We start from the raw sequence: 113894 nt of genomic DNA, 5'->3' as shown, positions 1-113894 counted from the left end.
GGCGACCTGGCGCTGTCGCGCAAGGCCGAGGCGGTCTCGGGCTACGGGCCCGGCGAGCGGTACACGGTCGACTATCGCGGCTTGCAAAAGCCCTTCAAGACCTCGGGCTTCATCTTCGCGGTCAACAGCAACGGCACGCTCAAATCGATCAACGCCAGCGCCGACGATCAGACCGGGGAGGTCGCCAAGAACGTCGTGGCCATCGGCCTGAAGGTGGCCACCCTGAGCACAAATCCGGCGGCCGGCGCGGTCGTGGGCGCGCTGCAGGCGGCCGGGACCTCGGCCGATGCGGCCCAGGCCCAAGCGGCCAAGTCGGTCGGCGACCTGGAACGGCGTCAGGCCTTCTTCTCGGAGTCAAAGGCGGCGCGATCGAAACGCCAGCAGGCGCTGGCCGCCGCGACATGGCCTGGGCCAAGCGCTCGCGCAATTTCTGCTGAGGATGCCGATGGACGCCCAGCCCTGCCTGTTCGACCTGCCCCTGGCGCCCAGGAAGCCCCTGCCCGAGGGCTTCCGCTATCAGGAGAACCTGGTGACCCCGCAGGAGGAGCGCGACCTGGTCGCCAGCTTCCAGGATCTGCCGTTCAAGCCCTATGAGCACCTGGGCTATTTCGGCAATCGCCGCATCGCCGGCTTCGGCTGGCGCCAGGACGAGGACGGAAAGATGGTCGAGACCGGCGAGCCGATCCCCGACCTCCTCGCGCCCCTGCTGGAGAAGGTCGCCGCGTTCACCGGTCTTGCTCGCGAGGCCTTCCGCCACGCCCTGGTTACCGAATACTCGCCCGGCGCCGGCATAGGCTGGCACCGCGACCGCCCGCCGGCCGTGGCCGTCGCCGGCGTCTCGCTGCTGTCGCCCTGTAACTTCCGCCTGCGCCGCCAGACCGGAGCGGGCTGGGAACGCGCCTCGATCATCGCCGCCCCGCGCTCGGCCTATCTGATGAGCGGCCCCTCGCGCAGCGACTGGCAGCACTCCATGCCGGAGGTCGAAGCCTTGCGCTATTCGGTGACCTTCCGGACCGTCCGCCGCTGAGCCCCGCCGTCAGCGTTCGGCCAGCTCGGCCTGGATCCGCTCCATGTGGTCAAGGGTCTCGTCCACGGCCAGGACGGCGCGAAGCTTGGCCTCCTCAAGGCTGCTGCGCCAATGGGGGATCGAGGGCGAGTAGCCGCCGGGCCCCTCGGCCACGTGCTGGGCGTGGATCTGCCAACGGCCCCGCGTCTGCGGACTCAGGGACAATCGCACCCCCTGGATCTCGGCCACATAGCCGCCGTCGGCGCGCTGCCGCCATTCGGTGGCGGCGACCAGGCGCTGGGCTCTGGACTGCTCGCGCTCCAGAAGCGTCAGGATCACCTGCATCCCGCCGGTGACCCGCGCCACCTCGCCCGCCATGCGCTGGATGCTGCGCAGGATGGTCTTCATCTCGCGGCGATCGCCCAGCGCGTTCATCAGGCCTGCGAAGCGGCTCTGATTGAGCTCCAGGCCGGTGATCGCCTCGCGGAACTTGGCCGCTTCCGCAGTCTCGGTCACGACGGTGTCCATGACAATTCCCTACGACGGTTTGTCGTATAGAAACTACGACAAAACGTCGTACCCGTAAGGGCGCCGCGTCGATCCCGGGTTAGATCGCGCCCGGCGCGTTCATCAGCGCCTCAAACCTGATCGAAGGCCAGATTCATCACGGCGCCGGCGCCCGGGGCCAGGTCGTTGACCGCCGTCATGCCGTCGATCAAGAGCCGGATGTGATCGCGCCGCGCCACCGCGTCGATCACGGCGGTCGGGTCGGGCGGGCTGAGCTGCTAGGTCAGGCTGTTGAGCTTGGGCTTGTCGTAGAGGCCCCGGCCAATCCGGCGCAGCACGCCCTGCGTCTGCCGGCGTTGCAGCGCCTTGTCCACGGCGTCGCGACCGCCCAGGTCGGTGAAGTCCGACGGCGTCCAGACCTGGCGGCCGGCCGCCTGGCGATCCGGTCGTCCATGGTCGAGGTGAGTTGTGATCGGCCGCTGGTCATGTCCGAAATATGTAGACAATTTTCGGACATCGCCATTCGTTCAAGCGTCCAAAATTTGTATCCAACTTTCGAACGTCAGTCCGCCACGGCGGTCAAGCGATACTCGCCGTCGATCCAGCCCTCGACCCGAACCAGGCTCTCCAGCCGGCGGCCGTCCGGCGCGCGGCGGATGTACGCCACCAGGTTGACGGCCTGGCCGATCGCCCGATGGGGCACGCGCGGCGCGACCTCGCCGATCAGGTCTTCCAGCCGACTGAGGGCTTCGCGCGCGCTGTTGGCGTGGAGCGTGGCCAGCCCGCCCGGATGGCCGGTGTTCCAGGCCTTGAGCAAGTCCAGCGCGCTACCGTCGCGGACCTCGCCGATGATGATGCGATCCGGGCGAAGACGCAGCGCGGCGCGCACCAGATCGGCCATGGTGACCGGCGGCTCCGTGCGCTTGGTCAGCAGGGCGATCTGGTCATTGGCCGAGCACTGCAGTTCGGGCGTATCCTCGGCGATCAGCACCCGGTCGGCCGCGAAGGCCGGTTCGGCCAGCACCGCATTGGCCAGGGTCGTCTTGCCGCTGCCCGTGCCGCCGGCGATCAGGATATTGTCGCGACGCTCGGCGGCCGCGCGCAACGCCTGGGCCTGCTCGACAGTCATGACGCCGGTCTTCACATAGTCGTCGAGGGTGAAGATCACCTCCGGCCGCTTGCGGATGGTGAAGGCCGGCGCCGTCGACACGGGCATGAACACGCCTTGAAAGCGTTCGCCCGACCTGGGCAGGGTGGCGCTGACCAAGGGCTGATCGCGGGTGACCACCTCGCCCACGTGGTCGGCGACCAGCCGCAGGATCCGCTCGGCGTCGGCCGGGGCCATCATCTCGCCGCTGAAGGTGCGGCCCTGGCCGATCCGCTCGACCCAGATCGATCCGTCGGGATTGACCATCACCTCGACCACCGACGCCTCGGCCAGGGCGGTGGCGATCACCGGCCCCATAGCTTGGCGCAGCGCGCTGTGCTTCCGGTCGAGCGCTTCCTGGGACGAGGACGCCACGCCTAGTCCTCCTCGTTATAGACGAGGTCGACGATGCTGAGCCCGTCCGAGCAGGCGAGGTTCAGGGACACATCGGCCGCGCGCATGGGCGGCGCGTAATCCTCGATGGCCCGCACGCCCAGCCAGTCGATCGGCGGCTTGCCCGGAACGTCCAGGGTCTCGGGCGTCTGGACGAACTCGGCTTTCTCCCCGTGAAAGAAGTCGCGGCAATGGACCGAGAACAGTGGTTCTTCCCAAAAGCGGATCTTGTCGGCCAGGAAGGGCTTGGCGTTGTTGACGAACAGGAACTGCTTGCCGCCCGGCAGGGCCCGCACATCCTGCTCGGCCAGAACATAACGTTCCACCTCGGCCTGGTTGCGGCTGCGGTGTCCCTTGGCGAACATCAGTCTTGGATCGCTGAAGCTCTCGCGCATTTCCAGGGACCGCCCCGCCCGCTTGATGATCCGCTCGATGCTGGTCGGCTCCGAAGTCGCGAAGGCGGCGGTGATGTGGCAGTTGTCGAAGATCGAGGTGTGCACGCCGTAGTGCTTGAACACGTCGTTAAACGACTGGCAGATCAGGTGGGCGGTGACGCCGTAGCCGGCCATCTCGCCCAGGGCGTTCTCCAGGAACGGCAAAGCGCCCAGCTTTGGGAACTCGTCCAGCATCATCAGCAGCCGGTGGCGCTTCTTGCGGCCGCGGCTGTCGGCGTCGATGGTCTCCATCAGACTGTTGAGGCTCTGGCGCAGCATCACCCGCACCAGGAACGCCAGGCGGTCGGCGTGGGCCTGGGGCGTGATCAGGTAGAAGCTGACGGGCGCCGGCGCGCAGACCAGATCGCCGATGCAGAAGTCCGACCACGACGTGGCGTGCGAGACCAGGGGATCGGCCCACAAGGCCAGCGACTTCTGCGCCGTGGCCAGGACGCTGGAGCGCACCCGGGGCTCCATGCTGCGAAACGCCGTCGCCCCCAGCCAGACCTCCGGATGCACCTCGGCGATCGGCTCGCCGTCGGGGTCGCGCGCCAGGCCGTCGGCGGCGCGTGGGTCGGGGCGCCAGCGATGCTTGGTTCCCAGCATGGCGTCCAAGGTTGCGTTGATGTCGATCAGCAGCCTTCGAACGTAGGTCAGGTTCTTCAGCTCGTCGGGCGCGGTGTAGAGCGCGTGAAGGATCACGCCGGTGAAGAAGTTGGCCGCGCTCTGGTCGAAGAAGTCGAGATTGCCCTGCTTGAGGCCGATGGGATCGACGAGAATCCCGACGATGTTCTGGATGTCGGCGATCTCCATGGGCCCCTTGCGGACCTCGAAGAGCGGATTCCAGCGGGCTGTGTTGGGGTCGGTGGGGGCGAAATAGAAGGTGTGGGAGAACTTGCGGCGATGATCGGCGGTGATGTGCCAAAGCTCGCCCTTGCGGTCGTAGGTGAACTGGCTCTCGCCCCAGGCCGTCTCGGTCGTCACCACGTGGCCCGCGCCCTTCCCCGAACGTGAAGCGCCCACCAGGATGCAATGCTCTACGCCGGTGAAGGTCAGGAGCTTGCCCTTCAGCCGTCCCAGCACCCGGCCGGTAAGCCGCTCGCCATTGAGCAGGCCCGCGGCCCTGGCTTCCGCGACGCCGCCCCAGGCGGCCGCGCCGAACGGCTTGGGCCTGGCGACGAACCGCCGCGTCAACCCGGCGATGAGCAGGATCGGCCAGACGAAGACGCAGAGCCCGACGAGGGCGGCCTGGTCGAAGGCCTGCGGGTACCGCGCAGCCCAACGCCCGTACCAGGACAGGATCGACCACGGCGCATAGATCCTGATCGGACCAAGGTCGCCCCACCCCGCCCCGAACAGGCGGGGATAGGCGAAGAGATGGCCCGCCGTCTGGGTCGCGGCCCAAAGCCCGATCAACGCCAGCAACAGGCTTAGAGGCGCGAGCCAGCGGGCCTTGGCGGACATGGTCATGCGGCCAGCAGAACCTACGGGGCGCGGCGGGCCAATTCCGCATTTCTCCGGGGTCGGGGTGCTTGCGCCAACCGGTTCCTGGCCCGCTAAGGTCCGGAGGCGGCGCGCAGGAGACCTCGATGGGCGGCATCTGGATGAACAACCACGACCTGGCCGACAGCCTGGCCGAAGTCGTCGGCTTCAAGGCCGGCCTGGCGCTCTCGCGCGCCCGGACCGCCGCGATGCTCAAGGCGTACGACGCCAAACTGGCCGAGCGGCTTCTGTGGCCCGACGCGCGCATGATGCGCGTGGAGTCGACGACCTATCAGGAGGCGGCCACCTATCTGCTCTACAAGGTCGGATACGTGGCCACCCCGACGGTCCTGCCGCCGGTGGGCGGGGTCTATCATCGGTACAAGGCCGATCCTGTCCGCGGCAAGCTCACCGCCCCGATCGGCGAGATGCTGGTGGAATGGATGGACGCGGCCCTGTCCGCGCCGGCCCCAGCCAGCGGCCTGGACCCGACCCCGTTCATGAAGCGCGCGGCCGAGACGTTCGGCGCGCCCGGGCTCGACGTCGCCATGGCCTACCTGCGCGGGATCGACGCCAGTCAGCAGGTGGATCCCTGGACGAGCATCCGCCGCACCGACTGGGCCGATACGCGCCAGCTGGAGGACCTGTTCAAGAGCGAAAACCTGGACACGCTGTACGGCAAGTTCTTCGACCAGCGCTTCATCGACTATATCGCCCGCAACTTCGACGAGGAGATCGACGACGTCCATTGGCGCCAGTTCGAGGCGCTGACCGCCGAGCACTTCGAGAAGCAGGGCTTTCGCGCCGAGCTCGGGCCAGGCCGCAACGACGACGGCATCGACGTCCGCGTCTTCCCCAAGGACGACAATCCGAGCCTTCCGCCTCTGATCATCGTCCAATGCAAGCGTGAGAAACGAAAGATCGGCAAGACCCTGCTCAAGTCAGTCTATGCCGACGTGCTCTGGGAGAAGGCCGGCTCCGGCCTGATCGTCACGACTACCGAGCTGTCGCCAGGAACCGACGACATGCGCCAGGCGCGCGCCTATCCGGTCGAGGCGATCGATCGCGGCAAACTGCGCGACTGGGTGCTGGCCATGCGAACGGCGCCGACCTAAGGCGCTGCTCAGCGATCGGGCCCAATCCCCGGGATCTTGCCCTGGACCAGCGCCATCACCTTGCCCAGCGCCCGCTCCTGGGCGAGCGGCGCGTGCGCCTTGACGACATCGACCACGCGGCGATCAACCTCGCGCACCGCCTGCCCCCCCCCCAGGTCCATGCGGGTCGGCGCGACCATCTGGTCGTGGCCCAATTCCCGGGCGACCAGCAGCTTGACCCGGGTGCGCGCGACCGCCTCGATACGCCGGTCGGCGCGCTTGATCTTCCGTTCCAGGGTGCGCGCCTCACGCCGCGCATCGGCCGCGGCGTGCTTGGCCGGATCCAGGCGCGAGGCGACATAGGCGCGGCCGGCCGGGCTGCGCAGCCAGTTTTCCCGAACCGCCAGCTCGACCTCGGCGCGGCGCTGAACCGCCCTGGCGCGATCCAGGGCGTTGAGTTCGGCGTGCGCGGCCCAGATCATGCGAGCCGGGTTGCGGATCCAGCGAAGGAGCGTCTGACGCTGCGCCCGGCCCCGTTCGATCCGTTCCTGAGTCCAGTCCAGACGCCGCGAGGCCGTCGCGCGCCGGGCGAGCGCATCGCCTAGAACCTCGGCCACGACCGCGCGACCGCTCGGGACCTCCACCGGCGACGAGGCCCGAGCATGCTCGCGGGCCCAGCCCTCCCGCTCGCGGATCATGGTCTGATGGATGGTTTCAAATTCGCGGATCACCGCGTCGATCGGATAGGCCTGCCGCGGCCGGCCGGCGGCGAGCCTGTCCTCGAGGTCGCGGATCTGGGCGGGCCGCTGCCCCCGCTCCTGGTTGCGCGTCCGAATCCTTCGGTTGATGTCGCCCCGGTCGGAGCCCTCGCCGCGACGTTCCATCCCGGAGGCCGCCGGGCCCAGATGGATGGTCGGCTCGGCGTCATGACCCTGGTCGCCCAGGCTGTGGCTGGTCACCTGCGGGGCCTCGGGACCCAGATGCTGGCGCAGATGCAGGTTCTGAATCTGCTCCCATTCCAGACGAAGGGCCTTCACCGCGTCGGGGTTGTCCCATTCGCGCGCCTTGAAGCCGAAGCCGTCGGGGCCCACGCGCCGGGTCGTCACCAGGATATGGGCGTGATGATTGCGCTCGTCGCCGTGCGCGTCCGGATAGTGGATTCCATAGTCGGCGATCATGCCCCGACCGACCAGGCTTTCGCTGACGAAGGCCCTGACCAGCGCATGACGTTGCGCGTCCGTCAGCTCGTGCGGCAGCGAGATCAGGACCTCGCGCGCCGTTCGCGAGTCGGCCCGCCGATCGGCCGCCTCGGCGGCGTTCCACAGACTTTCGCGCTCCAGCAAGGCCGCCGGCGCGTCGTCTGGCGCCATCACCCCCGTGAACGCCACCCCGCCCTTGCCGGTGTAGTCGAAGACCATCTCCAGGCGCTCGTCGAGGAGCCTGGCGGCGGCGCGATAGGCCGCGGCGGCCACGGCCGAACGGCCGTCGCTGCGTTTGATCGCCTTCACCTCCAGCCGGTACTGGGCCACCCGATCATGCTCCCGCCAAGGGCGCGGAGCGCCCCGACAACTCCCGCGCAGCGGGCCGGATCGCTAAGGGGCTGGCCCCTTGGCACGACGCCCGTCGAGACCCGCGATCGGGTCCGGAGACGGGCCGCCGGGTTTCCCGGCCGCAGGCATTGCACTGCAATGCATAACTGCGCCCTTGTCACTAATGACGAGATAGGGTTACGCTCCTTGCGTCCCTAGTGCAAGCCGCCGCCGTCCCATGACCCCAGCCCTCAAGCCGAGAAGAGCGCGCCGTCGCCCGCCCGAGTCCGAGGCCGCCAGAGCGCGCCGTCTTCACAACCTCGCCGTCCAGTTGGCCGACCGCGAACATCGCGCCAAGACCGCGTTGGCCAATCTGTCAGGCGGCCTGCCGCGCCATCGGGGCCATGTGACGCGGCTTGACCAGATCGAGGACGACGAGCGCCGGCTGACGGTCTGGAAGGCGCGGGTCGAGCGCCTGGAGGCGCTTCTCGACCAGACCGAGCGCAAGCGCGAGACCCGCGCCAAAATCGTGCTGGGCGGCGCTCTGCTGGCCGAGGCGCGGGCCGATGGCGACGGCCAGGGCGCGGCGCTGATGGCGCGTCTGATCGACGTGCTCGACCGGCGGGTCAGCCGCCCCCGCGACCGCAAGGCCTTGGCCGACACCCTGGGCTTGGCGATCCACGCCCTGCCGGGTGGGACGCCGCCGCCGCTTCCCGATTTCGACGCCCTGACCAGGGCCGTGCTCGACGGCGACGCGGCTTCGCCGACGGGTCCGGCCCGCGGGCGCAAAAAAGGGGGCTGACGCCCCCGTCTCAGCCAAGGCCCTCCTCCGCCGCCCAGCGGTGATACATCCGCTCCAGGGCCTCGTCGCATTCGATCCTCAGCTGCTCTCCGCTCTTGCCGGTCGGCCGGAAGTCCACCCCCAGGTGGTCGATCGCGATGTGGTCGAAGGTGATCACGCAGTCCATGTCCGGTGTCGCGACCGCCGCCGCGTGCATCGCCAGGGCCTGGCTGCGACGGTCGCTCCAGCGGCGGATGAACCCGCCGGTCGTCAGCCTCAGGTAACAGCTGTACCGCGGCTGGCCCGAAGCGATGTGGCCCTCGGCCAGGTCACGGTCGAGCCAGCTCAGATGCGACAACGTCGAATAGGTCATGGGACGATCTCCGGATCGACGCTCCCTTCGAGCGCCTTTGTCCCTCACGGCATGTCGGGCCCCGGCCCGTCACCGAAGCCGGCGCCCGCGCCGGCGTAGGGGAACCCGCGCAGCGGGTTGACGGGCTGGGTGACATGACAAACTTGGAAGAGGCGCCCCCAGGCTCAGTAGCCGAAGCCGCGCCGTCGCCAGTCGACGGCGACGAGCGCCGTCAAGGCGCTCGCCAGCGAGGCGGGCCCTCCGCCGGACGCGCGCCGACCGGGACCGGCCGCGCAGCGTCGGCCCGGGGAGGCAAGCGAGCGGAGCCCATCCGTTGGGGTGCACTCGCCGCAGGCTGCGTCCCGGAGGGCTCGCGTCAAGGATTGGGGGCGCTAGGCCCCCTCCCCTTTCCGGAGTTTCGCGACGACGGCCTGGCAGGCGGCGAGATAGAGGCCCGCCACGAGCGCCATCGCCAGGCCGCAGCCGCAGACGCCCGTCAGCGCGGCCCCTGTGGTCCGTCCGAGAAACAAAGAGGCGACGAGCCCGAGCAGGGCCACGAAGCCGATGGCCACCGACAGCTTCAGGCCGACGGCCACGATGAGGATTTCGATGCGCGAGAAAGTCATGGTCTTGGACTCCAGACGACGCTCCCAGCGAGCGCCTGGCCCCGCCGCGCCCGTCGGGTCCCGGCCTGTCACCGCCGGGCGCGCCTCGCGCGCCCCAGGGGAACCCGCGCCAGCGGGTTGACGGGCTGGGTGACGGGCGAGCTTGGCGAAGGGCGCCGCGAGATCCGGTGGCCATCACAACCGGCGGAAAAAGCCGTCGACCAGGTCCCGATCGGTCGGTCCTCGCGCCGCGAGCGCTCAGGGACCGTCAGCGGCCAAGGCCTGCCCCCGGCTCAGCGCGGGGGCGGCTGGGTTCGCGCGGGGTCCTCGACGATCCGACCGTCCGGCAGCACGAAGAGGCCGCGCGCTCCAGGGTGAAGCGCCGCGTCGGACGGCCCCGAACCGGCCACATCCGCCGCCCCGATGCTTTGGCTCTCGTTCGGGAAAATCGACCCGCCCGCCTGGGGGACCCTGTCGGTCGGCGGCGCGGCGGCGGCGGGCGCTTGGCCGACATAGAACGCGTGGTCGCCGATCACCACGCTGGGCGTGGCCCCACCGAAATTGACCAGGCGCGCCGACACGGTCCCCGCGGCGGCGCGCGCGGCGACGATCCGGGGGTTCTGGAAGTAGAGCGCCCCGCCGGTCAGATCGGGCAGACGCCCCTCCAGGGCGAGGTTCAGGATGGTGTCGATCCGGGCGCGTTCCGACGGCCGCGCCGCCGGCAACCCCCGCCAGTCGCCGCCCGCGCGCGTCACCGGCTCGAATTGGCGGCGGGCGTTGACCACCTGGTCGACGCTGTCGCCCCAGGCCCGCGAGGCCAGGCGATTGAGGATCGTATGGATCACGGCGGCTAGGCCGCTGTCACCCTGCCCCGCGGCCTCGGCCAGGGTCACCCGAGCGATGGCGTCACGCGCGCCGGGCGCCTCGACGAGGACGCGCAGACGGCCAAGATCGCTCCCAACCGACGAGGCGGCTTGCTGGGCCCACCCAAGGTCCGGCGCGGCCGCCAGGACGGCCCCCTCGACAAGCAGCCTCATGATCCTGGCCCCAGGGTGCGTCATGAGGCGCTCGGCGGCCCAGGAGGGGCCAGCAAGGGCGTATAGACCGCCAGGATGTCGCCGCGCCGCACTGGACCGTAGTAGCGACTGTCGAAGCTGTTAGGGATGCGGGTGGAGAGGACGAAGTATTCCCCCTCGCCAAGCCTACGGCATCCGCTCCATCCCGGCAGCGTCCGGCCCTGGCGGTCGGCGCGCGCGATCCGCGCCACGGGATGGCCTTTAATGGCCAGAACGTGGCGCTCGGCGCAGACCTGATCGCCCTGCCCGGCCCGGATGGTCTTGAGGATGCTGGTGCGCGCGCGCGCGGGCAGGGCCTCTCCGACATAGGGCCAAGCCGCCGCCGGCGGCCGAAAGGCGATGATCGTCCCCACGGCCGGCGCGTCCGAGGATCGCAGGTAGAGGCCCGTCGGTTCGCTAGGCGTGTCGTTGAAGAGGATGAGCGGCGCGGGCTGCAGCGCCTGGGCCAGGGCCACGGGCGTGGGGATCAAGCCGAGCATGGCGATGCGAAGGCCCCGATGCATGGGTCCAGACTTTCACGTCGCCGCCGGACGCCGCAATTCCCGAGAACTATAGGGTTGCTCGCCGGCGTCGGGACGGTGGGTGTTCCCCCGCGCCTCACTGTCTTCTCCAAGCGGGGGGATCAGGGCCGTCTTTTTGGCCCTGTTTCTCCCGGCGGCGCCTCAGCTGCGCCGTTAGAGATATTGTTATGGAAGAAGTTAGATAAGTTAAGGGGCTCCCGGGGGCCAAGTTCGTGTTTGCTTACAACGACTTATGAGAAGCCCGGGTGTGCGATAGACCGTCACTGGGTGTCTGATCCCCCGAGAGTGCGGTGGGCGTTCCCCCGGACCTTGGGTGTGTGATCCCCCGCAGCTGTCCACAGCTAGAGCAAGCGTCTCGGCGGTGTGTGATCCCCCGAAGGTCGCGGAATCTTCTCCGGTGGGCGAAACCCCGAAAGTCGTGATCGTTTTTCGATGCGGGAGCCCGGATTGTCGGGGTTTTGGACACCTCGGACGCTCGGCGGTGTGTGAAACCCCGAAGCGCGGGCCCACCCTGCCCTGTTGGCGGCCTGGCGGTGTGTGAAACCCCGACGCTCGGCGCCCCCGGCGGTGTGTGAAACCCCGATGGGCGGAGTGGCGGCCGGTGGGCGAAACCCCGAAGGACCTCCCGATCGGCTCGAAAGGGAGAAAGGGACTCCAAAATCGCCCTCAGGCTCGGATTTTAACCGGCTATTTACCAATTTGGCGGGCGCCGGGCGCGACTCCGGTGGGTGAAACCCCGTCACTGGAAGGGTTCGATACACTTTAAAGCGTTCAGGCAAGAGTTTGATTTCAAAAGGAATCGGCGAGCACGGTGTGTGATAGTCCGTTAGGCGTCGCCGGACTTCACGCGCCGCTTGGCCCACGGGTCGACCAGACCATCCACCTCGTCGGCGCGGCGATCCTCCCGCTCCCGGCGGCGCCGCGCGGCGTCCTCGGCCTCCAGCTCGGCCTGCACCTGGACCCGTTCAACGACCGATCGCCGGATGAACCGGACCGCCTGGGAGCCGTCGCCGGCCGTCGTGTAGGCCATGTCGTATTCGGGCAGATCGTTGGCCTCGACGATCTTGCGCAGCATGCGCGCGAACTCCTTGGGCGCGCTGTCGGATCCGCTCTTCTCGTGCAGCAGGCTGACGCGGCAGGTCCAGCCGTCGTCCTGGTCGCCCGCGTGCTTGCGCGCGATGCGGTAGATGATGCGCTCGAGCCCGCCGGAGATCTGGAAATAGTCCGGATGCATGGTCAGGACCGACTTCTCGGTCATGATCCCTTCCCAGACCCAGTTGGACAGCACGATGCGAAGCGCGACCGGCTTGTCGTGTTCGTCGGTTTCCACCCGCCACTCGTCGAGCCAGCTGAACCGGGCTTCACGACCCTTCTTCGGGCCCCGGATGGTCGTGCTGATCGAGGTGGTCGCGAGCCGATCAAGCGCGGCCTTCAGGTCGGCATAGCCCTTGCCGCCGGTATCGCGTTGGATCGTGCGCAGCAGATCGTAGGCGGTGACGCGCAGCGTGCGCGGCACGTCGTTCTTGCCATCGGCCTTCATCCGGTTGAGCGCGCTCGCCGCCCAGATCAGGACGTCGGCGTCCCAGATCGTGGCCATGCCATAGGCCGGCATCGCCTCGACCTTCACCGTGACCTCGCCATCCTGGCTGGCGTACTCGATCGGCTTAAGGCGCTTGCGCTTCTGCAGCGAGAAGAACGGCCGCTCCATCGTCTCGCGCTGATCCTTCAGCGAGAGATCCCGCATCAGCGGGATGAAGAGGTCGAACTGGTTGTTGCGGTCCTTGGGGGCCGTCATGCGCCCTGCCCTACTCTCACGATCATCTGGCGTACCGCGATTCGTCCCCGTGACGCCGCGCGCGCGATGGCCGCAGGCCTTTCGCCGCAACCACCCAAGTCACCCAAAGGGCAAAAGGGCAAAGCCCCATTTGCCCTTTTGCCTATTTCCGCGCCCGACGCCCGTCTTCCTGGAGCGTGGCCAGGTCGATCGGGTAGCCCTTCTCGGCCAAGGCCTCCAGCACCAGGAACTTCACCGTCACCCTTCGCTTGACCGCGTCCAGCTTCAGAGCGGTCGATAGCTCGTCGTCGATCACGAACTTGAGCGAGGTCTCTCGCTCGGAGAAGTTGCTCGCCGGGGCGGGCTTGACCGCCTTGGGCTTGGGCGCTGCGCGCGGGGCCGGCGCTGCGGCCGCGACCTTCGGGGCGGGATTCGACGCCGAGGCCGGCGCGGACGCGGGCGCCGACAGCGCCGGTTCGACCCTGGCGACCGGTGCGAGCGCCGGTTCGGCCGCGCTCGCGGGCGCGCTGGTCGTGCGGTTGAAGCCCAGGTCCTCGGTGGCCTTTCGCAGGGCCTCGGCGGTTCCGGCGTCGTTAATGCGCTGCGGGCGCGGCGCGGGCTGGAAGATCGGGCGGGCGGTCTTGTCGGTCATGGTCTCCCCTCCCCTATCAGGCCGCTTCGGCCTGGCGGGCGAGCGCCTCGAGCAGCTCGGCCAGCACGGCGGCGATCTCCTTGGCGGCCTTGGGCTCGCCGCCGGGCGCGCTGGGCGTCATGCCCGTGAAGTGGATCTGCTGGTAGGCGGCGCGCTGGATGACCTCGGTGTTGAGCACCGGAATGTCATTGTCGCGGATCTCCTGGCGGGCATGGCCGGCCACGCGGCTATAGAGCGGGTTCATCTGGCTAAACACGACGCGCGCGGGGATGCCGCGCTTGAGCATCTTCTCGGCGCGCTTGACCACCTCATAGGTGCGGTAGACCTCCTGCAGGTCCATGCCCGAGATTTTGGTCGGGATCAGGACCATGTCGCTCTCGGCGATGGCGTAGGTGACCGCCTGGGAGGCCGCGCCTTCTAGGTCCACGAAAACCAGGGCGTACTCGCTGGCGGCGTTGGCGATGACGTCCTGGATCTTGGTCTCATTGGCCTCGCTGATGACGGTGACCTTGCAGTCGTCGCCGGCGCGTTCGCGCCAGCTGGCGACGTGGCCGTTGGGATCCCCATCGACGATGGCCACCGAGCCGCCCTGCCGGGCGAAGGCGTCGGCCAGGCACATGACCAGGGTGGTCTTGCCCACCCCGCCCTTCGTCGAACACACGCTGATGACCGCCATGGGGAAGTTCCCTTCTGAGGCAATGGGCAACTGGGCAAATGGGGTCTTGAGCTTCTACCCAAGTCCCCTCTTGCCCAAATAAGGTTATGGGCAATTGGTGAACAGGGTTTTAACCCAAGTGGGTAAATGGGGTTCTGGGGGCATGTGGAAAACCACTTTTCCACAGAAACCCACTTGCTCAAATTCGCACAACACCTTCAACTCAGATGGGCAAGCGTGGACTAAACCCAGACCCCATTTGGTGATGACCACTCTAACCCAGACGCCCAAGTTCGCAAATGGGCTGAAGGGAACTTCCCGGTTTGGGCAAAATACCCAAATGGGGATTTGCCCTCTTGCCCTGATGGGAAGAGGGGTCTGGGCAAGCCCCCAAGAGGGTAAGACCACGCCTTGAGCTGAACTGCTTCGCCGGGCCGCGCAACACCCCAGACGCCCAAATGGGAACTTCCCCATTTGCCCACTTGGGTGAACCGCAGCGTCACAGCCGCCAGGCGCGATAGCGCGAGCGACCGCTGACTTCCATCACCGACGCGCCCAGGTTCGTCAGCAGCCGCCGGGCCGTATGGCCGGCGACGCCCAGGTGCTCGGCCGCCATAGGCGCGCTGACCAGGGGTCTGGCCAGCAGTAGGTCGACGAGATCGGCCGAGCGGTCGTTGGCCCTGCGCTCGCCGACGCGCTTGAGCACCACCTGGCGGGCCAGATCCAGACGCTTCATCTCGCCCAGGCCCGCTTCGGCTCCGACGGCCATGATCTTCAGCCAGTAGGCCAGGCGGGCCGCGATCGGGGCGGCGACGAAACCGCGCGCTGGCTGCAGGTAGATCCGACGCGGCGCCTCGAAGGCCAGCAGGCATGAGCGCGTGCGGCACGACAGCCTTAGAGCCTGGGCCACCAACACCCCGCCAACGAAGTTCTGGCGGGGCAGGGGATTGACCAGGCGCCAGCCCTCCAGCGCCGTGGCCGCGCGCAGCAAGGCCGGGGCGCGATCGGGGAGGCGGCGGGTCCACTGGACCCACTCCTCCACCGCCTCGACCGGATCGGCCGTCTCGCCCCGGCTGAGGGTTCGAACCTGGTGGACGAGTTCGCCGACCAGGTCGCGGGTTTCCGCGCCGGGGCTGGGCCCAACCTCGTCGGGGTCGATCGGGGAGGGGACCAAAAGCGGCGCCTCGCTGCGATGGCCCGCCAGCCAGACCGCTCCATGGGCGGTCTGCAGCTCTGGGCCTGCGCCGCGCGCTCGGCGCCGGGCCCGCACGAGACCGTACGTCGCGCGCAGAGCCTGGTCGGGAAGGCGCGCATCCATCTGGGCGTCGTGCAGGACCAGGTCCTCCATGTCGACGATCTCGCCGCTGACCCAGCCCCAGCCGTTGGCCTCGATGAAGTCGACACGCGCGGCCCAGCCCTCGGCGAAGGGGCAGGTCTGGGCGCGCGCGTCGAGTCGGCTCACGCTGTCCTCGGCCCGAGCCAGGGCCAGGAACAGCGCCTCGATCGGGGCGTCCATCAAAGCCCGTTCTCCACGAAAATAGCCGAGTCTGGGTGACGCACATTTGTAGGCTATAAATGTGCGTTACGCCAACCGCGTGTTACCTGCCCCGGGGTCGCCCCCGGGGCAGGCGCGTCGGCCCTAAGCTTCCTCGTCCGACTCCGGGTTGCTTTCGGGCCGGTCGAGCGACTTCAGCTCGTGACCCGGCCCAGCGACCACCACCTTGGTGAAGTAGCGTTCCTGGCCGTCCTTGTCGGTGTAGTGCTCGTTGCGGATCTCGCCCTCGACATAGACCTTCGAGCCCTTGGGCAGGGGACGCGAGGAGAGCCACTTGACCGTCGCGGGGCTCCAGATCTCGACCTGGTGCCAGGTGGTGAAGTCCTGACGCTCGCCGTTCTTCTTGGTGTAGCGGCTGGTGGCGACCCGCAGGACCGCCAGGGCCTTGCCGCCCGAGGTGGCGCGAATTTCAGCGTCCGCGCCGGTGAAGCCGATCAGTTGAACCTTGTTGAGCATGGTCTTTCTCCGTCTTCCGCCGGGAAGGGCCCCGGCGGCTCGCGGTCCCTGCCGCGATCACGCGTCCTGGCAGGGCGGGGACGAAGGTCCGGGCCAAAGCCCGCGGACGGTGGACACCGGGCTGCACGCCGCGCAGCGGAGGAAGGCCGGAGGCTCCGCCGGCCGCGCCTCGCGCGCGAGGTCGGCTTTGACCCGGACCGCCCCGCCCTAGGGATGGCGTGACCGATCGCGCGGGTCCGCTCGCCACCGGGTCTCTCCGGCCAAGACGAATGACCTGCTGATCAAGGTGCTGATCGGCCAAGCCGCGCGCCGCGCGTTTCGTCCGGTTCGGCGCGGTCGGCGCAGGCGGGCCGGCGCTCGCCGCCGCCTCCACGCCCAGCATCGGCAAGATTCAGGACACACCGGCCCCCGGGCGCGAGGGAGCCCGCGACATCCAGGCGCCGAACGCCCCAACCCCAAGCGCGCGTGTCGCGGGCGCGCCGCCTCGCGCAAGACGCCGTCAGCGGCTGGCGACTTCAACAGGCGACAGGTCGTCGGTCGGGCGCTGACGGCGCCGGCCGATACAACTCCGAACGGGCAGGGGCGCCGACCGTCCGCCCCCGTGGGGGCGCCGGGCGGGTTGTCGCGAGGCGAAGGAACGAATCGCCAACCGCTAAGCTTGGGGTCCAACCCGGCCGAGGCCGCAAGATCTCGCGGTTCGTTCGGGCTTTATTCCGCCGGGCGCGACGCCGTCCCGGGGCACGGCAAGGACGGCGCTCACCCTGCGCTGGGGGCGTCGTCCTCCGCCATGGCCCGGACCAGGTCCAGGATCTGCCGGCGAACCCGACCTCGCCCGATCTTGGCGAACTTCTCGGCCAGTTCGAGACCCTCCGGCGTGGCGAGGAAGGCGTTGAGCGTCCGGTCCGCCGCGCCGCGGGCGGGGTCGGCGGCGCAGTCGACCGGATCGGCGAGGCCTTCGAAGAAGTAGGCGATCGGCACCTTCAGGACGCCGGCGGTCTCGTAGAGCTTGGAAGCGCTGATGCGATTGGCGCCGCGCTCGTACTTCTGCACCTGCTGGAAAGTGAGCTTCAGTCCGGCGGCCAACTGTTCCTGGCTGACGCCGGCCACCTTGCGGCGGGTGCGCACGCGGGCGCCGACATGCAGGTCGATCGGGTTGGGCGCGCGGCTGTCGGGCGGGGAATTGGCCAAGTCTTGAGGTCCTTTGTCCGAAGCCGCGGGCGCAAAACGCCGCCGGCGCGTCGGTGCGAGAGAAAAAGCGCAGGACGGCGGGTTTTCAACCCTGATCTTTTACCAGGGACGAACGCCGGCCCGCGAGCCGCACAAAAGAGGGCGCGACGGAGCAAGACCGCCGCGCCCGCGCCGTCAGGCCCTCAGGCGCACCGCCACGCAGCGGATCCCGCGTTCAGCGGCCTTCTGAGCCAGGTTGAGGGCCGGACCGAACGGCTTGAGCGCCGCCCCCCGCGCGGCGTCCAGTGAATTGGCCAGGGTCAGGACGCAGACCGGCTCCAGCTCCAGCAGCTCGTCATTGGCCCGGAACGGCGCGGCCCGGCCGTTGCGGTCGAAGTCGGCCCTGGCCAGCACCGTGGTGACGCCGTGCGAGCGGGCCCATTTCTGGGCGAGCTTCTCGCCGCCGCGCGCGCCGGTGACGGCCAGGGCCATGTCGGGCCAGGTCTGGCGCGCCCAGTTGAGGGCGTCGAAGATGCGCCCGGCGTCGACGGCGGTGTCGGCCTGAGGGGCCGCGCGGAAGCCCACCACCACGGCGCCCGGATCGACGGCGCGATGCCGGCGGGCCCGCATGGCGCGGATCGCTTCGCGGGCCTCGACCTGGGCCGCCGACAGGCGCGAGGCCTTGACGCTGCCGCGCCAGGGTTGCCAGGCCTCGCCGGTGGCCAGGGCGTAGGCCTGGGCGGCCGCGTCGCGGATCAACTCGACGGCCTGGACGGCGACGTCGGCCGCGCGCGTGCGCTGGGTGGCCTCCTGCAGGTCGGTGTCGGCCACCTCCGAGCCGTTGAAGTCGCGGACCTGGCGCTGCAAGTCGTCCCGGGCGCGGTCGGCCTCCCGCTCGATCCGCTGGGCGGCCGAATGGAAGGCGCCGATCAGGGTCTCGGCCAGGGTCGTCTGGAAATCCTCCAGGGCGGTGTCGGCCAAGAGGTCGAGCAGCTCGGTCATCACGCAGTGACCCAGCTGAACAAGGGCGTCCTCGGGCGGGTGCGGCCGAGGGTCGTCCAGGCTCAGGGCCTGGGCCTCCAGGGCGGTGAGCGGGCCGGTGAGGAGGGCAGGGGCGGTGGCGGTCATGGGACCAGTCCTTCAAGAGGGTCGGGAGCGAGCCCGTGGGCTCCCGACCGCCTTCCGCGCCGACGGACCGGTCCCGGTCGCAAGGGCTTTGAGCGCAGCGTCCCTTGCGGCCGGAGCCGGCCGGTGGCGAGGTCGCTGGAGCCCAGGGCGGTCTCCCGCCGCCGCCAGGACGGTCACCAGCCCCCCGCCGCGCCCGAACGACCTCGCCGCGCCGTCCCCGCGCAGGGGTCGGCCTTGAGCTGCAGGCGGACCGGATAGGCGACCGCGTGGTGGCCCGGGCAATAGGGCCCCTTGCCGATGACCGCCGCGCCGCAATAGCCGAAGCCCGCCGCCTTGGGATCGCCCACCGGCCAATGGCAGATCCGCGCCGTCAGCGCCGCCCCATCGAAGACGCGCGCGACCGCCTCGACCGGCGCGGCCTGGGGCGTTCGCGTCCGTACGGCCGGGGCGGCCGGCGGGGGAGGGGGAGGGGGCCTGGACGGCGACGGCCGGCGCAGGGCCGACGTCCTTGGCCGTTCGGCCCGGGTCCGGCGCGGAGCCGACGGCTCCATGCGCCCGGCCAGGCCCAGGCGGTGGACCTTTCCGATCACGGCGTTGCGGGTCACCCCGCCCAGGGCCTTGGCGATCTCGGCGGCGGAGCGGCCCGCCAGCCACAGGGTCTTCAGGGCGGTGACCCGCTCGGCGCTCCAGGAAGAAGACGGCATCGGACAAACCTCGTCTGCTCGCGCCCGATCGGCGCGCAGACGGATCCCTCCCTTTGCCTTTCCCCAGGCTGGGCGGGTCCCGGCCCACCCTTGAGATTCTCCGGTATTGGCAGGCCGCCCGGCCCCGCCTAAACCTCGTCGTTTCCGATCCTGGCCCCGCCCCATCGGGGCTCGCCCGGGAGGCCAGCGTTATGTCCAGGCTTCGGCTAAAGACGCTGGCGGGTGACTATCAAGCGCCTTCTCAACTCCCGGAGCGGCTGATCGATCGGCGACACGTCGGATCAAGGACCTCCATGTCGATCATCAAGGCCAAGCCCTTGCGTCCCGGCGACGTTCTCCTGGAGTCGGGGGATCCCAAGATCGCCGCCAGCACCGAGGGCGGCGTCTTCGGACATGCCAGCCTGGCCGTGACCCGGCTCACCTGGATGCAGGTCGGCCTGCGCGCGATCATGCTGCAGGCGCGACCCATCGCCCGCTACCGCTCCGGATCCGAGACGTTCATCGGCTTTGAAATCGACGGCGCCTTGGTGCGCCGCCGCCTCGCGCCGCCGTCGGCGACGGACGTCTGGGCGGAGGTCACCTCGGAGCTGGGCCGCAGATACGCCTCACGGGTCAAGCTGCAGCAGATCAAGGATCTGACGCCCGAGGCGATCGAGGCCTTGGCCCAGCCGCTGGACTACGTGCCGGAGACCGATGATCCGCTCACGCCCGGCCGACTCTGCTCGGAGGCCTGCGCCGTGGTCCTGAGCCTGTCGGACACCCTCATCAGCCCCGACGCCTTGGCGGCCGCCGCCGAGCTGGTGGATATGCCCGCCCTCGTGGTCCCGCAGGCGACCTTCATCGCGGCGCATCCCCGATCGGACGAGCTCGCCGATCTGGTCAACACCATCTCCCGCCGCGCCGCCCCCAGGCTCTCGCTGGCCTTGCAGGCTTGCGCCGCGCGCCTGAAGGCGGGCGAGGACGTCGACCAGGACGCGGCCTTGGCGTCGATTCAGGCCGAGTTCATCGACACGGTCGGGACCAATTCACGGTTGGTCCGCGAGATTGAAGACCTCGAGGCCCAGATCCTGGACGGCTGACAGCGCGGACCGTCACTTTTGCTTGTGACGCCTGGACGGGGACGCCAGACTCACCGGCGATGAAATCGAATCTCGACTACCTGCCCGACCGCCAGCACCGGGAGCTGGACAAGATCGTCGGCCACCTGCTGGCCGGCTTCGAGCAGGCCGTGGCCGGCGGCACCCAGCCCTGGCGGCGCGGGGCCAAGATCTACAAGATCATCCTGTTTGGCAGCTACGCGCGCGGCGACTTCGTCGACGAACCGCACAACGGCTACCTGTCCGACTTCGACATCCTGGTGGTGGTCAGCGACGAGAAGCTGACCGACACAGCCGACTACTGGTACGAGACCGAGGAGAAGATCGCCCACGACCCGTCGATCGGCCGGATCGTCAACCTGATCATCCACGATCTTGGCGAGATCAACGCCGCCCTCGACGCGGGCCAGTACTTTTTTCGGGAGGTCATCGAGCAGGGCGTCGTCCTTTACGAGGTGCCCGGCCATGCCTTCCACCCACCCCAGCCCCTGACGCCCCGGGCCGAACTGGACCTGGGCGAAAAGTACTATCGCAAGATCTTCGACACGATCCAGACGTCGTTCGAAACGGCGATCTTCCAGATCTCCAAAGGCGACCAATTGGACTGGCCGCACAAGGCCGCCTTCAACCTGCACCAGGCCGTTGAGGCCGCTTATATCGCCGTCCTGCTGCTGACCGGTTTCTACGCCCCGCGCTCGCACAACATCCTGTTCCTGCGCTCCCAGGCCGAGGCCAAGGCGCCGTCGCTGATCCCGGTCTGGCCGCGCGACACCCGCGCTGCGCGCAAGCCGTTCGGCAAGCTCAAGCGCGCCTATGTCGACGCCCGCTACAACCAGGACAGCTTTCACATCACCCAGGCCGAACTGGAGCACCTGAAGGTCAGCGCCGAGCAGCTGATCGGGCTGGTGCGGGCGGTCTGCGACCAGCGCCTGGCGGCGCTACGACGGGCGGCGGACGCGGGGTAGGGCGATCCGATGGACCTCATGCTGGAGCACAACAGGGTCGCGGAGCTGGGCGTGCGGGCGGTCGGCCTTCGTCCGGCGGTCGGCGCGTTCGATCTTTTGCTGATGACGACCATCGCGCCGACCAAGGCCGGCGCCTTTTCGGGTCAAGCCGCGACGCCGCGTTGGATCCGCATTGACGGCCTGGAGCTCTTCGTCCATCCGCGCGGACAGAACCGCGTGCGCCTGGCGACGCTTCAGGTCAGCGCGCCGACCTGGTTCGCGCAGGCCGACGGCAACGCCAAGCGCCCGCTCGACTTCCAGGCCCAGCTCGCCCCGCGCCAGCTATTGGCGCTCGAGGACCTGCGCGACGGCGGGGCGCTGGCGCTGCAGGTGCAGGCCTTCGGCGTCGGCGGCCTGATCGACGACCCAGTCGGTCACTCGACCCTGCAGGGCGACGGCTATCACACGGTCGCGCAGTCGGACTGGATCGCGCAGCTCAAGGGCGCGGGCGCTCTGGGGGTGATCCTCCTTGAAACCAGCTTGCCGCTCTCGCTCGGCGCAACGGACGACGACTCTATCGCGCGCCAGCTCCACATCGCCGAAAAGGCCTTTCACACCGGCGACTATCAAAACTGCGTCGGCGCCTGCCGGCTCGCCTATGAACGGCTCAAGCTTGGCCCCCAGTCCAAGCTCAAGACCCCGGTCGACGCCAAGACCCTGTCGTTTCCCGAGAGGATCGAGCTGCTGTTGGCGTCCGCCCGCCACGCCACTCAGCTGGCGCACCACGACGACGGCGGCGCGCTCAGCGCGCACGTCTACAGCCGCGACGAGGCGCGGCTGCTGCTGCAGGTGACGGCCGCCGCCGTGGCGTACCGCCTCAGACGCTGACCCCGCTCCAACGTCCGCGTCAGGGATCGCAACCCGAAGGGCCAAGACCCGCGCGCGGGGCTTGGGGCGGCCCGCCGCCTAGAGCCCGGCCGCCGCCAGGCGGCGACGCCCGTCCGGTCTCTCAATAGCCGACCTCGGCAGGTTGGACGTCCGGATAGCGGGTCAGCAGCGCCTGCACCGCGGCGACCCGGCCGCCGGCCAGCCCCCGGCTGGTCAGCAGGTGATCCAGGCACTCCAACCGGGCCTTCAGCTTGTTGACCGGCGCCGTCGGCAGGTTCTGGCGGCGCAGGCGGCTGGGTTGCTTCTGGAAGATCCGATTGAACAGCCGATCGTGGTGGGCGCAGACGTTCCGCAGATCGACCAGGCATTCCAACCAGTTGGTGAGAACCTCGTGCGTGGGCATGCCGAAGTCCTGGGCCACGGCGGTCTTTATCGCATTGGACAGCAGGGCGTAGAACCGCACCGCGGCCCCGAAGGTCAAGAACTCCTTCATGGTCCAGAACGGGGGAAGCACCGGATCACCGTACTTGGCCATGTAGTTGTGGGCGCGCGCGTCCCTGGACTTGGCATAGAGCGTCGACAGCTGGTCGAGCGCGACACGCCGTGACGCGCCGTCCTTGAAGGCGTCCTCGGCTTTGTGGGGATGGCTGCCGTGAGCGCGGGTCAACGCCTCGGACATGCTGTTGCGGAAGGCCAGCTCGAAATCGCCGCAGGCATCAAAGCAGATCGCCCGCAGACGGCGATCGCAATCATAGAGATTCAGAATCTGGTTGTAGGTCGTGCCGGCTCGAAAGGGCTTTCCCGCCAGATGAGTCTGGCGGCGAGCGATGAAGTAGATGCGCAGCCGCTCATAACCGACCCGCTCGATCTTGCGGGCGGCGACATTGGGCCGAGGCACCACGAGTCCGCGGGCGCGCAGATGCGCCACCCAATCGCTGGGCGTGGCGTGCGGCTTTGTAAAGGGAGGAAGCGCCATCTCAAACGAGAAGGACCGCCCTTTTGCACTCCACCCGGAGGTGGATCGTGTGGCGGCCCGTGACCCCTTATAAATAGCCTTTCGGCCTTTAAGTTCAAGTAAAAAGGCCCGCTTGCCGTCGCCGATCCGCAAGCCGCCTCTTTCAACTTGGCAATATTGGGGTCCACCCGAGTCCTGGCAAGCGCGAAGGCCCCCGCCGAGCCCTTCCGGATGGATTGAAATCCGCACGATTTCGCCGTAGCATCACCGCAAAGCTCGCCCGGCGGCCGATTTCCCGCGCCCACCCCGAGGCGCCAACGCCTCCCGGGGGAGACCCTGTCGTCGCCCGGCCCCCAGGCGGGACCGCCTCCCCGGCGGGAGACCCCCACGCCCGACCAAGCAGATTGCCGCCATGCTGCATCCCGTTGGAGCTGCATGCCCTGTCGCTCATTCCCAGATTCCCGCAGCCGGGAGACGCCCGCGCCTCCCCCTCGAAGTTGCGCCGGGCCCGGCCCGGGCTCATATCGATGTGACCAACCGGAGCCGAAGCGATGAGCGCCAAGGAAAAGGGCAAGGCCGCCGACGCGGACCTGCGCACGAACGAGAAGAAGTGGTCCAAACCGCTGATCGAGGCGGGCTACACGGTGTTCCCCACCGTGATCATCGAGAACCAGCGCCAGCTGGGCCTCGACGCCGTCGACGTCAACATCCTGATGCACCTGGCGTCCAAGTGGTGGAAGGCCGAGGGCAAGCCCTATCCGTCCAAGGGCACGATCGCCCAGGCCATGAACCTGGACCCGCGCACGGTGCAGCGGCGGATCGCGGCCCTGGAGAAGGCCGGCTATGTCCAGCGCGAGGAGCGGCGCGAGACCCCGACCGGCAGCAAGATCAATGTCTACCACCTGGACGGCCTGATCGCCGCGGCCAAGCCCTTCGCCGAGGAGAAGATCGCCGACATCGCCGAGCGGGTGGCGATCAACAAGGCCAAGGCCGCCCGCAAGGGCGCGCCCAAGCCCAAGCTCACCCTCGTGGCCACCGAGGAGGACTAGAGCCTAGTCCTCCTCCCTGACGCGGCGTAGCTCAGCCAGGATAGAGCCCCTGTTTTCGACATGGACTGGACGGTGACACGCCAGACTATGGGCAGGGAGGTCGCGGGTTCAAGTCCCGCCGCCGCGTCCCATCCCTTTCACTCAAGGCTCGGAACCTCGTCGATGCCCCTTGATCCAAGTTCCGCCCCCGCCGCGCCGGAAGGCGGCGATCGGGAATGGATGAAGGCGGCGCGGATCGTCGCGCAAATCCCTTATCCGCCGGTGTCGGCCTGGGAGTTCAACCAGCTCAAGACCGAAGCGGCGGTGCGCGAACGCCTGCAGGACGCGACGGTCTACATCATCGCCCAGCGCCCGATCCTCTGGTTCGATCGGGTGCGCGACGAGGACGGCGACATCAGGTTTGAGATCAACGACGGCCGGGGCCCGCCGGTGAAGGGGATCATCGATCCGCTGCGCCTGGGGCTCTTCGACCCCGGTGAGCCGATATTGCTCGAATGCGGCTTCCACCATGACGCCGAGGAAGCCCCGCCGCCCTGGGACCGGGCCGGAAGCATCAAGCTTTTGGACCGCGACAAGCGCCTGCGGGCCTGGTGGAGCCCGCAAAAGCTGCTGTTCGAGGCGCTGGCCCACGATCTGAGGGTCCCCTTCGCCGGCGACCCCGAACGGTTCATGGAGTTCGAGATCCACTATATCGGCAAGGCCTACGACCAGAGCCTCTGGGAGCGGCTGGCCGCCCATCGCCGCTATCTCGAGATTCTCATCAACGAGAAAGTCCGGGGCGTCGACCACACCCAACCGTCGCTGGAAATCACCATCCTCGCTCTGGAGGTCGTAGAGCTGGAGGAGCTTGTCGGCATGCGCGACGGGCCCGACGAGGACGCACCCGATCCGCCTCATGTGAGGATCTTCCGCCACCCCGACGATCCGGCCGATCCGCGCTGGCAGGCATTCCGGCGCCGATGGGCGCATGGTCACGAAGCGGCGGTGACGACCGAGCTCGAGGCGGCGCTCATCGACCTCTTCAAGCCCGAGCACAACAAGATCAAGGTCAAGAAGTACCCCAAGATCGCCGGCGGCCTACAGGCCCTGGGCTATAGCGACACCCTGCTGCGGCTGAGGAACTGCCCTTATATCTTCCGCACCGAGGCGGGCGGCACGCCCCTGGAAGGCGCCGATCCCGAGGACGGCTGGTAGCCGCGTCGGTAAGCCCAGCCCCGCGCCGACCGACTTGGCGCGGCCCAAAGTCTATGGCATCGCACGGCGGGAAACCTGCGGATCCCGCCCCATGACGCCCGACACCTTCCGCTCGCTCGCCCTTGGCCAAATGAACGCCCGCCTGGCCTCGCGCCTGGGAACGATCGAGTTCCTGATCGGCGACAAGGTTTTCGCCGCTCTGGGGGTGGATCCCGGCGTGGCGATGGTCAGGCTTTCGCCCGAGGACCAGGCCAGGGCCCTGGCCGCCGCACCCGCCGTGTTCTCGCCCCACCCGGGCGGGGCCGGCGCGCGCGGCGTCACCTGCGTGCGTCTGGGCCTGGCGCAAGACCATCAGGTCAAGCCGGTGCTCGTCCAGGCCGCGGGTCGCGCCCGCAACGCCCGCTCGGCGCTCACCCGCCTGAGCTGAGCGCCGCCGCAAGCCCCCTGGCTTGCAACCCCGAATCCGCCGTCTTAGACTCTGCCCGTGTCGCTGAAAGCGCGACACCGAGGCGTGAGAACCTCGCTTGATAGAGCCGCTTCGCGCCCGGGCGTCACCCCGGCGCGACCGGTGTGCCTGCGCCGCTGGCGTCGACGACGACGCGCGCCTTGCCACTCAAGCCATGGTCTCAAGGACGACCCGACCCTCGTCGGGCGGCGCCTCAGCACGGAGGCGAACCATGGCCGGTGGCCACGATCTTGAGGGCGGGTCGGTGACGACGCCCGCCGCTGGGCGGCGAGGGGAGGATCGACGATGAGCGACCTCCTGGTAGAGCCGCGTCCGGCCCCGACCGACACGCCCGCCCCCATCCCGGCGCGGGGCGGCGACGTCGAGCGCCTGTTCCGCAGCCAGGCCCCACGGCTCTTGCGGCTCCTGACCCGGCGCTACAGCCGCGAAGAGGCCGGCGACATCGTCCAGGAGGTCTTCCTGCGCCTGACCGGCGCGGCCGACCGCCAGACCCTCACCAATCCCGAGTCCTACATGAAGGGCATCATCTGGAACCTGCTGCGCGACCGGTCGAAGAGCTTCGCCCGGCGGATCGAGCGGAGCCACGCCGAGCTGCAGCCCGACCGCCACGCGGCCGAGGAGGGCGATCCACATCAACTCCTGGTGGCGCGCCAAACCCTGGCGCGCTACGAAGCGGCGGTCGGCGCCATGAAGCCCAAGACGCGGGAGGTCTTCCTGCGCCATCGGCTGGACGGAGAGAGCTACGGCGAGATCGCCGAGGCGCTGGGCATGAGCGTGAGCGGAATCGAAAAGCAGATGGCCAAGGCCGCGGCGCACCTCAAGCGCGCCTTGTCCAAGCGCTGAACAGGGAAGGGGGCGTATGAGCCAGCAGGACAAGGCCAGGGACCAGGAGGCCGCCCAATGGTTCGCGCGCATGCGCGGTCCCGGCGCCCTGACCCATCGCGCCGCCTTCGACGCCTGGCGCGCCGATCCAGCCAATCGCCAGGCCTATGAGGAGCTCGAACGCCAGTTCGACGCGGCCGGCGTCCTGGCCCAGTCGCGCCGCCCCGAGATGCGCCATCGCTCACATCGCATGCAGGATCGCATCCCGCTCTACAAGATCACCGGGGCCCTGGCCGCCTGCGTGATCGCCGCCGCCGTCCTGTCGCTGGTCGTCTGGCGCGGCGGCCAGGCCGAGACCCACTACGCCACGGGCCTGGGTCAGATTCGCGCGGTCAAGCTGGCCGACGGCTCCTCCATCGTTCTGGACACCGACAGCGCCGCCACCGCCGTCACCCGCGGCGGCCGCCAGGTCGTGCGGCTGGATCACGGGCGGGCGCGGATCGTCGCGGTCGGGGCCCTGCGGATCGAGGCCGACGGCGCCCAGCTCGACGGCCAGGGCGCCGCCTTCGATCTGGCGCTCGCGCCGCAGGGCAACCTCGCCGTCACCGTGCTGTCGGGCCAACCGCGGCTCGCCGGCGCCGCGGCCCGGCTGCTGCCGGCCAGCGCCAGCCTGCCGGCCGGGCGCGAGGTGCTGTTCGGACCCAATCTGTCGTCGGTGAACATCCGGCCCGCCTCCCGGGTCGAGGCCCAGTGGCCCTCGGGCCTGCGCAGTTTCGACCAGACGCCGCTGTCGGCGGTGGCCGCGATCGCCAACCGCTACAACAGCCGCAAGATCCGCCTGGCCGACCCGTCCGTCGGCGCGCTGCGGGTCTCGGGGGCCTTCCGCGTGACCGGCGCGGACGAGCTGGCCAACGGGCTGGCGGCGGCTTTCGGCCTCACCGTTCTCAAGGCCCCGAACGGCGACCTCATCCTGAGCCGCGCTGCCGCCTGACGACGACGCCGTGACACTGGCGTGAACTTTTTTTGGGAGGCGGCGGCCCATCGCCTCGTCCCTAGCCCCCAGACACGACGCATCTCGCGTCCCTTGGGGGAAACCATGTTCTCGATCACGACCCGTCGGGCCCTGCTCGCCAGCGCCGCGGTCCTCAGCCTGACCCTGGCGGGTCAGGCCTCGGCCCAGACCCGTCAGCCCACGGCAGCGCAAGCCTATGACCTCAAGCGCCAGGATCTCGGCCAGGCCCTGACCGCCGTGGCCCAGGCCAGCGGCCGCGAGGTGATCGTTCCCTCCGACCTGGTGGCGGGCAAGGACGCGCCGGCCCTGAAGGGCCGGTTCACGGCCGACCAGGCCTTCGAGCGCCTGCTGGCCAATTCCGGGCTCGTCCTGATCCCGGTCGGCGACAAGCTGGTCCTGCGCCGGGCCCTGGCCGCCGCCACGGGGGAGCAGACGGCCGGCGACCCTGAAGTCCTGTCGGAACTCGTGGTCACCGGCACGCGCATTCGCGGCGCGGGCCCTGTCGGCTCGAACCTTATCGCGATCACGCGGGAGGACATAGATCGCGCGGGCGCAGCGACCGCACAGCAGATCTTGCAGTCGGTCCCCCAGAATTTCGGCGGCGGTCCCGGCGAAACCACCTCTGGGGTCAGTAGTCGAAACGGCGCGCCGCTGAACACCGCCATGGGGTCGGGGGTCAACCTGCGCGGCTTGGGATCGAACTCCACCCTGGTGCTCATCAATGGCGTCCGGCCCGCCGGAGCCGGCATCGCCGGGACCTTCACCGACATTTCCGTACTGCCCGCTTCCGCCATCGCTCGGGTCGAGGTTCTGGCCGACGGCGCCTCGGCCCTCTACGGCTCGGACGCCGTGGCCGGGGTGGTCAATTTCGTGATGCGGGACCGCTTCGAAGGTCTGGAAACCCGCTTGCGCTATAGCAGCGCCGACGGCGATGCTCGCGAGGTCCAGGCGGGCGTGCTTCTGGGCCGCACATGGAAGTCCGGTGGGCTGACCCTCGCCTATGAGTACTACGATCGCGACGCCCTTGCGGCCGCGAAGCGCGCCTACGCCACCGAGGATCTGCGCCCCTTCGGCGGCGCTGACTATCGCCAACCCTACGCTGCGCCCGGCACGATCATCGCTGGCGGCCAAGCCTATGCGATCCCGGGCGGCCAGGACGGTCGCAACCTGACGACCGGCCAACTCGCCCCCGGCCAGGTCAACAGGACGGACGCCTACGCCAATGCCGATCTCCTGCCCCGGCAACAGCGTCACAGCCTCTACGTGTCGGGCCGCCAGGAACTGACCGCACACACTGACGTCTTCGTTCAGGCGTTGGCCGCCCGGCGGACCTTCGACCAGCGGATCCTGGGCGGCAATCCGACCACGGTCAGCGTGCCGTCGACCAATCCGTTCTATCTCAACCCGCAGGGCGGGACTGATCCGGTCCTGGTGCAATACGACTTCACTGGAGACCTTGGCGCCACCCGCACCAACGGCAGAACGGACGCCTATAGCGGCCTGGTCGGCATGACGCGGGATCTGGGAAGATGGTCGGCGAGCTTGCAGGGCGCGCTAGCGCAGCAGAAGGAGCGCTACCGGATCGATAACTACGGGCCCAATGGCGTCGCCCTGGCCGCGGCGCTGGCCGACAGCGATCCCGCGACCGCCTACAATGTGTTCGGCGACGCGGGATCGACCCCGCTGGCCACGCGCGAAGCCGTCCGAGGCTGGTTCGCCAGCCATAGCCTGTTCAAGTCGTGGTCGGTGTCGTTCCGCGCCGACGGCCCCATCGGCTCGCTGCCAGCCGGCGAGGTCATGTTGGCCGTCGGCGCCGAGCAACGCGCCGAACGCTACACCCAGAGCTCGACCTATCTGCTGTTCAGCATCAACCCGTTCGACCTCCCCACCGAATACCCCGGTACGCGTCGGATTACCGCCGGTTACGCCGAGCTGCGCGTTCCATTGGTCAATCCGGCGATGAGCGTCAGCGGCGTCCGCGCCCTGGACCTCTCCCTCGCCGGTCGCATCGAGCGCTATAGCGACGTCGGCACGACGTCCAACCCCAAGATCGGACTGGATTGGCGCCCCAGCGCCGACCTAACCGTGCGGGCCAGCTATGGCACCTCGTTCAGGGCGCCCAGCTTCCAGGATCTGCGTCAAGGTCCGTCGGTCAATGCCTACCAGCCCACAGTTCTCGTGGATCCAAGCTCCCCGAGCGGTTCGACCACGGTGCTCACCCTCCTGGGCAACGCCCCTGATCTAGGCCCTGAACGCGCCACGACGTGGACCGCCGGCGTCATCTTCCGACCCGCCCAGATCGACGGCCTGAGCGCTTCGCTGACCTACTACGACATCGACTACCGCGACCGGATCGCCAACGTGAACGCTAACGCGTTCAACATCCTGATTGAGCGCGAAGTCTACGGGGACGTCATCCAGGACCACCCCGGCGCGAGCACCGTCGCCGCCTACTACGCCAGCCCGCTGCTGTACAATCCCGCCGCCATACCGGCCTCGGCGGTCACCGCCATCGTCGATCTGCGAAATCGCAACCTCTCCTCGGCGCGCCAGCGTGGCTTGGACCTTGATCTTGGCTACGACGTCTCGACCCGGCGCGGCGAGGTGTCCCTGGGTTTGGTCGGCAGCTACATCTTTTCCATCGACCAGAAGGTCACCTCCGGCTCGCCGACCATCAACGTGGTCGGCACGGTCGGAACGCCGACGGACCTACGCCTTCGGGCTCACGCCGGCTGGAGCGTTGGCCCGTGGGCGCTCACCGGCTTCGTCAATTATATCTCGGACTACCAGAACCAGACGGTAACGCCCCGCCAGACGGTCAAGAGTTGGACCACGGCCGACCTGCAGGTGGCCTATAAGGTTCCTGACCGCGCCGATCGGCTGTCAGGCCTGCGCGTGGCCTTGACCGTGACCAACCTGTTCGACAGGGACCCGCCTTACGCCGAGTTGCGCACGGTGCTTTCGGCAATCGGCTATGACGGCGAGAAGGCCGATCCCACGGGCCGCCGCGTGGCCCTGGAACTGGTCAAGTCATGGTAGCCCTGCTGCTCGCGGCCAGCCTGGCCGTCGCCTCCACCGAGGCGCCGCGGGTCGCGCCCCCGACCTTGTCGGCGCTGATCGAAACGGTCGACATCACCACGCCGGTCATTTCACCGGACGGGCGATATGTCGCGTTTCGGCAGGGCCGCGCCTCGCTGGAGGCCAATCACTACGGCCTTGGATGGTGGGTGGCTGCGATCGACGGCTTGTCCCCCCCGCTTAAGGTCGGGGATGGCGGCCTGGCGTTATGGAAGGCCGAGGGGGTCGCGGTCGAAGAAGCGCCGGTCTGGTCGGCCGATGGACGCTACATCTACTATCGTGCGCTGCGGGAGGGACAGGTCCAGATTTGGCGATCACGCGCGGATGGCTCGGGGAGCCAGCGACTCACGGCCGATGACGCCGATGTCGATCGCTTCAAGGTCGACGCCGACAATCGCCTTGTCTACTGGGTGCGCGCGACCCGCGCCCAGGTGGCCGACGCCGAACGTACGCTCTACGACAGCGGCGTCCGGATCGATCACACCGTCGATCCGGCCCAAGCCCTGTTCGGCGCGGTCGAGATCAACGGCCGCATGGCGTCCGAGCGCCTTTCAGGACGCTGGTTCCAACGCGACGCCTTGCTCGGCGACACGCCCGAGCAAGCCAAGGCCATCGACTTGACCACTCTGGCCCCGACCAGCGCCCCAAGCGACGGCTCTCAGCGCCCTCCGCCGCCGGATGTCTTCGCCGCCGAGCATGTGATCACCACGATCCCTTCCCCCCGGTTCGGCGAGGCGCGCTTGGTCTGGCGCGACAATCACATGAGGCTTGAAGTGGTGCGACCGGGCGGGGCGGTCGACAGCTGCCAGGCCAAGGCCTGCCGTGACCACACGCCATCGTGGATCACCTGGCGGCCCGAACGGGACGAAGTCGTTTTCGCCGCGACCGATCCAGGCCTTCGCACAACCCTCTATATCTGGCGTCTGGCCGGTGGCGTGCGCGCGATCGTCCAAGACCCAGGCCAACTGGGCGGGGGAGAGTTTGGCGCGCCCTGCGCGGTCGGCGTCGACGCCCTGGTCTGCGTTTCGTCCCAGGCTTTGACGCCTCCGAGGCTGGAGAAGATCGGCATTGATACCGGCCGCCGGACGATCCTAGCCGCCCCAAACGGACCCGCCCCAAACGACAAGACCGTCGTCGCCGAGGCTCTGAGCTGGACCGACGCCAAGGGACGCGTGTTCACGGGACAGCTGATCCGGGCAGCCGGTGCGGGACGCACGCCTCTGTTCATCAACTACTATCGTTGTGAAGGGTATCTGCGCGGCGGCGTCGGCGACGAGTGGCCCCTGGTGACAATGGCCCAGGCCGGGCTGACCGCCCTGTGCATCAATCCGACCCGATCCCAGAGCACCGACCTGGACATGGTCGCCGACTACCAATCCGGTCTGGAAGGCGTGGTGGCCGTCGTCGCGCTTCTGGATCGCCGGGGCCTTATCGATCCTTCCAAGGTCGGCATGGGCGGCCTAAGCATGGGCAGCGAGGTGACCCTCTGGGTCGCGCGCCACACCAGGCTACTGGCCGCCGCCTCCATCGCTTCGCTGCAGGTTGAGCCGGGGTACTACTGGTTCAATGGCGTCGCGGGACGCGACATTCATGACGGCCTAAGGCGCGCGTGGAAACTTGGGGCGCCGGACGAGACGCCCCAGCGCTGGAAGGAGGTTTCCGCCGCGCTGGACACCGCTGACCTCACCACGCCCTTGCTCATGCAACTGCCCGAACAAGAGTTTCGGCCGACGATCGAACTGTTCGCACGGCTCTCCAATAGCAAGACCCCCGTGGAACTGCACGTGTTCGCACAGGAACGGCACGTCCTAGCGCAGCCTCGGCATCGCCTGGCAGCCTACCAGCGCAACCTCGACTGGTTTCGCTACTGGCTGCAGGACTACCGGGATCCCGACCCGATGAAAATCGACCAGTACCGCCGCTGGGACGCCATGGCGGCCAAAGCTCGCGAGCATTAGGTTTGACCCCAGGTTCGCGCCCAGGCCTCGACATCGGCCAGGTAAAGGAGCCGCGCCATGTCCAGACCGTTGGGCGCGGGGTCATCGAGCACCTGGCGGATCGCCTGACCATCGGCCAGGCCTGCGGTGACCAGCCAGCCGCGGACCAACTGGTCGACCAGGGTCGCGCGATTGGCCTCGAAGGCGGCGCCCATGAAGACGTTGAGCCCGCTTTTGGTCTGACGGCGCTTGATCGCGTCAGGCAAAACATCGCCGAAGGCGTCACGCGCCAGCGCTCGGTTGCGGCCTTCGGCGATCGACATCCAAGACGGAACCCGAAGGCAGGTCTCCATCACCGGTTGGGCCAGTAGCGGATAACGCACGGGGGCCTGGGCGGCGTGCTCGTAGCGATCGAGAAAGGCCTGGGCGACAAGGAGGCTCGCGACATGCTCGCGCTTGCCAGGCAGCACCCCGGCCGGCGCGGTCAGCCAAGGATGCTCTGGAAGGTCTGGCATGACGTCGCCCGCCAGGAATCGGGTAACCGGAACCACGCCTAGGCTCGACCTGCGCGCGATGGCCTTTCGAAACGCCAGACGGGCGACGTCCCACAGCGTGGCCTGATGGAGTCGGGCCAGATCGGCCAGTGACCGCAGAAAGTGACCGCCGGGCCCGAAGGTCAGCAGCGCGTCGGTGGCCGGCGCAGCCGTAGCGATCGAGCAGAAGACATTGTCCCCGCCCAAGCCGGTGAAATAGGCGGCAGCTCCCAGCTCCCGGCCGAGACGCGTGAAAGCAGCCTCGATCGGCTGGAGCAGAGCCTGGGAAGCGGGTCGAGCGTGACGACCGGGTCTCGCGCGACGAACATCGATCTGATGGGCATGAACCTCGCGCTCGATGAGAACGCCGCCAGCGGCCGTGGCGGCCTCTCGCGCATAGGCGCGCTCGTCGGCCTCGGCAGCGAGCGTGTAGAAATTGGCGAATGTCGCGTCCCCTCCCGCCAGGCCGGTGGCGATGATCGAGGAATCCAGGCCCCCAGACAGTTCCAGGATCAGCGGCGCGGAAACCCGCGCCCAAGCGCGGACGCTACGGTCCACCGCCTCCCGCACCGACGAGGCGGCGCACTCGCGATCGGGAAACGCCCGGTCGCGGTCGGCGAACACCCATGGTGACCAGGCCAGGGCCGTGGTTGCCCGTTGGTCGGGGCCAATGCAGGCGCGAACGCCCGGCAGCAGTTCGTCCACCCCGCGCAATCCCGTGCGAACGCCGCGACAATGCGGATAGGCCAGAATCTGCCCGACCGTCGGCCAGTCGAGACTCGGCCGAGGAAGGCCCGCCGCGAGCGCCAGGTCCAGCGACGAGGCGATGAGGGTCAAGCGCTCCTGGCGGATCCAAAGGGCGGGCAAGGCTCCAGACGGATCGCGCAATACCTGCGCGCCGCCGCCCGTCGGCGGCGTGATGATCGCCAGATACCCGCCCCAGGTATTGTCGATCAGCCATTGTCCGTTGGAGGCGACGATCGCTTGAACCTGATCCGGACCAAACTGATCGATCGCCGCAGGTTCGGCGGAATCGACGAACACATGGCCCAGAACGCACCCAGCCGCTCCAAGCGGTCGGTAAGGCAGCTCAGACTCGACCAGGACGGCGAGTTCACTGGTCTCCACGACTAGCCGGAGCGTCGAGATGGCGCGGGCGCAGTGCCGTAGCGCGTCGGCCGCAGGGCCTTGGCCCAGGATCAACAGATAGCCGCCAGCCATCAGACCACCAGGATCGGCGTGAACTCCGCCACCCGATCCAATCGATCGTTCAGCACGACGTCATGAGCTTGGACCCAGCAATGGGCGGCGAACGGCTGGCGTATCACGCCAAACACGAGATCGGCCGTTAAGCCGCGTTGATGGAGGAAGGCCAGTAGCGACAGGGAATCCAACAGGCACACCGGCTTAATCGGCGTCCAACGCCGTGCGCTCTCGAATAGGCTCGAAGGATCGGCCAGCTGATCGAGCGCCGAGGCCTGACGGTTTGCGCGTTGGACGTCCAGGCCCTCGAGGATTTGGGACAGGGAAAGGCGGCGTAACGCTGAACGGGTCGCCAGCAGGTGGCGGGTCGCCCAAACGCGCGCCGCCATCGTTGTCCGGCTATCCGGCGGCGGAGTGTCCATCCAGCTCGCCGTCGGCAGCTGGGTCGTCTGGCGTGTGATCCGTGCGCCGCCCTCGGCGGTTATCACTCCGATCCGACGTAGGCGGGCCACCAAGCTGGGGTCGGCGTCATCGGCCTGGAAGGCGCGCCCCGCCAGCGCGCGGAATGCGGGCTCCAGGGGCCGCGGCAGGGCGAAGTATCGTCCCTTGGCGACGTCTAGGAACATCACGCCGCCCTGGGCGTCGCAAAAGGCCAGATGGGAAGGCACGTGAAACTGCATAGGCGGCTCGGCATTGGGGACCCGCCAAGGCGAGCCCCCACCCGACTTAGTCTTCCGACAGACCGGGGTTCAGGGTGCCGATGCCCTGCTCGGGGCGAACCGGGAAGTTGCCCTTGGTTTCGACGGTGACGGCGCCCAGGTCGATCAGGGCGTCTTCGATGTGGTCTTCGGTCCGTTCCATGACGGTCTCCTTCTCTAAGTCACGCCCACCGTGACGGTTGTAAGGTGCGACCGAAGGTGGAAAACACGCAGGGAATAACACGGGGATTTTTCGAAAATTCGCCGGAAATTCAGCGTGGCTCGCGGTCCGCCAAACCGTGAAGGTGACGGACGAGGGTGGGCACCAGGCGGAGACGCCGGCGATGATAGGCAACCATCATGGTCCGGATCGCGGTGCCATCACCGTCATTCAGCAGCCTGCTCAGCTCCGCAACCTCATCGCCGAAGTCGGCGACGAGGCCCAGCTCCGCGCGACGAACGCGACGCAGGCGATCACTGACCCCGGCCACGGCCCACTCGACTTCGATGTTGTCGCTCTGCGCGGCCAGCACGGCGAACAGCGTCTCCAGGCTGGCGATGGGCCTGGCGACAGCGTCGATGTCCGGTTCCGGCGTGAACGTTCGCGCCAGTCCCGACCTCAGGGCGTTGACCAGCAAGGCGGCGTTCCACTGGTAGAGGTCCGACAGACCCGGCTCGGTCAGTCGTGGGAATGAAAAGCCTTCGCCCTGGTGGCTGACCAGCAACCGCTCCCCGGCCATTCGGTGAAGGGCCGCGCGCACGGGGGAGGCGCTCGCTCCGACGTGGCGCGAGAGTTCGCGGATGTCGACCCGCTCGCCAGGGCGATAGTCGCTGTCGGTCAGGAGGAAGGACTTGATGGCGAGGTAGACCCGCTCACCGGTTCCGGCTTTCTCGATCATCCGCACGATGATGGCGATCTGCCATCGTTCGCGCATCTCCCGAAGAATCCGGGTGGAGTTCTCCAGGGTGCGACCGATCAGATAAGGCCCTCGGCCTTCAGGCTGAGGACCCTGTCGCTGCCGATGATCATGTGGTCCCACAGCGCCAGGCCCAGGGCCTTGGCCGCGTCGGCCAGGGCCTTGGTCATCTGCAGGTCGGCCCGCGAGGGGGCGGGATCGCCTGATGGATGATTGTGGGCCACGATCAGGGCGCTGGCCCCGACCTCCAAGGCGCGGCGCAGGACCTCGCGCGGATAGACGGGCGCATGGTCCGTGGTGCCCTGGCCCAGCCGCTCCACGACGATGAGCTGGTTGCGCTTGTCGAGGAACAGCACCCAGAACTCCTCGCGCGGCAGGCCGCGCATCTGGATCGCGAAATAGTCCGCGACCGTCCTGGACGAGGTGAGCAGCTGGCGATCGGTCAAGGCCGCGGCGCTCACCCGGCAGGTGATCTCGCGGACGAGCTTGAGGTTCACCGCCGACTGGGGGCTGACATGACGCAGCAGCTCCGCGACGTCCGCGGCCAGGACGCCCGCCAGGCCGCCAAACCGCTCGAGCAGGCGCTCGGCGTTGCCAAGGGCCTCGTCCCGGTCGCTGGCGGCCAGGTGCAGATGCAGGATCTCCACATCCGACAGCACCGCGCTGTCCATCCGCGCGGCGACCTGGCGCACGGCCTCGGCCGAAGCCGTCTGCGGTATGAAATCGCGCGCGGCGAGGACCTCGCCAACGCCGAAGCCTTCGGGCGAAGAGTCGAGGACCGCAGTCTGATCAGCGGCGGTCGCGGTGTCGGGAGAAAGTGGGGGAAGGCAGGCGGACATGGAGTCCTCCAGCTGGCCGGCGCCGGACGGATTTCCGGATCGCCCGCCTCCGACCGCCCTTCCTTTCCCTTTGACCCGACGCGGGCGGCCCCGGGCCCACGTCGGGGCCGCCCAACGCCACGGCCGATCTCGGCCCCGGAAAGGCGCGGTGCGCTAAGCCGCCGCCGGCAGGACGGTCTGGGCCGGCCATTTCTCAAGCAAGGCGGTGAAGGTCGCCGGCTGGTCCACGGGGACGAAGACCCGCGGCTGATAGTTGATGATCTCGACGAAGCAGCCGAGCAGCTGGAAGGCCTGGCGCTGGGCCGCCGCGCCGACCACCTCGACCCGCCAGCGATCCATGACCCGGGCCCGGCGCAGCCAGAGGCCGCCGGCCAGGGCGATCGCCGCGCCCTCCTCGAGGATCATCCGCCGCGCCAGGGATCCGTCGGCGACGGCCTGGGCCATGTCGGTGAGGCCCAAGGCCACCTTCACGGTCGGAACCTGGCCGATATCGAGCGTGCGCCCCAGCCACCGCCGGCCATCGGGCGCCTTGACCCGGCGCACGGTCGCCTGCCGGCTGGGCAAGCTCGACCAGACCGGCAAGAGTAGCCCCGTGACCAGGGCGAGCTCGCGCGAGATCCACGGATCGGCCGCGGCCAGTTCGGCGGCCCACGCCGCCCGCCACGCCGCCTCGTCCGTCGCCTCCCAAGCCGATTCCTCGAAGGCCTTGAGCGGCGCGATCGTGCGCTTTTCAGGGCGGATCAGGCGCACGGCCTGGATCAGGCGATCATTATCGTCCGTGGTGGTCAGGCCCTGGACGATCAGGGCGGCGCGACCCGACTTGGCGTTCACCCCGTAGATCAGGCCCGCCGCGTCCTGCCCCGCCAGGGCCTCGTCGGCGGTGATCAGGGATCGGCGGGTGCGCACCGCGAAGCGGACGAGCCGCGTTTCGGCGCCCGTGGTCAGGTCGGTGCGCAGCACCTCTTCGCCCAAGACGTCGAGGTCGTCGGCGACCACGTCCTCCATGCCCTTGTCGAGCGCGCCGGAGGCGGCCGCCTTTTCGAGGATGCCCCCCAGGATCGCCTCGAACTTGGCGAACAGGCCGTTCTGGTCCTCGATCCGCAAGGCCAGCAGCCGGTTGAGGAAGGTGTTCATCGGCGGCAGATCGTCGGCGTCCTTGAGATTGCCCTCGTGGTCAAGCAGGGACAGGCCCGTCTTGGCTTCGAACGCCTCGCGGCTCATGGCCTCGACCTGGCCGAAGTGAAGCGCGACATAGAAGGCCTGCAGGGCCCGGTGGGCCCACGGGCTTTCCAGGTTGTCCTCGGCCCGAAAGAGCCCGTTGCCGGCGGTCCGGCGTTCACCGCGCGTCAGGGCGCCCAGGCTGTCCAGGCGCCGGGCGATGGTCGAAAGGAAGCGCTTCTCGCCATGGATCTCCGTGGTCACCGGCCGAAACAGCGGCGCGCTGGCCTGGTTGGTGCGATGCGAGCGGCCAAGGCCCTGGATCGCCGCATCGGCCCGCCAGCCGGGCTCGACCAGATAGTGAACCCGTCGCTGCTGATTGGCCGCGGCGAGGTCGGCGTGGTAGCTGCGGCCGGTCCCGCCGGCGTCCGAGAACACCAGGACGCGCTTCTTGCCGCCCATGAAGGCGTCGGTCTCGGCCTTGGCGGCCGAAGGCGCGCGCCGCTCGACCACCCGCCGCCCATCGCGGCTGACGACCCGGCGCGCCCGGCCGGTGACCTCGGCGACGAGGTCGGGACCGAGCACGTCGAGGAGCGTGTCCAGCACCCCCTGCACAGCGGGGAGGCAAGCCAGGTCGGCGATGGTCGCCTCGCGCAGGCGGAGGGCTTCCTGGCTGAGCACCGGGCGGCCGTCCTCGTAAAGCGGGACGACGGTCGTTCCGCCATCCTCGGTGTCGACCTCGGTCATCGCCTGAACCGGGAAGGCCGACATCAGATAGTCGAGCACCTGGTCCTTCGGCGTCATGTCAATCGAGAGGTTGTTCCACTCCTTCACTGGGATCTGGGCCAGGCGGCGCTCCATGACCGCGGCGTTGGTCGACACGACCTGGATCACGGCCGAGCGGTCCTTGGCGAGATCGTCGCGGATCGCGGCGATCAGGCTGGGCGTCTTCAGGCCGGCCAGAAGATGGCCGAAGAACCGAAGCTTTGCCCCTTCGAAGGCCGACATCACCGCCGAGGCCGCCGTGGCGCTCTTGACCTTGCCGTCCCCGTCGGCGACGCCGGTGGCCTGCAGGGCCGCGCGCAGGTTCCGGTGGATCATCTGGTAGGCGTCGGCCCAGGCGTTCCAGATCGTGACGTCCTGCTCGGTGAGCGCGTGGCCCAGGGCCTCGTACTCCACGCCGTCGAACGACAGCGAGCGGGCGATGTAGAGGCCGAGCGCCTTTAGCTCGCGCGCGATCAGCTCCATCATCGCCACCCCGCCGGCCTCGACCGCGGTGAGGAAGGCTTCGCGATTGAGGAACGGCGCCTCGGTCCCGCCCCACAGGCCCAGGCGCGCCGCATAGGCCAGGTTCTCCGGCGTGGTGGCCCCGGTCGCGGAGACATAGACGATCCGCGCCTTGGGCAGGCGGTTCTGCAACGCCAGGCCCGCCATCCCCTGTAGCGAGGCTTTCTTGAAACCGCGCGCGCCCTTGCCGCCGCCGGCGGCGTTGGCCATGGCGTGGGCCTCGTCGAACACGATGACGCCGTCGAAGTCCTCGCCAAGCCAGGCGACGATCTGGTCGAGGCGCGAGGGTTTCGCGCCGCGCGCCGGCTGGCGCAGGGTCGCGTAGGTCGAATAGAGAACGCCTCGGTCAAGACGGATGGCGTCGGCCTGCTTCCAGGCGCTCTGTGGAACGATGTCACGCGCCCCGCCGCCGATCGCGCCCCAGTCGCGGCGGGCGTCTTCGAGCAGGGCGTCGTTCTTGGACAGCCAGACGGCGCGAACGCGGCCCTGGGCCATGTTGTCGGCGATAACGCCGGCGATCTGCCGGCCCTTGCCGCAGCCCGTGCCGTCGCCGAGGAAAAATCCCCGCCGGAAGCTGACCGCCCCTTCCGTCTCCGCGGTGGCGGGCAGGGCCGTATGGGCGGCCTCGCCTATGACCCAAGCGCCGGGAAGGGTCGCGGCATGGGCCTCGCCGGCATAGATCACCGTCTCCAGCTGGGCGTCGGAGAGCCGGCCCTCGGCGAGGATCGAGACGGGCAAAACGGGGCGATAGGTCGGGGCGGGCGGCGCGACCGACGCCATGGGTCGCGACTCGACCAACGCCGAGGGGTGGACGGGGGCGCCGTCGATGGCGATGCGGCCCAGGCGGTAGGCCTGGTAGAGCCCCACGTCGTGGCCCTCGCCGCTCCAGTCGATGATCCGGTAGTCCAGGGCCGCGACCTGTGCGAGAAGGCCCATCCGGTCCGTGGGCAGGGCCAGGGATCGCGCCCTGGGCGCCAGGACCGCCGTCCGGGAGACGGCGTGGAAGCTTCTGGGCTTGGCCGTCGCGCGCGGGGTGATGGCCGCAGCGGCCTGGGCGGTTTCGGGGAGGTCGGCGCAGGCGACGAGGGCGGCGCGATCGGCGGCGACGCCGCGGTCGATGACCAGAAGACCCGTTTCCACCGACGTCCCATGGCCCGCATAGGCTCTGGGCGGGAAGGCGATCCGGCCGACGATCGCCGCCCCGGTCTCGAGCCTGGCCAGAGCCGGCGCATCGTCCAGAATTCGGCTTGGAACGATCGCCGCCAGGCGCCCGCCGTCGGCGAGGGTCGCCAGGGCCGCGGCCAGATGCGAGTCCAGGTGCTGGAAGGGCGGGTTGAGCACGACCGCGTCGAAGGCGCCTGACGCGGCCAGGAGGTCCTTCAGATGGACCGCGTCGTGACGCGAACGGCTCGCCTGCGAAAAGAGACCGTCCAGCAGGGCGGCGCGGCCGCTGGCCAGTTCGTTGAGCCAGAGCCTGCCCCCGCAGGCCTCGGCGATCACGGCGATCAAGCCCGTGCCGGCCGATGGTTCCAGCACCTGGTCGCCCGGACGGATCTGGGCGGCCAGCACCGCCAGAGCGGCCAGCTGCGGCGGCGTCGAGAACTGATCCAGGTCGACCTGCTCCTCGGAGCGCCGGGTCTGGGTCGGGGTGAGGGCCGAAAGGCTGGCCAGCAGGGCGCAGATTTCGGCCGGGGCGTCCTCCAGCCGGGAGACCTGCGGGGTCAGGCGGCGGATCTGCAGCACCATGGCCGCCTCGACCGCGTCGTAGGCGTCGCGCCAGCTCCAGGCCCCCTCGGCGTCCGAGGCGCCGAAGGCCGTGGTCATCACGCCGGCGATCAGCTTGCGCTCCAGCGACCGCGAGCGGTTGAGGTGGGCCGATAGCGCCCTGGCGGCGGAGAGGATATTGGCGCTGGCGTCGGCGGCGCTCGCGGCGTCGGCGGCGAACAAGGGCAGCGATGCGGTCATGGCGAGATCCTGGCTCACCCGCCGCGGAGGGCGCTTCCCTCCAGACCCGACGGGCTCGCCCCGCCCCCATCCCCTCGACCTTTGGAGGACCGTCCGGGCCCCTCGCGGCTGCAAGGGTCGAGCCCTCGCCCGGCGGCGAGGGCTCGCGTCGGTCAGGCCGCGACCGTCTCGGCGGCTTCCACCAGTGGAGCGGAAGCCGGATCGCCGCCCGCGTCGCCAGTCTCGGGCGCAACGTCCGAACCCTCGGCCTCATCGGCCGCAGGCTCGTCATCCTCGACCGCGGCGCTCCAGCCCAGAGCGGCGGGAACCCACTGACGTTCGGCCGCGGCCTCGGCCACGAAGCTGACCAGTTCGTCCTTCTTCAGCGTCGCGGCGCGCGCATCCTCGACCTTCATCTCGTCCAGCATCGCCATCAGCTGCGCCTTGGAGTGGGCGGCCAGGAACGTCGCGTCCGGCGTCCAGTGCACGCTGAGGTCGGCGTCGCACAGCTCGGCGATCTCGGCCGCCTCGGTCCGCGCGGCGTGGCGAACCAAGCTGGTGCGCTGCTCCCGGACGTTGAGGCTTACGGAGACCAGTTCGGCGAGCAACGCCATCTTCTCCCCGTGCGGCAGGGCGTCGACGAAACCGATCGGTCGCAGACCGCTGGCCAGATAGGCCTCTCGCCGGGCCGACAGGCGAGCGCGCACCTCACCGTCGAGGGCCGGATGCGGCGTCATGCCCCCGCGCGTATATTTGGCCGCCGTGACCGCCAGGGCCGACTCATCCTGGTAGGTGTGCGTGGTCAGGGCCAGGATCTTGAAGAGCTGGGCGACGAGGGCCGTGAGCGCCGCGCCCGGATGGTCGGCCAGGTCGCGGATCAGGCCGCGGGTGGCCAGGTCGGTGCGCACCTCGTGCAGGCTGTGGCTGACGCCCTCGACGGACACCACGACCTTCGGCGTCACCAGATCGACGACCTCGGCCGGCCGGCTCGGGCGCGCGCCATCGTCGTCCCCATCGTCGCCGTCCTCTTCCTCGCTCGCTTCGAGATCCTCCGGCTCGGGGGTGTAGAAGGTGGCGTCGACGCCGCGCTCGGCGTTGGGCGACAGCAGCAGCGCCCCGAGGGTAAGGCGGCCCAGGACGCAGGCGGCGTGCTCTTGGCGGGCGACCAGCACCGCGTCGATCGCCTCTATGGCGTCGTCGGCGACCAGCCCGACCTCGCGCAGGGCCTCCAGCCGTTCATCGACACGGTCGCGCGCCTCGGCGCGGGCCGTCTTCTGCGCTTCCGAAAGGTCGCCGTGATAGACGAACGGCAGGCTCTCGAAATCGTCGGGCGCGCGGTAGCCGGCGTCAGGCCCCACAAAGACCGCCAGGCCGCGATCCTGGAATTTGGCGATCAGCGGGGCGATGCGCTGGCGCCACGCGTGCTCCAGGATTTCCGGATCGAGCACCCGATCGGGCAGCTCGCCGAAGAGGTCGACATCCAACCGGCCGCCCGCCGCCAGGTAGCGCGCCTCGCCCACGAGCGGGAACCGGCGATCCTCGGTGGTCACCCGTCCGGTCTCGACGAGATTGCGCAGCTGATACTCCTGGAAATGCCCATCGAGCGCCGACTGGGCCAGCTGGGCCTGCTGGGTCTTGTCGGAGATCCGCGCGAAGCTGCGCACCTGCTTGAGGGTCAGCCGGCCCTGGCGCAGGGCGGCCAGCACGGTCGGGTGCACGCCGGCCAAGGCTTCAAGCCGCTTGATCTCCAGTTCCGAATAGCCGAGCGAGGCGGCGATGAACGCGGTGTCCATCTTGGCTTTGCGAAGGCTGCCGATCGCCATGATGATCGAGGCGATGTGCACCGGAGCGGTCTCGGCGTTGGGCAGCACGATCGCCGCGGCCTGGGCGGCCTTGCCGACCGCCAGGACGCACTCGACCGGATAGTCCTCGTCGATCACGCCGCGATCGACCAGGTCGAGCAAGGCCAGGCGGCGTCGACGGCCGTCCAGCGCCATATAGGGCTGTTCGCCCTTGCGGCCCGCGCGGACGATCGGCGGGACGATGACGCCGGCCGCGGCGATGGTGTCGGCCAACTGGCCGATGCGTTCATCGGCGGCCTCGTCGAAGCGGAGGTTCTCGGGCGCCAGGCCCAGGTCGCGCAAAGGCACGCGAATGCGGTTGTCGGACGGCGCGGGCGAGGCGGCGGCAAGGACCAAGGCCTTGGCGGAAGACGAACGAGACATGAGGCGGCTCCAGCGCCCCAGACAGGACCATCCTGCCGATCGGGCGCACCCGCCCGGTCCCTCACTCCCCCCTTTGCCCGCCGATGCGGCCGCGCGCCTCGGCCGCATCCAGCTCATTCCAGTCGCCGAACCCCGGCGGCGGGAGGGCGATCCTCGTCGCGACGCCGAGCGTCTCGAGGGCGCGGGCGAGGGCGGCCGCGGACGCCTCCCCGTCCCGGCCGCGATCGGCGGCGATGATCACCCGACGCACCTCCGGGGGCGGACGCCAGGCGCGGAGATTGGAGGTCGAGAGGAGCGCCCAGGCCGGCAGGCCAAAGCGGCGCCGGGCCGACAACGCGGTGAAGACGCCTTCGGCGACGAGCAGGGTTTCAACCGCGACATCCAGGCGCACGGCGCCGCCGGGCGCGAGGCAGCCGACCGTCTTGCGCGCCAGCCGCAGCGCCGAGGCGCGGTGGCCATCGGCCCGCAGGTAGGTGATCTCGACGGCCGTGATCGCCCCGTCGCGATCGCAGACGCCAGCGAGCAAGGCCGGCCGGGTGGCCGCGCCCGGTCGATAGACCGAGAGCGGAACCAGGCCGTGGTGCCGCAGCGCCGAAGGTCCGGGCGGATCGCCGACCAGGCCCCGCAGCCGGCAATGACGCTCGGACAAGGTTCCGGCGACCGTTCGACCGTCGGCCCAAAGGGCCTGGGCGACCTCCCGGCGGCGCGCCCGGTCCTCGTCTCGACCCGGGCGCCGCGGCGAGGCCGCCGGGTCGTCGGCTCCGTCGCCCAGCAGGCCCCTGGCGCGAAGATCGTCGCGGACCCGGCGCCAATCCCCGTCGCCAAACGTATGGATGATCAATCGACCGTCGCGCTCCAACAGGGACACCGATCGATCCCGTCGGCTATGGCCCGGGGCGGGGATGTTGGCGCGACGACCTCCGGCATAGAGATCGCCCCCAAGCGCTCTGACAATGGATTTAAGGGACATGGCAAGGCTCCAGCGACCGCAAACCAGCGGCCCGCCGGCCTGGCCCTCCCTTCACCCTTTCCGGCGGGTGGGCTGGAACAGGCCTGGCAAGCTGGACATCACGGCTTCACGCACCCTGAACTCGCCCAATCCCTCCAAAACCGTTCGCGGCATCGGCGCGCCGCCCGCCAAGGCCGCCTTCATTCCTTGACTGACCGCCTCGGGGAGGAGCCCGGCGATGGCGTCGGCCAGGTCGAGGTCTCGCCGCAGAGCCGCGAAGCTCATCGGGATCAAGAGGGCGGCCCTCTGCGGATCGGCGCCGATCGCCTTGGCAAGGCGCAAGGTCGCGTCCGGCTCGCCGGTGGTCCCGATGGCCAGGGCCATATTGTTGGCGATCCAGGCCGCGCGACGGGTCAATTGCTGCAGGTCGAACCGGGCGGCCCGCGAGGGCGCGACCACGCCCGCCCGATAGAGCGCGTGGGCGGCCGCGGCGTGAATCGTCGGACGCCCCTGTTCGAGGACGATATCGGCCAAGCGATTGAGACCGGTGTCGCCGCCTTGAGCGGCCACGGCGCCCAGCAAGGCGTGGAGCAGATCTGTGTCCTCGGTCTCAAGGGCGGTCGCCAGCAGCGTTTCCACCGTGTCCGGCGACAGCGGGGCTTGCTGGGCCAGCAGATCGGCGGCGGCTTCGGCGATCGGGAAGCTGGCCTCTTCGCCATAATAGGTCTGCGCCCGGCTCCAACGATCCTTGGTCAGAGCGACCAGGGTCGGCTGGAGGGCGGGGTGGGGCCTCTGCTTCAGGAGGTCGACCAAGGCCTGACGCACCCGGCTTCCCTTGTCGCCCGCCAGGGCCAGCAGGCGCGCGGAAAGGGGATCGGGTTCGCGGGGGGCGAGCGCGACCAGGGCCGCGCGCCGAACATCGGCGAACCGGTGGCCAAGACCGGCCTCGACGACATCCCAGTGTCCAAGCTCGACAGCCAGGCCAAACGCCGTGACCGCCCTGGCGATATCCTCGTCCTTCACACCGGGGGTGGCGAGCAGCCCTTCGATCAGGTCGCGGGCGTCCCGGCCCGAGGCCGCCAGCAATCGCGCCTTGGCCAGCTGCAGGTCGGGGACCCCCGAAGCGTCGATCTTGTTCAGGCTGGTGGCGTCCTCGTCCGAAAGCGGCGCGGCCTCGCCGGTCAGGACAAGGCGCGCCAGGGTCTGGAACGGCTCGGCTGCCGACGGCGCGATCTTGGCGAAGTCGACCACGGCGTTCTTGACGCCGTAGCCTTGCTGGGCGGCCTTCAAGTCCGTCATCCATCGCAACACCTCGCCCAGGTTTGCGGCCTGGGCGGCGGCGCCGAGCGCGGCCTTCACGGCTTCGGGCTCGTGCCGGGCCATGACCTCGATCACCGCGCGGCGCGTGGATCCGTCGAGCGAGGGATCATCCAACCGTGCGGCCAGTCGTCCGGCCAGCCGGGGAGACCATGTGTCTTCGGCCAGGTCCCAAAACCGGGATTCGTGACGATGCCCGCGGCATGCGTCGGCCAGGGCCTCCAGTTCCTCCGGCTCGGGCGTGGCCTCGGGCTCTGCCGCCAGACCGATCCAGGTCCACAGCAGATCGTCGCGGTCCGGTCGGGCGAGGATCGCTCGCCACCCGCGCAACCGACGCAGGTCCGCCAGGAAAGCCTTGATGAAGGTGTCGGCCGTATCGCCCTGGTCGTAATATCGCTCCGCCAGGTACTCCTCATAGCCTTCACTATGCTCGCCGTTGCGAATCTCCAGCCACAGCTGGTCGTCATTGGAGCCAAGAAGCTTGCGGCTTTCGGCGATCGCCGCCGTCACGACCGGCTCGAACCCGTCGAAATCGACGATCGCGCCGCGGGCGACGGCCTCGGAATTCCAGCTCTGGCCGTCGGCGACCATGCCCAGGGCTGCATCGCGGAAGGCGTCGGTCTGCGGCCCGGCCACCCGCGAGAGGCGCTTGGCGAAGTCCTGTGGAAAGCGGTCGCGCGGGCCGGCCAGGAGTTCGCGCACGAACCGACCCGCCAGGGCCCGGACGTCGGGATCTGCCGCCAGAACCTCGGCCTGGGCCTTGGTCGGCTTGGTGTCGCGCCAATGATCGAGATTGCCGAACAGCTTGCCCCTCGCCATGAGCCATCGCGCCAGGTCGGCAATGGTGTCGCCGACGGCGCCGACGTCCGCCGCCAGCTTCAGGTCGTGGTCCAGCTGGCCGCCCTTGACCGCCAGCCGCCGGCGAAGGAACCCGTCCAGGCGAGCCTGGGCGGCGGCCGACAGCCGGATGGCGACATCGTCGCGCCTGGCTCCCTGGACCAGCTGGGCGGCGGATTCCTGACCCCAGTCGGCGTCGCCGTCGTCTTGGTCGTGCAGCACATCGACCAGATGGCCCAGCAGCCTGGCCGCCCGCGCGGCGTTGGCCTTGATCACCCGCTCCAGCCCGGCTTCGACGCGAGGATGGTAGTAGCTGATCACGTCCTTGGGCTGGCGGATGTTGCGGCCCGCCGCCATGAAGCGGATCAGGGGCTCCACCCGGTCCTCGACCGTGTGGTCCTTGTCGCCCAGCGCCAGGGTGATGTCGGGGATGGCCGTCCATGAGAGCTGCGGGCGCGCCTTCAGCAGCCCCCAGACGGCGATGGCCGCCGGCGTGTCGTCACGATCCTCGATCTGCTCGACGATGGTGGTTTCGATGGCGTCGTAGTGGGACCGTTCGATCGAGCGGCTGATCAGTTCGGGCGTCGTCTCGCCCGATCGGGCGCCGTCGCGCAGGCCGTCGAAGAACTTCTGGATCTCATAGGGGCTCTCGAGGCGCTCAAGGATCCGGCCGCGAGCGGCGTGGACGCTGGGCTTGAGCGTTTCGGGCAGGTCGCGCAGGCGGTTCTCGAACAGCTGGTAGCGCTCCTTCTGCCCGTAGTGCCGCGTCTCCAGGTGGACGAACCACTCGGCGTTCAGCCGCGTGGCTCCCGCCTCCGAGAGCACGTCCGAGCGCGTCGTGACGATGAAGCGGCGGTCCTTGCGCGCCTCCTGGAGCATGCGGTCCAGATCGGTGTTCCAGGCCCGGTGATCGGCGTGGAACCGGTATTTGCCCCACGGATCCTCGATCATGAACACGACCGGCGACGGATCACGATAGTTCCAGACGTCGTAAGGGCCCCGGACCGTGACCACCTTGAAGGCCCCGTCGATCTTGGTCTTCAGGTGGTCGAGCAGCATGTCGGCGGCCGTCGTCTTGCCGGTGCCCGAACTGCCGACGATGACGATGGCGTTTCGCGTCTCCAGGGCGGAAACCAGCTCGCGCCAGTTGGTCGGCTTGACGAAGGCGGCGACCCGGGAGGTGTTGGACAGATAGCCCTCGAATTCCGCGATCGTGGCCTCGAGGGCCTCGCGGGTCCAGTCGGACGGTCCGTTCTTCATGTGCCACAGGGCGATCTCGCGCAGCTTGGCCAGGCAAGCCTCGACGTGGATGCGCGGGACCTTGCAGGTGACCAGCAAAAGCTCGCGGATCAGCGCTTCCAGTTTTTGCTCATCGAGCTGGGCCAGAACGCCGATCCTCCCGGCTCCCTGGGGGACAAGCTTGGCGAGCGTGGCGGGCAGGGTCGCCGGCCATTGGCCGACGGCGCGCACGCCCAGGTCTCGAGCCTTGCCCTTCAGGTCGGCGCTGGTCATCAGCAGATAGCGCAGCTGGGCGTCGCCGTTGAGCAGGGCGGCGGGCGACTTGCGCCGCCGATCGGCGGCGGACTGATCCTCCTCGGCGTCGCGACGGGCGATCAGCTTCTCGAGATCCTCCAGGCTCCACGGTTCGGTGTTGCGCAGCTTGGCCTGCACGATCAGACGGTCGTCGGCCAGGCCCAGCGCCGTGGCGGCGCTCGCTCTTGCCTCGTCAGTCAGGTCGCCCGCCAGGTCTTCGTGGTTGGCGGGCTCCAACGTGATCCTGTCCAGGCGCTTCTGGGCGATGATCAGGTCCAGGGCGACATAGATCGAGACGTCGACCTGGTAATAGTACCCCGCCAGCCCGGCCGGCGCGCTGGCCTGATTGGTCTCATCCATCGATCGCGCCCTCCCGGCCAGAAGCGCATGGCGATAGTCGATTTTCACGCAGAGCGCGACTTCCGGCGCGCCTCGCCCGAACTTCGGGGCGCCAAATCGCCTCTGTGCCGCACAGGGCTGGACCCCGCAGCGCCTTCATCGTTCCCCGCGCCTGGGCGGCGTTTTCCCGAACCGGTCCTTCAGCCCGTACAGGCTGGGCAGCAGGTGCAGGCACCCCACCTTCTCGCGTTCGCACATGGCGCGCAGATAGCCGCCGGCCGAGCTCCTGATCTCGCCGTCCTTCCAGCGGGCCAGGATGGTGGTCAGGGCGACAGCGGCGCGGTTTCGGCCCATGGCCTCCCGCGCCTCGCGAACGGCCGACAGGTTGATCCCCATCAGGGGCGCGGCGCGGCCGACGGCGTCGACCAGGTCCTCCCACGCGGCGCCGGCCAGATCTTCCAGATAGTCGCCGACCTCGGGCACGGCCTCCAGCACCAGCGACAGCGGGATCACCTCGTCGCTGACCAGCGCCTCCACCCGCGAAGGTTCAACCGCCACCGAGGCGGATGTCGTTCGCGCCGACGGCTCGACTACCTCTCTCCGAAGAGATGGATACGTTGATCCTTCAGATCTTGGCTGGGTTGTAGGTTCTTTCTGGGCTTCGTCCACGACGCCCCTGGGCTTATATTGTCCGTCCTGACGGGCCCTGACCCAGGCCGCATCCACGGCGGCCAGCAGCGCCTGGAACGTCTCGTGCAGCGCCTCGAGCTCTCCGAGAGAGGGGGTCCGGGGAAGACGGCCCAGGGCGTGATCGACAGCGCCGTGCCAGTCGAAGCCGCCATAGCCGCGATGGAGCGCGTCGGCGCAGACAGTGCGGATCTCCCGCCGGATCTCGCCCAGCTTGCGCTTGAGGTGGCGACGTTGGGCCTGCTCGAGGCCGCGGGCGGCCGCCAGGTCGGCGAACTCGTCCCAGCGCACGGCCAGCGGCGCGAGATCAAAGCCGAAAGCCTCAACGATGTGGCCGCGCTCGTCGCGATAGCCCCAGCGCTTGCCGTTGCCGCTGTCCTTCATGTGGACCAGGCCCGCGCGCACCGCCGCGCGGATCAGGCCCTGGACGCAGCTTCGCGAGCGCTGCAGCTCTTCGCAAAGCGCATCGTTGGAGGGCCAGGCGATCGGCCGGGTGCGGCCGATCCAGTCCTGTTCGGCGGTGACTCGCACCAGGGCGCGCATCAGGCGCACGACCCCGTCGCCGAGCCCCAGCCGGGGCGCGGCCCGCTCGAAACGATCGAGCAGCATGGCCTTGGAGATGCCCTCCGGCAGGCCTTGGTAGGTGTCGGCGAGCTTGGCGGCCGCCCACTGGGCGTCCGCCAGACGGCGCACGTCACCGATCCCGTTCGAGACGGTCTGCATATCCTGCTCCTCCTTGGGGAGGCCGCAGGCGCACAAGTTCCCGTCGCGCGAACGCGCGTTTTTGGATTGCGGCGATGTCGGTGATTCGGTTAGAAAGAGCAGGACTTGAGAGCTCGGTCGGGGTTGGCGCCCCGTCTAGCGAATGACCTGGAGAGCCCGGCGCGTTTCGGCGAGCCGGGTTTTTCTATGCGCTCACGGCACGGTTCCTTTCCGATTGCCCCCGCTCGAAGTACTCCCGAAGCGCTTGCTCCAGAGCCGCCGTGCGGTTGTTGAACCCGCGCCCGTCCTTCATCGCATCGAGCCTGTCGATGAGATCCCTATCCACCAGCGCGTTCAGTTGTCCCTTGCCGCGCGCCCGGGCCTCGGCCCGGAGACGCTTCTGGTACTGCGCGTGATATTCGAGGTCGCGTGCGGTCGTCATGGCGCGGACGATAAGATCGCGATTCCGGCCACCGGAACTAATAAAGGTGAGCGCCCAATACCGGGGACGCGCGAATAAACGTCTTGAGTTGAAGAAGAATCGGACTCGCCGCCCGAGTCGCGACGCATCAGCGACCTCCCACGACTTCAGGCGGCAGGATCAGGTCTTTGTCGACCATGACCCGCACTGGGAAGCCCGGACGGATGCGCAAGGTCGGGGCGCGCTGCAGGTCGCGCTCGACCAGGCGCTGGCCGGTCTGGCTGGCCTGGGCGGCGATCCCGCCCGCGCCATCCTGCAGGACCAGGTTTTCGCTGCCGCGGGCGATGCTGTTCTGGGCCGCGGCCCCGCCGATCGAGATCAGGGTCGACAGGCCGATGGCCCGGGCCAGGACCGGCAGGTGGGTGTCGACCTTGTCCGTCAGGCCCGCCGTCCCGGTCGCGTCGGCCCCGGTCATGCCGGCCAGGTCCACCGAACGTCCCGATGGCCAGATCAGCCGTGTCCAGACCAGCAGCACCCGGTCCTGACCATAGCCGACCTGGCTGTCGTACTTGCCGATCAGCCGCGCGCCCTGCGGGATCAGCACCCGTCGGCCGGTGCGATGATCAAACACCGGTTCGGTGACCTGGGCGGTGACCAAGCCGGGGAGGTCGGAATTGAGGCCGGTGATCAAGGCGGCCGGAATGACGGTGCCGGCCTTGACCTCGTAGGGCGACAGCGCCGCCTGCGGCAGGCTGGGCGCATAGGTGGGACCGGCCGCGCCCGCGCGGGCGATGAACGCCTCCTTGGGACGAGACCCGTCGCCCGGCGTAGCGACCGGCGCCGCCGCGCCCAGCGAGAAATCCGCAGCGGCCGGCGCGGAGGCCTGGGCCGCGGGAGCCGGGGCCCCGCCGAAGAACGGCCCGGCCCGTCGCGCCGCCTCACGCTCGTCGGCCCGCTGGCGAGCGGCCGGGTCGGGTGGGGCGCCGGGGCCGGCCGGCCCGGTCGGCGAACCCGGCGCTTGGCCGCCGTCTAGAGTCCCAGAGGGACCCGACGCCGGGGCGGCGGGCGCGAACGGCGAGGCCTTGGGCGGGGGCAGATCGCCATAGGTCGCCGGCAGGCGCGCGTCGACTGGCGCCGTGGTGGCGGCCTCGGGACTGGCCTGAGGTTCGGCCGGCGCCCTGGCGGCCTTGCGGCCGCCGCCGAAGGCGATCAGAAACCCAATCCCGACCAGCAGCAGGACGCCCAGCACGCCCGAAAGGATCACCGCGGGTCGATAGCGGGCGATCGGCCGGCGCGGCGCATCGAGCACCGAGCGCGGGGCGGCCTTGGCCGAGGCCGACGCGTCCAGCTCCGCGGAACCATCGCCGTGGGCGGCTGGGCTCACCGGGCGCCGCCCTGGCGCGAGATGCGCACGATGCTCTGGCGGCCCTCGCCGATCCGCAGCTCGGCCCGATCGATCAGGCGGTCGACGACATAGAAGGTCCCGCTCTGGCGGTAGTTGACCAACTCGGCGCGGTCCTTGTCGCCCAGCAGAAAGAGCGGCGGAGCCTGGTCGGTCGCCAGATCGGCGGGGAACTCGATATAGGTCTTGGCCCCGTCGTCGAAGACCCGCACCGGGGTCCAGCGCGGCGGCCTCCGATCCTTGGGATCGATGCGGTAGCGGAAATTCAGGCGGTCGACGGCGACGTCGGCGGCGACGGCCGAGGCCTGTTGCTGGGCCAACACGCGCTCGGCGGCGGCGGCCTTGGCCAGGTCCTGCGGATAGTTCCAGCTCAGGACGGCGGTGTAGACCCCGCCGGCGTTGCTGACCGCATCGATCAGGTAGGTCCGCTGGTCGGTGGTCAGGACGATGTTGGTGCGCAGGTCCGGCCGGATCGGCTTGACGAACACCACCACCTGGGACGCCTCGCCGGCTCCGGCGCTGGTCTCGCCGATCACCCAGCGGACCGTGTCGCCGGCGGCCTTGGAGATCAGCTTCTCGCCGGGCTTGAGCGCGATGGTGGTCAGGAACCTTGGACTGGTGTGGACGGTGTAGAGCCGGCCGGGCTCGAAGTCGTAATAGAGCGCCGAATTGACGTAGGCCGCCGGGGTCGGCCAGTCGCGGGCCTGGGCGTTGGCCAGGGCGATGGTGGCCATCGGTCCGGACGCCTCGCGGCGAACCCGCCTCGGCGCCGCCCGGCGCCTGGGCTTCGGCGCGGCATGCGCGGCGGCTGTTCCCCCGCCCGAGGCGATCTGCTGGGTTTGCGCCGCCCGGATCGGCGCGGCCGGCGAGGGACCGGACTTGGCCGCTGGAGCGGGACCATCGGGCGCGGCCGGCGCCGACCCGGGGACCAGGCCCAGAAGGAGGGCGACCGCCAGGGCCGCGACGGACAGGCGCCAAGGCGCGACAGGGCCGCTCATAGGTCTCGACTCCACTGGAAGGCGGTGATGAAGACGCCCAGGGGGTTGGCGCGAAGCTGGGCCTCGTTGCGCGGCGGGGTGTGGGCGACGGTGAACAGCCCGGTCCAGCGCTGAGCGGGCAGGGCCGCGCCGTGATCGTAAACGGTCTCGCGCCACTGGACCTGGTAGGTGGTGGGACTGCGCGGCAACACCGAGACGATTTCGACCGTGGCGGCCTCGTCGCCGACCCGCGCGAAGGGATCGTGGTCGCGGGCGTGCTGGGTCAGGGTCGCCTTGGCGTCGCCCGAGACGAAGGCGTAGGCCCGCACCCAGTTTTGCCGCAGCACCACCGGGTCGGTGCTCTTGGCCCGCACCAGTTGCACGAAGTCGGCGACGAAATAGCCGGTCTCGGCCTGGCCTGGCCGATAGGTGCGGTCGGCCGGCTCGATCCGGCCGGGCCGGCCGTAGCGGTCGACCGGCACCACATAGGTGGCGATCTTGGTGTCCTGGCGCTCGTAGATGTAGGCCCCCAACGAGAGCGCCGCGAGACCGGCGCAAGCAAACGCCATCAGCCGCCAGTTGCGGGCCGCGGCCAGCTTGGCGCCGTCGCGGTCGTCATGAATTTGGCCGGCGCGCTGATAGGGCGTCTCGGTCGGCAAGGAGTCGCCGTAGCGCTCCTGGGCGCGGCGGAAGGCGGTGGACATCGACTAAGGCTCCGAGGCTCAAGGGTCTTCGGACGGCGGGTGGATTTGCGGCATGCCGATCGGCTGGCCGGCGGCGTCCTCGCGCCACGGCCGCGCGCCGCTGACCGCCCCGCCGCCACGCGATCGGCCACGGCGGCCTGGGCTGGGCGGCGGTGTCTGGCCGCCGCCGTCGCTCCCGCCTCCCTCGGCGGGCGCCGCCGGATCGGTCGAAGGTTGGGAGAACGAGGCCTTGGCCTTGGCCACCACGCTGGCCAGGCTCGGGGCGGCGCCGCCGGGCGGCGAGCCGCCCGAAGGCGGACTGGGGCTCGCCCCGCCACCCGAGGCGCCGCCGCCAGGCGGCCCCCCGCCGGAAGAGGGCGAGCCGCCGCCCGAGGGCCCACGGCCGCCACCCATGCCGCGCAGGCCGGCCGCGCCTCGGGCGGCGCTGGCCCCCGCGCCGGCCGCCATACCGCCCATCGCCCAGCGGCCCGCCAGGGCCAGGCCGCCGGCGGTGGCGGCCAGGCCCACGACGCTGGAGGCGGCCGATCCCGCGTTCAATTGCGGCGTCCCGGTGATCTGGGCGGCGGCGATCGCCGGGATCTTCAGAGCCAACATCAAAAAGACGATGGCCGCGACCAGCAGCCCGCAGCTCTCCTGCCAGGTCGGGTCTGGCGAGACGATGTAGCTGGAGAAGATCTGCTCGCCGATCGACACGACCATGGCCAGGGCCATCATCTTCACCCCCACGGCCGGCACGTAGGCGATCGCCCGTTCGGCCAGGAACGCGGTCTGGGTGAGGATCCCGAACGGCACCATCACGAATGAGATCAGGGTGACCACGTAGAACTCAATCACCGTGACGACGACTTCGACGCCCAGGAGCACGAAGGCCAGGATCACGCCGATGATGACGATGGCGGTGACCAAGATGGTGTCGATGTGGGTGAAGAAGCCCACCCCCATGCCTTCGCTGGCCAGCCGGCCGATGTACTTCAAAAGCTCGAAGGCCACGTCCAGGCCGTCCCAGACGATCTTGGACGGGGCGTTGAGAAAGTCGCTCAGGCTCATCCGACCGCCCCCGGCCTTGAGGCCCAGGGCGGTGAAGCCCTTGATCACCGTCAGGGTCAGGGGATGCCAGTTGCTGATCAGCCAGGCGAAGAAGCCGAACAGCAAGAGCTTTCGGATCAGCGCGGCCGGCACGTTGTCGTTTTCGTCGACGGCCCAGAGCAGCGCCGACAGGCCAAGGCTGATGACGATCAGGGCCGCGAAGGTCGTTCGCACGTCGCCGTTGATCAGGCCAAACCCCGCTCCGACCTGACTGGTGAAGCGCGCGAGGAAATCGTCGAGGGCGGAGGGGGAGGCTGTCTGCATCGGCGGCTAGTGGAGGTCGCGTTCGGACAGGCGGCCCGGTTTGCGCTGGACGTAGGCCACCGAGCAGGGGTCGTTCGTGTCGCGAATGTCCGGGTCGGGGCAGCGCTTTGGCTTGGCGGTCGGGGGCTTGGCCGCGACCTCGGCTGGGGCCTTGGCCGAACCTTGGCCGCAGGCCGCCAGGGCCAGGCACAGCGACAGGACAAGCCCGGGGGTGGTCTGAACTTTGGTCATTGCAGGACGTCTCCGGAGAAGCGAGGCGCGCCGCGGGTCACCGCCGAATTGCGCTGACGGTCGGCCTCGCTCTTAATGACGACGGCGCGCCGTTCGGCCTCCCAAGTTTCCGCCTGCCGCGCCTGGGTGATCATCAGGGTCTGCAGCTGGGTCAGCTGGGTGGAGAGCGCGGCCAGGAGTTGGTTGGTGGCCTGGATGGCCGCGGTCTGACCAGCGGCCGATTGGGAGGCGCCGACCGCCGAAGCCACCGCCTGGCCGGTCGCGCCCTGGGCCTGGACGATCTGGTTCTGAACGGCCATGGCGTCCTGCAGGGTCTGACGGCTGCTCTGGCTCCAGCTGGCCAGGCGCGCGGCCAGGTCGCGGGCCGACAGACCGCTCAGATCGTCCGGATAGAGGTCTGCGAAGCTCTGGCTGATATTGGCGGCCTGATAGCCCAGCCCCCGGGCCTGCTGCAGCAGCGTGGTGGCCTGGCCGGCGATGTCGCGCAACGGGCCGGTGACGTCCACGCCCAGGGTCTGCAGCATCCGCGCCTGGTTGGTCAGCTGGCTCTGCAGGGCCTGGATCTGCGACAGCCCGTTGGAGACGGTCTTGATCGCCTGGGCCACGGCGGCCGGATCGTAAACGGTGACCTGGGCGCGCGCCTGGCCGGCGGCGCCGGCGGTCCCAAGCCCAACACCCAGCGACAGGGCAAGGCTCAGGCCCGAACGCATCAGGCCGCGACGGGAGGGGATCATGGGCGAGGCTCCGAGATCGAGGTCGGGAAGGGCGGGTCCGATCGCGCGCCGGTCCAGTCCAGGACGAGGTCGGCCAGGCGATGGCGGACCAGGATCGCCGCCCCGATCAGGCCCAGGCCGACCAGCAGGAGGCGCGGGTCGCGCAGGGCCGGGGCCAGGACCATGGTCAGGACCATCCCCGGCGCCAGGGACAGGACAAAGGTCAGGCGCGCCAGGCGTCGCGCGCGCGCGGGGACCGCGGATCGCTCGACCGGGGCGGGTTCGGCCTCAAGGTCAGGCCGCATCGCGGGCCTCGTCGAGGAAGTCGCCGACCTCCGGCAAGCCCTTGGCCCGATAGAAGCCGGCGGCGAACCCCTCGGGTCCCGCCTGGCGCAGCACCTTGTCGATCAGCGACTGGTCACCGGGGCTGGCCGAGCCGACGGCGGCCAGGGCCACAGGGCCAAGGCCCAGCTCGAAGAGCCGGTCGCCCGCGGCGCTGTGATAATAGTATTCGCGCTTGGGCGCGGCGCCGGCGATGATCTCGATCTGTTGGTCGTTGAGCCCAAACCCGGCATAGGCCTTGGCCACCAGGGGCGTTCGGGCCTCGGGGTTGGGCAGGAAGATACGGGTAGGGCAGCCTTCCATCAGCGCGGGGGCGATGGGGCTGTCGGTGATGCTCGACAGCGACAGCGTGCTGAAGACGACGCAGACATTGAGCTTGCGCACCGTCCACAGCCACTCGCGGATCTTCTGGGCGAAGGCGGTCGACTCCAGGAACCGCCAGGCCTCGTCCAAGACGATCAGGGTCGGCCGGCCGTCGAACCCGCGCTCCAGGACGTGAAAGAGATAGGTCAGGACGGGGCCCAGGGCCGCGGGCGTCTCCATCAGGGCCCCCAGCTCGAAGGCCTGCCAGTCGCGCGCGGTCAGCCGCTCCTCTGCCGCGTCCAGCAGCCGGCCATGGGGCCCGTCCAGTGTGAAGGGCTTGAGCGCGGCCTTGACCGCGTGGTCCTGGACCGTGGCGGCCAGCACCGTCAGGGTGCGCTGCTCGGCCGGCCCCGAGGCGAGGTTGGCCAGGGCCGTCCACAGCTCGTCCTTAAGGGCGGGCGTGGCTACCACGCCGCCGGCGGCCAGCAGGTCCAGGAGCCAGTCCTGCGCCCAGATACGCTCTTCGTTCCGGTCGATCCGCGCTAGCGGTTGGAAGGCCGGCGCCTCGCCCCACGGGCCCAGGTCGTAGAAGCCGCCGCCGACCAGCAGACTGGCGGCGCGGCTGGAGCGGCCCTTGTCGAACATCACCACCCGCGCGCCGGGATAGCGCCGCCACTGCAGGGCCAGGGTGTTGAGCAGCACCGACTTGCCCGCGCCGGTGGGCCCGACCACGAAGGTGTGGCCGACATCGCCCTGGTGCAGGTCCAGGCGAAAGGGCGTGGTGGCGTTGGTGCGGGTGTGCATCAGCGGCGGCTGGACGCCCGGACGGCCTTGCTTTTCCAGCTCTTCGGTCAGGTGGGCGTTGACCAGCGGGCCTGGCCAGATGGCCGAAACCGGCAGCAGGTCGCAGAGATTGAGCGAGCTGACCATGGGCCGGCGCACATCGGCATAGGCCTGGCCGGGCAGGCCGCCGAGCCAGGCTTCGACCGCGTTGAGGTCCTCGACCTTGGTGACGAAGCCGGCGCGATTGATCACCGCGTCCACGGCCCGGACTTTGGCGGCCAGCCGGTCCGGGTCCGGGTCGGTCAGGGTCACGGTCGGGGTGACATAGCCCATGGCCGCCGCGTCGCTGCCCAGGATCGCCAGGGCCGCGTCGGCGTCCTGGGTCTTTTGCAGGGCGTCGGGATCCTCCAGCAGCGAGGGCTCGTGGGTGATGGCCTCCTTGAGGAGCGCCAGGACGCCCTTGCGCTTGGAGAACCAGCGCTTGCGCAGGGTGGTCACCGCCCGGCGCGCGTCCTCCTTGTCCAGCGGCAGGAAGCGGCAGACCCAGCGGTAGGAGAGGCCCAGCGCATTGAGCTGGTCGAGGAGTCCTGGCCAGGAGGCGGCCGGATAGGCCCGCACGGAAAGGGTGCGCAGATAGTGGTCGCCCAGGCGCGGATAGAGCCCGCCTTGGAAGTCGTCGTCGGTGAGCACCGCGTCCAGATAGATCGGGATCTGCGGCCGGGCCACGGGCTGGCGCTTGGTCGAGACGCAGGCGTGCAGATAGGTGAGGGTGGCCTCGTCATCGAGCGGAGCCACCAGCGGAAAGACCCCGGCCAGGATGTCGCGCACGGCCCCGACCGTGGCCTTGAATTCCTCCAGCGCCAGGCGATAGAGTGCGTCCGCACCCCGGCCCTGGGGGAGGTTTTCCACCAAGAGGCTCTCGGCCCGGCCGATGGCGTCGGCGGCCGGCAGGTAGGTGAAGGTCGCGAAATAGCGCGACTCGAAATGGGCCGACTCGGCTTCGAAAGCCGCGCGCCGCTCCTCGTCCATCAGGTGGCTTACGGGATCGGGAAAGACGCTGGCCGGATAGGAATTAGAGGGCGATCGCACCGCCTCCAGGTGCAGGCACCAGCGCGAACCAAACCGCCGCAGGGCGTTGTTGAGCTGGGCGCGCACGGCCATCAGCCCCGCGGGCGTGGCCGAGGCCAGGTCCGGCCCCCGAAACTCCAGGCTCGTCTGGAACGACCCGTCCTTGTTGAGCACGATCCCCGGCGCGATCAGCAGGGCCCAGGGGAGGTGGTCGCAAAGCCGGCTCGAGCGCGTGCGGTACTCGTTGAGGAACAGCATAAGCGCCTAGCCGTCGTAGTGGGTCGGCTGGCGCAGGTGCCGGCGCAGGATGTCAAAGACGTAGGGGTCGCGCTTGGCCATCCACAGCGCCGCGCCGTAAAGCACGGCGCCCAGCGGCAGGCCGATCCATGGCGCCTGCAGGCCCAGCGCCAGCACCGCAGTCAAGGTGCCGATCAGAACCGCGGTCATGCGCGGCACCCCCGCCAGGGTCACGGGCTCGGAGAGCGAGCCGTGGAAGTCGATCTCGTAGCCGTCCGGGGCGCCCATCAGATCGCCGCCCCGCCGGTGAAGCCCAGGAACCCCAGAAAGAAGGTCGAGGCGGAGAACGCGATGCACAGGGCGAACATCACCTGCATGCCCTTGCGCACCCACGAGCCGCCCTCGGAGATGGCCACCCCCAGGCCGGTGACGGCGATGGCGATCACCCCGATGGCCTTGGCCACCGGTCCGGTGATGGAGTCGGCGATCTGGGTCAGCCAGTTGTCCCAAGGCATGCCGCCGCCCGTTCCCCCGGCCCAGGCCGGCTCGAACACGAGCAGGGCCAGGGTCAGGCCGATCGCGAGGTTGGCGGCGGCTGAGCGCAAGCGGCGGTGGCGGCGTTGGGCGGAGATCATGGGCGCCTCGGGTTGAGTCGAACCGACCCTGGCAAACCCGTTATGGGGACGACAATTCCGAGGAAATGCGGGTGGCAGTCCTGCGGGTGCGGACTTCCACCCGCAGAGTCTCAGTGCTGAAGCTTGGCGCGTGGGCGGCGTTTTCGGGCGCGGGCGCGCAGGCCTCGTCCTGGACGCGCGGGGCGGCGTCCAGGACGAGGCCTGGCCGAGGATCTGGCGGGCAGGGCGGGTCGCTAGCCGCAGGGCGGAATGGGTTGATCGCCAGGGGCGGACCCGCCAGGAAGGGCCGGCGGCCGCTCGGATGGCGCGTCCTCCAGCGCGATCGGCGGAATTTCCCCGCGCTGGATGGCGATCGCCACCGCCTGCATGCGATTTCGTGCGCCCAGGCGCTTATAGGCGTCCGACAGGTACTGGTTCACCGTTCTGTAGGACAGGCCCAGGATGAACCCAATCTCGACGGCGGTATGACCTTTGCTTGCCAAGATCAGGCACTGGCGCAGGCGCGGTGACAATACATTGCTCACGAACTCTACTCCTAGCTGGCACGGAACCAGCCGGCGTCATGTTTCGTCGACAGCACTCAAAGCACAGGCCGTTCTCAAGCGGCGAACACTCCGCATGCCGGATTCTTCGCGAACGCCGGCAACACACGTCATAAAAGCGAGCTCTCGTCGCATCGGCGCGCGACGGGCTCACCCGTCATCGACCCTCTCAGGCCCATGGCGGGGTCGGCCGGTCCAAGTCGTTTCCTCAGATCTTGAAGGTCCAGGCCGGTGAGGGGCCGCCCTTGCGATCCCGCGCCCCAGGCGATGCAGGCGATCATGCCGTAGCTCCAGAGCGCCAGAACCGTCAGATAACCCGCCGCGCCAAGCCTCCCCTCGGCGGTGATGAAGGCCAGGTGCGCGCCGACCGTCAGGACCTGGAACGCCGCGGCGAGGACTGGCCAGAGCTTTTCAGATCCGAGGACGACGGCGACCGACACGCCCAGAACGACGGCGTCGATGGCGATCACCGCGCCCTGGGGTCCGGTCCAGGGTCGTTTCTCGACCGCCAGCGACGCCATGCAGGCGGCCAGATAGACCGCGCCCAGGACCTTCTCCTCCCAGCGCCCCCGAATAAGTGCGGCCACGCAGACCAGCACCATGGCGATGGCGAAGACGAGGGGAGACCAGGCGAACACGCGGCGATCGGCTCAGGCGGCCGCCTCGAGCGCGCCCTGCGGCGCGACGCCCTCCGGCTTGTGCAGGACGCCGGCGGCGAGCGTTTCGAAGCCGTACTCCTCGCGCAGGTCGGCCAGGCCCGCATGGGTGTCGAGCACGCTGCGGCGCGCGCGCTCCAATGCGGCCAGGGCCTCGGCGGCGCCGCCGATCACGCGTTGGCCGGCGATGGCCGGGAGCCGGTTGGCGATGCGCGCCTCGCACAGGGAGGTGATGAGCTTGGCCGTCTCGCCGAGCGTGCGATCGAGCGCGTCCTCAGCCGAAAACAGCTGCTTGGCGACGCGCGCCGTGGTCAAATTCTGCATTGAACCTACTCTGGTTGGGGCCTGCCCGGCCCGACGGGGGGTTGCCGTGGTCGCCCAGCATCCGATCGATCGAACGATTTAGGATGTAGCCCACGGCGGCGGCGCCGAGGGTGACGAGTCCCAAGATCATCGCGGCGATCGCAATGGCGACCAGTCTCCGGGCCGGGGACCGCAGACCCCGTCGCACCAGGCGGTCGGCCTTGGGCCGAAGCCGCTCGGATTGAGCTCCACCCATCCCGTCGTCGAGGGCCTGTGGGGCCTCGGGCGAGTTGGGGAGGGGGTCGTGATCACCGTCCCGAATGACAGCGCCAGTTGGTCGCGAGCCGCCGGCGCCAGCCACTGGCGATGATCCAAAGTCGAGATCATCCCGATCCCCCCGCGCCGCGGTGATATAGGCGATCACCGCCTCCTTGCGGCTGGCCACACCCAGCTTGCGGATGATCGTCTGCATGAAGGTGTCGACCGAAGCCGGCCGGATGCCGAGCAGGGGTCCGATCTGCTTTGAGGTCAGGTGCTGCGCGGCCAGGTCGAGCATTTGGCGCTCCCGGTCGGTGAGGCGCTCAATCATGCGATTTTCCGCCGGGGATAAGCCGAAACGCTACAACCATAGGTCCTATTGACCCTAGGCTGCACAGAGGGTCAAGGGTCGCGGAAAGCGCGTGTCCTGACAATTTGCCTTGGCGTGGCGACCAGGCGGTCAAACCTCACTAGGTTTAAGACCTCGAAGCTTTGCACCGGGGTTCGATCGACGCCCCCATGGCGGATGCGCGCGCCGCGTCGCGCTGCTGAATTTCAGTGGAATAGGCCGTTTCATCGTTTGCTGAAAACGCCATAGGCGGTGAAACTGTTGACAAGTTTCAGTATATGGCGCACTTTCAACGCATGTTGAAATACCCCGATCCAATGAAAACGGAGCAGGAGACGGTCGCCGCCCTGGCGGAGCTGATCGAACACGTCCCGATCGCCCGTCTCCAGAACGTGGCGCGCGAAGCCGCCATCGAAGACCGCGGCGTCGACGCGGTCTTCGATGTCGACGTCGCCGACCGTCACTACCGTCTGGTTTGCGAAGTGAAGAACGACGGCCATCCGCGCACCGCCCGCCTGGCGATCGACCAGCTGAAGCACTGGTCCCTGACCCGTCCCCGGGCCGAACTGGTGTTCATGGCGCCCTACATCTCCGAGCAGGCCCGCCAACTGTGCGTGGACGCCGGCGTCCACTACCTGGATCTCTACGGCAACTACCGGCTGGCGCTGGACAATCTTTTCATCGAGCGGTCGGTCGCCGACAAGCCGGCGGTGGAGCGCAGGGATCTGAAGTCCCTGTTCAAGCCCAAGTCCGCGCGCGTCCTGCGCTGGTTGCTCAAGGCGCCGGACCGCCCGGCGCGCCTGAAGGAAATCGCCGAGGGCGCGCGGGTCAGCCTGGGTCAGGTCCACAACGTCAAGGAAGGTCTGCTGGATCGCGAATGGGCCAGCACCACGGCCGACGGCCTGGTCCTGACCGATGCGGACGGGCTTCTCGACGCCTGGCGGGAGGCCTACGAGGCGCCCGGCCAATCGCGTCGCTACTACACGATCCATCACGGCGACGCGCTGCTGGCCAAGCTCAAGGCCCTGATGGCCCGCGACGGCGAAACGCCCAGGCTGGCCATGGCCTCCTACTCGGCGGCCAACTGGCTGGCGCCATACGGCCGCAGCGAGACCACCTACCTCTACGCCTGGCCCGACATCCTGTCGGAGCTGGAGGCGGCGCTTTCGCTCACCCAGACCGCCAAGGGGGCCAATGTGCTGGTCACCGTCCTGGACGACGAGGGCGTCCTGCTCGACGCGGTCAGGCCGGCCCCGCAGATCGTGACGACCTCGCCGGTCCAGACCTATCTCGACCTCAACGACAGCGGCGATCGCGGCCGCGAAGCCGCGGAGTTCCTCCGCCACCAGGAGCTCCAATGGCCAAGACCGTGATTGAAGACCATCCCCCCGCCTATGCCTACGACGACCGCACGATCAAGGCGGTCAAGTCCGTGCTGCTGGAAATTGGCCAGATCCTGGGCAGCTACCGCAACAAGTTCGTGGTCGTCGGCGGCGCTGTGCCCTGGTTGCTGCTCGACAACCCCCAGATGCGCCATATCGGCTCGCTCGACGTCGACCTGAGCCTGGATCCCATCGCCCTGGGCGACGGCGAATATGCCCAGCTCGTCGATGAACTCAGGAAGCACGGCTACGCGCACAACGAGGACCCGACGAAGAAATTCCAGATGATCCGCACGATCGAGGCCAATGACGAGGGCCCGCCGATCCAGATCGTCGTCGACTTCCTGATGCCGCGCGACGCCAAGTACGAAAAGAACGTTCCTCCGCTCGTGGAGGGGTTCGCCGTTCAGCGCGCGGACGGCGCCCGCTTGGCGATGGCGTTCAGCCAGGGCCTTCCCCTCGAGGGCGAAATGCCCAGGGGCGGCAAGAACCGCATCGAGATGAAGGTCGCTTCGATCCCGGCCCTGCTGGCGATGAAGGGCTTCGCCCTGAAGGGACGCCTGAAGGACAAGGACTCCTACGACATCTACTATTGCGTCAGGAACTATCCCGGCGGCGTCGAGGCCTTGGTCGCCGACTGCGCGCCGCTTCTCGAAGACCCCGAAGCGCTGACCGCCTACAAGATCATCGCCGAGAAGTTCCTCGAGCGCGATTATCATGGGCCCAAGAGCGTCGCGCGCTTCGCCGCCGAGGGGAAGATCCTGGACGATCGCGACGAGGACCAGTGGCAGACGGACGCCTTCGGACAGGTTAACGCCTGGCTTCGCGGTCTCGGGCTCGCCTGAGTGTCCCCGGCATCTCCGCGCCGCAGTCATGGCGAAGGCTGAACTCGCTGGCGGCCGCACGATCGGCCGTCGCGCGCCCGGCCGATGGTCACGGGCTGTGATGTTGCGCCACGACTTGCGCGGCCATGTCGATCCACAGGTGGCTGATCTGGATGGCGGCCAGGGCGCCGGCGCGGCCGTGGGTCGATTCCAACCGCATCAGAAACGGTTCGGGGCGGGCGACGCTGCGCAGGGTTTCGCTGTCGGTCCAGTCCAGGCCGGCGTCCGCGACGAGACCCGCCACCCAGTCGCCCATGCGTTCGACCCATTGATCGAGGGTGTCGGATTGCACGTAGGCGATCATCAGCGCCTCGTCGTGGGCGCCGCCGTGATGTCCCGCCTTGAAGCGCTGGATCCCGCCGGTCGTCGACATCGCGCTGTGCAGGTACTCGCGGGCGTCCCGGCGCGGGTCGGGCGGGACGGGGAGGCGCTTGCACTCGATCGGCAGCAGGCTGTCGTAGTGGGAGTGGGCGCGCCCCTCGATCCAGATCGTCGCCCCGCTGGGGGCGGGGACAAGATCGATCTTGCGGCCCCTATGCTGTTCGTCGGGCTCCTCGACGCGGAACTGCAGGATGTCCCAGCCCGGCGATAGTCGCGTTGCGCTGTTGAGGTGGGCGCACAGCTGTGAGGTCAGGATGGTCTCGGCGGTCTCGGGCCGCCGCTGCGGATGGTCCCGCCATTTGGGCAGTTCCTGGGCGATGAAGCCGATCAGATTGCGCCTGAATCCCGCGGGGCGCTGGACGTCCGGGGCGAAGGCGCCCGCGCCGATCGAGACCGGAGGACTGTCGGCCAGCACGCGTCAGAACCCCTGCAGGCGTAGATCGGCAAGCATCTCGTCGGCGTCCCGCAGGGCGACGGATCGCAGCCAGAACCTCAGGCGGTTGGGCTTCAGCATGAAGGTGAACCGGCCATCGTAGAGGCGGGCGACGCGGGTCACCGACAGGCTCTGGCCCCTCTGGGCGCGCAACAGCCCATCGACCTGGCCCGCCAGGGCGTCCGACCCCGACCAGTCGACGTCACCGGCGCCGAAGACGAACGGCTGGCAGACCACGCCCGGCCAATGGAAGGCGGGCAGCGCCTTGAACGGCTGGTCGGGATAGACCGTCTGGATTTGGCGGACGAAGACCTCGGCGAAGTCCCCCAGCCCGTCGTCGGCCGGCCGTCTCATCGCCGGGGCGTCGCTGCCCCGGCGCACAAAGTCGCGCATATACTTCACGATGTCCGCGCACAGCAGGGCTTCGTTGTCGCTCAGCTCGAGGTCTTCGCCTTCTGGGTACGGGATGGCCAGGACGTCGGCGCTGGCGATCGAGGTCGCGCGCCGATTGAACAGGCGGCCGCTGACGCCGGCGGCGTACGCGCGCAAGGCGACGTCGTTGCGGTCGATCCAGTGCTCGACCCCACGGAGCTTTTGCAGGTCGCGAACCGGAGCGGCGAAACCGACGATCTCGTCCTTGAAGGTCAGATAGCCCTGCTCGCGGACGCCGCGGAAGAGGTCCTGGTGTTCCTTGATCAGCAGCAGGGGGGCGGTGAAGCGGCGCGCCGATTTCGGGTCCTTGATCTTCTGGGCCGGAACCGTGGTGACGGCGGCCTCGTCCAGACCGTCGGCCGACAGCGCCCTGGTCGGCAGCAAGGGTTTGCCGATCAGGTGATCCGCCGGCCGGTCGATGCCCTTCTGGCCCGCGATGAAGCCTTCGCCATAGTCCCAGCCTTCGGCCTCGGCATAGTCGCCCAGCGTCCGCAAGCCGCGCAGGCGTTGCACGAAGCTCAGAACCCGGGGGCCGCCCAGGAGGTTGGCGCGCCAGACGTCGGCGCTCTCGCCGATCGCGCCGCGCGGCAGCCAGTGCATGTCATAGTAGTCGATTTCGAAGCCCTGCTCGGCCTCCGCTCGACCGTTGCGGCGAAAGACGGCGTGGAGAAGCGTTCGGTCGGGCTCGGGCGCGGCGCTTTCGGCCACGGCGATGACGATCTTGGGGTCGGCCTCGCCTTTCTTGAACAGGCCCCGGACGGACACGAAGTCGAGGACCTCGCGCACGTTCCAGCTTGCGAAATAACGGGCGCGGAAAGGCCCCGCGAGCTGGTTGTAGAGGAAGCCCGACGGCTGGATCATGCTGATCAGCCCGCCAGGCGCCAGCATCGCCGTGGCCTCATGCAGGAACAGATAGGCCAGCTGCTTGTCGGCGAGGTCGCCATGTTCGGCCTGGTAGGCCTCGTAGCTGCGCTGGGCCGCCGTCGTGGTCATCGCCGACTCGAACGGCGGATTGCCGAGGATCACCCCGACGGGCGCGCCAACCAAGCCCTCTTCCTTGGCCTGGAAGAAGCACCTGTGATGCAGGGAGACGCCGCCCAGGCGTGGAAACAGCTTCACGCTAGAGCGGATTTCCGCCGGTTCGAGCGCGTCGCAGAGCGCCAGGCACAGACTGAACGCGGCCAGTTCCACCGCGCCCTTCTCAAGGTCGACGCCATGAACCCGGCCCAGCAGAGCGCGCAGCTGGTCCACGCCTGGCCGCTCCCAATCGTTTCGGCTGCGCCAGTAAAGGACGAGGCGCTTGTAGGCCTCCACCAGGAAGACCCCCGAACCGCAGGCCGGGTCGAGGATCACCTGGTCGGTGGCCAGGAGGCGCTCTATGCGCTCCCAGCTGAGCGCCTCGTCCAGCATGAGCCGGACCAGCATGGGCGGGGTGTAGACCGAGCTGTCGGCGTCCGTGACGAAGAGCTGGTAGATATGGCTGATCAGCTCGACCGGCAGGTCGCGGAACGAGTAGAGCCGCCAGAAGCTGAGCTGTCCGCCGGGGGCCTCGTGGCCCTCGACGAGGCGGGCGAAACGCTCAAGGTCGCCGCTGCCGCGCAGGGCGGTCTCTTCGGCCGCCGTGAGCGAGAAGATGTTGCCGTTGAAGCGCGCCTCCAGCTCCTTCAGCATCGCGATCAGGGCCGGCGCCTGGCGCAGCACCTCGAAGAAACGCGTCGCCTGGGGCTGGAAGTCGCCGAAGAACGCCGGACGCAGGACGTCGCGTTCCTCGAGATAGGCGATGAGCAGGGACAGGATCAGCAGACGCCGACGCAGCTCGACCGGCAGGATCGACTGGGCGATCAGCTCGGCGTTCAGCGCCCGCACCGCGTCCACAAGCTTGCGATGGGCGGCCTTCTGGGCCGACAGCATCAGGTGACAGATCGCCGGATCGTCCCAGAGCGTGCCGTTGCGCAACTGGGCCGCGTCCCACCAGGCTTCGGCCCGGGCGATGCGGCCCGCCAGGTCGAGCGTTCGAAAGGGCTTGCAGACCATACGGCCGTCGGCCGCCATGAAGTCGGGATCGTGCGCGCAGCGGAACAGCTGCACCGCGCCGCCGACCTTGCGGTAGACGAGCGGCACGCCGCCCCAGCTCCACAGGCGTTTGTGAAGCTCGGCGAAGGCGTCGTCGCCTCCGGGCTCGGAAATGAAGATGAAGGCTTGCGCCACCGGCGCGCGTCCGTTGCGTCCCGCCTCGAAGAACACCGCGGCCGCCCCATACTGGGCGGCGCGTTCGACGGCGGCGACTTCCTCGGGCGTTCGACCCGTGGCCTTGAACCCGGCCACCGGCGTCAAGCCGTCGATGGCCGGCAGATGGTCGATCGCCAGGTCGAACAGCCAGTGTCCGCTCGGCGTCTCGGTGGAAAAGAGGTCGGCCGTCATGTCCCGGCGTCCCAGGGCCTTGGGGATGGCGCGATGATCATCGCCCACCTCGGACCGGCACCGGCGGAAACTGCAGGCTCGGCTGCACCGCTTCGGGTTCCACATCGACCAGACGGGCGCGCAACCGCTCGACCAGCGGCCGGCATGGCGCCGACAGGATGAGGCCTTCGCCAAGATCGCGGCGCGGATCGCTGGCTTGAAGGAGTTTGACGCCCGTGGCGTCGAAGACCGCGACGCAGGTCTCGAGCATCATCCACGAACAACCGTGGCACGCTTGAACCAGCGAATCGAACGAAGATGCCAAGGCGTTGGGGCGAACGCCGTATTGCGCCACCAGGTCCGAGATCAGCGCCAGGGCGACGACGTCGCCCGGCGTGAAGCTCGGCGCATGGCCCTTGTGCCGCGCCAGGGCGGGGATGTGTTCGCGCCACCGACGCAGGGTCTCGAACTGTATCTCGAGAAGACTTCGGACTTGGCCCTGGGTGAACAGCATGTGCACCGGTACGCGCGACACCTAGCCAGGTCAACCTGTTGTTTTGGACAGGTTGAGTCGGAGTCATGGCCATTCTCTCCGGTAGGACGCTTTCACCAAGGTCGGGATGGGCTGCGACGATCGCGGACGCAGAGGGCGGCCACCGCGATGGGGCGGCCGGAATCGACACTGGCGACGCGTAGACCCGGCGGCGCGATAGCTCCTCTGGTGGCGGCCGGCCTTCGAAAGCGACGTACCGCCGACGGCACGACCATCTCGTCGTCCACGCGGAATCGTAGGAGCCTCGTGTGATCGCGAGGGGAGGGGACTTCGATGCCGGACCATCACCTGAGTGTCGGCCAGGCTTTGGCGCGGGCGATGGCGCGCGCCGAGGAGCTGCGGCGGTCCTCCGATCGCAAGCCGCGGATCCGCCTGATGACCCAATGGGGCGACTATGCCGACGGCGTCACCATCGTCGCCCGCGTCGCGGCCAAGACCAACGCCGAACTGGAGGCCCAGACCGACCTTGGCGTCCGTCACGTGCCCTTCGCTGACCTCGACGCTCGCGCCGGCGAGCTCACCGATCTGGTCGAGGCGGCCGCCGCCGAGGTTGTCGCCGCGGTCGCCGCGGCCCCGCCGCCGGGGCCGCGACCCAGCTCGGCGGACGATTTCGATGCGGACGCCTATGAGCCCGTCGAGCAGACGGCGCTGAAGGGCATGTTCGGGGTCGCCCACGAGATCATCCGCAACGCGCCCGCGGCCTTGTCGACAGGATCGACGGCCGAAGCCTGCGTGTCGGCCGCCTTGCGGGTGGCCGTGCTGGCGGCGATCGCCGCCAGGATCGACCAGCCGGATCTGCCGGACATGCTGAAGATGACCATCAGCGACCTTCGCAAGGACCAAGGAACGATCCGGCCGCCCGGCGCACAGGCCCACTGAATGAGCGATTTCGATCGGTCGGCGGAAACGGCTTTAGGCATCCTCAGGGACATCGAGCGCACCGAGCGGGAGCTTCTGGAGGTCGTGGCCCGCTATGTGGGGCCGGGCCGGCCGATGTACGCCACCCACGTCTTCCTGATGGGCGTCGGGCGACGCACGCTGGCCCAGAGCCGGGCTCTCCGCCAACTGATCGAGGACAAGAACCACCTTGTGGTCATCGCGCTGATCCGCCTGCAGCTGGACACGGCGTTTCGGTTGCACGCCGTCTTCTGGGTCGACGATCCCGAGGCCTTCGCCAAACAGGTCTTCGAAGGAGGCCAGATCAACCGGATCAGGGCGGCCGACGGCCAGCCGATGACCGACAAATACCTCAAGGAAAAACTGCTGGCCGACTATCCGTGGATGCAGGAGGTGTACGAGAGCACCAGCGGCGCGGTGCATTTTTTCGGCTCGCCATATCTCGGCGGCCTTCTCGGTGAAGGACACCGAGGAGGGAACCATCAGCCTGGCGCTCGGCCCCATCGATCCCAAGCACACGCTGGAGGACTACCGCGAACTCCTGGCCGTCACCCGCCACATCAACGCGATCATCAACGACGCCCTGGAGACCGCGTTCGACCGCCTCGGCGGCGCATCGCCGGCCGGCTAGGCTCAAGGCTCGCTGGGCGCGGCGGCCTCCGCCTCGCCCAGCGAGCGGATGAACTCGCTCTGCTGTTGGGCCGAGGCCTGGTCGAAAACAACGCCGGCTTCGAACGCCTCGCGCCCGCCCTTCGGAATTCGCATCCACACGATCCAATCGGCGAGCCGGCGTGCGGGAATCGGGGCGGCGAGCAGCGCCAGGGCGAACCGCGTGGCGGTCATGCCGCTGGACGGCAGGATCCACAGCGACATCAGGTTGACGATCAGCCCGGTCAGGACGAGCGATCCGATGACGATCAGCGGCCGCAGCCCCGCCATCCACATCAGGTCCCCGACCTCGGTCAGCCAGAGCCGCGCATAGGCGAGGCCGCCGAAGACCAGGAGGACGCAAACCAGAACGACCATCAAGTCAAACATGGGCGCGCTCCCCGGCCGGGTCGGGCGCGCCGCCGTCGGGCGACGGCGCCGCCTCGTCGGGCAGTTCTAGGATTTCGCTGACGACGTCATCGGGAATCGTCACGATCAGCACGTTGCGGATCTGGCTGGCCTCCAGCACCAGCACGCCGGCCAGGGGCCGACGGCGAGAGGTCGAAAGCCGCACGTCGGCGAGGTCTTCGGCGTCGTCACCGGCGACCGGATCGCTCGAGGGTCGATGGACCGGGACGCGGTAGGTGTAGGTCTCCACCCGTTCAGGGTCAGCCCCTTCAGCTCGCCGTCGACGTTCTGGCGGGCCTCGACAATGACCCCGCGATACCCGAGTCCCGTTCCGTCGCTCTGAGGGACGGTCAGGACATAGGCGACCGGCTGAAGCCCGTGGCGGATCGGCAGGATGATCTTCTGGAACAGCCAGCCCTGGTTGCCCAGATCGACACCGCCCACGACCAGGACAAAGCCCCGGCTCATGACGATGGCGACCGCCAGCCCGGCCTCGGCGCCCACCGTGGCGAGAAAGCCCACGATTTCTCCAAGGCCCGCCTTGCCGCCTTCGGCGAGACGCACGGCCGCCTCGTAGGGGTTGGTCGCCAGGCCCCAGACCTTGGTCAGGCCCGGCCACCGGCCTTGCAGCTCGCGGGCGACGTTGACGCCCAGGTCGAACAACGCCCAACCCAGGAGATGGGCCAGCATCGAGACGCCCAGCACCACCACCAGGCCCAGGGTCGAGGTGACCGGCAGGTCGATACGGCGCGCGCCATACCGGCCCGATTGCAGGTGGACGGCCATCAGGGCCACCAGGCCCGGGAGGATGAGTGTCAGGCCGCCAAGAAGGGCGAGCGTGAAGTTCACGCCGCTTCGGGCTTGGCTTTTACGTAGGTCAGTCGCCCGTCTTCACGGGTCAGGACGGCGTTGGGACCGGCCGCGAGCTTCTCGCGCGCAAGACGGTCGAGCTCTTCGTAGCCCCCCGCCTTGCGGGCGGCGGCGGCGACGCGGATCTGGTCCTTGGTGCTGGTCAGTACGGCCATGTCGACTCCTGGACCTGAATATAGGCGCAAACGGTTTGCGAATAAACACCAGCGCCCGGTGTCGGGTTCGTCGAGATGAACCACGCCGCGCGGACTTACGCCTTGGTCGACGTCCCGTCTCCCGGGGTGATCAAAGCCGCCGCCAGGGCGAGCACCGCCGCCGCGCCGGCCGCCAGCCACAGGCTGGCCAAGCCAAGGCGCGGAAACGACAGCGCGCCGGCGACGCCGCCCGCCACCAGCCCTGCCCAGAGCAGGAGAAAGGGCGTCCAGCCCCATCGGTCGCCGCCGGTGAGCGCGACCGCCAGCCGCTGACCGACCTTGACCAGGGCGCCGGTCATGTAGGTCAGACCGATCCGCACCTCACCGTTTTCCTCGAAGACGGTGTTCTCCGCGCCCATGGCCAGGCCCATCGCCACGATCGCGGCCCTCGATCTCCGGCCATATGCAGCCCCGCGGCCATGGCCAGCAACAGGGCCACCAGTCCCAAGACCACGGGACGCCGGCGCATGCCGGCGGCCTGGCCGGTCAGGGAACCCAGGATCACGCCCAGCACGAATGTCCCTATCAGAGAGGCCGCCACCAGCGCGCTCGCCGAGGCCTGGGCGGCGCCGACGCCAAGACGCGTGGAGTTGCCGCTCATGAACGAGACGAAGAAGCCGCCCAGCTGCAGAAACCCCAGAGCGTCGACATAGCCGGCCAGCGCGGCCAGGCAGGCCGCCAGGATCCTTTCGCGGCGATCGAAACGGGTCATGACGAAGGTGTAGCGACCGTGGACCCAGGTTGCCAATGTCGGAAGGATCGCAAGCCGACCATGGGCGGCGCGTATCGCACGTGACAGTCGCGGCGGCGTCGTGGAGGAACCGGTTGCGCTTCGCGGGCGCGTCGCGCCTCCGGGCTTGTTGACGACCACGCGCAGCGTGACAGGATCGCGGTTCACATGGCAATCATGACGATCGTCGTCCCCGAGATGTCGAGCCCCTTCGGCCCAAGGGCCAGGCCCAGCACGAGAGACGAATGGCCGATCAAGACTCTATTGCTCAAGCCGCGCTGACGGTGATGGACGCCATGCTCGACGCCGTGGTGGCGATCGATCCGCACGGCGTCATCCTGGCCTGGAACGCGGCCGCGACCCGGATCTTCGGATGGACCCGCGACGAGGCGGTCGGGCGGGCCATGGGCGATCTCATCGTCCCCCCGCAGCACCGCGACGCCCACCACGCCGGCATGGGTCGCTACCAGGAAACCGGCAAGGCCCAGGTTCTCAATCGCCGCATCGAGATTTCCGCCCTCGACAGGAGGGGCCGCGAATTTCCGATCGAACTGTCGATCATCGCCACACCCGGCGGCCCCGCCGCCTTCATTGGCTTTCTGCGCGACATCAGCGATCGACGGCGCGCCCAGGAACGTCTGGTGCTCAGCGAGGAATCCTTGCGCCTGACCACCCAGGCCGCCGAAATCGGCACCTGGGACCTCGACCTGGTCACCGATACCCTGACCTGGTCAGACCGGACCAAGGCGATGTTCGGCGTTTCGCCCGACGCGGTCTGCACGCTGGACGACTTCTACAACGGCCTGCACCCGGAGGACCGGGCGGCGACGAGCAAGGCTTTCGCCGAAGCGCTCGATCCGAATCTGAGAGCGGTCTACGACGTCCAGTACCGCACCGTCGGCAAGGAAGACGGCGTCGTCCGCTGGGTCGCGGCCAAGGGCAAGGGCCTGTTCGACGCCGAAGGCCGCTGCGTACGCGCCGTCGGTACGGCCATCGACATCACCGCCAGCAAACTGGCCGACGCACGCCACGCGTTCATGCTCGAGCTGAGCGACCTGCTGCGCGGCGCCGAAACCGAGGTCGCGCTGCAAGCCGCCAGCGCGCTGATGGGCCGCTATTTCGGCGTGTCGCGGGTCGGTTATGGCCTGCTCGACCCGATCGAGGACGTCTTCGACTATTCGATCTGCTGGACCGACGGCAGCGTTCCGCCCCTGCTCGGTCGCTTTCCGGCCCAGGCCTTCGGCCGCAAGATCGTCGCCAAGCTGAGCGCCGGCGAGACCGTGGTCGTCGACGATCTCTTTAGCGATACGATCAGCGACGAAGTCGAGACCCTGGACACCGCGTCCAGCGTCGACACGCGCGCCATCCTGGTCGTGCCGTTCCTGAGGGCTGGCCGCCTGCGGACCATCGTCTACCTCAATGACCGGCCGGTCCGGCGCTGGAGCGCTGAAGAGATCGGCTTCATGCAGGAGGTCGCCGAACGCACGCGGCAGGTGATCGAACGCGGCGAGGCCGAGGCCGCGCTCCTGGCGATGAACGCCACGCTGGAGGCGCGGGTCGAGGCCCGCACGCGCGAGCTGCGATCGACCGAGGAGGCGCTGCGCCAATCCCAGAAGATGGAGGCGATCGGCCAGCTCACCGGCGGCATCGCCCACGACTTCAACAACCTGTTGCAGGGCATCACCGGCAGCCTGGACCTCATGCAGCGCCGCTTGCGGGAGGGGCGCATCGCCGACCTGGACCGCTATCTCGTCGGCGCCATGGCTTCGGCCAGTCGCGCCGCGGCCCTGACCCACCGGCTGTTGGCGTTCTCGCGGCGCCAGCCGCTCGACCCGCGTTCGGTGCAGGTCAACCCGCTGATCGCCTCGATGGAAGAGCTTCTGCGTCGAACGCTGGGCGAAACGATCGACCTGGTTTTGTCGCTTCCGGAGGATGTCTGGCCCACGCGGTGTGATCCCAACCAGCTTGAGAACGCCGTGCTCAACCTGGCGATCAACGCGCGCGATGCAATGCCCGACGGCGGTAAGCTCACGATCACAAGCTGCAACGTTGACGTCGATGCGGCGATGTCGGCGGTTAAGCCCGACCTTCGGCCAGGTCCGTATGTCTGCATCAGCGTCAGCGATACAGGCGTGGGCATGGACGCCGAGACGATGGCCCGGGCCTTCGAGCCCTTCTTCACGACCAAGCCAACCGGACAGGGGACGGGCCTGGGCCTGTCGATGATCTACGGTTTCGCGCGGCAATCCCAAGGCTTCGCCAAGATCGAGAGCGAGCCGGGGCAGGGCGCCACCTTTAAGCTTTATCTGCCTCGAGCGGATGGACAACCCGAGGATCAAGAACCCGCTGTCGCCCTGGTGCAGGTGAAGGGCGCACATGACGAGACCGTGCTCGTGGTCGAGGACGAGCCGGTTGTTCGCGCGCTGATCGTCGAGGTCCTAAACGAACTGGGCTACCGCGCCCTGGAGGCGGCCGACGGACCCACCGGCCTGGAGATCCTGCAGTCGAACCAGCCCATCGACCTGCTGATCACGGACATCGGATTGCCGGGCCTGAACGGTCGCCAGATCGCCGACGCCGCGCGCCTGCAGAGGCCGGGACTGAAAACCCTGTTCATGACCGGCTACGCCGAGACCGCGGCGGTGGCGTCGGGTTTCCTGGACCCCGGGATGGCGATGATCACAAAGCCCTTCGCGATGGACGCCTTGGCGGCGCGAATCCGAGAATTGATCGAAGGCCCCTGATCCAGACGCTGGATCCGCTTCGCGTGGCGCAAGCCTAAAGGTTAACGGGCGGGGGCCGCACCTCGGGCATCCTGGTCAGCACCGTCAGGACGACGACCGCGATCATCAGCGGCGGCCGATTTCTACGGGCCACGTCGACGTCGTGGTCGCGGCCGCACAAGGTCCAGGCACCATTTCAGGCTGGCGGGATCGACACACACCTCGCGAGGTCGGCGGCCATTGAGTCGCGGGTCGGGGTTGCTGATGAACGCCTTGGCCCAATCCTCCCCATGCTCGGCGCAGGCGGCGTCCCACAGCTCAGCCAGAGCCTCCTGGGCCATCAATCGCTGAGCCTCCTGCCGCTTCTGCTCGGACACCCTACGCACCAGGGCATCCAGCGCCGCCTGCAACAGGGCCGGACTGGACCGAACCGCTTCCAGGCGCGTCATGACATTGGCCGGCGGCGCCAGGCCCGCCATCCAAGCCTCGGCCGCGTCCCCGCGAGCCGCCAACGCCGCCTCTCGGAACCTCGCCTCGCGCGCGTCGGCGGCGGCCAAAGCCTGCGCCTCAGCCGCCAACCGGCGACGCTCGGCAGCGTCCTTTCGAGCCTGCTCGGCCCGCTCCAGCGCCGGACGTAGCGGCAGGTCCAGCACATCGACCTCGGCGTCATAACTCCAGAAGGCGTCGCCGATCCGTGACAACCCCGCCTTGAGCTCGGTCCACGCCTGGCCGCCGCTTGCCGCCACCGACAGGGGCGAGGGTCTGGCCCCTAGGGACCGGCCAAGCCAAGCGTCGCGTTCGAAGCCCTCGCCTTCGGGGCCGGCGCGCGTCAGCAGCTCGTCCAGAACCACCCGCAGATCATCCGTCCGGGCCTGGCGTTCGCGCGTTTCGCGAACCTGCCGGGCGATCTGCTGGCGAACCTTGATCGGTGCTCGCCAGAGGCCGTCGTCGGTCTCGACCAGACCGGCCTTCTGCAGGCATCGGACATAGGCGCCGATCAACCCGGTCGGCGTGGCGAAGTCCGGAGCCAACGCACGGGCGGCACCGATCAGTTCGGCGTCGCGGGAGACTCCGAACAAGGACGGCAGAAAGCCCTGGCGATCGAGGTGGTCGCGCAGCGCCGCGATCGACAGGCCCGCGCGCCCGAACCAAGGCTGCTGGTCGATCACCAGCGCCTTGAGAACGATGGCCTGCCAGGCCTTGGGCGAGACGTTCAGCGCCTTCTGGCCCGCGGCGACCAGAACGCCGATATGGGCCGAGAGACCGCAAGCCTCGATCTGAGCGATCGCACTGCGCACGGCGGGGCGATTAGTCCCGTCCTTGGGAGAGGGGAGGGCGGCCCAGTGGCGCACAAGGGTCTTCGCCTGGCGCAAGACCTTCTGCCGGGCGACCTCCGCACGGTCGGCTAGAACCTGGGCCACCTCGGCCTCGACCGCATCCTGAGCGGGATTGAACAGCCATTTGCGCGGGGCGCTGACCAGCACCGCCTCGGCCACCGTCTCAAGATCTGCGCGACGCGCCAGCTTCGACAGGTCGATCTCGATGGCCGAGGTCTCCAGGCCGCGGATCCTTGCGACCTTTTCGGCGTCCGAAGCATGGGTGACCAGGATCTCGACGATCAGGTCGCGCGCTCCTCGGCGCAGGACGACATCGGCGACAACCCCAGGGAAGGCCACCTCCGCCGCCGCGGACTCGAACGCCTGGTGTTTGGCGCCGTGACTCTGGCGCCGCACGCCCTCGCGGTCTGCGACGATGGCCGGCAAGGTCAGGCCCAGGGCATCGACGAGGATCTGCTTGGCAAGCTTGTGGAGCGCGGTCTCCAGGGCGTGAACGCAAACGCGGTCGCGCGCATGGGCGAAATGATCGGCTCGTCGCCCCGGCCCCTCACGAAATTTTCGGGCGATCAGAGGCTCCGCGCACGCCGGACAGACGCACCCGCAGGCGCGCCCGCTGACCACGTCGCGGATCGAGACGATGCGTCCCTCGGCCGTCTGGCCAAAAGCCAGTCGCACCGTACCCTGCCGCCACCGGCTGTGATCTCCGCCCCACCGCGCCATGGCCGGACTCTGCGCTGCGTCGGGCCGCTACGCCAGGCGCCGGTCCTGCGCATGCGACCCATTCTGTCGCAGCCACGAGGCGACACGCTAGCCAAGTGCAGCTTCCCATTCGACTATGCGGGGGCTGACAGAGGAGGGCCAATTGAAGGCGATCGAGACAATCTGGAAAGGCTATCGGTTCCGCTCTCGCACCGAGGCGCGTTGGGCCGTCTTCCTCGAAACACTAGGTGGGTTCACCTCAAGGTTTGTGCGCTAAAAGGCGCTTAGAAGTACGAACCAAGAACATTGGTGCGGAAGTCGGCGTTCGCGCGTGTCGGCGCGTGGCTGGTCGTCTGCGCGCTCGCTAGCCGGAAAGCAGACCTTTCAGTCTCTCGCCTGGAGGGTTAGGCGTCATCATGAGGTGCGCGCTCCGCTCGCCGCCCAAACTGAACCTTCAACCGGCGCAGCAGGAGAGCTGCTTCACATCCTTGGAGAAGGTCTGGGCCGCGAGCTTCAGGCCTTCCACCATGGTCAGGTAGGGGAACAGCTGGTTGCCAAGCTCGCCGACGGTCATGCGCGCCCGGATGGCGAGCGCCGCCGTCTGGATGATCTCGCCCGCCTCCGGCGTCACGGCCTGGACGCCGATGAGCCGGCCGCTACCGGCTTCCGCGACGAGCTTGATGAAGCCGCGTGTGTCGAAGTTAGCGAGGGCGCGCGGGACGTTGTCCAAGGTCAGGAGCCGGCTGTCGGTCTCGATCCCGGCGCGGCGGGCCTCCGTCTCGCTGAGCCCGACCGTGGCAACCTGCGGATCGCTGAACACGACCGCCGGCATCGTGGCCAGGTCTAGGGCGACCTCGCCACCGGTCATGTTGATCGCCGCCCGGGTTCCGGCCGCCGCCGCGACATAGACGAACTGTGGTTGGTCGGTGCAGTCGCCGGCGGCGTAGATGTGCGGCGTGCTGCTGCGCATGGCCGCGTCGATCACGACGCCGCCCTGCGCGTTGACGGCGACGCCGGCCGCCTCCAGGGCGAGCGCTCGGGTGTTGGGCGCCCGGCCCGTCGCGACGAGCAGCTTGTCCGCGCGAAGTTCGCCTTGGCCGGTAGCGAGGACGAACTCGCCGTCGGCGTAGGCGACCTTGCTCGCCTGGGTGTGTTCCAGCACCTCGATGCCCTCGGCGCGGAAGGTGGCCGTGACCGCCTCGCCGATGGCCGGGTCCTCACGGAAGAACAGGGTGTTGCGCGCCAGGATCGTCACCTTGCTGCCGAGCCGGGCGAAGGCCTGGGCCAGTTCGACGGCGACGACCGACGAGCCGATTACCGCCAGGCGCGACGGGAGGGTCTCGCTCTCAAGGGCCTCCGTCGAGGTCCAGTACGGCGTATCCGACAAGCCCGGAATGGGTGGCTCGGCCGGGCTGGCGCCGGTGGCGATCAGGCAGCGGTCGAAGGGCACATGTTGCTCGACCCCGCCGGCCTGGCGCACGAGCAGACTGTGGCGGTCCCGAAAGAGGGCATCGCCGCGCAACACCGTGATGGTCGGGGTGTCGGCGAGGATGGTCTCGTATTTCGCCTGCCGCAGATCATCGACGCGCGCCTGCTGCTGGGCCACCAGCCGCTCGCGCAGGATCGCGGGCGTGCAGGCCCCGATCCCGTCATCGAACGGGCTTTCGCGGCGCAGATGGGCGATATGCGCCGCACGGATCATGATCTTGGACGGCACGCAGCCGACGTTGACGCAGGTTCCGCCGATGACGCCGCGCTCGATCAGGGTGACCTTGGCGCCCTGCTCGACGGCCTTCAGCGCCGCCGCCATCGCCGCGCCGCCGCTGCCGATGACGGCGATGTGCAGCGGGACGCCGCCGGCGCCGCTTTGCGCCCCGCCCGCCAGGAAGCCCAGCGCCTTGTCGAAGACACTTGGGGGCGCCGCGCCCGTGTCGTCGACCGAGGCGAGATATCCGAGCGTCGCGACCGTGGCCGCAAGGGTCTCGGAGCTCACCCCCGCATCGGCCGCGATCTCCGCCCGCGCCTTCGGATAGGAGACGGCGGCCGAGCGCACGCCTGGGACGCGCTCCAGGGCCTCCCTCACGTGCGTGGCGCACGAGTCGCAGGTCATTCCGTCAATGCGCAGGGCGATCACGTCGGTCACGGGGCAGGTTCCTCAGCGCTTCACGGTGGACGGGTAGCCCGCGCCCGCAGTCGCCTTGGTCAGGGCGGCGACCGTCGTCTTGGCGTCATCGAAGGTGACGACGGCCTCGCGCTTTTCGAAGCTGACCTCGGTTTTCTCGACGCCGGCGACCTTGGCAAGCGCTGTCTTGACGGTGATCGGGCAGGCCGCGCAGGTCATGCCGGGCACCGTCAGGGTGACCGTCTTCGTCGCGGCCCACGCGGGAGAGTTGAGCGCGCCCATCAGGGCGATCAGGGAGACGAGCTTCTTCATGGGGGCTTCCTTTCAGTAGAACAGGGGCAGGACGTAGGGGAACGCCAGCGCGACAAGGACGAGCGCCGCGACCGCCCAGAAGATCACTTTGTAGGTGGTCCTGACCTTGGGCACGGCGCAGACTTCGCCGGGCTCGCAGGCGCGGGCCGAGCGGAAGATTCGGCGATAGGCGAAGGCCATGGCGACTAGCGCCGCGCCGATGAACAACGGACGGTACGGTTCCAGCACGGTCAGATTGCCGATCCAGGCCCCGCTGAATCCGAGGGCGACCAAGAGGAGTGGGCCGAGGCAACAGGTCGAGGCCAGAATGGCGGCCAAGCCGCCAAGCGCCAACGCGCTGCGGCCGCTTTTGGATTCCGACACGGAGAATCTCCTTTCGATAAACCTCGCCATGGCGTCAAGAAACCACCCCTTCGCGGGGGCGCGCGGGAGCATTGCGAGGCGGCGCGGCGAGATCCCAGATCGCCACGACCACCATCAAGGTCAGTCCGGGATAGAGGAGCCACGCCGTCGGCCAGCCGCGGGTGGCCATGAGCAAAGCCGCCGCAAGCACCAATGTCGGCCCGACGACGCTCAGCGCCATTCGCGCCCACCGACGATGGCGAAGCCCGCCGACCGTGTTGGCGATGAGGGCGATCACGGCGAACAGCGGCAGGAGGTAACGGATGAAGACTCCTTCGTACTGGCTCAGGAAACCAAGGCCCAGCGCGGCGCCAAGACTCGCGAGCGCCGGGAAGCACGCCGCGCACCCCATGGCGGTGACAATCGAGCCGATGACGCCCGCCTTGTCAGCCGCGCGTGTGAGGGGATTCTGGATGGGCATCGCAAATGGCCTCGGCGACTTCGGTGGAACCGTCAGAGCGACGCTGCGATCATGACCGCAGCTTGCCCGTGAGGGCTGAAGATCACTACATACGATCTGTAGTGACTACAGACTCAAGCCCAAAATTGAGAGGCGCAGAACAGCATGGCGGATACCGCGATCCCGATTGGCGAACTGTCCCGGCGCACGGGCTGCAACATCGAAACGATCCGCTACTACGAGCGGATCGGCCTGATGCCCGCGCCGCCTCGGCGAGGCCGCTACCGCAGTTACGGCGGAGGCGATGTGGTCCGGCTCGGATTTGTGCGCCGCGCCCGCGAACTCGGCTTCACACTCGATGAGGTGCGAGCGCTGCTTGGCCTGGCGGCTGGCGGACACTCCACCTGCGCAGAGGTGCGCGACTTGGCCGCCGTTCATCTGAAGGACGTTCGAGCGCGGATCGCCGATCTCAAGCGGATGGAGCGGGTCCTGGCTGACTCCGTCCGAGCTTGCGACGCAGGGCAGGATCCAGGATGTCCGCTGATCGACACCCTCTATGCCGAGCCCCGCGCGCCGGCGCCAAGAGCATAGCGGCCCAACCTGTCGATTCTCTACCATCTAAGTGTCTTCATCCCTCGGACGGCGGGATACGACCGATGGTCGCCTTGCTGACGCCCAGAACCCGAGCCAGATGGCGCACGCTTTCGCCATTGGCCCGCTGCTGGGCGACGAAGGCGCGCTGCGCCACGGTCAGGCTGTGGCGGCGTCCAAGCTTGACGCCGCGCGCCTTGGCGCGTTCGCGGCCCTCGCTGGTGCGCGACCTGATCAATTCACGCTCGAACTCGGCCAAGCCGCCCAGCACCGTCAGCATCAACCGGCCGTGCGGGGTGGTGGTGTCGGCCCAGGTGTCCCGAATTGAGCGGAACTTCGCGTCCTTCTCGGTGAGAGCGGCCAGAACGTTGAGAAGATCGCGTGTCGAGCGCGCCAGGCGATCGAGCCGAGTGACCATCAGCACGTCGCCTGCCGCCAGCGAAGCGATGGCGCGCTTGAGCTGGCTGCGGTCGGTCTTGGCGCCCGACGCCGTCTCGCTGAACACCTTTTCACAACCGGCCGCCGTCAACTCGGCGACCTGCGCCTCGACGCTCTGACCGTCGGTCGAAACCCGTGCATATCCGTAAATCATGCGCCTATTTCTGAGACTATAATTCGAGACACGCAAGCCGCTGAAATCGTTGAGGCTAGTCAGCGTCTCATTTTTCGCGAATTATGAGCCACCTGCAGAAGCGGTCAGGACCATCCCATGGCGCGGCGAAGCTTGCTCACGGGTGACGAACGGCGAAGGTTGTTCGAGCCTCCGGTCACCGACCGAGAGGTGGCGCGCTGCTACACGCTGGTGCCAGACGATCTCAAGTGGATCGACGAGCGTAAACGTCCAGCCAACAAGCTGGGCTCCGCTGTGCAAATGGCGCTGCTACGCCATCCAGGTTTTGGGTGGCTGCCTGGTCAAGTTGTTCCCCCGATCGTGCTGCGCTTTTTGTCCGACCAAGTGCATGTTTCACCTGAAGCGCTAGGCGACTATGCCAAAAGACTAAAAACACGCAGCGAGCACGCAGGTCAGCTTCATGAGCGACTAGGGATACGCTTGTTTGTCCGTGGCGATATTCGCTTGGCGGTGTCGATCGCCGCCGCGGCGGCCGTCGCCACCGACAAGGGCGGAGCCATCGTGGAGGCCCTGATCGCAGAACTGCGCCGGCGACGGATCATCCTGCCGTCTCCCGACACCTTGGAGCGCGTCGGCCTGGCTGGCCGCTCCCAGGCAAGACGCAAGGCGGCTGAGGATCTGCTGGCGCCGATCTCGCTCTCGCAACTGGACCGCATCGACCAACTGTTGGTCAATGACGCCAACCTCAAGAAATCGGCCCTGGCCTGGCTGCGCGACATCCCGGAGTCGCCGAGCGCCGCGTCGATGGCGGGGATCACCGAGCGTCTGGCCTACGTTCGCGCCATCGGTATCAATCCGGCGATCACCGAGACCATCCACGAACGGCGCTTCGAGCAGTATGTCCGAGAGGGAGCGGTCGCGCCGGCCTTCCTGCTCAACGGTTACGGCGTGGGTCGCCGCCGGGCGACCGTGGTCGCGCAGCTGATCTTTCTCGAAAGCCGCCTGAGCGACGCCGCGGTCGATATGTTCGACAAGATGGTCGGCTCGCTGTTCGCCAAGGGCCGTCGGGGGCGCGAGCGCAAGTACCAGGCCAGCAGCCGCGAGGTCAGCAACCTCATGCGGTTGTTCAGCGGCGTGATCGGCGCGGTCGAACATGCCCGGGCCGACGGCGGCGACGTGCTCGACACACTCGACGCCCAGGTTGGATGGTGGAAGGTCATTCAGGCCAGACCGAAGATCGAGGCCCTGGCGGCGCTGGCGGTGGAAGATCCACTGGTTAGCGCCGCCGACCGCTACGGCGCCCTGCGCCGGTTTGTTCCGACCTTCCTGGAACACATACGCTTCCGGTCAGGCACGGGCGGCGCCTCATTGCTGAAGGCCCTTGAACTCCTCCGCGACCTCAACCGGTCCGGCCGGCGCGAGATTCCCGACGACGCGCCTATGCCGTTCGTCTCCAAGCATTGGAAAGCCCTGGTCAAGCCCATCGGTGGCCCGATCAACCGACGGCTCTACGAGACGGCGTTGATGGCGACGTTGCGTGATCGGCTCCGTTCTGGCGACGTGTGGATCGAAGGTTCGCGATCCTACAAGCGCTTCGCCGACTACCTGCTGCCCAAGGACGAAGTCGCCGCCGAAGCCGAGACCTTGCCCGTCGATACCGAGATGGGAACCTATCTGGCTGAGCGCGCCAGCCTGCTGGATCAGCGGCTCGCCAGCTTCTCACGGCGCCTAGCCAAGGGCGACCTGGTCGGCGTGACGCTGAAAGGCGACGAGCTGTCGGTGACGCCGGTGAAGGCCAATGCGCCGGACGAGGCCAGGTCGCTAGATCGGGCGATCGACGCGCTGCTTCCCCGGGTCCGGATCACCGAGTTGCTCAGAGAGATAGACGCCCTGACGGGTTTCTCGTCGACGTTCCGCGAGCTGAGGTCGGGCAAGGTCCACGACAATCCCAGCTGCATCCTCGCCGCGGTCCTGGCCGACGCCACCAATCTTGGTCTGGAGCGGATGGCCAACGCCAGCCAAGGCGTCACCTACGCTCAGCTCGCCTGGACCCAGAGCTGGTATCTGAGCGAAGAGAACTACAAGGCCGCGCTGGCTAGGATTATCGAGGTCCACCACGCGCAGCCGTTCGCCCGACACTGGGGCGATGGCCAGGCCTCGTCTTCCGACGGCCAATTCTTCCGCTCGGGCCGCCGACGCGGCGGAGCGGGTGAAGTCAACGCCAAGTACGGGCCTGAGCCTGGCTTGCGGATCTATACCCACCTGTCGGACATGCACGGCTCGTTCCACACCCGCGTGTTGTCGGCCACTTCCTCGGAGGCGCCCTATGTGCTCGACGGCCTGATTGGTCGTGGCGGCGGGGAGCACTACACCGACACCGGCGGGGCGACCGACCACGTATTCGCCCTGTGCCACCTTCTCGGATACCGGTTCGTACCGCGCTTGCGTGATCTGCAGGATCGCCGCTTGGCGATCATCGGAGCCAAGCCGCGCCACAAGATCCTTGAACCACTCCTTGGCCGTCCGATCCGGGTCGATGTCATCGAGGAAAATTGGGAGGACATCGTCCGTCTGGCGGCGTCGCTGAAAGCCGGATCGGTCGCGCCGTCGGTGATGCTCAAGAAGCTATCGGCGTTCAAACGCCAAAATCGCCTCGACATGGGCCTGGCCGAGGTCGGCCGGATCGAGCGCACGCTGTTCACGCTCGACTGGCTGGAAAGCCCGGAACTGCGCCGCCGCTGTCAGGCCGGGCTCAACAAGAGCGAGGCGCGCCACGCGCTGGCCCAGGCGGTGTTCGTCCACAAGCAGGGGCGGATCGCCGATCGCACTTTACAGAACCAGGAACACCGCGCTTCAGGCCTCAACCTGGTGATCGCCGCCATCGCGCTTTGGAACACATTATATATGCAGCGCGCCGTCGAGCATCTGCGGGAGAGGGGCGTGGCCGCGCCCGATGAGCTTCTAGCCCACCTCTCGCCGATGAGCTGGGCCCATGTCGGTCTGACGGGCGACTACCTCTGGGCCGACGCTGCCACGGCAGGCGGGCTCAGGCCGCTGAACGATCCTGCTGACAGGCTCTACCGAGTCGCCTAGCAGGCTGTTGAAAAAGTCGCTCCGACAGGCCGATTTCCGCGATTTGGCTCGCTTAGCGCGAACTGTAGCCAAATCCGGCTATTGAAAACATTGGCTTATTGATTTCGCCCTGGTGACTTCAGCCTCTTTACCAGGGGGCAAAAATCGAATTTCAACAGCCTGCTAGCTCATGTTCTTGGTTCGTGCTTCTAAGCGCCTTTTAGCGCACAAACCTTGAGGTGAGCCCTATGAGAAACAGTACCTCGTCGAACCCGACCCCGCGAAACTGGCCGCTTATGGCGTCTCTTACGCCGATCTTGGGAAAGCGCTCGAAGCCGCCAATTTGTCTGTCGGCGCTAACTTCATCCAGCGCGCGGGCGAAGCCTACCTAGTGCGCGCCGATGCGCGGGTGCGGCGGCTCGACGAGATCGCAGAGGCCGTGATCGCCACCCGGGGCGGCGTCCCCGTTCACGTCAAGGATGTGGCGGCGGTGCGGATCGGCGGCGAACTGCGGACCGGCGCGGCCAGTAAGAACGGCCAGGAGGTCGTGGTCGGCACGTCGCTCATGCTGATCGGCGAAAACAGCCGCACAGTGGCCAAGGCCACAGGCGAGAAGCTGGAGCAGGTTAAGGCCTCCCTTCCCCCCGGGGTGGTCGTACACACGCTTCTCGATCGGTCCGCTCTGGTGAACGCCACCATCGGCACGGTCGAGCGCAATCTGACGGAAGGGGCGCTGCTCGTTGCGGCAACGCTCTTCCTGTTGCTGGGCAACGGCCGCGCGGCGCTGATTGCGGTGCTGGTCATCCCCTTCTCCTTCCTGATGATGGCCATCGGCATGAACGGGCTGAAGGTGCCCGGGAATCTGATGAGCTTGGGAGCGCTCGACTTTGGCCTGATCGTCGACGGCGCGGTGATCATCATCGAGAATTGTCTTCTGAGGCTTGCCCACAAACAGGAGCACCAGGGCCGCCTGCTCAGTTTGCCAGAACGGCTGGAGACTGTGCTCCACGCCACGCAAGAGATGATCCGGCCGACCGTCTACGGTCAGGCGATCATCTTCTTGGTGTTCGCGCCCTTGCTGACGTTCACGGGGGTCGAAGGGAAGACCTTCTATCCGATGGCGGTCACCATCATGCTGGCGCTGGCGGCGGCCTTTATCCTGTCGCTGACCTTCGTCCCCGCGATGGTCGCCATCCTCATGCGCGGCAAGGTGGCTGAAAAGGAGGTCAAAGCGGTTCAGGCGGTGAAGGTTCGCTATGAGCCTATCCTGCGTCGCGCGCTTCTGCGGCCCTGGCCGTTCATCGGCGGCGGCTTGGCGGTCTTTGTGGTGGCGGCGGGGATCTTCACGACGATCGGCCAGGAATTCATTCCGACCCTCGACGAAAAGAACGTGCTTCTCGGTTCCTTGCGGATTCCCTCCACGGCGATGGAGCAGTCTCGCGACATGCAGTTGCATGTCGAACGCGCCGTCACGACCCTGCCGGAGGTGGAGATGATGTTTTCCAAGACCGGCACGGCGGAGATGGCCGCCGATCCGATGCCGCCCAATCAGTCCGACGGCTTCGTTATCCTGAAGCCGCAGAAGGACTGGCCCAAGGGGGTGCATTCGAAATCCGAAGCGGTCGAGCGCATCCTCGGTAAGGCCGAGCCGTTGCTCGGGAACAACTACGAGGTCACCCAGCCGATCCAGATGCGGTTCAACGAACTGGTCGCTGGGGTGCGCGGCGACGTCGCCATTAAGCTCTACGGCGACGATCTGGAAAAGATGAGCGCCGCAGCGGCTAAAATCGGCGCCACGCTTGGATCCATCCCGGGCGCCTCAGGGGTTCGAGTGGAACAGACTTCCGGCGCGCCCACGCTCGACGTCCGGTTCGACCGGGCCGCGATCGCGGGCTATGGCCTGACCGTCGAGGACGTTGCCGATACGCTGGCCAGCGCGCTCGGCGGGCGCGAGGCGGGCAATGTCTTCGAAGGGGACCGCCGCTTCGACATCGTTGTGCGCGTGCCCATGGCCGAGCGGAATGACATCGAAGCCCTGGGAGCAATGCCGGTCATGTTGTCCGGCGGCGAAGGTCAAGCGCGCCAGTCGGTTCCGATGCGCCAACTCGTGGAGTTCCGCTTCACCGACGGCCTCAATCAGATCAGCCGCGAGGACGGAAAGCGGCGCGTCGTCATCCAGGCCAATGTCCGCGGCCGCGATGTCGGTTCCTTCGTGACCGAAGCACGCGACAAGGTGGCGGCCGTTCCGCTTCCGCCGGGCTCGTGGATGGTCTGGGGCGGACAGTATGAAAATCTCAAGGCCGCGACAGCGCGACTTTCGATCGTGGTTCCCCTGTGCTTCCTGGCGATCTTCCTCATCTTGTTCTTGGCGCTCGGCGGTTTCTGGCCAGCCTTGGCCGTTTTCGCCGCCATTCCACTGGGGTTGTCGGGCGGTGTCTTCGCCCTGGCCCTCACGGGGATCACCTTTTCGATCTCCGCGGCCGTCGGCTTCATCGTCCTGGCCGGTGTTGCGGTCCTGAACGGTTTGGTGGTGATGACCAGCATACGTCAGCGGCTTGAGGATGGGGCGAGCGTCGTTGAGGCCATTTACGAAGGCGGCATGGAGCGGGTGCGTCCCGTCCTCATGACCGGCTTGGTGCCGGCGATCGGGTTCATCCCGATGGCGCTGGCGCATGGCACAGGCGCCGAGGTTCAGAAGCCTCTGGCCATGGTGGTCATCGGCGGCCTGATCACCGCCACGGCGGTCACCCTCCTCGTCCTGCCGGCCATCAGCAAGCTTCTGTTGACGATCGGCGACCGCTTCAGCCGGGAAGCGTCGGCCTCTTCCTCCAAAGCCACGGAGGCGTCTGCCTAAAGGGTGAGCCGAGCTAGACAGAGGAGTTGAACATGAACTGTGGTCCTTATTCCACCTGGTCAGGAGCGGCGTGATGGTTGCACCTGGTTCAGCGGTCCTGTTGAGGATCTATACCGACGAGGACGCGCTCTATGGCGCCGAGGCGCTCGCGGCGGTCATCGTCAAGCGAGCTCGGGAAGCGCAGTTGGCCGGAGCCACGGTGCTGCGCGGCAGCTTGGGCTATGGCCACTCCTCGCGACTGCACGCGCATCGGCCGTTTCGGCTCGACGACAACATGCCGGTGGTCATCGAGATCGTCGACGATGAAGCGCCCCTTCGCGCGTTTGTTGTCACTCTCGGCGAATTCCACGACATCGGTCTGATCACGTTCGAGAAGGTTGAGGTCGTCCGCTACGGGAACCAGACAAGCTAGCCAGTCGCCGACGTTCGCGTCTCGCGGCTATGGGAGGGTCAGGAATGCGCCGATTCATGCTGCTCGTGTTGGCGGCCTTGCTCGCGGTGGCGCCGGCGATGGTCCTCAGGATCACAGGGTGGCGACCCGACCCTGTGGCGGACGCCCTTTTTTTCGGTGTCGCGGTCCTGGCTGCGGGCTTCATGCTTTCCTGGGGGGCGGAAGCCGCTGAGAAACACATTTCTCAGGGCCTCATCGTCGCCTTGGTCGCCTTGGTCACCGTTCTTCCAGAGTACGCGGTGGATCTGTACTATGCTTTCCGCGCTGGCCAGGCTCCGCAGTCGAACTACGTCCACTACGCCGCCGCCAATATGACGGGCGCCAACCGCCTTTTAGTGGGACTGGCCTGGCCTTTGATGGTGCTGCTGCACTGGGTGAAGACGCGCAACAAGGCTCTCGAACTCTCACCCGTCAACGCCGTCGAGATCGCCTTCCTTATGCTGGGCAGCCTCTATGCGTTCGTTATCCTTTTCAAAGGCGCCATTGCTCCCTTCGATTTCGCGGTGCTGTTCCTGATCTTCGCTGGCTACCTCTACCGCGTCAGCCAGTTGCCAAAGGCCGACGACGACGATGAGGACGAGGAGCCTGGCCCTGCGGCGGCGCTAAACGCGCTCCGCCCCACCGCACAGTGGGCCTGGATGGGTGGGCTTACCTTGATCGCATTCGTGGTGATCGCGACCTCCGCCGAGCCGTTTGCCGAAGCCATGGTGGGGTCAGGAAGAATCCTTGGCGTCGACGAGTTCCTCCTCATCCAATGGCTCGCGCCATTGGCCAGCGAAGCGCCCGCCGTGACGATTGCGGTCCTCTTCGTCTTGGCCGGGCGTGCGGTAAGCGGACTGACGGCCATGATCAGCGACAAGATCAACCAATGGACCCTGCTGGTCGGCATGCTGCCGCTCGCAATGAGCCTTGGGGCGGGGGGGCTGATCGGCCTGCCCCTCGACGCGCGGCAGAAGGAAGAATTCTTGCTGACGGCCGCCCAGTCGCTGTTCGCCATCATGCTGTTGGTTCGCCTGCGGATTTCGGTTCTGTCGGCGGGTCTATTGTTCGCGCTCTTCGCCGTGCAGGTCGGACTGGCCTTTCATTTCCGAGAGGACGAGGTGGCGACGGTCAATAGCCTAACAATCCTGGCTTGGACCTATCTGGGCCTAGCGGCGATCCTCGTCCCCCTCAACGGGCGCCGTGTCGTAGCTGTCCTGCGTGCGGGGCTCTTAAGATCCCATCGCCGCATGGCGACCGCGCCCGAACCGCATGACCTGGAGGGCGAATAACCGCCTGCAACGACTTGATCCTCTAGTGACTTGAGCAAGTAAGGTCTTGGCCAAGAGGAGGATGTGCATGCCCAACACGACGGCGGTCGCCGAAACACTTCGCTACCGGGTCACTGGAATGGACTGCTCGAGCTGCGCCGAGAAGATCCAGTCGGCGGTGTCAAAACTTCCTGGCGTGGAAACGGCGCGCGTATCGATCGCTTCGTCGATGATGACCCTGCAAGTCGACGGGGTGGAGCGACGCGCGTCCGAGATCGAGGCGACCGTGAACGGGCTCGGCTACCAACTGGATCGCGAAGAGGCCGTCGCGGACGACGACCAACGCCAAAGCGCCAAAGCGGTCAGTCATGTCACCCCCTCTTACCGACGGGCCCTTTGGGGCGTCGTCCTGATCAATGTTGGCTACGGGCTGGTGGAGATCATCGCCGGGTTTATCGCACGGTCTCAGGCGCTGAAGGCCGATGCCCTGGACTTCGTTGGCGACGGTCTGATCAGCTTCTTGGGCCTGCTGGCGATTGGATGGTCCCTCGCGTGGCGAGCCAAGTCCGCCCTGATCCAGGGTTACTTTCTGGCGTTGCTTGGTCTGGGCGTGCTCCTGAATACAGGCTACCGCGTCCTGGTCTTGAACCAGCCTGAAGCCGAACTCATGGGCCTCTTTGGGGCCGTGGCGCTGGTCGCGAACGTCGCCGCTGCGTTGATCCTGATCCCGCATCGGAAGGGCGACGCCAACGTCCGCGCGGTCTGGCTCTTCTCGCGCAACGACGCCTTGGGCAACCTCGCGGTTGTTGTCGCCGCGGGCTTGGTTTTCTGGACCAAGGCGGCTTGGCCGGACCTTGTGGTGGCGGTCGTCATCGGCGGGCTCTTCCTGCAGTCGGCCTGGTCGATTATCAGCGATGCGCGCGCCGATCTGCGCGAGGCGCAGACGCCTCAGCCGGTCTAGCCGCTCATGAGCCGGCAGCCGCCACATCTGCTGCACCGCCCGTCAGCCCAAGTAATGTCGGACCTGCAACGTGCGGTCGCGCTTGTGAATGGGGGGCAATGGCGCCAAGCGCAAATTCATGCCCAGCGGGTCCTCGCCGTCACGCCAAAGGATTCCTCGGCGCTGAACGTCCTTGGAACCGTGGCCATGAACACTGGTCCGGTCGATGATGCGCTGGTGTGGTTCGAACGGGCGGCTGCCGGTCAACCTCGAAACCCGTTCATCCAGTTCAATCTCGGAGAGGCGCACAGGCGCCTACACGCCTATCCGACAGCGGCGAAATTCTTCCAGCGCGCCGCGGTGTTGAAGCCGGACTTTGCAGAAGCCCACGCTGCCGCAGGCGACGCCTTCAGGATCATGCGACAGGGGGTTCATGCCGAGCGCAGCTACCAAGCCGCCCTGCGTCTATCGCCAACCCTGCCTGGCGCGCTCAGCGGGTATGGGCTCCTGGCGTTGCAAAACGGTGATCCGAGCTTGGCCGCGTCCCGCTTCGAGACAGGCTGTGTCAACGCGCCCGTCGGCCATCCCATGCGGCCCGTCCTCCTCGCCAATCTCGGCGTTGCGCTGCTGCAGATTGGCCAAGGGCTGCAAGCCTTCGACGTGCTGGCTCAGGCCGTCGACATCGCGCCTGGGGACGACGAGCACTGGCGGCGGCTTGCAGGCGCCCTTCGCCATACTCGAGTGGCGCCCGCGACCCCTGCCTTCCGTGATGTTCTATGCCGCCTTTTCGAACGAACGGACGTGAACCCACGGAATTTGGCGACCGCGGCCTTAGCGGTCATCCGTCAAGATGCGGAGATCGACGATCTCCTCAATGCGGTCGCTGCTGAACCGCGAGCGCTGACACGCACGCTTGAGGAAAAAAGTGATGCCGCCTCCCGCTTCGTCCAGGATCCGCTGTTTCGAAGCCTCCTTGCATCTGCGCCAATTCCGAACGCGGCAGTGGAGCTTCTGCTCGTTCAGCTGCGAGCTGATCTATTGGCCATCGCCAACGACGAGCCTGCAAGCCTGGAAGAGGAGCTTGGCCTCATTGTCGCGATCGCGCGACAGGCGTTTCTCAACGAATACGTCTATTTCGCTAGCGCCGAAGAGCAGAGTCGCGTTGATTCTCTGATCGCCCAGCTTGAACACGGAGACCCCGAATTCGGGGCGGGGGCGGCCGCGAGGATCGCCCTGGTGGCGGCGTATCGCCCGCTTGCCTCCACCCCGCTCTCGTCGCGACTTCAGGCCGTTGATCTCCCGGCGTTGGCCGATCTCCTCCGAGAACAACTGACCGAACCTGCCGAGGAGGCGCGCCTTCGCTCAACCCTGCCCCTGCTGAAGCCCATGGTCGACAGCATCTCGATCGCCGTGCAGCAGCAATACGAAGAGAACCCATATCCGCGCTGGACGCGCTGCGGTCTGGGTGCGCCGTTGCCGTTCCGGGAGGCTGTTCAGGCCGCATTGCCTGAGCTCGCAACGCGGGAAATTCCCGAGACCGACGCACCCCAAGTGCTCGTCGCTGGGTGCGGCACGGGACTGGAAACACTGCGCGTGACGAGCACCTACCGTAACGCTTCGATCCTAGCGGTTGACTTAAGCGGCGCCAGCCTTGGCTACGCCATGCGCAAGAGCCGAGAATACGGGATCGAGGTTGAACACCTTCAAGCCGACATTCTTGACCTCACCGCCCTAAGCCAGCGGTTTGATCTGATCGACAGCTTTGGCGTCATTCACCATATGGCCGAGCCGGTGCGAGGTCTGAAGGTGCTCTCAGGGCTGTTGAAACCGCAGGGCCTTATTTTCCTTGGGCTCTACAGCGAGATCGGCCGGCGCGCCGTTGTCGAGGCGCGACGCCACATCGCCCATGGACAGTACGCGAACTCGGCGGAGGGGATTCGCGCTCTACGGCGTGAACTGATGCTGGCGGGCGCGCCCGCCCAGCTGCAGAGCGTGGTGAGCCCGGCCTCGGATTTCTGGACGTTATCTGATTGCCGAGACCTACTCTTTCATGTGGAAGAGCATCGTTTCACGTTGCCCCAGATTGGCGAGCTTCTGGATTCAGCGGGCCTGGAGTTTCTCGGCGTGCAGTTCGGGCATCAGGCAGATCGAACCCGCTACCGCGCCGAAAATCGATCATCCGACTCGATGCGCGACCTCCGGCGCCTTCATCTCCACGAGATGAAGCATCCCGAAATCTTCGGCGATACCTATCGTCTATGGGCGCGGCGCACCAAGGCGCCCAAATGACGGAGGAGATGGCGCCGCCTCAGATCGATCTGGTGACTGAACAGGGACGAGTTCGCAGACAGGCCGCCTTCGCTTTTGCCGTATGCGTCCCGGTCCTCACACTGGCGTGTCTCGGCCTGCCCCGGCTCTTCGAATTCCCGACGTCTCTGGCCGAACGCATCGCCTTTGGCCTGCGGGCCAATCTGGTGGTCGGCTTTTGGGTGCTGCTGGCCGTGCAGAGGGTGGCGCACGTGCGGTTTGTATCGGCCGCCGACAACGCCGGGTCCGCCTTCAGCCGGCCAAGCGCGCGCTTGGCCATTCCCGCCGCGTTCCTTCGAAACACCCTTGAGCAGGCCTTCGTGACTAGCGTTGGCCTCTTGGCGCTCGCGACGGCCAAGGGCGAAGCCGCCCTGGCTTACATCGTGGGAGCGGTCGTCCTCTTCAGCGTCGGAAGGAGCACGTTCCTCCGCGGCTATCCGCGCGGCGCGGGCGCGCGGGCCTTTGGAATCGCCGTCACCGCGTTGCCCACCCTAGGCGCCTACTGCTGGGCGATCTTCGACACCTGCGCGAACCTGCTACGCTGATCCTGGTGCGAGGCGCCGTAGAACAGCGTTGCCGGGCAGCGCGACTTGCTCGAGCCTTAATAGTAGCGTCGCAGCACCAGCGTGCGTGTAGATCCATCCGACAGCGAGAGCACGGCCTTGCCTCCCGCCGGCCCGTAGCGCCATTGAGCCAAACCGCTCGATGCGTAACGCGGGCCGATTGGCACGCCATCCACGGCGACAACGATCTCGCCCTCGCGCCACCCGGCCAAGGCGGCCGGCCCACCCTGGGCGACATGGACGACGCGCAGATGACCAGACTCCACAGCGAGGCCCAGGCCAGACAAATCCCGCCTAAACGGCGTCGCCAATCGACGTGCCTCGGGTTTCAGCCAAAGGGCTTGGCCCGCGACATCCAGAGCAAATAGAAATCGCTCGAAAACGGGAAGGCCCAGCTTGGCGACGACAAGGGTGGGGTCGGTCTTCGCCAACACCTCGCAGGGAACATCGTTGATCAGGCTGCGTCCGACCCGGAGCGTCGCTACCGAAATAGTGCGGCTGATGGACAGCCCGTCGATCCCCCCCGTCGCCGCCGATGAAATTCTCCGGCCACGCATCAAGGTTTGCGCCTCCGCCAAGGCCGGCGTGACGGTGAGAGGATTGGAACTGCCCAGGTCAATCGCCGCGGCGACCGGGTCGTGTCCCTCCAGGACGATCGGGAGAGAGAGCTGCCCGCGCAAGCTCTTGGTGACCGCAAAGCGTTCCGCGCCCGGCCATGGCCGGAAGGCGTCGCGGGGGAGGAATGCGAGGCGGCGGGCTGTAAAATCGATCGCGAGAATGGCGTCTCTAAGCGCGTCGATCCCAAGGATAACATTGGGCGAGCCACCATCGGCTCCAAAAATTGGCGCGAAATCGGTGACCAAATATCGCTCGACGGCGAAATGCGTCCCGCCAAGATCGAGACTGAGGTCGCTACCCGCGCCCAGCGTGACCGACCCGACATCGCCGCGAACGCTGCGGGCGCCCGTTGAAGCCAAGCCCAGCCGCTTGGCAAGCGCGGCATCGACGACGGTCATAGCCGAGCCTGTATCGATCAAAATCCTGAGGCGCTCGCCCTGTACAGTCCCGCCGACCATCACGGCATCGGGATCCGGAAGGAGGGTCGACCAGAGCGTTTTGGGGTTCCGGGCGACCGTCGCGCTCGTCGCCTTCTTCGCGACCGCTAACGTTGCGCCCGTCGCGAACGCCATTGATCCCATTCTGGCCAATAACGCTCGGCGGGTCTCCTCTGAGCAATGCATTTACGGGACTCACGGACGATGTTGAGGGCCTGCGGAACATCGCCTCAATCGGGGTCAATCACCAAGAGCGACGTCCGCCTTCATAGCGCCGAGTGCGTGTTCGCGGCCAAACTTGGCGTGCGCCGGTCACGGCCGCCACTCGATCTCGGGCTTGTCGGAGAGCTGTCCAACTGGACCGCGCCACGCTCCATGCCGCCGATCTTGGTCATCTCCGTAACTAAAATCTGGCCCCATTCCCGGTGCGCTAAGCCGCGATCAGTCGATCGGAGATAATTTCCGCTTGCTCCTCCAGTGGCTATAGGATGCATGAAGCTTCATCGTGGCGGCCTTCGCGGCTCCGCGCTTCCCGTCCTGTCGCCCGTACCGTTTCCAGCCTGCCGATCGCCACGCCACCGGAGTGATAATGACTACTGTTCTTAACGCCGTGGGGCGGGCCATCTCTGGGCTGATGATCGTGATCCTGGTCCTGGCGGGTGGCGCGGGCGTCGCGACGGCCCAGGAGGCCAGCTCGTCCCAGACCGCATGGCGACTGCTCGACTACCTGTCGGTCGACTACGCCGGGGCGGTGAAGGACGGCAAGGTCATCAGCCCGTCCGAATATGCCGAGATGAACGAATTCGCCGGCCAGGTGCGCGAGCGCATCGCCGGCCTGCCGGCCACCAAGGCCCAGCCGGATTTGCTGGCCAAGGCCGAGAGCCTTCAGGCCACGATCGCCGCCAAGCAGGAGCCGGCCGTGGTCTCGGCGAAGGCCCATGCCCTGGCCAACGACCTTCTGGCCGCCTATCCGACGCCGCTGGCGCCCAAGCGCGCGCCGGACCTGGCGCGCGGCGCGGCCCTCTATGCCGAGAACTGCGCGGCCTGCCACGGCGAGACGGGCAAGGCCGACGGTCCGAACGCCGTCGGCCTGGACCCGCCGCCGATCGCCTTCGCCGACGCCGAGCGCGCCCGCCAGCGCAGCGTCTTTGGCCTCTACCAGGTCATCCAGCAGGGCCTCGACGGTACCGCCATGGCCAGCTACGCCCACCTGCCGTCTGACGACCGCTGGGACCTGGCCTTCTATGTCGGGCGCTTCGCTTTCAGCGACGCCGAAGCTGCCGCGGGCGAGAAGATCTGGAACGAGGACGCCGCCGTCCGCGCCCGCTTCCCCGACCTGCAAACCCTGACCCAGACCACGCCCGCCGCCCTCGCAACAGCCGTGGGGGAGACCAAGGCCCGGGCCCTGACCGCCTATCTGCGCCGCCATCCCGAAGTCGTCACCCGCTCGGGCGGCGGCTCGCTCGACGTCGCCCGACAGAAGCTGGCGGCCAGCCTCAAGGCCTACGAGGCTGGCGACCGAAAGGCCGCCGCCGATCTCGCCCTGGCCGCCTATCTCGACGGCTTCGAGCCCATCGAGCCGACGCTGGGCGCGCGCGATCCGGCCCTGATGCGGCGCATCGAAGGGGCGATGGGCGACGTGCGCGGCGCGATCGGCAAGGCCGCGCCCGCCAGTGAGGTCAAGAGCCAGATCGACCGCCTCGACGCCCTGTTCGCCGCCGCCGGCCGAGCCCTGGCCCCGGAGAAGGCCAGCAAGCTGTCCAGTTTCCTGGGCGCCTTCACCATCCTGCTGCGCGAGGGCCTGGAGGCCCTCCTGATCGTGGTCGCCATGATCGCCTTCCTGCGGAAAGCCGACCGGACCGACGTCCTGCCCTACGTCCACGGCGGCTGGATCGCGGCCCTGGCGGCCGGCGGCCTGACCTGGGCGGCAGCCACCTTCTTCATCTCGATCAGCGGCGCCAGCCGCGAACTGACCGAGGGCTTCGGCTCGGTGATCGCCGCCGCCGTGCTGATCTCGGTGGGCCTGTGGATGCACGGCAAGGCCCAGGCCGACGCCTGGCAGGTCTATATCCGCGAGAAACTGTCCCACGCCCTGTCCAAGCAGTCGGCCTGGTTCCTGTTCCTGCTGGCCTTCATCGTCGTCTATCGCGAGGTGTTCGAGACCATCCTCTTCCTAACGGCGCTGTGGACCCAGGGCGGGGCCGGCGCGGTGCTGGCCGGCGTCGGCTGCGCCATCGTCGTCCTGGCCGCCATCGCCTGGGCCATGCTGCGGTTCTCCAAGCGCCTGCCGATCGGCAAGTTCTTCGAGTACAGCGCTATCCTGATGGCGATCCTTGCGGTCGTCCTGGCCGGCAAGGGCGTGGCCGCCCTCCAGGAAGCGGGCTTGCTCGACCTACATCCGCTGGCCCTGCCGCGCATCGAGCTGCTGGGCTTCTTCCCGACCATCGAAGGCGTCGCCGCCCAGGCGCTCACCCTGGCCATCCTGGTCGGCGGATTCTGGTGGTCTCGGCACAGAGCCGGCGAAATGGGGGCAAAGAGGTCCGCCTAAGGGCCATCTGACCACTTCAAACGGGATGGGCAGGGCATCGAGAGAGATTCGATCATGGCGCGACAACGCGGTACGGGCTTCTGTAGCTTTCCGCTTTGCCCCAGTTATCGCGAAGTCTTCGCCAGGTGTTTGTTGCCGTAATTGGAGCGCTCGGCAATGTGACGCTATAACATGTAATCATATAACGCATTTCAATCTGGACTGAGCGGAGGTATTGCAGATTTCGATGGCTGGAATCGCGCCCCTTCGTCGGCAAGTCGGCAGATATGCCGACACGTGGCGCTCGCGCCGCGCGCCGTCCTCGCGATTCAGCTTCGGCAAGGCATGGGCGCTGTTCGTAACCTGCACGTTCATCCTCGGCATCGTCATCTGCGGACCTGCTGAGCACGCTGCGCTGGAGACCGAAACTCAGGTCGCCAGCCAGATCGTCATGTCGAGCGTCCAGGCGCCAGCATTGATCAAGACCGCTGGCGACCAGAAGACCCCCATCAAGAGAACGCTCACGGCCTGCACCGGTCATTGTTCGGCGCATGGCATAAGCTTGCCCGTGTCCTTCGCGCCCGAGATGATAGCGTTTGAGCATCGTGCCGTTTGGCTGGCCGAGCCGGATGTGGGCCTGCTCATCGATCGTTCCGTCCTGCTCGAACGTCCGCCTAGAGCCTGACGCGACCCTTCCGCCCGAGGAGGCGGACCGTTTGCGTCTCAATCTCTAGGAACACATCTTCATGACTCTCATCATGCGTGGACGGTTGCGTTTCGCGGCCGTGAGCGCGGCCGCAGTCGCAGGCGCGTTGGCGTCCGCGAGCGGCGCGGTCGCCGATCCGGCGCCGCCGTTCAAGGACCTGCTCACGCAGGCCCAAACCAATGCTCCGAGGCTTGCCGAAGCCGCCGCTGGCGTGCGCCAGGCCGAGGGCCTGGCTCGCCAGGCCGGGGCTCGACCCAATCCCACCGTCGGAATGGAAATCGAGAACTTCAGCGGCAGTGGGATCTATAGCGGCGCAAACAACGCCGACACGACCCTTTCGCTGAGCCAGCCGCTGGAAGTCGGCGGCAAGCGCGGCGCACGCGTGGCCGCCGGCCGCGCCGCGCTCGATGCGGCGCGTGCGCGTCTCGTCCAGTCCAAGGCCGACTTCGCCTTCTCGCTGGCCGACGCTTACGCCCTGGCTGAAGCGGCCGAGCGCCGGGTCACCCTGGCCGAGGAGGCCGTGACTCTGTCGGACGAAACCCTGCGCGCCTCCCGGGCCCTGGTCGACGCCGGCAAAGAGGCCGAACTGCGGACCCTCCAGGCGCAAGCCGCGCTCACCGGCGCTCGCGCGTCGTTGGAAGAAGCGCGGGCCGAGCGGACGGGAGCATTCTCGCGGCTCACCGCCCTCGTCGGATCGACCACGCCCTACACCTCGCTCAGCGACAGCCTGCTGACCAGCCCCAAGCTCACGAGCCTGCCGGACGACATTGACGCGCTATCGACGCCCGCCGTCCAGGCGGCCGAGGCCGATCGCGAAGCCGCCGCCCGCCGCGTGCGCATCGAGCGGACCCGCGCGGTGCCGGACGTCACCGTCTCGGCCGGTGTTCGCCGGTTCAGCGGTGATGACTCCACGGCCTTGATCGCGGGGGTGTCTTTGCCAATCCCGGTTTTCGACCAGAACCGCGGCAACATCACCGCCGCCCAAGGCGAGCTGCAGGCCGCCGAGGCTCGGCTCAACGCCGCGCGGTTCGACGCCGAGGCTGACATCCGCACGGCCCGGTTCCAGCTGGGCGCGGCCCAGTCGCGCGCCGACGCGGCCGGCCAGGGCGAAACCAGCGCCGCCGAGGCCTTCCGCCTCACGCGGATCGCCTACGAGTCCGGCAAGGCCCCCCTTGTCGAGCTGATCAATGCGCGTCGGTCCCTGGCCGAAGCGCGTGACCAAACCATTCAGGCCCAATTGGCGCGCGTTCGCGCCGAGGCCGACCTGGCGCGCCTGCAAGGCCGCCTCTTCGGAGATCGCTGATGCGCAAGTCCAACTCCTCGAACCGGCAGTTGCTGCTGGCCGGCGCGGCCGTGGTAGTCGTGGCGATCGCCGCTTTCTCGGTCGGCAAGATGTCGGGCGGCAAACCCGTCGAGACGGCGGCCGCCGAAAAGCCGGCGGCGGCGGCTCTTGCGGCCGGACCCCCGAGCTTAGCGATGGGCCCCGAGCGCATCACCGCCTCGGGCGTCCAGCTGCAGACGGTCAGCACCGGGGGCCTGGCTTCCGAAGTCGTGGCGCAGGCCACGGTTGAAGCCGAACCCGGTGGCGAGGCGGCTTTGACCGCCCGCGCCGCCGGGTCGATCACCCGGATCACCAAGCGCCTCGGCGACCCCGTGCGGGCCGGCGAGACCCTGGCCCTGGTCTCCAGCCGCGAGGCCGCCCAGATCTCAGCCGACCGTAGCGTCGCCTCGGCCAAGGCCGACCTGGCGCGCAAGAACCTGGCCCGCGAAAAGCGCCTCTTCGAACAGAAGGTCAGCCCGCGCCAGGACTACGAGACGGCTCAGGCCGAGGTGGCCGTGGCCGAGGCCGAGGCCCGTCGCGCGGCCACGGCCGCCGGCGCCTCGGCGGTGTCGGGTGGCTATGTCGCCGTAGTCAGCCCGATCAGCGGCCGCGTCACCGCCATGACCGCCAGCCTGGGCGCCTTCGTGGCTCCCGAGACGGAACTCTTCCGCATCTCCGATCCGGCCAAGATCCAGGTCGACGCGTCGGTTACCGCCGCGGACGCCCGGCGCGTTCAGCCCGGCGACCAGGCCATCGTCGAGACGACCAGCGGCGAGACCCGCACGGCCGTCGTGCGATCGGTGACGCCCGGCGTCAACGAGGAGACTCGCAGCGCCACGGTGGTTCTGACCCTGACGGGCGGGGCAGGGCTGTTGCAGCCGGGCCAACTGGTCCGCGCCCGCATCACCTCGCGCCAGTCGACCTCCAGCGGGATCGTCGTGTCGGAAGAGGCGGTCCAGACCGTCAACGGCAACGACGTGGTCTTCGTCCGAACGAAGGAAGGCTTCCGGGTGCAGCACGTGCTGGTCGGCCAGCGCAGCGGTGGCCGTGTGGTCATCGTCGATGGGCTGAAAGGCGGCGAGACCCTGGCGGTCAAGAATGCCTTCCTGCTCAAGGCTGAGCTCGGCAAGAGCTCGGAAGAAGACTGACCCCTAACCGCTATTCTGGAGACACGCCGAAATGATCGGTCGCTTACTCTCGATGTCGGTGAAGGGGCGCTGGTACGTCCTGCTTCTCACCGTCATCATCGCACTCCTCGGCACCTGGCAGCTGACCAAGTTGCCTATCGACGCCGTTCCCGACATCACCAACAACCAGGTGCAGATCAACACCGTGGCCGGCGCGCTTTCGCCGGTCGAAATCGAAAAGCGAGTGACATTCCCGGTAGAAACGGCCCTGGCCGGCATCCCCGGCCTGGAGACCACCCGCTCGATCTCGCGCAACGGCTTCTCGCAGGTCACCGCGATCTTCTCTGAGAAGACCAACCTCTACTTCGCCCGCCAACAGGTGGCCGAGCGTCTGACCCAGGCCAGCGACAGCCTGCCCGCTGGGATCCAGCCGCAGATCGGGCCCGTCACGACGGGTCTGGGCGAGGTCTACATGTACTCGGTGGAGTACGCCAATCCGGGCGGCAAGGGCGCCAAGGTGCGTGACGGCCAGACCGGCTGGCAAAGCGATGGCGCCTATCTGACGCCGGAGGGCGAGCGCCTCACCGACGCCACCTCGCAGGGCGCCTATCTGCGCACCATCCAGGACTGGGTCGTTCGTCCGCAACTGCGCACCGTCAAGGGCGTGGCCGGCGTCGACTCCATCGGCGGCTTCCAGAAGCAGTACGTGGTCGAACCCGACCCGGCCAAGCTGGTCGCCTACGGCGTCTCTTACACAGATCTGGCCAAGGCCCTGGAAGGGGCCAACCTCTCGGTCGGCGCTAACTTCATCCAGCGCGCCGGCGAAGCCTACTTGGTCCGAGCCGACGCGCGGGTTCGCACGCTCGACGAGATCCAGAACGCCATCATCGCCACCCGCCGCACCGTGCCCGTCGCCGTCAAGGACGTCGCCACCGTGCGAGTCGGCGGCGACCTGCGCACCGGCGCGGCCAGCAAGAACGGTGAAGAAGTGGTCGTTGGCACCGCCCTGATGCTGATCGGCGAGAATAGCCGCTCGGTCGCCAAGTCGGTCGGCGACAAGCTGATCGATGTTCGCAAAGCCCTGCCGAACGGCGTGGTGATCACCACCGCACTCGACCGGTCGGTTCTGGTCAACGCCACCATCAAGACGGTCGAACGCAATCTGACCGAAGGCGCCATCCTGGTCGCCGCGACCCTTTTCCTGCTGCTCGGCAACATCCGCGCGGCCTTCATCGCCGTGCTGATCATCCCGCTCTCGTTCGTGATGATGGCCATCGGCATGAACGAGCTGAAGGTGCCCGGCAACCTGATGAGCCTGGGGGCGTTGGACTTCGGCCTGATCGTCGACGGCACTGTCATCATCATCGAGAACTGTCTGCTACGGCTTGCCGAGCGCCAGCACCACGAAGGCCGGCTGCTACGTCTGCCTGAACGCCTGGAGACCGTGCTGCGCGCGGCCCAGGAAATGATCCGTCCGACCGTCTTCGGCCAGGCGATTATCTTCCTGGTCTTCGCTCCGCTGCTGACCTTCACAGGCGTGGAAGGCAAGACCTTCTCGCCGATGGCCATCACCATCATGCTGGCCCTGGGCGCGGCCTTCATCCTGTCGCTGACCTTCGTTCCGGCTCTCGTCGCCATCCTGATGCGTGGCAAGGTCTCGGAAAAAGAGGTCAAGATCATCGCGGTTTCCAGACAGCGCTATGAGCCTGTCCTCAAGCGCGTGGTCGATCGTCCCTGGCCGTTCATCGGCGGCGCGGTGGCGCTCTTCCTGGTCGCTGGCGTGGTCTACACGACGCTGGGCCAGGAGTTCATCCCGCAGCTGGACGAGAAGAACGTCGCCATGGGCTCGCTGAAGATCCCGTCGACGGCGCTCGAACAGTCGCTGACCATGCAGCGCCAGGTCGAAAAGAGCGTCTCGTCCCTGCCCGAAGTGGAGATGATATTCTCCAAGACCGGCACGGCCGAAGTCGCCACCGATCCGATGCCGCCCAACGCCTCGGACGGCTTCATCATCCTCAAGCCGCAGAAAGAGTGGCCCAAGGACGTTGGCAACAAGGCCAAGGTCGTCGAGCGCATCGAAGGCAAGGTCGCCCCGCTGCTGGGCAACAGCTTCGAAGTCACCCAACCGATCCAGATGCGCTTCAACGAGCTGATCGCCGGTGTCCGTGGCGACGTCGCCATCAAGCTCTATGGCGACGATCTGGAGAAGATGAGCGTCACGGCTGCCAAGATCGGCGCGGTCCTGCAGTCGATCCAAGGCGCAGAGGGCGTCCGGGTCGAACAAGTCGGCGGGGCTCCGACCCTGGACGTCAAGTTCGACCGCGCCGCCATCGCCCGCTTTGGTCTCAGCATCGACCAGGTGGCCGATACCGTGGCTACGGCCATGGGCGGGCGTCAGGCCGGCGACGTCTTCGAGGGCGACCGCCGCTTCGACATTACCGTCCGGGTGCCGATGGCCCAGCGTGATGACCTGGACGTCCTGGGCGCTCTGCCGGTCATGCTGCCGGCCGGCGACAACGGCCTGCAACGTTCGGTGCCGCTGCGCGAGCTGGTGCAGTTCCGCTTCTCGGATGGTCTGAACCAGATCAGCCGCGAAGACGGCAAGCGCCGGGTCGTCATCCAGGTCAACGTGCGCGGTCGCGACATCGGCTCGTTCGTCAACGAGGCCCGCAGCAAGGTCGAGGCCATCCAGCTTCCGACCGGTTACTGGCTGACCTGGGGCGGCCAGTTCGAGAACCTGAAGGCCGCCACCCAGCGCCTGGCGATCGTCGTGCCGCTGTGCTTCGTGCTGATCTTCCTGATCCTCTACATGGCGCTGGGCGGGTTCAGGTCCGCTGCTTCGGTGTTCGCAGCCATTCCGTTGGGACTCTCGGGGGGGGTCTTCGCTCTGGCGCTGACCGGGATCACCTTCTCGATCTCGGCAGCCGTCGGCTTCATCGTGCTGGCCGGCGTGGCTGTCCTCAACGGCCTGGTCGTCATGACCAGCGTCCGAGAGCGGCTCGACGCCGGCGTCCCCGTCGCCCAGGCGATCTATGAGGGCTCGGTCGAACGCTTCCGGCCGGTCCTGATGACGGGCCTGGTGCCGGCCATCGGCTTCATCCCGATGGCCCTGGCCAGCGGCACTGGAGCCGAGGTCCAAAAGCCCCTGGCCATGGTGGTCATCGGCGGCCTGGTCACGGCCACCGCCGTGACCCTGCTGGTCCTGCCCGCCATCGCCAAACTCATCCTCCAACTGGGGTCTGGTCGGAAGACCCCGGACGAGGGACCGGCCGCGTCGCCCCTGAGCACGACGCACTAGGCCGGGGCGCCGGCGCGGCCCCTCAGCCCCACAGCGTCGCGCCGGCGCATCACCTCCACTCCATCGAAGCCTCCGGCCTTCGATCGAGGCAACCGAAAAGGGAAACCCCATGCAGATCCCCGGACAAGCTATCCTTCTCCGCATCTACACCGATGAAAACGCCCTGGTCGGCGACCGCTCGCTGATGGACGTCATCGTCCAACGCGCCCAGACCGCACGTCTGGCCGGCGCCACGGTCTTGCGGGGCCGCAAAGGCTTTGGCGAGTCCGCTCGCATGCACGAGCCGCGCCCGCTCGACTTCAACGACAACCTGCCCGTGGTGATCGAGTTCGTCGATGAAGAAGCTCGACTGCGCGACTTCCTGACCAAGCTCGACGACCTCAAGGACATCGGCCTGGTCACCTTCGAGAAGGTCGAGGTCCTGCGCTACGGCGGCCATCACGTCGAGCCGCACCGGTAGGAGCGACTAGCATGACCAGCAAGTCTGCGCACGATCATAAGGGCCACGACCATGGCTCGAATAAAGAACAAAAGCACGGCGAAGGGGAGAGCGGCCACGGCCACGCCCATGGTGGGCTTTTCGGCGAGCGAACGGAGTTAATCTTCGCCCTGTTGTGCGGCGCGACACTGCTGGTTGGCTGGCTCATCAGCCTTGAGGCCGATGGCTGGATCTCGTTGGCCTTCTATATGGCCGCCTACGTGTTCGGCGGCTGGTTCACCCTGACCGAGGCGATCGAAAACCTGCGCAAGCGCAAGTTCGAAATCGACACCTTGATGCTGGTGGCCGCCGCTGGCGCCGCGGCCCTGGGCCAGTGGGCCGAGGGCGCGCTTCTGCTCTTCCTGTTCAGCATGGGCCACTCACTGGAACACTACGCCATGGGCCGGGCTCGTCGGGCGATCGAAGCCCTGGCCAAGCTGGCTCCCGAGCGCGCTACGGTTCGCCGCGATGACAAGACCGAAGACATCGCAGTCGAGGCCCTGGAGATCGGCGACATCGTCATGGTGCGGCCCAATGAGCGCATCGCCGCCGACGGCGTCGTCGTGGCGGGCGACAGCAGCGTCAACCAGGCCCCGGTCACCGGCGAAAGCGTGCCCGTCGACAAGCGCGCCAGCGCCGATCGCGATCTCGACTTCGCCAAGGCCAGCGCCGAACACCGCGTCTTCGCCGGCACCATCAATGGCGCAGGCGCGCTCGACATCCGCGTGGCCCGCAAGGCCGGCGAGAGCACCTTGGCCCGCGTGGTGCGCATGGTCGCCGAGGCTGAGGCCCAGCGCTCGCCCACCCAGCGTTTCACCGACCGGTTCGAGAAGGTCTTCGTGCCGGCCGTGCTGGTGCTGGTCGCGACCCTAATGCTGGCCTTCCTGGTGCTCGACGAACCTTTCAGCCGCAGCTTCTACCGCGCCATGGCCGTTCTGGTGGCCGCCAGTCCTTGCGCTCTGGCCATTTCGGTGCCCAGCGCGGTGCTCAGTGGCGTGGCGCGGGCCGGGCGCGGCGGCGTCCTGGTCAAGGGCGGCGGCCCCTTGGAAAACCTCGGCACGCTGACCGCTCTGGCCTTCGACAAGACCGGCACCCTGACCGAGGGCAAGCCCAAGCTGACCGATATCGTCCCTGCCGAAGGCGTCGATGAGGCCGAGCTGCTCGCCATCGCCGTGGCCGTCGAGGCGCTCAGCGACCACCCGCTGGCGGCCGCCGTTGTGCGCGACGGGGAGGCCAAGCTGACCGGCCAGGCTCGTCGTGAAGCCACCAACGTCAAGAGCCTGACCGGGCAGGGCATCCAGGCCCAGGTCGATGGCAAGGACGTCGTGATCGGCAAGCCGGGCCTGTTCGAAGGCGACCAGAAGGATCTGCCCGTATCGGTCTGGAGCGATGCCAAGCGCCTTGAAGCGCGCGGCAGGACGGTCGTCGTCGTCCGCTACGGTGATCGTTTCCTCGGCGTACTGGGCCTGATGGACACTGCCCGTCCGGCGGCCCGAGATGTCATCGTGCGCCTTCGGGCGCTCGGCATCACCCGCATGATCATGCTGTCGGGCGACAACCAGTCGGTCGCCGACGCCATCGCCAAGGACCTGGGCCTGGACGAGGCCCGTGGCGGCCTGATGCCGGAGGACAAGGTCGAGACCATCAAGGCCCTGCGCCAGCAGTACGGCAAGGCCGCGATGGTCGGCGACGGGGTCAATGACGCCCCGGCCATGGCCAACGCCACCGTCGGCATCGCCATGGGCGCGGCCGGCTCGGATGTGGCCCTGGAGACCGCCGATGTCGCGTTGATGGCCGACGACCTGACCCATCTGCCGTTCGCCGTGGGCTTGAGCCGCCGCACCAGCGCCGTCATCCGCCAGAACCTGTGGGTGAGTCTCGGCATGGTCGCAGTGCTGATCCCAGCGACGCTGTTTGGCCTAAAGATCGGCGAGGCGGTGATCTTCCATGAGGGATCGACCCTCCTGGTGGTGGCCAACGCCCTGAGGCTGCTGGCCTACAAGAATCGCAAAGCATGAGCGGAGAGGAACCACAAGACAGAGCTTCGGCTTGGGCCCGCCGATCGGCCCGCCGTGCGATGATGGCCCTGGCTGCGGCGATGCTTCTGCTCGTCATGTCGATCGGGGTTTTGGCGATCGGCCTGGAGCATCAAACATGAACCGACAACACTTGCGCCACCTAGGCGGAAAAGGAATTGGGCTTCTGATCCTGGCCCTTTCGGGCGGGGCTACTGCAGACACGATCGAAAAGCCCATCGTGCTCAACACTCAACGGGGCTTCGCACTTGAGTCGGTCCGCGCCATCGCCGAAGGTGAGGGGGTCCGTTTCCATGGTGCGATCTGTCGACGGTCTATAGGATCCTCGCCGCGGATCATCCGAGCGGATCGTCTTGACGCGGGTGGAAACGTCATCAGCACGGCGACGCGTGTCCTGTGGGGCCTGCGTGGGCGCGAGCGCCATTGCGTTTTCTTCGACCTGCCGACCCCCGGCCCGGTCATGTCAGGCGAGCAGTTTCGGGTCTGTACGCTTTCCACCAACCGTCCGTGCCCGCAGCCTGTCTCGCCTGCATCGAGCTCAAGCGAGACGGCGACGAAAGGCCGCCCATGATCATTGAATCTGAGATCGATATCGCCGCCCCCCCCACTAAGGTCTGGCGAACCTTGTCGGAGTTCGGTGGCTACCCGCGTTGGCATCCTCATTGGGAAATCGACGGCGTCCCCATTCGGGGCGCCAGCGTCTACATCCGTATCGGCTCAAATCCGGAAAAGCGTCTGAGGGTCAGGGCTCGGGTCATTGGCATGGCGCCAGGCGAGGAGATCGCCTTCCAGTCCGGTCCATTCTTCGCGAGATCGTATGAATACTTCCACCTGGAGCGCAGCGCGCGCGGCACGCTGCTTCGCCACACCAACAAAATAACCGGCCTAGCGGCGCTGCAGTTCAAGTTTAAGGCCGAGCGCGAAAAGTTGATCAGAATCTATAGCTTCCGCCTGGACGCTCTTTCGAAATACGTGACCACCAGCACACCGCTGCGAGCGGTGACACGGGCCCGTCCGCGAACTCGGATCTAACTCTCACTGCCGCGCTGATGCGCCACGCCAACTGTATCTTGTAACGTATTTCCTCGACGCATCACGGACGCTATAGGCCCTTACATGTTCGATGTGGCGACATGGCTGAAAACCTGGACGGGAGCGCTTCTAGCGTGCCTGCTGGTGCTCGCCGTAGCTGCGCCATCATTGCGTTCAGGCTTATGCTCGGCCGACTCCCTGTCGAGCAAGAAGACGAGCGCCGTCGCCGAGGCCACGACCTTAGCCCAGGCCAATGACCAGGATCCCGCAGACCTGGCCGACGGCGAGGTCTGCGGGATTGGCCATTGCCATCATTCTCCGTCGCTGATCGGGCTCGCCACGGTCGGGCAGACCTACGTCTCGGTCACGCGCATCCGCCTGACTCCAGCGCCGCCCCACATGCCGCTCTCGCGCATGCCGGACGGCCCCAACGAGCCCCCTCGAGCCTGACCCTGGCCGCGCCCTCGCGCGCGTAATCGCCTTCGTCAGTTCTCACATAGGGACCTCTCATGCATTCCCGCTATGCTCGGTCCGCCGCCATTTTCGGCGCGGTCCTGGCGCTTGCCGGCAGCGGCGCGCTTTCGCGCGCGCTCGCTGAGCCGCTCACCCTGGACGCCGCTATCATGCGCGCCCAGACCCAGTCACCCCTCGTCACGGCCGCCGAAGCTTCGGTGAAGGCTGCCGAAGGCCGCGCCCGTCAGGCCGGTCTGATGCCCAACCCCGAAGCCGGCCTCCAATCGGAGAACTTCGCCGGTTCGGGTCCGTATGGTCGCTTTGGCGCGGCCGAGACCACGGCCACCATCAGTCAGCGCCTGGAGTTGGGGGGTAAGCGTCGCACCCGCGCCGCCGCCGCCAATGCCGAGGTCGACGCCGCCCGGATCGGCTTCGTCATCGCCAAGGCCGACCTCACCCAAGAGGTCAGTGTCCGTTATGCCGAAGCCCTTGCGGCGCATGATCGTCTGGTCCTGGCCCGAGAGACGGCCACCCGCGCCGAAGGCCTATCCAAGGTCGCCGGCACCCTGGTCGAAGCCGGCCGCGAGCCGCCCCTGCGGGCGCTGCGGGCTGAGGCGGCCAGCCGTGAGGCCGCCGCCGCCGTCATTGCCGCCGAGGCCGAGGCCGCAGCCGCGCGCCGCGCCCTGGTCACCCTCTGGGGCGATGCGGCCGAGACCATCGAGCTGGTGCGGTCCCCGCAGCCGGCGACGCCGGTGATGGCCACGATCAATCCCGGAGAAACCCTGGATGTGCGCCAAGCGCGCGCCCAGCTGGAGACCGCCCGCGCGGTGATCGATCGCGAACGCGCCGCCGGCCGTCCGGACCTCACCGTCCAGGCCGGGGTTCGGCGGTTCGAGCAGACCGGGGACTCGGCGATGATCGTCGGCTTTACCGCCCCGATCCCGATCTCCAACCGCAACCAGGGCACGGTCGCGGCCGCCCGCGCGGACGCCACCGCGGCCGAGGCGCGCGAACGCCTGGCCCTGGCGCGCTCTGTTCGGGCCGTTCGGGACGGGGAGGCGGCATTGCGCGCCGCCACCGCCAGGCTGGAGGTGCTCGACAGCAAGGTCGTGCCCCAGGCCCAGACCGCCGTCGACCTGGCGCGAGGCGGCTTCGAGGCGGGGAAATTCTCGCTGCTCGAAGTCCTAGACGCGCAAGCCGCCCTGACGACCGCCCGCACAGAACTCATCGCCGCGCGTCTCGACCGCGCCAAGGCGCTGGCCGCGCTCGAACGCGCCGCCGCCCAATAGGAAAGCTCACCATGAAATCCAACGATCGAAAGACCCTGCTGACGGCCGTGGCGGTCAGCAGCCTGCTCGCCGCTGGCGTCGGCGCGCTGGTCGGCAAGACGATGCTGTCCTCGCCGCCCAAGGAAGCCGCCGCCGCCGAGGCCAAGGAAGATCACGCCGGCGAAAAGCCCCACGTGGGTATGACCGCCGATCGCATCGCCGCCGATGGCATCCAGCTGGTGACCCTCACCGGCGGCGGCCTCGACGCCGCGGTCTCGGCCCAGGCCACCGTGGTAGCCACGCCCAACGGCGCGGCGATCTTGGCGGCCCGCGCCGACGGGGCCATCGTCCGCATCAACAAGCGCTTGGGCGACCCCGTCGCCGCCGGTGAAGTGATCGCCGCGATCGAAAGCCGAGACGCCGCGGCCATCAGCGCCGACCGCAGCACCGCGGCTGCCAAGGCCGCCGCCGCCCGCCAGGCGCTCGTGCGCGAGCAGCGCTTGTTCGAGGCCAAGATCACCGCCCGTCAGGACCTGGAAGCCGCCCAACGCGAAGCGGCCATTGCCGAGTCGGAACTGCGCCGCGCCAGCGGGGCCAGCGCCGCCGCCGGGGTTAGCGGCAACGGCCGGACCTTGGCGGTCACCAGCCCGATCTCGGGTCGGATCACCGCCGCCACGGCCACGCTCGGCGCCTACGTCACCGCCGGCTCCGAACTCTTCCGCGTCGCCGACCCGGGCCGCATCGAGATCCAGGCTGCCCTGCCGGTCGCCGACGCCCAGCGCGTCAAGCCCGGCGACACGGCCGTCCTGGAATCCGCCACCGGCCCAGTGAACGCCACGGTGCGCAGCATCACCCCGGCCCTCGACGCCGAAAACCGCTCGGCCACCGCCGTGCTGGCCGTCAGCGGCCAAGCCCTGTCCTTGACGCCCGGTCAAGCCCTGCGCGCCCGGATTACCCCACGGGGCCAGGCCGCGGGCCCGGAGGGCCGCATCTCCGCGCCCGACGAGGCAGTCCAGACGGTCAACGGCGCCGAGGTCGTCTTCGTCCGCACCAAGGACGGCTTCGAACCGCGCCCGGTCCGCGTCGGTCGTCGTGGCGGCGGTCACGTCGAGATCCTCTCCGGCGTTCGCCCTGGCGAGCAGATCGCCGGCAAGGGCGCGTTCCTGCTGAAGGCTGAACTCGGCAAGGGGGAGGCGAGCCATGAGGACTAAGGTCATTCTCACCATGGCCGTCCTGGCCGCGAGCCTCACCGCCTCGGCCGCCGTGGCCAAGGACACCGTCACCATCGACCGCCTCGGCGGCCGGGAGGTCGAGATCATCACCGCTTCGGCGCGCGACACCGCAAGCGGTCTGCGTGTCTTTGGCCTGGTCCGGCGGGCGTCTGGCGCAAGCCTGCCGCCGGTCACCGCCCACCTCGACATCAGCGCCTACGACCCTGACGGTCACTGGGCCATCACCGTGCCCACCCGCCTGGCCGCGCTCAGTCCCCAGCGCAAGGATCGTGAACCGGCTCGCTACGAAGCGACCTTTCCGCTGCTGCAGCGCGCCTCGGTGACCAGGCTGCAGGTCCGCTACGCCGCCAAACCACACGCCATGGAAACCGGCGAGGTGGCCCGATGATCGGCCGCATCCTCGACCTTTCCGTTCGCTTCCGCTGGGCGGTCATCGCCCTGGTCACGCTGGTCGCGGCGCTGGGCGTCTACAACCTCGTGCGCCTGCCGATCGACGCGGTGCCCGACATCACCAACAAGCAGGTGCAGATCAACACCGTCTCGGGGACCCTGGCCCCGGCCGAGGTCGAAAAGCTCGTGACCTTCCCGGTCGAGACGGCCATGGCCGGCATCCCCGGTCTGGAGTCGACCCGCTCGATCTCACGCAATGGCTTTTCCCAGGTCACCATCGTCTTCAAGGAAAAGACCGACATCTACTTCGCCCGCCAGCAGGTGGCCGAGCGCCTGACCCAGGTGCGCCAAAGTCTGCCCGCCGGCGCCGAACCGGCCATGGGCCCAATCTCGTCGGGTCTCGGCGAGGTCCTGATGTGGACCGTCGCCTACGAGCATCCGGGTGGGAAGGGGGCCAAGGTCACCGACGGCGCCCCGGGCTGGCAAAGCGACGGCGCCTATCTGACCTCGACCGGCGAGCGACTGTCGGATGCCACTGCCCAGGCGGCCTTCCTCCGCGAAGTGCAGGACTGGATCGTGCGTCCCCAGATGCGCTCGGTCGCGGGCGTGGCCGGCGTCGACTCCATCGGCGGCTTCGAAAAGCAGTTCATCGTCCAGCCGGATCCGACCCGCATGGCCTCGGTCGGCGTCTCGTTCAACGACCTGGCCAAGGCCCTTGAGGCCGCCAATCTCGCGGTCGGCGCCAACTTCGTCGAGAAGGGCGGGGAAGCCTTCCTCGTTCGCGCCGACGCCCGCGTGCGCACGGTCGACGAGATCGCCAACGCCACGGTCGCCGCCCGCGAGGGCGTCTCGATCCGCGTGCGCGATGTCGCCACCGTCAAGCTCGGCGGCGCCCTGCGCACAGGCGCGGCCTCGGAGAACGGCGAAGAAGTCGTGGTCGGCACTGTCTTGATGCTGACCGGCGAGAATAGCCGCACCGTCGCCGGCGCCTCGGCCGAGAAGCTGACCGAGGTCGCCAAGAGTCTGCCGGCCGGGGTCAAGGTCCAGGTGGTCTATGACCGCTCCAAGCTGGTCGGCGCGACCATCAAGACCGTCGAGAAGAACCTGGTCGAAGGCGCGCTGCTGGTCATCGTGGTGCTGTTCCTGTTGCTCGGGAATTTCCGCGCCGCCCTGATCACCGCTCTGGTCATCCCGCTGTCCATGCTGATGACCGCCATCGGCATGAACAAGCTGGGCGTCTCGGGCAACCTGATGAGCCTGGGGGCGCTGGACTTCGGCCTGATCGTCGACGGCGCCGTCATCATCGTCGAGAACGCCTTGCGGCGCCTGGCCGAACGCCAGCACCACGAGGGCCGTCTCCTGACGCTGTCGGAACGGCTTGGCGAAACCCGCGAAGCCGCCCGCGAGATGATTGCCCCGACCGTCTACGGCCAGGCGATCATCCTCTTGGTCTACGCACCGCTGCTGACCTTCACCGGCGTCGAAGGCAAGACCTTCTCGCCGATGGCCATCACCGTGATGCTGGCCCTGGCCGGCGCCTTCGTTCTGTCTCTGACCTTCATCCCGGCCATGATCGCTCTCTTGATCAACGGCAAGGTGGCCGAGAAGGAAGTCGCGCCCGTTCGCTGGACCAAGTCCCGCTACGAGCCGGCCCTGCGCAAGGTCGTGGCCAAGCCCTGGCCTGTCATCGGCGGGGCCGTCGCCCTCTTCGTCGCCGCGGTCCTGACCTTCGGGTTCCTGGGGCGCGAGTTCACGCCTCAGCTCGACGAGAAGGACATGGCCGTCCAGGCCCTGCGCATCCCGTCGACCTCGCTGGAACAGTCGCTGCGCATGCAGCGGCGGATCGAGCGCGTCGTGGCGGGCTTCCCCGAAGTGGCCTTCGTCTACTCCAAGACCGGCACGGCCGAGGTCGCCAGCGACCCCATGCCGCCCAACGCCTCGGACGCCTTCATTATCCTCAAGCCCCAGAAGGAATGGCCCAACAAGGGTGAGACCAAGGCCGAGCTGATCGGCCGCATCGAGAACAAGCTGGAAGGCCTCACCGGCAACGCCTACGAGTTCAGCCAGCCGATTCAGATGCGCTTCAACGAACTGATCGCCGGCGTGCGTGGCGACGTGGCCATCAAGGTCTATGGCGACGATCTCGACGCCATGTCTCGGACGGCCGAGGAGATCGCCACGGTCCTGCGGACGGTGAAGGGGGCGGCGGACGTCAAGGTCGAGCAGACCTCGGGCTTCCCGACCCTTGACGTTCAGCTCGATCGCGACGCCATCGGGCGCCTTGGCCTGACCGTCGAGGAAGTCGCCGACACGCTCTCGGTCGCGATGGGCGGTCGCGAGGCGGGCCTGGTCTTCCAGGGCGACCGCCGCTTCGACGTGGTGGTCCGCTTGCCGGACGCCAGCCGCAACGACCTGGACGCCGTCGGCGCCCTGCCGGTCATGCTGCCAGAGCGGGCCGGCGGCGGGGCTCGCGCCTCGGTGCCGCTGCGCGACGTGGCCAAGTTCTCCTACTCGGAGGGCCTCAACCAGGTCAGCCGTGAGAACGGCAAGCGCCGCGTCGTGGTGCAGTCCAACGTCCGCGGCGCCGATCTCGGCTCCTTCGTCGGCGAGGCCCAGCAGAAGGTCGACGCCCAGGTGAAGGTCCCTGCCGGTTCGTGGCTGGTCTGGGGCGGTCAGTTCGAGAACCTCAAGGCCGCCCAGGCGCGCCTGGCGCTCGTCGTGCCGCTCTGCTTCCTGCTGATCTTCGGCCTGCTCTACATGGCCCTGGGCGGCATCGCGCCAGCCGCGGCGGTGTTCTCGGCCATTCCGCTGGCCTTGGCCGGTGGGGTGTTTGGCCTGGCGTTGCGGGGCATCCCGTTCTCGGTCTCGGCCGCCGTCGGCTTCATCGCGCTTTCGGGCGTGGCGGTGCTGAACGGCTTGGTGATGATGACGGCCATCCGTCAGCGCCTCGCCACCGGCATGGCGCTGGAGAAGGCGATCATCGACGGGGCCATGGAACGCCTGCGGCCGGTGATGATGACCGGTCTCGTCGCCTCGCTGGGCTTTGTGCCCATGGCCCTGGCGACCGGCACGGGGTCTGAGGTTCAGCGCCCGCTGGCCACCGTCGTCATCGGCGGTCTGATTACCGCCACGGCTCTGACCCTGTTCGTCCTGCCGGCCATCTGCCGCTTCGTGCTGCGCAAGGCCGAAACCCGGAGTCCTGAACACAGCTGAGCCAAGGGCGGCGCGCCGAGCAGGTCTCGGCGCGCCGCCTCTTTCTTCAAACCCAAGTCCGGAGACAGTCCATGACCAAGTCGTCGATCGAAGGGGGAAGCACGGCCATCGCCGTGTCGGGGCTGCAGGCCCAGAAGAAGCGTATCCAGATCCTGGCCGAGAACATCGCCAACGCCAACTCGACCGCCAGAACCCCCGGTGGTGAGCCTTACCGACGCCAGATCCCGGTCTTCAAGGTCGAGCCCATGGGCGGCGACGAGGGGGTGGTGTTGAGCGGCGTGAAGGCCGATCCCAAGCCATTCCCGCAAGCCTATGACCCTGGCCACCCAGCGGCCAACGCCGCCGGCTACGTGCTCTTGCCCAACGTCAACAGCCTGGCCGAGAGCCTCGACCTCAAGCAGGCCATGAAGGCCTACGAGGCCAATCTCAACGTCCTCGACACCCAGGACGCGATGGAGAAGGCCACCCTTTCCATTCTCGACAAGAAATAGACGCCCGGATCGCGCCCGAAGCCCACAAGTGATCGGTTTCGTGCGTTGATCCCTCAAACTTGGCAGGCGCGTTTCGGCGCAGGGGAAAGGGAGACGTTTTCGATGGGAGCAGGACACGATCACGGCGCGAGCCAGGCCAATGGCCGAAGGCTCGCCATGGCCCTGGCGCTGACCTCCACATTCCTGATCGCCGAGGTCGTGGCCGGCATCGCCTTCAACAGTCTGGCGCTGTTGTCGGACGCCGCGCACATGTTCACCGACGCCGCCGCCCTGGCCATCGCCCTGGCGGCAATCCAGGTCGGCCAGAAGAAGGCGAACGAGGAGTTCACGTTCGGCTATCGGCGATTTGAAATCCTCGCCGCGGCCTTCAACGTCATCCTGCTGTTCGGCGTGGCCATCTACGTGCTGGTCGAGGGCGTCAAGCGCATCGTCAATCCCGAGCCGGTCGGATCGGTGGGGATGTTCATCGTCGCGGTGCTCGGCCTGGTCATCAACCTGATCTCCATGCGTCTGCTCAGCAGCCACAAGGACAAGAGCCTCAACGTCAAGGGCGCCTATCTGGAGGTCTGGGCCGACATGCTCGGCTCGCTGGGCGTGATCGTCGGCGCCGTCGTCATCAAGGTCACGGGATGGCGCTTCGTCGATCCGATCGTGGCCATCGGCATCGGCCTCTGGGTGCTGCCGCGCACCTGGATCCTGCTGAAGGACACCTCCCGCATCCTGCTGGAAGGCGCCCCTCCGGGAATGGCCTTGGCCGGCGTGCGCAAGGCCATCACCGAGATGCCCGGCGTCGCCAGTGTCCATGAGCTGCACCTGTGGACCACCGGTGCTGACCAGGCCGTCTGCACCGTCCATGTCGTGCTGGCCGACGGGGCAGTGGGCGAGGATGTCCGCAAGGCCATCGCTGCGCGGCTGGAGACCGACTTCGACCTGCATCACGTCACGATCCAGACCGAGGTCGTGGAGTGCGCCGAGGAAGATCCGCACGCCTAGGCGGCCGGCTGAATGAGCGTAGGGCGCGTCCGCGTTCCGGGGCGCGCCAGGATTTTAGCGAGTGAGGTGACCCCGTGGCCCAAGACGACCTGCACATCCTGAGGATCTATCTCGACGCCGGCGCGACCTTGAACGGCGTGGCCTATGACGCGGTGCTGATCGAGCGCGCCCGCACCATGGAGATCGCCGGCGCGGCGGTGCTGCGCATCGAGGAGTCTTTCGGCGAGGCGGTGCTGCACGGCGCCAAGGCCCGCGACCTGGCGCCCGAACAGCACCTGATCGTCGAGATGGTCGATACCCGGTCCAAGCTCGACGCTTTGGCCGCGACGCTCGAAGTGGCGGCCGATGTCGGTTTGGCGACCTTGGGCAAGGTCCAGGTCGTCGCCTATGGCGGCCACCGTCATCACAGTGCGCCGCCCGCCTGAGGCCGCGATCAAGCCAGCCCTGACCCGCAAGGGTCTATGTCGAGGAGCCGAAGATGACCGATCCAAAATCCCCGCCCAAGCCAGATCCCCAGCCCGCGCCGCCATCCGATCGTTCGCCCCCCGAAGAGGGCGGCATGATCG

The 113894-nt window shown here is 68.1% G+C and carries 101 protein-coding genes, 1 tRNA gene and 2 pseudogenes (2 of these 104 cut by a window edge); 45 read left to right on the top strand and 59 right to left on the bottom strand.

Annotated features, from left to right (window positions below):
• Together ACW173_RS25835 and ACW173_RS25830 are read left to right on the top strand one after the other, a co-directional pair.
• On the top strand, positions 1-594 hold the 3' portion of the coding sequence (locus ACW173_RS25835; protein WP_492086098.1) for a hypothetical protein. Its footprint begins 237 nt before the window's first position; 594 of the gene's 831 nt are visible here — the last part of the coding sequence; its start codon lies beyond the left edge, outside the window; it ends in the stop codon at positions 592-594.
• Positions 530-1027 carry an alpha-ketoglutarate-dependent dioxygenase AlkB gene (locus tag ACW173_RS25830; RefSeq protein WP_492086097.1) on the top strand — a complete coding sequence of 166 codons (498 nt, stop codon included), beginning with the start codon at positions 530-532 and terminating at the stop codon, positions 1025-1027. The genes ACW173_RS25835 and ACW173_RS25830 overlap by 65 nt, the downstream gene beginning before the upstream one ends.
• 9 nt (positions 1028-1036) lie before the next feature.
• Here the strand turns inward: ACW173_RS25830 and ACW173_RS25825 are convergent, their stop codons facing one another.
• The 4 genes and pseudogenes from ACW173_RS25825 to ACW173_RS25810 all read right to left on the bottom strand — a co-directional run bounded on the left by ACW173_RS25825 (position 1037) and on the right by ACW173_RS25810 (position 4957).
• Positions 1037-1534: a hypothetical protein gene (locus tag ACW173_RS25825; RefSeq protein ID WP_492086096.1), complete on the bottom strand. Its 498-nt coding sequence runs from the start codon at positions 1532-1534 to the stop codon at positions 1037-1039.
• Between the two features lie 158 nt (positions 1535-1692).
• A pseudogene (locus ACW173_RS25820) lies at positions 1693-1986 on the bottom strand (DUF6088 family protein); the annotation flags it as partial.
• Positions 1987-2075: 89 nt separating this feature from the next.
• Positions 2076-2978 carry a P-type conjugative transfer ATPase TrbB gene (gene trbB / locus ACW173_RS25815; RefSeq protein ID WP_492086227.1) on the bottom strand — a complete coding sequence of 301 codons (903 nt, stop codon included), beginning with the start codon at positions 2976-2978 and terminating at the stop codon, positions 2076-2078.
• Positions 2979-3037: 59 nt separating this feature from the next.
• A complete protein-coding gene (locus ACW173_RS25810; protein ID WP_492086095.1) occupies positions 3038-4957 on the bottom strand; it encodes a type IV secretory system conjugative DNA transfer family protein in 1920 nt (639 codons plus the stop codon).
• Between the two features lie 119 nt (positions 4958-5076).
• Between ACW173_RS25810 and ACW173_RS25805 the strand changes: the two genes are divergently transcribed.
• Positions 5077-6084, top strand: coding sequence for a restriction endonuclease (locus ACW173_RS25805; protein WP_492086094.1), 1008 nt, complete (start codon positions 5077-5079; stop codon positions 6082-6084).
• 8 nt (positions 6085-6092) lie between these two features.
• Here ACW173_RS25805 and mobQ read toward each other — a convergent pair whose 3' ends face one another.
• Positions 6093-7592: a MobQ family relaxase gene (gene mobQ, locus ACW173_RS25800; protein ID WP_492086093.1), complete on the bottom strand. Its 1500-nt coding sequence runs from the start codon at positions 7590-7592 to the stop codon at positions 6093-6095.
• Positions 7593-7830: 238 nt separating this feature from the next.
• Between mobQ and ACW173_RS25795 the strand changes: the two genes are divergently transcribed.
• Positions 7831-8394, top strand: coding sequence for a hypothetical protein (locus ACW173_RS25795; protein WP_492086092.1), 564 nt, complete (start codon positions 7831-7833; stop codon positions 8392-8394).
• 10 nt (positions 8395-8404) lie between these two features.
• On the opposite strand, the gene ACW173_RS25790 is transcribed toward ACW173_RS25795, so the two are convergent.
• From ACW173_RS25790 to ACW173_RS25735, 12 genes are all read right to left on the bottom strand, one after another.
• Positions 8405-8746 carry a hypothetical protein gene (locus tag ACW173_RS25790; protein WP_492086091.1) on the bottom strand — a complete coding sequence of 114 codons (342 nt, stop codon included), beginning with the start codon at positions 8744-8746 and terminating at the stop codon, positions 8405-8407.
• A gap of 371 nt (positions 8747-9117) precedes the next feature.
• Complete coding sequence (locus ACW173_RS25785; RefSeq protein WP_492086090.1) at positions 9118-9351, bottom strand: hypothetical protein; 234 nt, start codon at positions 9349-9351, stop codon at positions 9118-9120.
• A 272-nt stretch (positions 9352-9623) separates the two neighbouring features.
• Positions 9624-10367, bottom strand: a complete 744-nt coding sequence (locus ACW173_RS25780; protein ID WP_492086089.1) for a cell wall hydrolase — start codon at positions 10365-10367, stop codon at positions 9624-9626.
• A gap of 20 nt (positions 10368-10387) precedes the next feature.
• A complete protein-coding gene (locus tag ACW173_RS25775; RefSeq protein WP_492086088.1) occupies positions 10388-10909 on the bottom strand; it encodes a S26 family signal peptidase in 522 nt (173 codons plus the stop codon).
• A gap of 844 nt (positions 10910-11753) precedes the next feature.
• On the bottom strand, positions 11754-12722 hold the full coding sequence (locus tag ACW173_RS25770; RefSeq protein WP_492086087.1) for a replication initiator protein A: 969 nt from the start codon (positions 12720-12722) through the stop codon (positions 11754-11756).
• Between the two features lie 142 nt (positions 12723-12864).
• Complete coding sequence (locus ACW173_RS25765; protein WP_492086086.1) at positions 12865-13353, bottom strand: hypothetical protein; 489 nt, start codon at positions 13351-13353, stop codon at positions 12865-12867.
• A gap of 16 nt (positions 13354-13369) precedes the next feature.
• A complete protein-coding gene (locus tag ACW173_RS25760) occupies positions 13370-14029 on the bottom strand; it encodes an AAA family ATPase (RefSeq protein WP_492086085.1) in 660 nt (219 codons plus the stop codon).
• Between the two features lie 478 nt (positions 14030-14507).
• Positions 14508-15524 carry a DUF1612 domain-containing protein gene (locus tag ACW173_RS25755; RefSeq protein ID WP_492086084.1) on the bottom strand — a complete coding sequence of 339 codons (1017 nt, stop codon included), beginning with the start codon at positions 15522-15524 and terminating at the stop codon, positions 14508-14510.
• A gap of 123 nt (positions 15525-15647) precedes the next feature.
• The gene (locus ACW173_RS25750; protein WP_492086083.1) at positions 15648-16019 is read right to left on the bottom strand and encodes a single-stranded DNA-binding protein; all 372 of its coding nucleotides are present in this window, start codon (positions 16017-16019) and stop codon (positions 15648-15650) included.
• Positions 16020-16775: 756 nt separating this feature from the next.
• Complete coding sequence (locus ACW173_RS25745; protein WP_492086082.1) at positions 16776-17207, bottom strand: helix-turn-helix domain-containing protein; 432 nt, start codon at positions 17205-17207, stop codon at positions 16776-16778.
• 174 nt (positions 17208-17381) lie between these two features.
• Positions 17382-18314, bottom strand: a complete 933-nt coding sequence (locus tag ACW173_RS25740) for a DUF2493 domain-containing protein (protein ID WP_492086081.1) — start codon at positions 18312-18314, stop codon at positions 17382-17384.
• A gap of 173 nt (positions 18315-18487) precedes the next feature.
• Positions 18488-19018: a GcrA family cell cycle regulator gene (locus tag ACW173_RS25735; RefSeq protein ID WP_492086080.1), complete on the bottom strand. Its 531-nt coding sequence runs from the start codon at positions 19016-19018 to the stop codon at positions 18488-18490.
• A gap of 293 nt (positions 19019-19311) precedes the next feature.
• On the opposite strand from ACW173_RS25735, the gene ACW173_RS25730 reads away from it, so the two are divergent.
• From ACW173_RS25730 to ACW173_RS25720, 3 genes are read left to right on the top strand one after another with little or no spacing between them, the layout of a single operon-like run.
• On the top strand, positions 19312-20097 hold the full coding sequence (locus ACW173_RS25730) for a hypothetical protein (RefSeq protein WP_492086079.1): 786 nt from the start codon (positions 19312-19314) through the stop codon (positions 20095-20097).
• 59 nt (positions 20098-20156) lie between these two features.
• The gene (locus ACW173_RS25725; RefSeq protein ID WP_492086078.1) at positions 20157-21080 is read left to right on the top strand and encodes a HEPN domain-containing protein; all 924 of its coding nucleotides are present in this window, start codon (positions 20157-20159) and stop codon (positions 21078-21080) included.
• A gap of 9 nt (positions 21081-21089) precedes the next feature.
• Positions 21090-21947 (top strand): hypothetical protein, encoded by an 858-nt coding sequence (locus tag ACW173_RS25720; RefSeq protein ID WP_492086077.1) that lies wholly within the window; start codon positions 21090-21092, stop codon positions 21945-21947.
• 121 nt (positions 21948-22068) lie between these two features.
• On the opposite strand, the gene ACW173_RS25715 is transcribed toward ACW173_RS25720, so the two are convergent.
• Complete coding sequence (locus ACW173_RS25715; protein ID WP_492086076.1) at positions 22069-22845, bottom strand: Abi family protein; 777 nt, start codon at positions 22843-22845, stop codon at positions 22069-22071.
• 608 nt (positions 22846-23453) lie between these two features.
• On the opposite strand from ACW173_RS25715, the gene ACW173_RS25710 reads away from it, so the two are divergent.
• From ACW173_RS25710 to ACW173_RS25675, 8 genes are all read left to right on the top strand, one after another.
• Positions 23454-23951 carry a helix-turn-helix domain-containing protein gene (locus ACW173_RS25710; RefSeq protein WP_492086075.1) on the top strand — a complete coding sequence of 166 codons (498 nt, stop codon included), beginning with the start codon at positions 23454-23456 and terminating at the stop codon, positions 23949-23951.
• Between the two features lie 20 nt (positions 23952-23971).
• Positions 23972-24078, top strand: a tRNA-OTHER gene (locus tag ACW173_RS25705).
• 35 nt (positions 24079-24113) lie between these two features.
• The gene (locus tag ACW173_RS25700; protein WP_492086074.1) at positions 24114-25145 is read left to right on the top strand and encodes a hypothetical protein; all 1032 of its coding nucleotides are present in this window, start codon (positions 24114-24116) and stop codon (positions 25143-25145) included.
• Positions 25146-25236: 91 nt separating this feature from the next.
• On the top strand, positions 25237-25572 hold the full coding sequence (locus ACW173_RS25695; RefSeq protein ID WP_492086073.1) for a hypothetical protein: 336 nt from the start codon (positions 25237-25239) through the stop codon (positions 25570-25572).
• Positions 25573-25896: 324 nt separating this feature from the next.
• Positions 25897-26454, top strand: coding sequence for an RNA polymerase sigma factor (locus ACW173_RS25690; protein ID WP_492086072.1), 558 nt, complete (start codon positions 25897-25899; stop codon positions 26452-26454).
• Positions 26455-26470: 16 nt separating this feature from the next.
• Positions 26471-27424: a FecR family protein gene (locus ACW173_RS25685; RefSeq protein WP_492086071.1), complete on the top strand. Its 954-nt coding sequence runs from the start codon at positions 26471-26473 to the stop codon at positions 27422-27424.
• A 105-nt stretch (positions 27425-27529) separates the two neighbouring features.
• Positions 27530-30484, top strand: a complete 2955-nt coding sequence (locus tag ACW173_RS25680; protein ID WP_492086070.1) for a TonB-dependent receptor domain-containing protein — start codon at positions 27530-27532, stop codon at positions 30482-30484.
• Positions 30478-32481 (top strand): Atxe2 family lasso peptide isopeptidase, encoded by a 2004-nt coding sequence (locus ACW173_RS25675; protein ID WP_492086069.1) that lies wholly within the window; start codon positions 30478-30480, stop codon positions 32479-32481. Before ACW173_RS25680 ends, ACW173_RS25675 begins: the two co-directional genes overlap by 7 nt.
• Here ACW173_RS25675 and ACW173_RS25670 read toward each other — a convergent pair.
• The 25 genes from ACW173_RS25670 to ACW173_RS25550 form a co-directional block, all read right to left on the bottom strand.
• Positions 32478-34214: an asparagine synthase-related protein gene (locus ACW173_RS25670; protein WP_492086068.1), complete on the bottom strand. Its 1737-nt coding sequence runs from the start codon at positions 34212-34214 to the stop codon at positions 32478-32480. The two genes, ACW173_RS25675 and ACW173_RS25670, sit on opposite strands and share 4 nt — an antisense overlap.
• Entirely contained in the window at positions 34214-34876 is a 663-nt protein-coding gene (locus ACW173_RS25665; protein WP_492086067.1) for a lasso peptide biosynthesis B2 protein, read from the bottom strand. The genes ACW173_RS25670 and ACW173_RS25665 overlap by 1 nt, the downstream gene beginning before the upstream one ends.
• 46 nt (positions 34877-34922) lie before the next feature.
• A complete protein-coding gene (locus ACW173_RS25660) occupies positions 34923-35057 on the bottom strand; it encodes a benenodin family lasso peptide (protein ID WP_492086066.1) in 135 nt (44 codons plus the stop codon).
• 109 nt (positions 35058-35166) lie between these two features.
• A complete protein-coding gene (locus tag ACW173_RS25655; protein ID WP_492086065.1) occupies positions 35167-35829 on the bottom strand; it encodes a GntR family transcriptional regulator in 663 nt (220 codons plus the stop codon).
• Positions 35830-35870: 41 nt separating this feature from the next.
• On the bottom strand, positions 35871-36650 hold the full coding sequence (gene radC / locus ACW173_RS25650; protein WP_492086064.1) for a RadC family protein: 780 nt from the start codon (positions 36648-36650) through the stop codon (positions 35871-35873).
• Positions 36651-36803: 153 nt separating this feature from the next.
• Positions 36804-41060, bottom strand: coding sequence for a strawberry notch-like NTP hydrolase domain-containing protein (locus ACW173_RS25645; protein WP_492086226.1), 4257 nt, complete (start codon positions 41058-41060; stop codon positions 36804-36806).
• 152 nt (positions 41061-41212) lie between these two features.
• Positions 41213-43264 (bottom strand): chromosome partitioning protein ParB, encoded by a 2052-nt coding sequence (locus tag ACW173_RS25640; protein WP_492086225.1) that lies wholly within the window; start codon positions 43262-43264, stop codon positions 41213-41215.
• A 61-nt stretch (positions 43265-43325) separates the two neighbouring features.
• Entirely contained in the window at positions 43326-44132 is an 807-nt protein-coding gene (locus ACW173_RS25635; RefSeq protein WP_492086224.1) for a toprim domain-containing protein, read from the bottom strand.
• 153 nt (positions 44133-44285) lie between these two features.
• Positions 44286-48260, bottom strand: coding sequence for an nSTAND3 domain-containing NTPase (locus tag ACW173_RS25630; protein ID WP_492086223.1), 3975 nt, complete (start codon positions 48258-48260; stop codon positions 44286-44288).
• Between the two features lie 135 nt (positions 48261-48395).
• Positions 48396-49649 carry a plasmid replication protein RepC gene (repC, locus tag ACW173_RS25625; RefSeq protein ID WP_492086222.1) on the bottom strand — a complete coding sequence of 418 codons (1254 nt, stop codon included), beginning with the start codon at positions 49647-49649 and terminating at the stop codon, positions 48396-48398.
• Positions 49650-49833: 184 nt separating this feature from the next.
• Entirely contained in the window at positions 49834-50070 is a 237-nt protein-coding gene (locus ACW173_RS25620; protein WP_492086221.1) for a ribbon-helix-helix protein, CopG family, read from the bottom strand.
• Between the two features lie 127 nt (positions 50071-50197).
• Positions 50198-51433: a TraB/TrbI/VirB10 family type IV secretion system protein gene (locus tag ACW173_RS25615; RefSeq protein ID WP_492086220.1), complete on the bottom strand. Its 1236-nt coding sequence runs from the start codon at positions 51431-51433 to the stop codon at positions 50198-50200.
• The gene (gene trbG / locus ACW173_RS25610) at positions 51430-52449 is read right to left on the bottom strand and encodes a P-type conjugative transfer protein TrbG (RefSeq protein ID WP_492086219.1); all 1020 of its coding nucleotides are present in this window, start codon (positions 52447-52449) and stop codon (positions 51430-51432) included. Before trbG ends, ACW173_RS25615 begins: the two co-directional genes overlap by 4 nt.
• Positions 52446-53132 carry a conjugal transfer protein TrbF gene (gene trbF, locus ACW173_RS25605; RefSeq protein ID WP_492086218.1) on the bottom strand — a complete coding sequence of 229 codons (687 nt, stop codon included), beginning with the start codon at positions 53130-53132 and terminating at the stop codon, positions 52446-52448. The genes trbG and trbF overlap by 4 nt, the downstream gene beginning before the upstream one ends.
• 18 nt (positions 53133-53150) lie before the next feature.
• On the bottom strand, positions 53151-54482 hold the full coding sequence (gene trbL / locus ACW173_RS25600; protein ID WP_492086217.1) for a P-type conjugative transfer protein TrbL: 1332 nt from the start codon (positions 54480-54482) through the stop codon (positions 53151-53153).
• 6 nt (positions 54483-54488) lie between these two features.
• Positions 54489-54713, bottom strand: coding sequence for a hypothetical protein (locus ACW173_RS25595; protein ID WP_492086216.1), 225 nt, complete (start codon positions 54711-54713; stop codon positions 54489-54491).
• Complete coding sequence (locus ACW173_RS25590) at positions 54710-55447, bottom strand: TrbJ/VirB5 family protein (protein ID WP_492086215.1); 738 nt, start codon at positions 55445-55447, stop codon at positions 54710-54712. The genes ACW173_RS25595 and ACW173_RS25590 overlap by 4 nt, the downstream gene beginning before the upstream one ends.
• Entirely contained in the window at positions 55444-55731 is a 288-nt protein-coding gene (locus tag ACW173_RS25585; protein WP_492086214.1) for a hypothetical protein, read from the bottom strand. Before ACW173_RS25585 ends, ACW173_RS25590 begins: the two co-directional genes overlap by 4 nt.
• Positions 55721-58180 (bottom strand): conjugal transfer protein TrbE, encoded by a 2460-nt coding sequence (gene trbE / locus ACW173_RS25580; RefSeq protein ID WP_492086213.1) that lies wholly within the window; start codon positions 58178-58180, stop codon positions 55721-55723. The genes ACW173_RS25585 and trbE overlap by 11 nt, the downstream gene beginning before the upstream one ends.
• A gap of 6 nt (positions 58181-58186) precedes the next feature.
• A complete protein-coding gene (locus tag ACW173_RS25575; RefSeq protein ID WP_492086212.1) occupies positions 58187-58447 on the bottom strand; it encodes a VirB3 family type IV secretion system protein in 261 nt (86 codons plus the stop codon).
• On the bottom strand, positions 58447-58794 hold the full coding sequence (locus tag ACW173_RS25570; protein ID WP_492086211.1) for a TrbC/VirB2 family type IV secretion system protein: 348 nt from the start codon (positions 58792-58794) through the stop codon (positions 58447-58449). Before ACW173_RS25570 ends, ACW173_RS25575 begins: the two co-directional genes overlap by 1 nt.
• 233 nt (positions 58795-59027) lie before the next feature.
• Entirely contained in the window at positions 59028-59318 is a 291-nt protein-coding gene (locus ACW173_RS25565; RefSeq protein ID WP_492086210.1) for a helix-turn-helix domain-containing protein, read from the bottom strand.
• 128 nt (positions 59319-59446) lie between these two features.
• Positions 59447-59974 (bottom strand): hypothetical protein, encoded by a 528-nt coding sequence (locus ACW173_RS25560; protein WP_492086209.1) that lies wholly within the window; start codon positions 59972-59974, stop codon positions 59447-59449.
• A gap of 12 nt (positions 59975-59986) precedes the next feature.
• Positions 59987-60316 carry a hypothetical protein gene (locus tag ACW173_RS25555; RefSeq protein WP_492086208.1) on the bottom strand — a complete coding sequence of 110 codons (330 nt, stop codon included), beginning with the start codon at positions 60314-60316 and terminating at the stop codon, positions 59987-59989.
• Positions 60267-60884, bottom strand: coding sequence for a LuxR C-terminal-related transcriptional regulator (locus ACW173_RS25550; RefSeq protein WP_492086207.1), 618 nt, complete (start codon positions 60882-60884; stop codon positions 60267-60269). The genes ACW173_RS25555 and ACW173_RS25550 overlap by 50 nt, the downstream gene beginning before the upstream one ends.
• Positions 60885-61219: 335 nt before the next feature.
• Between ACW173_RS25550 and ACW173_RS25545 the strand changes: the two genes are divergently transcribed.
• Together ACW173_RS25545 and ACW173_RS25540 are read left to right on the top strand one after the other, a co-directional pair.
• Entirely contained in the window at positions 61220-62275 is a 1056-nt protein-coding gene (locus ACW173_RS25545; protein WP_492086206.1) for a type IV toxin-antitoxin system AbiEi family antitoxin, read from the top strand.
• On the top strand, positions 62260-63129 hold the full coding sequence (locus ACW173_RS25540; RefSeq protein ID WP_492086205.1) for a hypothetical protein: 870 nt from the start codon (positions 62260-62262) through the stop codon (positions 63127-63129). The genes ACW173_RS25545 and ACW173_RS25540 overlap by 16 nt, the downstream gene beginning before the upstream one ends.
• 88 nt (positions 63130-63217) lie before the next feature.
• Here ACW173_RS25540 and ACW173_RS25535 read toward each other — a convergent pair whose 3' ends face one another.
• From ACW173_RS25535 to ACW173_RS25525, 3 genes are read right to left on the bottom strand one after another with little or no spacing between them, the layout of a single operon-like run.
• Positions 63218-63964, bottom strand: coding sequence for a hypothetical protein (locus tag ACW173_RS25535; RefSeq protein WP_492086204.1), 747 nt, complete (start codon positions 63962-63964; stop codon positions 63218-63220).
• Positions 63965-63967: 3 nt separating this feature from the next.
• Complete coding sequence (locus ACW173_RS25530; RefSeq protein ID WP_492086203.1) at positions 63968-66835, bottom strand: Eco57I restriction-modification methylase domain-containing protein; 2868 nt, start codon at positions 66833-66835, stop codon at positions 63968-63970.
• Positions 66836-66872: 37 nt separating this feature from the next.
• Positions 66873-67349 carry a hypothetical protein gene (locus tag ACW173_RS25525; protein ID WP_492086202.1) on the bottom strand — a complete coding sequence of 159 codons (477 nt, stop codon included), beginning with the start codon at positions 67347-67349 and terminating at the stop codon, positions 66873-66875.
• Between the two features lie 291 nt (positions 67350-67640).
• On the opposite strand from ACW173_RS25525, the gene ACW173_RS25520 reads away from it, so the two are divergent.
• Complete coding sequence (locus tag ACW173_RS25520; RefSeq protein WP_492086201.1) at positions 67641-68246, top strand: hypothetical protein; 606 nt, start codon at positions 67641-67643, stop codon at positions 68244-68246.
• Positions 68247-68279: 33 nt separating this feature from the next.
• Here the strand turns inward: ACW173_RS25520 and ACW173_RS25515 are convergent, their stop codons facing one another.
• On the bottom strand, positions 68280-68732 hold the full coding sequence (locus ACW173_RS25515) for a hypothetical protein (protein WP_492086200.1): 453 nt from the start codon (positions 68730-68732) through the stop codon (positions 68280-68282).
• Between ACW173_RS25515 and ACW173_RS25510 the strand changes: the two genes are divergently transcribed.
• Positions 68722-68895: a hypothetical protein gene (locus ACW173_RS25510; protein ID WP_492086199.1), complete on the top strand. Its 174-nt coding sequence runs from the start codon at positions 68722-68724 to the stop codon at positions 68893-68895. The two genes, ACW173_RS25515 and ACW173_RS25510, sit on opposite strands and share 11 nt — an antisense overlap.
• 2 nt (positions 68896-68897) lie before the next feature.
• On the opposite strand, the gene ACW173_RS25505 is transcribed toward ACW173_RS25510, so the two are convergent.
• The 5 genes from ACW173_RS25505 to ACW173_RS25485 form a co-directional block, all read right to left on the bottom strand.
• Complete coding sequence (locus ACW173_RS25505; RefSeq protein WP_492086198.1) at positions 68898-69302, bottom strand: hypothetical protein; 405 nt, start codon at positions 69300-69302, stop codon at positions 68898-68900.
• 105 nt (positions 69303-69407) lie between these two features.
• Entirely contained in the window at positions 69408-70169 is a 762-nt protein-coding gene (locus ACW173_RS25500; protein ID WP_492086197.1) for a hypothetical protein, read from the bottom strand.
• Positions 70166-70345 (bottom strand): hypothetical protein, encoded by a 180-nt coding sequence (locus tag ACW173_RS25495; protein WP_492086196.1) that lies wholly within the window; start codon positions 70343-70345, stop codon positions 70166-70168. The genes ACW173_RS25500 and ACW173_RS25495 overlap by 4 nt, the downstream gene beginning before the upstream one ends.
• Before the next feature lie 95 nt (positions 70346-70440).
• Positions 70441-70743: a DUF1275 family protein gene (locus ACW173_RS25490; RefSeq protein WP_492086195.1), complete on the bottom strand. Its 303-nt coding sequence runs from the start codon at positions 70741-70743 to the stop codon at positions 70441-70443.
• Positions 70689-71132 (bottom strand): YoaK family protein, encoded by a 444-nt coding sequence (locus ACW173_RS25485; protein WP_492086194.1) that lies wholly within the window; start codon positions 71130-71132, stop codon positions 70689-70691. Before ACW173_RS25485 ends, ACW173_RS25490 begins: the two co-directional genes overlap by 55 nt.
• A gap of 227 nt (positions 71133-71359) precedes the next feature.
• Between ACW173_RS25485 and ACW173_RS25480 the strand changes: the two genes are divergently transcribed.
• Entirely contained in the window at positions 71360-73858 is a 2499-nt protein-coding gene (locus ACW173_RS25480) for a PAS domain S-box protein (RefSeq protein WP_492086193.1), read from the top strand.
• A 122-nt stretch (positions 73859-73980) separates the two neighbouring features.
• On the opposite strand, the gene ACW173_RS25475 is transcribed toward ACW173_RS25480, so the two are convergent.
• From ACW173_RS25475 to merC, 5 genes are all read right to left on the bottom strand, one after another.
• A complete protein-coding gene (locus ACW173_RS25475) occupies positions 73981-75894 on the bottom strand; it encodes a hypothetical protein (protein WP_492086192.1) in 1914 nt (637 codons plus the stop codon).
• A gap of 433 nt (positions 75895-76327) precedes the next feature.
• Positions 76328-77983, bottom strand: a complete 1656-nt coding sequence (merA, locus tag ACW173_RS25470; protein ID WP_369797890.1) for a mercury(II) reductase — start codon at positions 77981-77983, stop codon at positions 76328-76330.
• Positions 77984-78028: 45 nt separating this feature from the next.
• A complete protein-coding gene (gene merP / locus ACW173_RS25465) occupies positions 78029-78307 on the bottom strand; it encodes a mercury resistance system periplasmic binding protein MerP (protein ID WP_062099740.1) in 279 nt (92 codons plus the stop codon).
• A 12-nt stretch (positions 78308-78319) separates the two neighbouring features.
• Complete coding sequence (merT, locus tag ACW173_RS25460) at positions 78320-78670, bottom strand: mercuric ion transporter MerT (protein WP_062099741.1); 351 nt, start codon at positions 78668-78670, stop codon at positions 78320-78322.
• 34 nt (positions 78671-78704) lie between these two features.
• Entirely contained in the window at positions 78705-79130 is a 426-nt protein-coding gene (gene merC / locus ACW173_RS25455) for an organomercurial transporter MerC (RefSeq protein WP_062099742.1), read from the bottom strand.
• Positions 79131-79274: 144 nt separating this feature from the next.
• Between merC and ACW173_RS25450 the strand changes: the two genes are divergently transcribed.
• The gene (locus tag ACW173_RS25450; RefSeq protein WP_062099743.1) at positions 79275-79700 is read left to right on the top strand and encodes a MerR family transcriptional regulator; all 426 of its coding nucleotides are present in this window, start codon (positions 79275-79277) and stop codon (positions 79698-79700) included.
• A gap of 37 nt (positions 79701-79737) precedes the next feature.
• Here the strand turns inward: ACW173_RS25450 and ACW173_RS25445 are convergent, their stop codons facing one another.
• Positions 79738-80292 (bottom strand): recombinase family protein, encoded by a 555-nt coding sequence (locus ACW173_RS25445; RefSeq protein WP_062099744.1) that lies wholly within the window; start codon positions 80290-80292, stop codon positions 79738-79740.
• A 117-nt stretch (positions 80293-80409) separates the two neighbouring features.
• Between ACW173_RS25445 and ACW173_RS25440 the strand changes: the two genes are divergently transcribed.
• The 7 genes and pseudogenes from ACW173_RS25440 to ACW173_RS25410 all read left to right on the top strand — a co-directional run bounded on the left by ACW173_RS25440 (position 80410) and on the right by ACW173_RS25410 (position 91690).
• On the top strand, positions 80410-83364 hold the full coding sequence (locus ACW173_RS25440) for a Tn3 family transposase (protein WP_062099745.1): 2955 nt from the start codon (positions 80410-80412) through the stop codon (positions 83362-83364).
• A gap of 226 nt (positions 83365-83590) precedes the next feature.
• A pseudogene (locus tag ACW173_RS25435) lies at positions 83591-86197 on the top strand (efflux RND transporter permease subunit); the annotation flags it as partial.
• Positions 86198-86270: 73 nt separating this feature from the next.
• Positions 86271-86609: a DUF190 domain-containing protein gene (locus ACW173_RS25430; protein WP_099504399.1), complete on the top strand. Its 339-nt coding sequence runs from the start codon at positions 86271-86273 to the stop codon at positions 86607-86609.
• 44 nt (positions 86610-86653) lie between these two features.
• Positions 86654-87919: a calcium:cation antiporter family protein gene (locus tag ACW173_RS25425; protein WP_492086191.1), complete on the top strand. Its 1266-nt coding sequence runs from the start codon at positions 86654-86656 to the stop codon at positions 87917-87919.
• A gap of 67 nt (positions 87920-87986) precedes the next feature.
• On the top strand, positions 87987-88859 hold the full coding sequence (locus ACW173_RS25420; RefSeq protein ID WP_492086190.1) for a cation efflux transmembrane domain-containing protein: 873 nt from the start codon (positions 87987-87989) through the stop codon (positions 88857-88859).
• Between the two features lie 54 nt (positions 88860-88913).
• A complete protein-coding gene (locus ACW173_RS25415; RefSeq protein WP_246842001.1) occupies positions 88914-91127 on the top strand; it encodes a methyltransferase domain-containing protein in 2214 nt (737 codons plus the stop codon).
• Positions 91124-91690, top strand: coding sequence for a hypothetical protein (locus ACW173_RS25410; RefSeq protein ID WP_099504452.1), 567 nt, complete (start codon positions 91124-91126; stop codon positions 91688-91690). The genes ACW173_RS25415 and ACW173_RS25410 overlap by 4 nt, the downstream gene beginning before the upstream one ends.
• A gap of 56 nt (positions 91691-91746) precedes the next feature.
• Here ACW173_RS25410 and ACW173_RS25405 read toward each other — a convergent pair whose 3' ends face one another.
• Positions 91747-92898: an aspartyl protease family protein gene (locus ACW173_RS25405; protein WP_168193568.1), complete on the bottom strand. Its 1152-nt coding sequence runs from the start codon at positions 92896-92898 to the stop codon at positions 91747-91749.
• Positions 92899-93352: 454 nt separating this feature from the next.
• Here ACW173_RS25405 and ACW173_RS25400 point away from each other — a divergent pair, with 454 nt between their 5' ends.
• The 17 genes from ACW173_RS25400 to ACW173_RS25320 form a co-directional block, all read left to right on the top strand.
• Positions 93353-95311, top strand: coding sequence for an FTR1 family protein (locus ACW173_RS25400; protein WP_492086189.1), 1959 nt, complete (start codon positions 93353-93355; stop codon positions 95309-95311).
• A gap of 214 nt (positions 95312-95525) precedes the next feature.
• On the top strand, positions 95526-95975 hold the full coding sequence (locus ACW173_RS25395; RefSeq protein WP_062093429.1) for a hypothetical protein: 450 nt from the start codon (positions 95526-95528) through the stop codon (positions 95973-95975).
• Between the two features lie 61 nt (positions 95976-96036).
• Positions 96037-97299 (top strand): TolC family protein, encoded by a 1263-nt coding sequence (locus tag ACW173_RS25390; protein ID WP_492086188.1) that lies wholly within the window; start codon positions 96037-96039, stop codon positions 97297-97299.
• Complete coding sequence (locus tag ACW173_RS25385) at positions 97299-98465, top strand: efflux RND transporter periplasmic adaptor subunit (RefSeq protein WP_492086187.1); 1167 nt, start codon at positions 97299-97301, stop codon at positions 98463-98465. Before ACW173_RS25390 ends, ACW173_RS25385 begins: the two co-directional genes overlap by 1 nt.
• Positions 98466-98496: 31 nt before the next feature.
• Positions 98497-101742, top strand: a complete 3246-nt coding sequence (locus ACW173_RS25380) for an efflux RND transporter permease subunit (RefSeq protein ID WP_492086186.1) — start codon at positions 98497-98499, stop codon at positions 101740-101742.
• 109 nt (positions 101743-101851) lie between these two features.
• A complete protein-coding gene (locus ACW173_RS25375; protein ID WP_492086185.1) occupies positions 101852-102202 on the top strand; it encodes a DUF190 domain-containing protein in 351 nt (116 codons plus the stop codon).
• Between the two features lie 11 nt (positions 102203-102213).
• Entirely contained in the window at positions 102214-104238 is a 2025-nt protein-coding gene (locus tag ACW173_RS25370; protein WP_492086184.1) for a heavy metal translocating P-type ATPase, read from the top strand.
• A gap of 585 nt (positions 104239-104823) precedes the next feature.
• Positions 104824-105288 (top strand): SRPBCC family protein, encoded by a 465-nt coding sequence (locus tag ACW173_RS25365; RefSeq protein WP_062095849.1) that lies wholly within the window; start codon positions 104824-104826, stop codon positions 105286-105288.
• An 84-nt stretch (positions 105289-105372) separates the two neighbouring features.
• The gene (locus tag ACW173_RS25360) at positions 105373-105738 is read left to right on the top strand and encodes a hypothetical protein (protein WP_492086183.1); all 366 of its coding nucleotides are present in this window, start codon (positions 105373-105375) and stop codon (positions 105736-105738) included.
• A gap of 59 nt (positions 105739-105797) precedes the next feature.
• Positions 105798-107030, top strand: a complete 1233-nt coding sequence (locus ACW173_RS25355) for a TolC family protein (protein ID WP_492086182.1) — start codon at positions 105798-105800, stop codon at positions 107028-107030.
• Between the two features lie 11 nt (positions 107031-107041).
• Positions 107042-108220 (top strand): efflux RND transporter periplasmic adaptor subunit, encoded by a 1179-nt coding sequence (locus ACW173_RS25350; RefSeq protein ID WP_492086181.1) that lies wholly within the window; start codon positions 107042-107044, stop codon positions 108218-108220.
• Entirely contained in the window at positions 108210-108629 is a 420-nt protein-coding gene (locus tag ACW173_RS25345) for a hypothetical protein (RefSeq protein WP_492086180.1), read from the top strand. Before ACW173_RS25350 ends, ACW173_RS25345 begins: the two co-directional genes overlap by 11 nt.
• Positions 108626-111844, top strand: a complete 3219-nt coding sequence (locus ACW173_RS25340; RefSeq protein WP_492086179.1) for an efflux RND transporter permease subunit — start codon at positions 108626-108628, stop codon at positions 111842-111844. Before ACW173_RS25345 ends, ACW173_RS25340 begins: the two co-directional genes overlap by 4 nt.
• Positions 111845-111915: 71 nt before the next feature.
• A complete protein-coding gene (gene flgC, locus ACW173_RS25335; protein ID WP_062099726.1) occupies positions 111916-112335 on the top strand; it encodes a flagellar basal body rod protein FlgC in 420 nt (139 codons plus the stop codon).
• Positions 112336-112437: 102 nt separating this feature from the next.
• Entirely contained in the window at positions 112438-113328 is an 891-nt protein-coding gene (locus ACW173_RS25330; protein ID WP_492086178.1) for a cation diffusion facilitator family transporter, read from the top strand.
• Between the two features lie 74 nt (positions 113329-113402).
• A complete protein-coding gene (locus ACW173_RS25325; protein WP_492086177.1) occupies positions 113403-113753 on the top strand; it encodes a DUF190 domain-containing protein in 351 nt (116 codons plus the stop codon).
• Positions 113754-113806: 53 nt separating this feature from the next.
• On the top strand, positions 113807-113894 hold the beginning of the coding sequence (locus ACW173_RS25320) for a hypothetical protein (RefSeq protein WP_492086176.1). Its footprint extends 89 nt past the window's final position; the window shows 88 of its 177 coding nt (coding positions 1-88); its start codon is at positions 113807-113809; its stop codon lies beyond the right edge, outside the window.

The organism is Caulobacter sp. ALps2, assembly GCF_058681635.1.
This window is presented reverse-complemented; position numbering and strand designations above follow the sequence as displayed.

Excerpts from the sequence above, each read along its gene's own strand:
- ACW173_RS25825 (WP_492086096.1), bottom strand. The coding sequence starts at position 1,534 with ATGGACACCGTCGTGACCGAGACTGCGGAAGCGGCCAAGTTCCGCGAG.
- trbB (WP_492086227.1), bottom strand. The coding sequence starts at position 2,978 with ATGGGGCCGGTGATCGCCACCGCCCTGGCCGAGGCGTCGGTGGTCGAG.
- ACW173_RS25810 (WP_492086095.1), bottom strand. The coding sequence starts at position 4,957 with ATGACCATGTCCGCCAAGGCCCGCTGGCTCGCGCCTCTAAGCCTGTTG.
- ACW173_RS25805 (WP_492086094.1), top strand. The coding sequence starts at position 5,077 with ATGGGCGGCATCTGGATGAACAACCACGACCTGGCCGACAGCCTGGCC.
- ACW173_RS25795 (WP_492086092.1), top strand. The coding sequence starts at position 7,831 with ATGACCCCAGCCCTCAAGCCGAGAAGAGCGCGCCGTCGCCCGCCCGAG.
- ACW173_RS25790 (WP_492086091.1), bottom strand. The coding sequence starts at position 8,746 with ATGACCTATTCGACGTTGTCGCATCTGAGCTGGCTCGACCGTGACCTG.
- ACW173_RS25785 (WP_492086090.1), bottom strand. The coding sequence starts at position 9,351 with ATGACTTTCTCGCGCATCGAAATCCTCATCGTGGCCGTCGGCCTGAAG.
- ACW173_RS25780 (WP_492086089.1), bottom strand. The coding sequence starts at position 10,367 with ATGAGGCTGCTTGTCGAGGGGGCCGTCCTGGCGGCCGCGCCGGACCTT.
- ACW173_RS25775 (WP_492086088.1), bottom strand. The coding sequence starts at position 10,909 with ATGCATCGGGGCCTTCGCATCGCCATGCTCGGCTTGATCCCCACGCCC.
- ACW173_RS25770 (WP_492086087.1), bottom strand. The coding sequence starts at position 12,722 with ATGACGGCCCCCAAGGACCGCAACAACCAGTTCGACCTCTTCATCCCG.
- ACW173_RS25765 (WP_492086086.1), bottom strand. The coding sequence starts at position 13,353 with ATGACCGACAAGACCGCCCGCCCGATCTTCCAGCCCGCGCCGCGCCCG.
- ACW173_RS25760 (WP_492086085.1), bottom strand. The coding sequence starts at position 14,029 with ATGGCGGTCATCAGCGTGTGTTCGACGAAGGGCGGGGTGGGCAAGACC.
- ACW173_RS25755 (WP_492086084.1), bottom strand. The coding sequence starts at position 15,524 with ATGGACGCCCCGATCGAGGCGCTGTTCCTGGCCCTGGCTCGGGCCGAG.
- ACW173_RS25750 (WP_492086083.1), bottom strand. The coding sequence starts at position 16,019 with ATGCTCAACAAGGTTCAACTGATCGGCTTCACCGGCGCGGACGCTGAA.
- ACW173_RS25740 (WP_492086081.1), bottom strand. The coding sequence starts at position 18,314 with ATGACCGCCACCGCCCCTGCCCTCCTCACCGGCCCGCTCACCGCCCTG.
- ACW173_RS25735 (WP_492086080.1), bottom strand. The coding sequence starts at position 19,018 with ATGCCGTCTTCTTCCTGGAGCGCCGAGCGGGTCACCGCCCTGAAGACC.
- ACW173_RS25730 (WP_492086079.1), top strand. The coding sequence starts at position 19,312 with ATGTCGATCATCAAGGCCAAGCCCTTGCGTCCCGGCGACGTTCTCCTG.
- ACW173_RS25725 (WP_492086078.1), top strand. The coding sequence starts at position 20,157 with ATGAAATCGAATCTCGACTACCTGCCCGACCGCCAGCACCGGGAGCTG.
- ACW173_RS25720 (WP_492086077.1), top strand. The coding sequence starts at position 21,090 with ATGGACCTCATGCTGGAGCACAACAGGGTCGCGGAGCTGGGCGTGCGG.
- ACW173_RS25710 (WP_492086075.1), top strand. The coding sequence starts at position 23,454 with ATGAGCGCCAAGGAAAAGGGCAAGGCCGCCGACGCGGACCTGCGCACG.
- ACW173_RS25700 (WP_492086074.1), top strand. The coding sequence starts at position 24,114 with ATGCCCCTTGATCCAAGTTCCGCCCCCGCCGCGCCGGAAGGCGGCGAT.
- ACW173_RS25695 (WP_492086073.1), top strand. The coding sequence starts at position 25,237 with ATGACGCCCGACACCTTCCGCTCGCTCGCCCTTGGCCAAATGAACGCC.
- ACW173_RS25690 (WP_492086072.1), top strand. The coding sequence starts at position 25,897 with ATGAGCGACCTCCTGGTAGAGCCGCGTCCGGCCCCGACCGACACGCCC.
- ACW173_RS25685 (WP_492086071.1), top strand. The coding sequence starts at position 26,471 with ATGAGCCAGCAGGACAAGGCCAGGGACCAGGAGGCCGCCCAATGGTTC.
- ACW173_RS25680 (WP_492086070.1), top strand. The coding sequence starts at position 27,530 with ATGTTCTCGATCACGACCCGTCGGGCCCTGCTCGCCAGCGCCGCGGTC.
- ACW173_RS25675 (WP_492086069.1), top strand. The coding sequence starts at position 30,478 with ATGGTAGCCCTGCTGCTCGCGGCCAGCCTGGCCGTCGCCTCCACCGAG.
- ACW173_RS25670 (WP_492086068.1), bottom strand. The coding sequence starts at position 34,214 with ATGGCTGGCGGCTATCTGTTGATCCTGGGCCAAGGCCCTGCGGCCGAC.
- ACW173_RS25665 (WP_492086067.1), bottom strand. The coding sequence starts at position 34,876 with ATGCAGTTTCACGTGCCTTCCCATCTGGCCTTTTGCGACGCCCAGGGC.
- ACW173_RS25660 (WP_492086066.1), bottom strand. The coding sequence starts at position 35,057 with ATGGAACGGACCGAAGACCACATCGAAGACGCCCTGATCGACCTGGGC.
- ACW173_RS25655 (WP_492086065.1), bottom strand. The coding sequence starts at position 35,829 with ATGCGCGAACGATGGCAGATCGCCATCATCGTGCGGATGATCGAGAAA.
- radC (WP_492086064.1), bottom strand. The coding sequence starts at position 36,650 with ATGTCCGCCTGCCTTCCCCCACTTTCTCCCGACACCGCGACCGCCGCT.
- ACW173_RS25645 (WP_492086226.1), bottom strand. The coding sequence starts at position 41,060 with ATGACCGCATCGCTGCCCTTGTTCGCCGCCGACGCCGCGAGCGCCGCC.
- ACW173_RS25640 (WP_492086225.1), bottom strand. The coding sequence starts at position 43,264 with ATGTCTCGTTCGTCTTCCGCCAAGGCCTTGGTCCTTGCCGCCGCCTCG.
- ACW173_RS25630 (WP_492086223.1), bottom strand. The coding sequence starts at position 48,260 with ATGGATGAGACCAATCAGGCCAGCGCGCCGGCCGGGCTGGCGGGGTAC.
- repC (WP_492086222.1), bottom strand. The coding sequence starts at position 49,649 with ATGCAGACCGTCTCGAACGGGATCGGTGACGTGCGCCGTCTGGCGGAC.
- ACW173_RS25620 (WP_492086221.1), bottom strand. The coding sequence starts at position 50,070 with ATGACGACCGCACGCGACCTCGAATATCACGCGCAGTACCAGAAGCGT.
- trbG (WP_492086219.1), bottom strand. The coding sequence starts at position 52,449 with ATGAGCGGCCCTGTCGCGCCTTGGCGCCTGTCCGTCGCGGCCCTGGCG.
- trbF (WP_492086218.1), bottom strand. The coding sequence starts at position 53,132 with ATGTCCACCGCCTTCCGCCGCGCCCAGGAGCGCTACGGCGACTCCTTG.
- trbL (WP_492086217.1), bottom strand. The coding sequence starts at position 54,482 with ATGCAGACAGCCTCCCCCTCCGCCCTCGACGATTTCCTCGCGCGCTTC.
- ACW173_RS25595 (WP_492086216.1), bottom strand. The coding sequence starts at position 54,713 with ATGACCAAAGTTCAGACCACCCCCGGGCTTGTCCTGTCGCTGTGCCTG.
- ACW173_RS25590 (WP_492086215.1), bottom strand. The coding sequence starts at position 55,447 with ATGATCCCCTCCCGTCGCGGCCTGATGCGTTCGGGCCTGAGCCTTGCC.
- ACW173_RS25585 (WP_492086214.1), bottom strand. The coding sequence starts at position 55,731 with ATGCGGCCTGACCTTGAGGCCGAACCCGCCCCGGTCGAGCGATCCGCG.
- trbE (WP_492086213.1), bottom strand. The coding sequence starts at position 58,180 with ATGCTGTTCCTCAACGAGTACCGCACGCGCTCGAGCCGGCTTTGCGAC.
- ACW173_RS25575 (WP_492086212.1), bottom strand. The coding sequence starts at position 58,447 with ATGGGCGCCCCGGACGGCTACGAGATCGACTTCCACGGCTCGCTCTCC.
- ACW173_RS25570 (WP_492086211.1), bottom strand. The coding sequence starts at position 58,794 with ATGATCTCCGCCCAACGCCGCCACCGCCGCTTGCGCTCAGCCGCCGCC.
- ACW173_RS25555 (WP_492086208.1), bottom strand. The coding sequence starts at position 60,316 with ATGCAGAATTTGACCACGGCGCGCGTCGCCAAGCAGCTGTTTTCGGCT.
- ACW173_RS25550 (WP_492086207.1), bottom strand. The coding sequence starts at position 60,884 with ATGATTGAGCGCCTCACCGACCGGGAGCGCCAAATGCTCGACCTGGCC.
- ACW173_RS25545 (WP_492086206.1), top strand. The coding sequence starts at position 61,220 with ATGAAAACGGAGCAGGAGACGGTCGCCGCCCTGGCGGAGCTGATCGAA.
- ACW173_RS25540 (WP_492086205.1), top strand. The coding sequence starts at position 62,260 with ATGGCCAAGACCGTGATTGAAGACCATCCCCCCGCCTATGCCTACGAC.
- ACW173_RS25530 (WP_492086203.1), bottom strand. The coding sequence starts at position 66,835 with ATGACGGCCGACCTCTTTTCCACCGAGACGCCGAGCGGACACTGGCTG.
- ACW173_RS25520 (WP_492086201.1), top strand. The coding sequence starts at position 67,641 with ATGCCGGACCATCACCTGAGTGTCGGCCAGGCTTTGGCGCGGGCGATG.
- ACW173_RS25505 (WP_492086198.1), bottom strand. The coding sequence starts at position 69,302 with ATGTTTGACTTGATGGTCGTTCTGGTTTGCGTCCTCCTGGTCTTCGGC.
- ACW173_RS25495 (WP_492086196.1), bottom strand. The coding sequence starts at position 70,345 with ATGGCCGTACTGACCAGCACCAAGGACCAGATCCGCGTCGCCGCCGCC.
- ACW173_RS25490 (WP_492086195.1), bottom strand. The coding sequence starts at position 70,743 with ATGGGCGCGGAGAACACCGTCTTCGAGGAAAACGGTGAGGTGCGGATC.
- ACW173_RS25480 (WP_492086193.1), top strand. The coding sequence starts at position 71,360 with ATGGCCGATCAAGACTCTATTGCTCAAGCCGCGCTGACGGTGATGGAC.
- ACW173_RS25475 (WP_492086192.1), bottom strand. The coding sequence starts at position 75,894 with ATGGCGCGGTGGGGCGGAGATCACAGCCGGTGGCGGCAGGGTACGGTG.
- merA (WP_369797890.1), bottom strand. The coding sequence starts at position 77,983 with ATGACCTGCGACTCGTGCGCCACGCACGTGAGGGAGGCCCTGGAGCGC.
- merP (WP_062099740.1), bottom strand. The coding sequence starts at position 78,307 with ATGAAGAAGCTCGTCTCCCTGATCGCCCTGATGGGCGCGCTCAACTCT.
- merC (WP_062099742.1), bottom strand. The coding sequence starts at position 79,130 with ATGCCCATCCAGAATCCCCTCACACGCGCGGCTGACAAGGCGGGCGTC.
- ACW173_RS25450 (WP_062099743.1), top strand. The coding sequence starts at position 79,275 with ATGGCGGATACCGCGATCCCGATTGGCGAACTGTCCCGGCGCACGGGC.
- ACW173_RS25445 (WP_062099744.1), bottom strand. The coding sequence starts at position 80,292 with ATGATTTACGGATATGCACGGGTTTCGACCGACGGTCAGAGCGTCGAG.
- ACW173_RS25440 (WP_062099745.1), top strand. The coding sequence starts at position 80,410 with ATGGCGCGGCGAAGCTTGCTCACGGGTGACGAACGGCGAAGGTTGTTC.
- ACW173_RS25430 (WP_099504399.1), top strand. The coding sequence starts at position 86,271 with ATGGTTGCACCTGGTTCAGCGGTCCTGTTGAGGATCTATACCGACGAG.
- ACW173_RS25425 (WP_492086191.1), top strand. The coding sequence starts at position 86,654 with ATGCGCCGATTCATGCTGCTCGTGTTGGCGGCCTTGCTCGCGGTGGCG.
- ACW173_RS25420 (WP_492086190.1), top strand. The coding sequence starts at position 87,987 with ATGCCCAACACGACGGCGGTCGCCGAAACACTTCGCTACCGGGTCACT.
- ACW173_RS25415 (WP_246842001.1), top strand. The coding sequence starts at position 88,914 with ATGTCGGACCTGCAACGTGCGGTCGCGCTTGTGAATGGGGGGCAATGG.
- ACW173_RS25410 (WP_099504452.1), top strand. The coding sequence starts at position 91,124 with ATGACGGAGGAGATGGCGCCGCCTCAGATCGATCTGGTGACTGAACAG.
- ACW173_RS25405 (WP_168193568.1), bottom strand. The coding sequence starts at position 92,898 with ATGGCGTTCGCGACGGGCGCAACGTTAGCGGTCGCGAAGAAGGCGACG.
- ACW173_RS25400 (WP_492086189.1), top strand. The coding sequence starts at position 93,353 with ATGACTACTGTTCTTAACGCCGTGGGGCGGGCCATCTCTGGGCTGATG.
- ACW173_RS25390 (WP_492086188.1), top strand. The coding sequence starts at position 96,037 with ATGACTCTCATCATGCGTGGACGGTTGCGTTTCGCGGCCGTGAGCGCG.
- ACW173_RS25385 (WP_492086187.1), top strand. The coding sequence starts at position 97,299 with ATGCGCAAGTCCAACTCCTCGAACCGGCAGTTGCTGCTGGCCGGCGCG.
- ACW173_RS25380 (WP_492086186.1), top strand. The coding sequence starts at position 98,497 with ATGATCGGTCGCTTACTCTCGATGTCGGTGAAGGGGCGCTGGTACGTC.
- ACW173_RS25375 (WP_492086185.1), top strand. The coding sequence starts at position 101,852 with ATGCAGATCCCCGGACAAGCTATCCTTCTCCGCATCTACACCGATGAA.
- ACW173_RS25370 (WP_492086184.1), top strand. The coding sequence starts at position 102,214 with ATGACCAGCAAGTCTGCGCACGATCATAAGGGCCACGACCATGGCTCG.
- ACW173_RS25365 (WP_062095849.1), top strand. The coding sequence starts at position 104,824 with ATGATCATTGAATCTGAGATCGATATCGCCGCCCCCCCCACTAAGGTC.
- ACW173_RS25360 (WP_492086183.1), top strand. The coding sequence starts at position 105,373 with ATGTTCGATGTGGCGACATGGCTGAAAACCTGGACGGGAGCGCTTCTA.
- ACW173_RS25355 (WP_492086182.1), top strand. The coding sequence starts at position 105,798 with ATGCATTCCCGCTATGCTCGGTCCGCCGCCATTTTCGGCGCGGTCCTG.
- ACW173_RS25350 (WP_492086181.1), top strand. The coding sequence starts at position 107,042 with ATGAAATCCAACGATCGAAAGACCCTGCTGACGGCCGTGGCGGTCAGC.
- ACW173_RS25345 (WP_492086180.1), top strand. The coding sequence starts at position 108,210 with ATGAGGACTAAGGTCATTCTCACCATGGCCGTCCTGGCCGCGAGCCTC.
- ACW173_RS25340 (WP_492086179.1), top strand. The coding sequence starts at position 108,626 with ATGATCGGCCGCATCCTCGACCTTTCCGTTCGCTTCCGCTGGGCGGTC.
- flgC (WP_062099726.1), top strand. The coding sequence starts at position 111,916 with ATGACCAAGTCGTCGATCGAAGGGGGAAGCACGGCCATCGCCGTGTCG.
- ACW173_RS25330 (WP_492086178.1), top strand. The coding sequence starts at position 112,438 with ATGGGAGCAGGACACGATCACGGCGCGAGCCAGGCCAATGGCCGAAGG.